118 protein-coding genes, 1 tRNA gene and 1 pseudogene (1 of these 120 cut by a window edge) are annotated in these 114338 nt (G+C 48.3%); 46 read left to right on the forward strand and 74 right to left on the reverse strand.

The genetic code is table 11. From position 1 onward, the window contains the following. Positions 1-153 precede the first annotated feature (153 nt). From AOG36_RS03385 to prfB, 3 genes are read right to left on the reverse strand one after another with little or no spacing between them, the layout of a single operon-like run. Positions 154-1419, reverse strand: a complete 1266-nt coding sequence (locus AOG36_RS03385; RefSeq protein WP_053825481.1) for a peptidase U32 family protein — start codon at positions 1417-1419, stop codon at positions 154-156. Then, on the reverse strand, positions 1416-2147 hold the full coding sequence (gene cheZ / locus AOG36_RS03390; RefSeq protein WP_015106453.1) for a protein phosphatase CheZ: 732 nt from the start codon (positions 2145-2147) through the stop codon (positions 1416-1418). Before cheZ ends, AOG36_RS03385 begins: the two co-directional genes overlap by 4 nt. A gap of 54 nt (positions 2148-2201) precedes the next feature. Continuing rightward, positions 2202-3296, reverse strand: a complete 1095-nt coding sequence (gene prfB, locus AOG36_RS03395) for a peptide chain release factor 2 (RefSeq protein ID WP_015106454.1) — start codon at positions 3294-3296, stop codon at positions 2202-2204. Positions 3297-3391: 95 nt separating this feature from the next. On the opposite strand from prfB, the gene gdhA reads away from it, so the two are divergent. Then, positions 3392-4738, forward strand: coding sequence for an NADP-specific glutamate dehydrogenase (gdhA, locus tag AOG36_RS03400; protein WP_053825482.1), 1347 nt, complete (start codon positions 3392-3394; stop codon positions 4736-4738). A gap of 25 nt (positions 4739-4763) precedes the next feature. On the opposite strand, the gene AOG36_RS03405 is transcribed toward gdhA, so the two are convergent. Continuing rightward, positions 4764-4840, reverse strand: a tRNA-Arg gene (locus AOG36_RS03405). Positions 4841-4940: 100 nt separating this feature from the next. On the opposite strand from AOG36_RS03405, the gene rpsU reads away from it, so the two are divergent. The 8 genes from rpsU (at position 4941) to tlyA (ending at position 11327) form a co-directional block, all read left to right on the forward strand. Next, positions 4941-5153, forward strand: a complete 213-nt coding sequence (rpsU, locus tag AOG36_RS03410; protein WP_053825483.1) for a 30S ribosomal protein S21 — start codon at positions 4941-4943, stop codon at positions 5151-5153. Between the two features lie 9 nt (positions 5154-5162). After that, positions 5163-5921, forward strand: a complete 759-nt coding sequence (fabG, locus tag AOG36_RS03415; RefSeq protein ID WP_053825484.1) for a 3-oxoacyl-ACP reductase FabG — start codon at positions 5163-5165, stop codon at positions 5919-5921. A 191-nt stretch (positions 5922-6112) separates the two neighbouring features. After that, entirely contained in the window at positions 6113-6349 is a 237-nt protein-coding gene (gene acpP / locus AOG36_RS03420) for an acyl carrier protein (protein WP_015106458.1), read from the forward strand. Positions 6350-6378: 29 nt separating this feature from the next. Next, entirely contained in the window at positions 6379-7623 is a 1245-nt protein-coding gene (locus AOG36_RS03425; protein ID WP_053825485.1) for a beta-ketoacyl-ACP synthase II, read from the forward strand. A 13-nt stretch (positions 7624-7636) separates the two neighbouring features. Further along, on the forward strand, positions 7637-8560 hold the full coding sequence (accA, locus tag AOG36_RS03430) for an acetyl-CoA carboxylase carboxyl transferase subunit alpha (RefSeq protein ID WP_015106461.1): 924 nt from the start codon (positions 7637-7639) through the stop codon (positions 8558-8560). A gap of 19 nt (positions 8561-8579) precedes the next feature. Beyond that, the gene (locus tag AOG36_RS08210; protein ID WP_129593188.1) at positions 8580-10277 is read left to right on the forward strand and encodes a phosphoethanolamine transferase; all 1698 of its coding nucleotides are present in this window, start codon (positions 8580-8582) and stop codon (positions 10275-10277) included. Between the two features lie 33 nt (positions 10278-10310). Next, on the forward strand, positions 10311-10535 hold the full coding sequence (locus tag AOG36_RS03440; protein ID WP_015106463.1) for a hypothetical protein: 225 nt from the start codon (positions 10311-10313) through the stop codon (positions 10533-10535). A gap of 84 nt (positions 10536-10619) precedes the next feature. After that, the gene (gene tlyA, locus AOG36_RS03445) at positions 10620-11327 is read left to right on the forward strand and encodes a 23S rRNA (cytidine-2'-O)-methyltransferase TlyA (protein WP_015106465.1); all 708 of its coding nucleotides are present in this window, start codon (positions 10620-10622) and stop codon (positions 11325-11327) included. Here the strand turns inward: tlyA and AOG36_RS03450 are convergent. The 13 genes from AOG36_RS03450 to rplU are packed head-to-tail and all read right to left on the reverse strand — an operon-like array spanning position 11313 to position 26420. Further along, positions 11313-12704, reverse strand: a complete 1392-nt coding sequence (locus AOG36_RS03450) for a bifunctional ADP-dependent NAD(P)H-hydrate dehydratase/NAD(P)H-hydrate epimerase (protein WP_015106466.1) — start codon at positions 12702-12704, stop codon at positions 11313-11315. The genes tlyA and AOG36_RS03450 overlap by 15 nt on opposite strands. Then, the gene (locus AOG36_RS03455; RefSeq protein ID WP_238374876.1) at positions 12688-14676 is read right to left on the reverse strand and encodes an FtsK/SpoIIIE family DNA translocase; all 1989 of its coding nucleotides are present in this window, start codon (positions 14674-14676) and stop codon (positions 12688-12690) included. Before AOG36_RS03455 ends, AOG36_RS03450 begins: the two co-directional genes overlap by 17 nt. A gap of 19 nt (positions 14677-14695) precedes the next feature. Beyond that, entirely contained in the window at positions 14696-16984 is a 2289-nt protein-coding gene (locus tag AOG36_RS03460; protein WP_015106468.1) for a PD-(D/E)XK nuclease family protein, read from the reverse strand. After that, positions 16981-18894, reverse strand: a complete 1914-nt coding sequence (gene tkt, locus AOG36_RS03465; RefSeq protein ID WP_015106469.1) for a transketolase — start codon at positions 18892-18894, stop codon at positions 16981-16983. Before tkt ends, AOG36_RS03460 begins: the two co-directional genes overlap by 4 nt. Positions 18895-18938: 44 nt before the next feature. Continuing rightward, positions 18939-19811 carry a bifunctional riboflavin kinase/FAD synthetase gene (locus AOG36_RS03470; RefSeq protein WP_015106470.1) on the reverse strand — a complete coding sequence of 291 codons (873 nt, stop codon included), beginning with the start codon at positions 19809-19811 and terminating at the stop codon, positions 18939-18941. Further along, positions 19811-20776, reverse strand: coding sequence for a GTPase ObgE (gene obgE / locus AOG36_RS03475; RefSeq protein ID WP_015106471.1), 966 nt, complete (start codon positions 20774-20776; stop codon positions 19811-19813). Before obgE ends, AOG36_RS03470 begins: the two co-directional genes overlap by 1 nt. Positions 20777-20790: 14 nt before the next feature. Next, a complete protein-coding gene (locus AOG36_RS03480) occupies positions 20791-21561 on the reverse strand; it encodes an ATP-binding cassette domain-containing protein (protein WP_053825486.1) in 771 nt (256 codons plus the stop codon). After that, positions 21555-22412, reverse strand: coding sequence for an ABC transporter ATP-binding protein (locus AOG36_RS03485; RefSeq protein ID WP_053825487.1), 858 nt, complete (start codon positions 22410-22412; stop codon positions 21555-21557). Before AOG36_RS03485 ends, AOG36_RS03480 begins: the two co-directional genes overlap by 7 nt. Position 22413: 1 nt before the next feature. Continuing rightward, positions 22414-23268 (reverse strand): ABC transporter permease, encoded by an 855-nt coding sequence (locus AOG36_RS03490; protein WP_015106473.1) that lies wholly within the window; start codon positions 23266-23268, stop codon positions 22414-22416. Beyond that, positions 23268-24272, reverse strand: coding sequence for an ABC transporter permease (locus AOG36_RS03495; protein ID WP_015106474.1), 1005 nt, complete (start codon positions 24270-24272; stop codon positions 23268-23270). Before AOG36_RS03495 ends, AOG36_RS03490 begins: the two co-directional genes overlap by 1 nt. After that, positions 24272-25834, reverse strand: coding sequence for an ABC transporter substrate-binding protein (locus AOG36_RS03500; protein WP_015106475.1), 1563 nt, complete (start codon positions 25832-25834; stop codon positions 24272-24274). Before AOG36_RS03500 ends, AOG36_RS03495 begins: the two co-directional genes overlap by 1 nt. Before the next feature lies 1 nt (position 25835). Next, complete coding sequence (gene rpmA / locus AOG36_RS03505; protein ID WP_015106476.1) at positions 25836-26096, reverse strand: 50S ribosomal protein L27; 261 nt, start codon at positions 26094-26096, stop codon at positions 25836-25838. 9 nt (positions 26097-26105) lie between these two features. Then, positions 26106-26420, reverse strand: a complete 315-nt coding sequence (rplU, locus tag AOG36_RS03510; protein ID WP_015106477.1) for a 50S ribosomal protein L21 — start codon at positions 26418-26420, stop codon at positions 26106-26108. A gap of 125 nt (positions 26421-26545) precedes the next feature. On the opposite strand from rplU, the gene flgL reads away from it, so the two are divergent. Then, positions 26546-29080, forward strand: a complete 2535-nt coding sequence (gene flgL, locus AOG36_RS03515; RefSeq protein WP_015106478.1) for a flagellar hook-associated protein FlgL — start codon at positions 26546-26548, stop codon at positions 29078-29080. A gap of 16 nt (positions 29081-29096) precedes the next feature. Here flgL and AOG36_RS03520 read toward each other — a convergent pair whose 3' ends face one another. The 9 genes from AOG36_RS03520 to AOG36_RS03560 form a co-directional block, all read right to left on the reverse strand. After that, positions 29097-31202, reverse strand: a complete 2106-nt coding sequence (locus AOG36_RS03520) for an LTA synthase family protein (RefSeq protein ID WP_053825488.1) — start codon at positions 31200-31202, stop codon at positions 29097-29099. Next, positions 31202-31957, reverse strand: a complete 756-nt coding sequence (locus tag AOG36_RS03525) for an HpaA family protein (protein ID WP_015106480.1) — start codon at positions 31955-31957, stop codon at positions 31202-31204. The genes AOG36_RS03520 and AOG36_RS03525 overlap by 1 nt, the downstream gene beginning before the upstream one ends. Before the next feature lie 66 nt (positions 31958-32023). Then, positions 32024-32494, reverse strand: coding sequence for a cyclic pyranopterin monophosphate synthase MoaC (moaC, locus tag AOG36_RS03530; RefSeq protein WP_015106481.1), 471 nt, complete (start codon positions 32492-32494; stop codon positions 32024-32026). Next, a complete protein-coding gene (gene mog / locus AOG36_RS03535) occupies positions 32487-33014 on the reverse strand; it encodes a molybdopterin adenylyltransferase (protein ID WP_015106482.1) in 528 nt (175 codons plus the stop codon). Before mog ends, moaC begins: the two co-directional genes overlap by 8 nt. After that, entirely contained in the window at positions 33011-33448 is a 438-nt protein-coding gene (locus tag AOG36_RS03540) for a molybdenum cofactor biosynthesis protein MoaE (protein WP_015106483.1), read from the reverse strand. Before AOG36_RS03540 ends, mog begins: the two co-directional genes overlap by 4 nt. Before the next feature lie 2 nt (positions 33449-33450). Further along, positions 33451-33672 (reverse strand): MoaD/ThiS family protein, encoded by a 222-nt coding sequence (locus AOG36_RS03545; protein WP_015106484.1) that lies wholly within the window; start codon positions 33670-33672, stop codon positions 33451-33453. A gap of 10 nt (positions 33673-33682) precedes the next feature. After that, positions 33683-34873, reverse strand: a complete 1191-nt coding sequence (locus AOG36_RS03550) for a molybdopterin molybdotransferase MoeA (RefSeq protein WP_015106485.1) — start codon at positions 34871-34873, stop codon at positions 33683-33685. Next, on the reverse strand, positions 34873-35448 hold the full coding sequence (gene ribA / locus AOG36_RS03555) for a GTP cyclohydrolase II (RefSeq protein WP_015106486.1): 576 nt from the start codon (positions 35446-35448) through the stop codon (positions 34873-34875). The genes AOG36_RS03550 and ribA overlap by 1 nt, the downstream gene beginning before the upstream one ends. Positions 35449-35477: 29 nt before the next feature. Further along, positions 35478-36086, reverse strand: a complete 609-nt coding sequence (locus AOG36_RS03560) for a DUF3943 domain-containing protein (protein WP_053825489.1) — start codon at positions 36084-36086, stop codon at positions 35478-35480. A gap of 142 nt (positions 36087-36228) precedes the next feature. On the opposite strand from AOG36_RS03560, the gene AOG36_RS03565 reads away from it, so the two are divergent. Further along, positions 36229-37215 (forward strand): tetratricopeptide repeat protein, encoded by a 987-nt coding sequence (locus tag AOG36_RS03565; RefSeq protein WP_015106488.1) that lies wholly within the window; start codon positions 36229-36231, stop codon positions 37213-37215. Here AOG36_RS03565 and AOG36_RS03570 read toward each other — a convergent pair whose 3' ends face one another. Continuing rightward, positions 37216-38529, reverse strand: coding sequence for an NCS2 family permease (locus AOG36_RS03570; RefSeq protein ID WP_015106489.1), 1314 nt, complete (start codon positions 38527-38529; stop codon positions 37216-37218). A gap of 105 nt (positions 38530-38634) precedes the next feature. Here AOG36_RS03570 and tilS point away from each other — a divergent pair, with 105 nt between their 5' ends. After that, entirely contained in the window at positions 38635-39489 is an 855-nt protein-coding gene (gene tilS / locus AOG36_RS03575; protein WP_238374877.1) for a tRNA lysidine(34) synthetase TilS, read from the forward strand. Between the two features lie 114 nt (positions 39490-39603). Here tilS and ybeY read toward each other — a convergent pair whose 3' ends face one another. Continuing rightward, entirely contained in the window at positions 39604-39969 is a 366-nt protein-coding gene (gene ybeY, locus AOG36_RS03580) for an rRNA maturation RNase YbeY (protein WP_231622507.1), read from the reverse strand. 124 nt (positions 39970-40093) lie between these two features. On the opposite strand from ybeY, the gene AOG36_RS03585 reads away from it, so the two are divergent. Then, positions 40094-41101, forward strand: a complete 1008-nt coding sequence (locus AOG36_RS03585; protein ID WP_015106493.1) for an A/G-specific adenine glycosylase — start codon at positions 40094-40096, stop codon at positions 41099-41101. A 95-nt stretch (positions 41102-41196) separates the two neighbouring features. On the opposite strand, the gene AOG36_RS08545 is transcribed toward AOG36_RS03585, so the two are convergent. Next, the gene (locus AOG36_RS08545; protein ID WP_156294631.1) at positions 41197-41370 is read right to left on the reverse strand and encodes a hypothetical protein; all 174 of its coding nucleotides are present in this window, start codon (positions 41368-41370) and stop codon (positions 41197-41199) included. 358 nt (positions 41371-41728) lie between these two features. Here AOG36_RS08545 and AOG36_RS09345 point away from each other — a divergent pair, with 358 nt between their 5' ends. Further along, positions 41729-41818, forward strand: coding sequence for a type II toxin-antitoxin system RelE/ParE family toxin (locus tag AOG36_RS09345; RefSeq protein ID WP_082333447.1), 90 nt, complete (start codon positions 41729-41731; stop codon positions 41816-41818). Between the two features lie 463 nt (positions 41819-42281). Here the strand turns inward: AOG36_RS09345 and AOG36_RS09350 are convergent, their stop codons facing one another. After that, positions 42282-42509: a HaeIII family restriction endonuclease gene (locus tag AOG36_RS09350; RefSeq protein ID WP_084815787.1), complete on the reverse strand. Its 228-nt coding sequence runs from the start codon at positions 42507-42509 to the stop codon at positions 42282-42284. Between the two features lie 240 nt (positions 42510-42749). Here AOG36_RS09350 and AOG36_RS03595 point away from each other — a divergent pair, with 240 nt between their 5' ends. Further along, positions 42750-43685: an HNH endonuclease gene (locus AOG36_RS03595; protein WP_015106495.1), complete on the forward strand. Its 936-nt coding sequence runs from the start codon at positions 42750-42752 to the stop codon at positions 43683-43685. Here AOG36_RS03595 and AOG36_RS03600 read toward each other — a convergent pair. Then, positions 43655-44785 carry a DNA cytosine methyltransferase gene (locus AOG36_RS03600; RefSeq protein WP_082334148.1) on the reverse strand — a complete coding sequence of 377 codons (1131 nt, stop codon included), beginning with the start codon at positions 44783-44785 and terminating at the stop codon, positions 43655-43657. The genes AOG36_RS03595 and AOG36_RS03600 overlap by 31 nt on opposite strands. 91 nt (positions 44786-44876) lie before the next feature. Here AOG36_RS03600 and carB point away from each other — a divergent pair, with 91 nt between their 5' ends. Next, entirely contained in the window at positions 44877-48119 is a 3243-nt protein-coding gene (carB, locus tag AOG36_RS03605) for a carbamoyl-phosphate synthase large subunit (RefSeq protein WP_370696096.1), read from the forward strand. 503 nt (positions 48120-48622) lie between these two features. Here carB and AOG36_RS03610 read toward each other — a convergent pair. Together AOG36_RS03610 and AOG36_RS03615 are read right to left on the reverse strand one after the other, a co-directional pair. After that, positions 48623-49423, reverse strand: a complete 801-nt coding sequence (locus AOG36_RS03610; protein ID WP_015106499.1) for an NAD(+)/NADH kinase — start codon at positions 49421-49423, stop codon at positions 48623-48625. Between the two features lie 215 nt (positions 49424-49638). After that, positions 49639-58221 carry a vacuolating cytotoxin domain-containing protein gene (locus AOG36_RS03615; RefSeq protein ID WP_053825491.1) on the reverse strand — a complete coding sequence of 2861 codons (8583 nt, stop codon included), beginning with the start codon at positions 58219-58221 and terminating at the stop codon, positions 49639-49641. A gap of 503 nt (positions 58222-58724) precedes the next feature. Between AOG36_RS03615 and flgE the strand changes: the two genes are divergently transcribed. The 6 genes from flgE to thrC are packed head-to-tail and all read left to right on the forward strand — an operon-like array spanning position 58725 to position 66066. After that, positions 58725-60881, forward strand: coding sequence for a flagellar hook protein FlgE (flgE, locus tag AOG36_RS03620; RefSeq protein WP_015106503.1), 2157 nt, complete (start codon positions 58725-58727; stop codon positions 60879-60881). A 9-nt stretch (positions 60882-60890) separates the two neighbouring features. Beyond that, positions 60891-61238 (forward strand): hydrogenase/urease nickel incorporation protein HypA, encoded by a 348-nt coding sequence (hypA, locus tag AOG36_RS03625; protein WP_053825492.1) that lies wholly within the window; start codon positions 60891-60893, stop codon positions 61236-61238. Next, positions 61235-61813 carry a nickel-binding protein Mua gene (gene mua, locus AOG36_RS03630; protein ID WP_015106505.1) on the forward strand — a complete coding sequence of 193 codons (579 nt, stop codon included), beginning with the start codon at positions 61235-61237 and terminating at the stop codon, positions 61811-61813. Before hypA ends, mua begins: the two co-directional genes overlap by 4 nt. Then, the gene (gene lpxB / locus AOG36_RS03635; RefSeq protein WP_015106506.1) at positions 61810-62880 is read left to right on the forward strand and encodes a lipid-A-disaccharide synthase; all 1071 of its coding nucleotides are present in this window, start codon (positions 61810-61812) and stop codon (positions 62878-62880) included. The genes mua and lpxB overlap by 4 nt, the downstream gene beginning before the upstream one ends. Before the next feature lie 42 nt (positions 62881-62922). After that, positions 62923-64635, forward strand: a complete 1713-nt coding sequence (locus AOG36_RS03640) for an MBL fold metallo-hydrolase (RefSeq protein WP_015106507.1) — start codon at positions 62923-62925, stop codon at positions 64633-64635. A gap of 3 nt (positions 64636-64638) precedes the next feature. Further along, a complete protein-coding gene (gene thrC, locus AOG36_RS03645) occupies positions 64639-66066 on the forward strand; it encodes a threonine synthase (protein WP_053825493.1) in 1428 nt (475 codons plus the stop codon). 54 nt (positions 66067-66120) lie between these two features. Here the strand turns inward: thrC and AOG36_RS03650 are convergent, their stop codons facing one another. From AOG36_RS03650 to aspA, 7 genes are all read right to left on the reverse strand, one after another. Continuing rightward, positions 66121-66978 carry a c-type cytochrome gene (locus tag AOG36_RS03650; RefSeq protein WP_015106508.1) on the reverse strand — a complete coding sequence of 286 codons (858 nt, stop codon included), beginning with the start codon at positions 66976-66978 and terminating at the stop codon, positions 66121-66123. Between the two features lies 1 nt (position 66979). After that, positions 66980-68206, reverse strand: a complete 1227-nt coding sequence (locus AOG36_RS03655; protein ID WP_015106509.1) for a cytochrome b — start codon at positions 68204-68206, stop codon at positions 66980-66982. Between the two features lie 10 nt (positions 68207-68216). Beyond that, entirely contained in the window at positions 68217-68717 is a 501-nt protein-coding gene (locus AOG36_RS03660; protein WP_053825583.1) for a Rieske 2Fe-2S domain-containing protein, read from the reverse strand. A 77-nt stretch (positions 68718-68794) separates the two neighbouring features. Next, positions 68795-71320 (reverse strand): DNA polymerase, encoded by a 2526-nt coding sequence (locus AOG36_RS03665; protein ID WP_015106511.1) that lies wholly within the window; start codon positions 71318-71320, stop codon positions 68795-68797. After that, on the reverse strand, positions 71298-71939 hold the full coding sequence (gene thyX / locus AOG36_RS03670; RefSeq protein ID WP_015106512.1) for an FAD-dependent thymidylate synthase: 642 nt from the start codon (positions 71937-71939) through the stop codon (positions 71298-71300). Before thyX ends, AOG36_RS03665 begins: the two co-directional genes overlap by 23 nt. Before the next feature lie 15 nt (positions 71940-71954). Next, on the reverse strand, positions 71955-73133 hold the full coding sequence (locus tag AOG36_RS03675) for a type 1 periplasmic-binding domain-containing protein (protein ID WP_238374878.1): 1179 nt from the start codon (positions 73131-73133) through the stop codon (positions 71955-71957). Between the two features lie 64 nt (positions 73134-73197). After that, positions 73198-74610: an aspartate ammonia-lyase gene (aspA, locus tag AOG36_RS03680; protein WP_015106515.1), complete on the reverse strand. Its 1413-nt coding sequence runs from the start codon at positions 74608-74610 to the stop codon at positions 73198-73200. 113 nt (positions 74611-74723) lie between these two features. On the opposite strand from aspA, the gene accB reads away from it, so the two are divergent. From accB to AOG36_RS03710, 5 genes are all read left to right on the forward strand, one after another. Further along, a complete protein-coding gene (gene accB, locus AOG36_RS03685) occupies positions 74724-75194 on the forward strand; it encodes an acetyl-CoA carboxylase biotin carboxyl carrier protein (RefSeq protein ID WP_015106516.1) in 471 nt (156 codons plus the stop codon). Positions 75195-75202: 8 nt separating this feature from the next. Continuing rightward, the gene (locus tag AOG36_RS03690) at positions 75203-76567 is read left to right on the forward strand and encodes an acetyl-CoA carboxylase biotin carboxylase subunit (protein WP_015106517.1); all 1365 of its coding nucleotides are present in this window, start codon (positions 75203-75205) and stop codon (positions 76565-76567) included. Continuing rightward, positions 76554-77702, forward strand: coding sequence for a pyridoxal phosphate-dependent aminotransferase (locus tag AOG36_RS03695; RefSeq protein WP_053825494.1), 1149 nt, complete (start codon positions 76554-76556; stop codon positions 77700-77702). Before AOG36_RS03690 ends, AOG36_RS03695 begins: the two co-directional genes overlap by 14 nt. 1155 nt (positions 77703-78857) lie before the next feature. Next, complete coding sequence (locus AOG36_RS03705) at positions 78858-79124, forward strand: hypothetical protein (RefSeq protein ID WP_015106522.1); 267 nt, start codon at positions 78858-78860, stop codon at positions 79122-79124. A 171-nt stretch (positions 79125-79295) separates the two neighbouring features. Next, positions 79296-79496, forward strand: a complete 201-nt coding sequence (locus AOG36_RS03710; protein ID WP_015106523.1) for a hypothetical protein — start codon at positions 79296-79298, stop codon at positions 79494-79496. Positions 79497-80326: 830 nt separating this feature from the next. Here AOG36_RS03710 and AOG36_RS08775 read toward each other — a convergent pair. Genes AOG36_RS08775 through rpsJ form a run of 30 tightly spaced genes read right to left on the reverse strand, consistent with a single transcriptional unit; the run spans position 80327 to position 94063 of the window. After that, positions 80327-80491 (reverse strand): hypothetical protein, encoded by a 165-nt coding sequence (locus tag AOG36_RS08775; RefSeq protein ID WP_015106525.1) that lies wholly within the window; start codon positions 80489-80491, stop codon positions 80327-80329. A gap of 2 nt (positions 80492-80493) precedes the next feature. Then, positions 80494-80844, reverse strand: coding sequence for a 50S ribosomal protein L17 (gene rplQ / locus AOG36_RS03715; RefSeq protein ID WP_015106526.1), 351 nt, complete (start codon positions 80842-80844; stop codon positions 80494-80496). Continuing rightward, complete coding sequence (locus tag AOG36_RS03720; protein ID WP_015106527.1) at positions 80844-81848, reverse strand: DNA-directed RNA polymerase subunit alpha; 1005 nt, start codon at positions 81846-81848, stop codon at positions 80844-80846. The genes rplQ and AOG36_RS03720 overlap by 1 nt, the downstream gene beginning before the upstream one ends. Positions 81849-81856: 8 nt before the next feature. After that, on the reverse strand, positions 81857-82483 hold the full coding sequence (rpsD, locus tag AOG36_RS03725) for a 30S ribosomal protein S4 (RefSeq protein ID WP_015106528.1): 627 nt from the start codon (positions 82481-82483) through the stop codon (positions 81857-81859). A 9-nt stretch (positions 82484-82492) separates the two neighbouring features. Beyond that, positions 82493-82885 carry a 30S ribosomal protein S11 gene (gene rpsK / locus AOG36_RS03730; protein WP_015106529.1) on the reverse strand — a complete coding sequence of 131 codons (393 nt, stop codon included), beginning with the start codon at positions 82883-82885 and terminating at the stop codon, positions 82493-82495. A 10-nt stretch (positions 82886-82895) separates the two neighbouring features. Next, entirely contained in the window at positions 82896-83258 is a 363-nt protein-coding gene (rpsM, locus tag AOG36_RS03735; RefSeq protein WP_015106530.1) for a 30S ribosomal protein S13, read from the reverse strand. A gap of 3 nt (positions 83259-83261) precedes the next feature. Then, positions 83262-83375, reverse strand: a complete 114-nt coding sequence (gene rpmJ / locus AOG36_RS03740; protein ID WP_053825496.1) for a 50S ribosomal protein L36 — start codon at positions 83373-83375, stop codon at positions 83262-83264. A gap of 57 nt (positions 83376-83432) precedes the next feature. After that, positions 83433-83651 carry a translation initiation factor IF-1 gene (infA, locus tag AOG36_RS03745; RefSeq protein WP_006016750.1) on the reverse strand — a complete coding sequence of 73 codons (219 nt, stop codon included), beginning with the start codon at positions 83649-83651 and terminating at the stop codon, positions 83433-83435. Between the two features lies 1 nt (position 83652). Continuing rightward, positions 83653-84414, reverse strand: coding sequence for a type I methionyl aminopeptidase (gene map / locus AOG36_RS03750; RefSeq protein WP_015106532.1), 762 nt, complete (start codon positions 84412-84414; stop codon positions 83653-83655). Next, the gene (gene secY, locus AOG36_RS03755; protein WP_015106533.1) at positions 84414-85673 is read right to left on the reverse strand and encodes a preprotein translocase subunit SecY; all 1260 of its coding nucleotides are present in this window, start codon (positions 85671-85673) and stop codon (positions 84414-84416) included. Before secY ends, map begins: the two co-directional genes overlap by 1 nt. Further along, on the reverse strand, positions 85673-86077 hold the full coding sequence (gene rplO, locus AOG36_RS03760) for a 50S ribosomal protein L15 (protein WP_015106534.1): 405 nt from the start codon (positions 86075-86077) through the stop codon (positions 85673-85675). Before rplO ends, secY begins: the two co-directional genes overlap by 1 nt. Before the next feature lie 9 nt (positions 86078-86086). After that, positions 86087-86527 carry a 30S ribosomal protein S5 gene (gene rpsE / locus AOG36_RS03765; protein WP_015106535.1) on the reverse strand — a complete coding sequence of 147 codons (441 nt, stop codon included), beginning with the start codon at positions 86525-86527 and terminating at the stop codon, positions 86087-86089. 8 nt (positions 86528-86535) lie between these two features. Further along, complete coding sequence (gene rplR / locus AOG36_RS03770) at positions 86536-86892, reverse strand: 50S ribosomal protein L18 (RefSeq protein ID WP_015106536.1); 357 nt, start codon at positions 86890-86892, stop codon at positions 86536-86538. A gap of 8 nt (positions 86893-86900) precedes the next feature. Further along, complete coding sequence (rplF, locus tag AOG36_RS03775) at positions 86901-87437, reverse strand: 50S ribosomal protein L6 (protein WP_053825497.1); 537 nt, start codon at positions 87435-87437, stop codon at positions 86901-86903. 9 nt (positions 87438-87446) lie between these two features. Next, the gene (gene rpsH, locus AOG36_RS03780; protein ID WP_015106539.1) at positions 87447-87842 is read right to left on the reverse strand and encodes a 30S ribosomal protein S8; all 396 of its coding nucleotides are present in this window, start codon (positions 87840-87842) and stop codon (positions 87447-87449) included. Positions 87843-87851: 9 nt separating this feature from the next. Then, a complete protein-coding gene (locus AOG36_RS03785; RefSeq protein WP_015106540.1) occupies positions 87852-88037 on the reverse strand; it encodes a type Z 30S ribosomal protein S14 in 186 nt (61 codons plus the stop codon). Next, entirely contained in the window at positions 88037-88582 is a 546-nt protein-coding gene (gene rplE / locus AOG36_RS03790; RefSeq protein WP_015106541.1) for a 50S ribosomal protein L5, read from the reverse strand. The genes AOG36_RS03785 and rplE overlap by 1 nt, the downstream gene beginning before the upstream one ends. 4 nt (positions 88583-88586) lie before the next feature. Beyond that, the gene (gene rplX, locus AOG36_RS03795; RefSeq protein ID WP_015106542.1) at positions 88587-88808 is read right to left on the reverse strand and encodes a 50S ribosomal protein L24; all 222 of its coding nucleotides are present in this window, start codon (positions 88806-88808) and stop codon (positions 88587-88589) included. Continuing rightward, entirely contained in the window at positions 88808-89176 is a 369-nt protein-coding gene (rplN, locus tag AOG36_RS03800) for a 50S ribosomal protein L14 (protein WP_015106543.1), read from the reverse strand. Before rplN ends, rplX begins: the two co-directional genes overlap by 1 nt. Beyond that, positions 89177-89437: a 30S ribosomal protein S17 gene (gene rpsQ, locus AOG36_RS03805; RefSeq protein WP_015106544.1), complete on the reverse strand. Its 261-nt coding sequence runs from the start codon at positions 89435-89437 to the stop codon at positions 89177-89179. 3 nt (positions 89438-89440) lie between these two features. After that, on the reverse strand, positions 89441-89629 hold the full coding sequence (gene rpmC, locus AOG36_RS03810) for a 50S ribosomal protein L29 (protein ID WP_053825498.1): 189 nt from the start codon (positions 89627-89629) through the stop codon (positions 89441-89443). Then, a complete protein-coding gene (gene rplP, locus AOG36_RS03815; RefSeq protein ID WP_015106546.1) occupies positions 89616-90041 on the reverse strand; it encodes a 50S ribosomal protein L16 in 426 nt (141 codons plus the stop codon). Before rplP ends, rpmC begins: the two co-directional genes overlap by 14 nt. 2 nt (positions 90042-90043) lie before the next feature. After that, positions 90044-90748 carry a 30S ribosomal protein S3 gene (gene rpsC, locus AOG36_RS03820; protein WP_015106547.1) on the reverse strand — a complete coding sequence of 235 codons (705 nt, stop codon included), beginning with the start codon at positions 90746-90748 and terminating at the stop codon, positions 90044-90046. Then, complete coding sequence (rplV, locus tag AOG36_RS03825; RefSeq protein ID WP_015106548.1) at positions 90749-91075, reverse strand: 50S ribosomal protein L22; 327 nt, start codon at positions 91073-91075, stop codon at positions 90749-90751. Positions 91076-91107: 32 nt separating this feature from the next. After that, a complete protein-coding gene (rpsS, locus tag AOG36_RS03830) occupies positions 91108-91389 on the reverse strand; it encodes a 30S ribosomal protein S19 (RefSeq protein WP_015106549.1) in 282 nt (93 codons plus the stop codon). After that, positions 91389-92219 (reverse strand): 50S ribosomal protein L2, encoded by an 831-nt coding sequence (rplB, locus tag AOG36_RS03835; protein ID WP_053825499.1) that lies wholly within the window; start codon positions 92217-92219, stop codon positions 91389-91391. The genes rpsS and rplB overlap by 1 nt, the downstream gene beginning before the upstream one ends. 9 nt (positions 92220-92228) lie before the next feature. After that, positions 92229-92510, reverse strand: a complete 282-nt coding sequence (locus tag AOG36_RS03840) for a 50S ribosomal protein L23 (protein WP_015106551.1) — start codon at positions 92508-92510, stop codon at positions 92229-92231. Between the two features lie 2 nt (positions 92511-92512). Beyond that, on the reverse strand, positions 92513-93133 hold the full coding sequence (rplD, locus tag AOG36_RS03845; protein WP_053825500.1) for a 50S ribosomal protein L4: 621 nt from the start codon (positions 93131-93133) through the stop codon (positions 92513-92515). Further along, complete coding sequence (gene rplC / locus AOG36_RS03850; protein ID WP_053825501.1) at positions 93133-93717, reverse strand: 50S ribosomal protein L3; 585 nt, start codon at positions 93715-93717, stop codon at positions 93133-93135. The genes rplD and rplC overlap by 1 nt, the downstream gene beginning before the upstream one ends. Before the next feature lie 31 nt (positions 93718-93748). Continuing rightward, a complete protein-coding gene (gene rpsJ, locus AOG36_RS03855; RefSeq protein WP_015106554.1) occupies positions 93749-94063 on the reverse strand; it encodes a 30S ribosomal protein S10 in 315 nt (104 codons plus the stop codon). A gap of 136 nt (positions 94064-94199) precedes the next feature. Here rpsJ and AOG36_RS03860 point away from each other — a divergent pair, with 136 nt between their 5' ends. From AOG36_RS03860 to AOG36_RS08785, 12 genes are all read left to right on the forward strand, one after another. After that, complete coding sequence (locus AOG36_RS03860; RefSeq protein ID WP_015106556.1) at positions 94200-95252, forward strand: ATP-binding protein; 1053 nt, start codon at positions 94200-94202, stop codon at positions 95250-95252. 50 nt (positions 95253-95302) lie between these two features. Beyond that, positions 95303-96391 carry a flavodoxin-dependent (E)-4-hydroxy-3-methylbut-2-enyl-diphosphate synthase gene (ispG, locus tag AOG36_RS03865; protein ID WP_370696092.1) on the forward strand — a complete coding sequence of 363 codons (1089 nt, stop codon included), beginning with the start codon at positions 95303-95305 and terminating at the stop codon, positions 96389-96391. After that, entirely contained in the window at positions 96378-97577 is a 1200-nt protein-coding gene (locus tag AOG36_RS03870) for a 2,3,4,5-tetrahydropyridine-2,6-carboxylate N-succinyltransferase (RefSeq protein ID WP_015106558.1), read from the forward strand. Before ispG ends, AOG36_RS03870 begins: the two co-directional genes overlap by 14 nt. 107 nt (positions 97578-97684) lie before the next feature. After that, positions 97685-98692 (forward strand): tetratricopeptide repeat protein, encoded by a 1008-nt coding sequence (locus AOG36_RS03875; protein WP_231850715.1) that lies wholly within the window; start codon positions 97685-97687, stop codon positions 98690-98692. Positions 98693-98754: 62 nt separating this feature from the next. Then, on the forward strand, positions 98755-99201 hold the full coding sequence (gene rplI, locus AOG36_RS03880) for a 50S ribosomal protein L9 (RefSeq protein ID WP_015106560.1): 447 nt from the start codon (positions 98755-98757) through the stop codon (positions 99199-99201). 2 nt (positions 99202-99203) lie between these two features. Continuing rightward, entirely contained in the window at positions 99204-99746 is a 543-nt protein-coding gene (gene hslV, locus AOG36_RS03885; RefSeq protein ID WP_015106561.1) for an ATP-dependent protease subunit HslV, read from the forward strand. Next, positions 99746-101086: an ATP-dependent protease ATPase subunit HslU gene (hslU, locus tag AOG36_RS03890; RefSeq protein ID WP_015106562.1), complete on the forward strand. Its 1341-nt coding sequence runs from the start codon at positions 99746-99748 to the stop codon at positions 101084-101086. The genes hslV and hslU overlap by 1 nt, the downstream gene beginning before the upstream one ends. After that, entirely contained in the window at positions 101083-101976 is an 894-nt protein-coding gene (era, locus tag AOG36_RS03895) for a GTPase Era (RefSeq protein WP_053825502.1), read from the forward strand. Before hslU ends, era begins: the two co-directional genes overlap by 4 nt. 37 nt (positions 101977-102013) lie before the next feature. After that, a complete protein-coding gene (locus tag AOG36_RS03900; protein ID WP_015106564.1) occupies positions 102014-103018 on the forward strand; it encodes a L,D-transpeptidase family protein in 1005 nt (334 codons plus the stop codon). 4 nt (positions 103019-103022) lie between these two features. Then, positions 103023-104411, forward strand: coding sequence for a 4Fe-4S dicluster domain-containing protein (locus tag AOG36_RS03905; RefSeq protein WP_015106565.1), 1389 nt, complete (start codon positions 103023-103025; stop codon positions 104409-104411). Positions 104412-104420: 9 nt separating this feature from the next. Then, a complete protein-coding gene (locus AOG36_RS08780; RefSeq protein WP_084815789.1) occupies positions 104421-105083 on the forward strand; it encodes a hypothetical protein in 663 nt (220 codons plus the stop codon). Positions 105084-105142: 59 nt separating this feature from the next. Further along, complete coding sequence (locus AOG36_RS08785; RefSeq protein ID WP_015106566.1) at positions 105143-105604, forward strand: glycosyltransferase family 10 domain-containing protein; 462 nt, start codon at positions 105143-105145, stop codon at positions 105602-105604. Positions 105605-106046: 442 nt separating this feature from the next. Here the strand turns inward: AOG36_RS08785 and AOG36_RS03920 are convergent, their stop codons facing one another. From AOG36_RS03920 to AOG36_RS09355, 3 genes and pseudogenes are all read right to left on the reverse strand, one after another. Further along, a complete protein-coding gene (locus AOG36_RS03920) occupies positions 106047-106478 on the reverse strand; it encodes a tetratricopeptide repeat protein (protein ID WP_015106569.1) in 432 nt (143 codons plus the stop codon). A 109-nt stretch (positions 106479-106587) separates the two neighbouring features. After that, positions 106588-106860 (reverse strand): pirin-like C-terminal cupin domain-containing protein, encoded by a 273-nt coding sequence (locus AOG36_RS08990; protein ID WP_104691191.1) that lies wholly within the window; start codon positions 106858-106860, stop codon positions 106588-106590. Positions 106861-106947: 87 nt separating this feature from the next. Continuing rightward, positions 106948-107073 (reverse strand): annotated as a pseudogene (locus AOG36_RS09355) (pirin family protein); the annotation flags it as partial. 116 nt (positions 107074-107189) lie between these two features. Here AOG36_RS09355 and murJ point away from each other — a divergent pair. Both murJ and cysS read left to right on the forward strand, forming a co-directional pair. After that, positions 107190-108638, forward strand: coding sequence for a murein biosynthesis integral membrane protein MurJ (gene murJ / locus AOG36_RS03930; protein WP_015106572.1), 1449 nt, complete (start codon positions 107190-107192; stop codon positions 108636-108638). Positions 108639-108657: 19 nt separating this feature from the next. After that, complete coding sequence (cysS, locus tag AOG36_RS03935; protein ID WP_053825587.1) at positions 108658-110076, forward strand: cysteine--tRNA ligase; 1419 nt, start codon at positions 108658-108660, stop codon at positions 110074-110076. Here the strand turns inward: cysS and AOG36_RS03940 are convergent. Next, on the reverse strand, positions 110069-110998 hold the full coding sequence (locus tag AOG36_RS03940; protein WP_015106574.1) for a hypothetical protein: 930 nt from the start codon (positions 110996-110998) through the stop codon (positions 110069-110071). The two genes, cysS and AOG36_RS03940, sit on opposite strands and share 8 nt — an antisense overlap. Before the next feature lie 89 nt (positions 110999-111087). On the opposite strand from AOG36_RS03940, the gene AOG36_RS03945 reads away from it, so the two are divergent. The 5 genes in view from AOG36_RS03945 to dnaN are tightly spaced (at most 42 nt apart) and all read left to right on the forward strand, a layout consistent with a single transcriptional unit that may run on beyond the window. Further along, positions 111088-112305, forward strand: a complete 1218-nt coding sequence (locus AOG36_RS03945) for an outer membrane family protein (protein WP_231850684.1) — start codon at positions 111088-111090, stop codon at positions 112303-112305. Continuing rightward, entirely contained in the window at positions 112305-112991 is a 687-nt protein-coding gene (locus AOG36_RS03950) for an ABC transporter ATP-binding protein (RefSeq protein WP_015106576.1), read from the forward strand. The genes AOG36_RS03945 and AOG36_RS03950 overlap by 1 nt, the downstream gene beginning before the upstream one ends. Further along, entirely contained in the window at positions 112984-113739 is a 756-nt protein-coding gene (locus tag AOG36_RS03955; protein WP_015106577.1) for a hypothetical protein, read from the forward strand. The genes AOG36_RS03950 and AOG36_RS03955 overlap by 8 nt, the downstream gene beginning before the upstream one ends. A gap of 14 nt (positions 113740-113753) precedes the next feature. Further along, complete coding sequence (locus AOG36_RS03960) at positions 113754-114056, forward strand: hypothetical protein (protein ID WP_015106578.1); 303 nt, start codon at positions 113754-113756, stop codon at positions 114054-114056. 42 nt (positions 114057-114098) lie between these two features. After that, positions 114099-114338, forward strand: partial view of a DNA polymerase III subunit beta gene (gene dnaN / locus AOG36_RS03965; RefSeq protein WP_015106579.1) — the start only. The gene runs 843 nt beyond the window's last position; the window shows 240 of its 1083 coding nt (coding positions 1-240); it begins with the start codon at positions 114099-114101; the stop codon falls past the right edge of the window.

Here is a 114338-nt window from a genome sequence, read left to right on the forward strand (position 1 = left end):
CCACCCCCCCCCCCCCCCCAATCTTAAGGCACTAAACCATACAAGTATGTAGTATACAAAAACATGCTTCAATTTAAAATTATAAATACAGCTGCCAATAACTAACTTAGAAAAATTTGGGGATAATCCAAAGACAACCATTGAATCACCGGACTAGGCGACCCTTGTACGTAAAAATGTGTGGGGGGGCAATTTGGCGGGTAATTTAACGGGGTTGGTGTTGCCACTGTGGATGCTCTCCAACTCTTGCCCATTTTCTAACGCGATTTTATACAGACAAAGATAGTCCTTGCCCTCAAAGCTATAGAGTTTGCCTAATTCATTTGCCACCGGCTCTAAATGCGCCCCATAGGGCAACACCACTTCATAGGGCTCATTGAGGCGGGTGGTGAATTTGCACAAGAAATGCAGGCCATCCTCTAACACCTCGCCACTCACCTGAAACTCCCCTTCACTGATTGCCGTTTGGAAGTTTTGCGTGTCCAAGCACTGGTGGGGGCGTTTGATCAAATACCCCTCAGTGAAACCGCGGTTTTTTAAGGTCGCCAGCTCGGCTTGGTAAAGGGCGGGGCGGTGTTGGTTGTTGTGGTAGTCGTCTATGGCGGTACGATAAGTCTTTGTGGTGATGGCGGCGTAGTAGCTAGATTTTGTGCGCCCCTCGATTTTGAAGGCATCGATGGCCTTGGTGTCTAAAATGGCGGCGATATGATTGGCCAAGTTTAAATCCTTGGCATTTAAAATGTGCGTGCCGATCCCCTCTTCTTCTTCAAGACGCATTAAAACACCCGTATCGGGATTTTTAATGTAATACTCGTAATCAAAGCGGCAATCGTTGGCGCAAGAGCCCCGATTGGGCACACGCCCGTGCTGCAGAGCAGAGATCAAACAACGCCCAGAAAAGGCAAAACACATGCTGCCGTGCACGAAAATCTCAATCTCCAAATCTGGTAGGTGCTTTTTGATCTCAATAGCATCGCTTAGGCTCATTTCTCTAGCCGCCACAATGCGCTTCACGCCCATTTCATAGTAGACCTCAGCATCCAACACATTCATCACATTGGCTTGAGTGGAGAGGTGGATGGGGATGTGGGGAGTGAGTTTTTGCGCCAGTCTTAGTACCCCGGGGGTGGCGATGATGAGCGCGTCCACCCCGCAATCGGCAAGTTTGAGCAGTTGTTCCTCCAAAAGCTTGATTTGGGAATTGAAAGGAAAGCCGTTTAAAGTGGCGTAAAACTTTTTGCCCTTGGCATGCGTGCAAGCCACCCCCTCTTTAAAACTCTCTAGATCAAAGTTTTTGCCCGCGCGATTTCTCAGTGAAAACTGCCCTAAGCCGGCATAAACGGCATCCGCGCCATAATCTAGGGCGATTTTAAGCTTAGTGAGATTGCCCGCAGGGGCCAATAATTCTGCCAAAACTATTTCTTACCAAAGGCGGCGATCAACGCCTCGATGTCGCTTTCACTCGCTGCGTTTTCGTTGTCATCCCCGATGATGTAAGAGGCGGAGCTGACCCGTTTGGAGTCTTCGATGTTGCCCTCAAAGAGGGAGTTCATGTACTGCGTTAAGGCGCGCATGACATTGATGACCCGCTCGATTTTTTGGCGGTGGATGTCTTGAAACTGCATGATGTCCATCGCCTGCATCGCGCTGTCCGAGCACCCCTCTGCCTTCTCTTGGATGGAGCTGATGCCTTGTAGGATTTCGTTGGTTTCGTCTAAAGAGGTTTGGAAGGTTTGGATAAGGGGGAAATTCTCGGCTAAGACCTCAAAGATCTCTAGATGCTTTTGCAAGGGTGCTTTGATTTTTTTTAAAACCTTTAAAATCCCATCCGCGCTCATGTTGATGTAGTCGAGCTGGTCAAAAATCTGCGTGGCCTTGACCTCAGAGTCACGGGTAACATCATCTAATTGGTGCACGACTTTGTGTTCCTCGGTAGGGGGCGGGGGAGGCCATTCTTCAGAATCAATCTTGCCGTATTTTTCGGCAAATTTCTTATCCACCTTCATGTAATGGCCATCTTCCACATTCTCCTTTGTGTTTTCTATATGTTCTTTTTCATCTGCCTTCTCTGATCTCTCTAATTCTTCAAGGGCGGCGACTTCCAAACCGCCCCCGCTCATCAAAGCATCTAGTTCTTCTTGGGTCATCTATCCTCCTTAGATAATCCGGTCATTATAGTTTATTTTACTTTGTAGATTGCTTTAAGGTGTTTGCGCCTTGGACACCAAGACATCTTGCATGATTTGGTCTAAATCCCCGTCTAAAATCGCCTCCACTTGGCTGTAGGCTACATCGCTTCTCGCGTCCTTGATTTGTTGGTAGGGAGCTAGAACATAGCTTCTAATCTGGTGTCCCCAGCCAATTTCGCTCTTCTCCTCTTGGCTGCTCTGCTCTTGTTGTTTGCGCAACTCCAGCTCGTAGAGTTTGGATTTGAGCATTTTTAACGCCATCGCCTTGTTCTTATGCTGACTACGGTCGTTTTGGCACTGCACCACAATCCCCGTGGCGTAGTGGGTGAGCCGCACCGCCGACTCGGTTTTATTCACATGCTGTCCGCCAGCCCCGCTCGCGCGGTAGGTGTCCATTTTATAATCCTTCTCCTCCAGCACAATGTTGATTTCATCATCCACTTCAGGGCTCACCTGCACACTGGCAAAGCTCGTGTGCCGCTTGCCATTGGCATTAAAGGGCGACATGCGCACCAAGCGGTGGATGCCATTTTCATTTTTCATATAGCCATAGACATTCACCCCCCTAATGCTAAAGGCAGCCCCCTTAATGCCCGCCTCTTCACCCTCTTGATAGTCTAAAAGCTCCACCTTAAAGCCCCGCCGCTCCGCCCAGCGCAAATACATGCGATAAAGCATGCTCGCCCAATCTTGGCTCTCTGTGCCCCCAGCTCCCGGCTGGATACTCACCAACGCGTCTAGGCTGTCATTAGGATCGCTTAGCATTACCTCCACTTCCATGCGCTGGATACAGCTAGCCAAATGGGGTGCTTCGGCAAAGAGTTGCTCTAAAGCGACCGTGTCCTCTTGGGTGAGTTCAAAAAGTTCATAGGCCTCATCTAGCGCGTCCTTGGTTTTGTAGTAGGCAGATAGCAACCGCTCGATGCGCATTTTCTCTTTGTTTTTCTGTGTGGCGATGACCTTATCCTGCCAAAAATCGGGATGGGCTTGCTCTTGGGCTAAGTACTCCAGCTCTGCTTGCAAGTCTTGGGGTTTGATGATTTGGGCAATGTTGTGGCATTTGCCCTGTAGACCTTTGAGTAATTCGCTGTATTGGTAAGCGTCCATTCTGTTTCCATAGATTAGTTGTGCGGGGGTATTATACAATGGGCTGTTGGCTTTGTAAAGTTTGCTTTATGCAAGAGACACAAGAAAGGAACCTCATGTATGCGGATCGGATTTTAAAACATGTGGAGAGCGCGTATCCCCAACAAGTGGAGTTTAGGCAGGCGGTCGCTGAGATAGTGCACGCTTTAATCCCCCTGCTTAAAAAAGAGCCCAAATACGAAAAGCACGCCATTTTGGAGCGGCTCGTGGAGCCCAATCGGCAGATCTTTTTTAAGGTTGTGTGGACAGATGACAAGGGCAGGGTGCAGGTCAATCGGGGGTGGCGCATCCAATTCAACAACGCCCTAGGCCCCTACAAGGGAGGATTAAGATTTCACCCTAGCGTGAACGCGAGCATCGTTAAATTCTTAGGTTTTGAGCAAATCTTTAAAAACGCGCTCACCACCTTGAACATAGGCGGCGCAAAGGGGGGGAGCGACTTTGATCCAAAAGGCAAGAGCGAGGCGGAGATTATGCGCTTTTGCCATGCCTACATGGATGAACTTTACCGCCATATAGGGGCTCTTAAGGATGTACCCGCCGGCGACATTGGCGTGGGGGCTAGGGAGATTGGCTATCTCTTTGGGCGTTATAAAAAGCTTGTAGATAACTTCGAGGGGGTGCTTACGGGCAAGAATTTGGATTGGGGGGGGAGTTTGGTGCGCAAAGAGGCGACCGGCTATGGGGCGGTGTATTTCGCCCAAGAAATGCTCGAAGCGCGCAAAGAGGGCATAGAGGGCAAGATTTGCTTGGTGTCTGGGAGCGGCAATGTGGCGATTTACACCATTGAAAAATTATGGCAAGTTGGCGCAATCCCTGTAACGGCTAGCGACTCGGAGGGCTGCATCTATGACAAAGAGGGGATCAATTTAGAACTCTTAAAAGAAATTAAAGAGGTGCGCAAAGGGCGCATTGAGGACTATGCTAAGAACAAAAAGAGTGCCGTCTACACCTTAGCTAAGGACTACAAAGCGGGCACCAATGGAGTGTGGAGCGTGCCCTGCTTTGCGGCCTTTCCCTGCGCCACGCAAAACGAACTAGGCATGCAAGATGCAAAAATTTTATTGCAAAATGGCTGTAAATGTGTGGCGGAGGGGGCGAACATGCCCTCTACGGCTGAGGCGATGCAGGTGTTTTTGAAGGCGAAAATCTGCTATGGACCCAGCAAGGCAGCCAATGCCGGCGGGGTGGCGGTGAGTGGACTAGAGATGGCGCAAAATGCCAGCTTACACACTTGGAGCTTTGAGGTGGTGGATCAGAAATTGCGCACAATCATGCGAGACATCTTTAACAACAGCGCGCAGACCGCCGCCGAGTTTAAAGACCCCACGAACTTGGTTTTGGGTGCAAACATTGCCAGTTTTAGAAAAGTCGCCCAAGCGATGATCGATCAAGGGTATTAAATTTAAAAAGGAGGGGATTTTAAAGTGGTGTGCTCAGAGGGATTCAAACCCCCGGCCTACAGGACCGCAACCTGTTGCTCTATTCAGCTGAGCTATGAGCACCCAAAAAGTCTTATTATAGCAAATTTTTTGTAATTTTAGGTTAAATTTACTAAAACTTGTTAACATGTGCGTATATTTATACAAGAAAGTAGGTGATGGCATGCCCGGGATCAAGGTGCGCGAAACAGATAGTTTTGATGAAGCTTATCGGCGTTTTAAAAAGCAGACAGACCGCAATTTGGTGGTTACAGAATGCCGTGCAAGACGCTTTTTTGAGTCTAAAACCGAGAAACGCAAGAAACAAAAAATCAACGCTAAGAAGAAAATCCTAAAGCGTTTGTATATGCTCAGACGCTACGAGTCTAAACTCTAAGGATCGGCTGTGGAGTTTAGCGGACAAAATGTCTTAATCACAGGGGCAACCAGGGGGATCGGGCGCGCCATTGCCTTGTTAATGGCTGGTTGCAGCCACAAGGAGGGGGGGCACTTGAAGGTGTGGATTAACTACCGCTCTAACCCAGAAAGTGCTGACAGCTTGAAATATGAGATCGATCAAATGGGCGCAAAAGCCGCCTTGGTGAAGTTCGATGTGACAGATGAAAAGGCGTTTGTCGAGGGGATCCAAACAATCGTGGATGCCGATGGGGGTTTAAGCTATCTGGTCAACAACGCCGGTATCGTGCTGGATAAGTTGGCTTTGCGTATGAAGACAGAGGAGTTCACGCAGGTTTTAGACACCAATTTAAAATCCGTCTTCATTGGGTGCAGAGAGGCTCTCAAAGTGATGGGCAAACAGCGCTTTGGGAGCGTGGTGAACATCTCGTCGGTGATCGCCGAGCGGGGCAATATGGGGCAGGTCAATTACGCCGCCAGCAAGGGCGGGATTTTGTCCTTGACAAAGTCCTTTGCCTACGAGGGGGCACTAAGGGGCATCCGCTTCAATGCCATCACTCCCGGTTTCATCGACACAGACATGACACATTTAGAGGAGAGTGTGAAAGAGGCGTATTTAAAGAACATCCCCCTAGCCCGTCTAGGCCAGCCTAAAGAGGTTGCCGGGGCCGTGGCATTCTTACTCAGCGATTTGGCCAGCTACATTACAGGCGAGGTTTTGAAGATCAATGGCGGCTTATATATGTAGGCCACAACTTCAACAGAGGAGAGACGATGCACTTTTTAGTTATAGTTTTGTTGTTGGCAATTGTCTACTTTTTATACCGTATTGCCGACATTTTGGAGCGCAAATAGGCTTTTGTTTTAGGGTTCTTAAAGCGTTTTGCGGCTAGAATCTTAGGATTGTTTTTAAAATTTTAAACTAAATTAGGAGATTTTATGGCTTTGTTTGAAGATGTACAAGCGGTGATTGTGGAGCAGTTGAATGTGAGCGCATCGCAGGTTACCGAAGAGGCGGATTTTATCAAGGATTTGAATGCCGATTCGTTGGATGTGGTGGAGCTCATCATGGCTCTTGAGGAAAAATTTGGGATCGAAATCCCTGATGAGCAAGCCGAAAAGATCAAAACCGTGGGTGATGCGCTCCGCTTCATTCAAGACAATAAACTCGCTTAATTCTCGTTCCCTTTAGGTGAGGAGTTCCTTTGCGTAGGGTTGTGGTAACGGGCATGGGGATGGTCAATGCCCTAGGACTGAATAAAAAGGACGCTTTTAGTGCCATTGTCAAGGGCGAGTGTGGGGTGAAAGAGATCACCAGCTTCGATGCCACTGGCTTTCCCGTGCGGATCGCCGCTGAGATCACCGACTTTGACCCCGCTTTGGTGATGAACTTAAAAGATGTCAAAAAGGCAGGGCGTTTCATACAGCTCGCCTTGTTGGCGGCTAAGGAGGCGGTTTTTGAGAGCCAGATTTTGCAAGAGGGCAAATGCCCGCCTGAGTGGGCGGAGCGCATGGGCATTAGCTCCGCGTCTGGCATCGGGGGGCTTGGCAACATTGAAGCCAACTCCATTTATTGCTTTGACAAGGGTCCACGCAAGGTGAACCCCTTCTTCATCACTTCAGCTTTGGTGAACATGATCGGAGGCTTTGTGTCGATTGAATACGGCATTAAAGGTCCTAATCTCTCCAGCGTTACGGCCTGTGCCGCCGGCACGCACGCGATCATCGAGGCCTACAAGACGATCGTTTTGGAGGGGGCAGATCGCATGCTGGTCGTGGGTGCAGAATCCACGATTTGCCCCGTGGGTATCGGGGGCTTTGCGTCCATCCGCGCACTTTCTAACCGCAATGATGAACCTTTAAAAGCGTCTAGACCCTTTGATAAAGAACGCAATGGCTTTGTGATGGGCGAGGGGGCGGGGGCTTTAGTCTTAGAGGAATATGAGAGTGCAAAAAGCCGAGGTGCGCCCATTTATGCCGAACTTGTTGGCTATGGAGAAAGCGGGGATGCAAGCCACATCACCGCTCCCGCCCCCGAGGGTGAGGGGGCTTACCGCGCCATGAAACAAGCCCTGAATATGGCGAGCAAGGTGGGAGCAAAGGTGGGCTATATCAATGCGCATGGCACCAGCACCGGCTACAACGACTTGTATGAAACCATTGCCTTAAAACATGTCTTTGGTGGCAAGGGAAATGTCCCGCCCACTAGCTCCACCAAGGGGCAGATCGGGCATTGCTTGGGTGCGGCCGGGGCGATCGAAGCGGTGGTGTCCGTCATGGCGATGCAAGAGGGCGTGATGCCCCCTACGATCAACCAAGAGAGCCCCGATCCTAATTGCGATTTGGACTACATCCCCAACGAGGCAAGGCAGGCCAAGTTAGAGGCGGTGATGAGCAACTCCTTTGGGTTTGGCGGAACCAATGGCGTGGTGATCTTCAAAACCCTGTAATTTTGAGTGTCTAGTGGCTGTCTATTTAGATTTTGAGAACCGCATTAAGGGACTGCAAGAGGACATCGAGATGGCGGCAATTCGGGGGGACTTAGACGCGCAAGAGATTTTACAAAAGCGCCTCGCCAAAGAAACCAACGCCATTTACTCCAACCTCTCCGACTACCAACGCCTGCAACTCGCCCGCCATCCTGATCGTCCCTATGCGATGGACTACATCGACCTGATTTTAACCAATAGATACGAACTCTTTGGTGACCGGCATTTTAAGGACGACAAGGCCATTGTATGCTTTGTGGGCAAGATCGAGGGTGTGCCTGTGGTGGTGATCGCCGAGGAAAAGGGGCGGGGAACTAAGAATAAAATCATGCGCAACTTTGGCATGCCAAACCCAGAAGGGTACCGCAAGGCGTTAAAAAGTGCGAAGTTTGCCGAGAAGTTCAATCTACCCATTTTAATGTTGGTGGACACGGCGGGGGCATACCCCGGGCTTGGGGCAGAAGAGAGGGGGCAGAGCGAGGCGATCGCTAGAAATTTGCAAGAATTTGCCGCCCTAAAAGTCCCCACCATCTCTATCATCATCGGAGAGGGGGGCAGTGGCGGGGCTTTAGCCATCGCGGTGGCGGACAGGCTTGCCATGATGGAATACGCCGTCTTTAGCGTGATTTCGCCAGAGGGCTGTGCGGCGATTTTGTGGAACGACCCGAGCAAGATTGAAGTGGCGATCAAAGCCATGAAAATCACCCCCTTTGATCTGAAAAAAGCCAACTTGATCGACGACATCATCCTAGAGCCTGAGCGGGGCGCGCACCGCGATAAGTTGCAGGCCAGCCAATCCATTAAAGACTACTTCTTGCAACAACTCCCCTTAATCCAGCAGAGCGACTTTTTAACCCTGCGCTATGAAAAACTCATGTCCTTTGGGGCGTTTGCTTAAAAAACCTAGAGAGGGCATGATGGGTAAAGTTGTTTTGGATAACCGCTTTTGGCTGATGTTTTTAGCACCGGTGGTGGCAGGATTTTTCTCAATAGATACAAACATGGGTGGTGTTTTCTACAACACGGGGTATTTGCCAAAAATGGCTTTTTATGGCTTTGTGCTCTTTTATTTATTCTATGGGTGTTTGCGGTTATTAAAAGCACCCACTCTTGTCCATGTGCTGAAAAACACAATGCTGTGTCTTAGTCTTTTATGTGCTTTTGTGCATTTCTTTGTGGGGCATTACTTCAATCTGCCATTTAACCAAACCCTCATAGACACCCTTTTAGCCACAAATTTGCAAGAAAGCCTAGCCTTTGTGAAAGGGGTCATCAAGCCACACATAGGGCTTATTTTGGGTCTTTTAGTCTTTTGTGGGGTGTTTTTAGCTCTGCCCCTCAATGTTACCTTAAACTCTAGGCAATATAAAATCTGCCTCTCTTTGTGTGCGCTTGTTTTTACGGTCCATAGCATAAGAGCCCTTTATTTATACCCCAAAGATTTGTTCATCTCTAGCCGCCTCGCCCTAACGCCCATTCTTAGAGAAGCCCAAACCCTTGTGGCCAGTCTAAGAGAGCATCGTCACATCCAAGCCTTGATCCAAGGCTTTAACAAACCCTTGGCAAAAGACTACCTCAGCGTGGATAAAGACAGCGTACCTAATGTGGTTTTAGTGGTGGGGGAAAGTGCCTCTAGAAATTTTATGGGGGTTTATGGTTACTCTGTGCCCAACACGCCGTTTTTAAGTGGGTTGTTAAGAGAGAGAGAGAGAGAGAAGGCAATTTCGCTTGCCCCACAGCGTAGCTTAACACAGCCCAATCTCTTCGTCTTTGATGATGTGATTTCTCCTTTTTCAGGTACGATGCCTGTTTTCCAAGTCCTTTTAAACTACAGCGACAGAGAAAACGCCAAGACCCCTTGGTACAAACAAAAAAATATAGGCGACATTTTTAAAGTAGCGGGTTATGTGACCTTTTGGCTCGACAATCAAGAAAAACCCAATCAAAGCAATGTTTATAGTTTGATGTCTCGACATTTTAGCCAACATTACTACACGGACAGCCCCTACAAAACCGATGACTCTAATTTATTGCCCCTCTTTGACCGCTACATCAAACCTAATCTTGGAGCAAAAAATCTCATCCTTTTCCACCTTATAGGTAGCCATGTGATCTACAAAGACCGCTCCCCCAAATCTTATGCCACATTCACCCCCAAAGACATCAACTACCAAGGTTTGCATGCCCACAACGACCAAGACAAGCAAATTGTCGCCGATTATGTGAACTCACTTTATTACACCGACCATGTGTTGAGTGAAATTTTTAAGTTGTTTCAAGGCAAAGATGCGATTATTTTTTATTTGTCTGATCATGCCCAAGACATTTTCCAGAGTGCTAGCACTTATGGGCATAAATGCTCAAGCTATGGCGTGGAAATCCCCTTTATGGTTTATGTGACCAGCACTTTTAAACAAAAGCACCCAGAGAAAGTCAAACTCATAGAACAAGCGGTGCATAAGCCCTTTATGAGCGATGATCTCATCCACACTTTGTTACCCATTGTCGGCATACACACCAAGGATAATTTGGAGAGCAAGGATTTATTCAGCCCGAAGTTTGACACAAAGAGAAAACGGGTTTTTTGTGGGGATAAGCCGTATTCCAAGCCCTAGTGTGTTTAACATCTTGCACTACAATAGCCCCCTATGACACAAGAGAGTAAAGAGAAGATTGCAAGGGGGCTTGAGAGGCTGGCGGAGGTGTTGATGGGCGTGGCGTGTGTGAGTGCGCTCATTTGGGCACTCGCGGCACTTTTTGAGCCCATTAAGATCAACACCATTTTGCATGTGAGCTACACCCTGCCTCCCTTCATTTTGGCGCAATGTTGTTTGCACTTTGCAAGGGTGTTAAAACCTCCCAAAAACCCCTAGTTTATGCTATTCTCATGGATTGTGGTAAAAATTTAAGGTGTATCGTGGGCGGGGTGTTCGCCCTTGGGTTGTTAAGGGGCTAGTGTGCGCTTGGATCAATTCTTGGTACAACAAGGAGTCGCTGCTAGCAGAGAGCATGCCAAGAGCTTGATTTTAAAGGGGCAGTTTGGGCTGGGACTAAAGCCGAGTTTGCAGGTTACAAACAATCTCGCCCAAGAGTTGCAACGCCTAGAATCCCAGCCTAAACGCTTTGTGGGGCGGGCGGGCGCAAAGTTGTGGGGCTTTTTAGAGCAACACCCTCTAGGGTGCCAAAATAAAGTTGTTTTGGATGTGGGCTCAAGCACAGGGGGGTTTGCCCAAGTCTTGTTAGAAAAGGGGGCTAAGCGTGTGGTGTGCGTGGATGTGGGGCAGGGGCAATTAGCCAAGGAGCTTAGAGAAAACCCCAAAATAGAACTACACGAGTCTTGCGACATTCGGGTGTTTCAAGCAAGCCACATTTACGATTTGTTGGTGTGTGATGTGAGTTTTATTTCTTTACGTCTGCTCTTAGCCACCCTTATCCCTTTAAGCCCCAAGCTCCTTTTGCTTTTTAAACCGCAGTTTGAAGTGGGCTTAGGAGTTAGGCGCAATAAAAAGGGCGTGGTGCTAGACAAACAAGCCATTGACAAAAGCCTAGCAGAGTTCTTAAGCTTAGCAGAGAATTTGGGCTTAAAAACGCGCTGTGTGTGTGAGTCCACCCTTAAGGGCAAGGAGGGTAATGTAGAAATGTTTATCCTCTTAGAGCGCGGCTAGGTTGTCTAAAAGTTTTTGGGGGGTTAGGGCGTAGGTGGCAGGATTGAGACTACCGGCTAGGGCGTGGGCCAGGCTTGCGTGGATTGTGGCATCTAAAAGGCTGTAGCCTTGGGCCAGCAGGGCGGCTACCATGCCGCTTAAAATGTCCCCACTGCCCGCCTTGGCCAAAGCACTAGAGCCCAGCGGGTTGATGTACATTTGTCCGCTGTAGGCGATGATGGGGTTTGCGCCCTTTAAGAGCAGCACGACATGCGGGTAGGCTTGGCTAAAGGCATGCGCCCATTTGAGCTTAAAGCGCAACAACTCGGGCATCTGTACTTCATAGCCGAGCATGTGCAGTAAGCTTAAAAACTCTTTAGGGTGCGGGGTCAGCACCATTTGATAAGGCTTGTCTAACGCCCTAAGAAGCCTCTTATCATAAAACACCCCAGCATCGAGCACACAGGGGGCAAGCTCTAGCATGGACTCTAAATTTTCAGGCAAGCCCTCCAGTCCCATGCCCAGTGCAAGGGCACTGATATTTGAGGGGATTGTAGGGGCATACATGATCTCTAGGGGTTTGGTGTGTTGTAATTCAGATGCGCCTAGCACGCTCACAAGCCCCGCGCCAAAGGCTAGTGCGCTTTTTGCACTCAAAAACCCCGCCCCGCAATGAGCGCCCACCACCACGCCCACATGCCCAAAGTAGCCCTTATGCGTGTTTTGTTTGGTGCGCAGGGGCAATACCAAATCATTTTTTTCTAATAAGAAAAGCGGGCTTTCTGTTTCATACAGGTCCCGCCCCACGCCTAAATTGGCCACCACCACCTCCCCTACGAAGTCCTTGGCCATATCGCTAAACAGCCCGCTTTTTAGTGCCCCCATCACCACGCACACATCCGCCCTAAAGGCGATGCTTTCGATAAAGCCCTGCGCGTCTAATCCGCTAGGCACATCGCAAGCGATTTTTAAGGCACTAAGGGCGTTTAGGGCATTCAAGAGCTCTTGCAACTCTTGACTTAACCTCCCCTTAAACCCTGAGCCAAATAAACAATCTACAACAATTTCAGGGGCTTGGCACAGTTCTAAGCGGGGTAAAACCTCTATGTGGCACGCTAAGGCTCGTTGGTACTGGATTTGGCACAGCGCGCTTTTAGGCTCTTTGACGCTTAAAATTTGCACTTCAAGGTCGCTTAAATGCCGCGCTAGAGCGTAACCATCCCCCCCATTGTCCCCACCCCCGCACACAATGAGAACCTTTTTTAAGCCCCCAGCCCTTTGCACAACTGCATGGCGCATCCTTGCCGCAGCATTCTCCATCAGCACGCTAGGCTCTAACCCATAGAGCGCACAAGCCCGGTTGTCTAATTCTTGTGTGTTTTCATACAGGTTTTGCATGTCCTTGCCTTTCGATAAAATCCACCACCCGCTCGATTTCCTCCTCGCTCACAAACGCCCCGTGTAGCCTTATTGGCGCGTTGTTGCCCGGCGCAATTAAGAGCATATCCCCCCTGCCTAAGAGATTTTGCGCGCCCTCTGTGTCTAACACCACTCTCGCATCCACCTTAGAGGTAACTTTAAAGCTCATCTTGCATGGCAGGTTTGCCTTGATCAGCCCCGTAAGAATATCCACACTGGGGCGTTGGGTGGCAATGACAAGGTGCAGTCCGCTTGCCCGCCCCATTTGGGCTAAACGGATAATGGGGGTTTCTATGTCCTTGCCCCCAGCCAGCATCAAATCCGCCAGCTCGTCTATCAACACCACGATGAAGGGCAGTTTTTGGGGGGATTTTTGATTGTAGCTATCTATATTTTTGGCGCGTTTGTTGCTGAGAAGGTCGTAGCGTTGCTCCATTTCTTGCACCAAATCCTCTAGGGCACTTTGCGCCTGGCTAGGGTCAGTGATGATCGGGGTTTTTAAATGGGGCAGGTTGGAGTATAGGCTAAATTCCACCCGCTTAGGATCGATCAGCACAAATTGCAAATCTTGGGGGCTGTGCTTGTAAAGTAAAGAGAGTATCAGGGCGTGCATCGCCACACTCTTGCCACTGCCCGTGCTGCCCGCTATGAGTAAATGGGGCATGGCTTTTAAATCCAGGATATAGGGTGCGCCCGTGGTGCTTTTGCCAAGAGCAAGGCTTAAACCCGAACTTTGCAAAAAGGCTTGGCTCTCCAGGATTTCTCTTAGGCCAATGGAGGCTAGATTGTCATTGGCGATTTCAATCCCCATCACATCCTTTCCCTTGATGGGGGCTTGTATGCGGATTGACTGCGCGCACAGCACCATCGCCAAGTCATCTACGAGGCTTAAAACCTTACTCACCTTGACATGCCCGGCTGGGCGAAACTCAAAGGTTGTCACCATGGGGCCCACATAGGCATGCACCACCTTACCCTCAATCTTAAACATTTTGAGCTTGTTTAAGAGGTTGTGGATTTTCTCTTGCAAATTGTCGGTTTGGGCGGCCTTAGGCGCGGGCGGGGTCAGCAGATCTAGGCTAGGCAACGCGGCATGTTTTGGTTTTTGCAGAGCGTGGCGTTGTTCTAATAAATCCTTATGGGCAGACAAATCTAAATAAAAATTTGGAGCAGGCGGGGGGGTTTTTGGGGGGGTCGTAGGCTCTTTTTGGGGGGCTATGGGCTCTTGGTTTTCTTGTGGCTCTTTTGGCACAAGGCGCACGCCGTGATCGAACTCTTCTTGGGCTTCTTGGCTGGCTTCTTGACTCTCTTGGGATTTTGGCACAAGGCGCACGCCATAGTCTAGTGCCTCTTGGGCTTCTTGGTAGTGGCTCACCTTGATTTTAAAACTTTTAGGACGGGCACTCTCAAAGTCTTTAGGCTCAAAGGGAGTATTTTTCGCTCTTGGGCTAAAGGGGGTTTGATCCCTAAAATGCGCTTTTTTGGGGGGGGATTTAAGCCCTTGCAGGAGTTTTAACAAAGCCTCGCCCCCCTCTTTGCTCTTTTCAAGGCTTAGGAGTAGTAGGCCTGGCAACTTGTCTTTGCACTTGGCAAAACTCTTAGGAAAAAGCACGCCAAAGGCATAGAGCAGGGCAGCCAATACCACCAGCCACGCCCCGAGCGCGCCAATGGGCTTAGCGATTAAACTAAGTAGGATTGCGCCCACAAGCCCTTGTTTAAAGAGCAGAGCCTGCCCCACCAATAAGCCCAAAACCCCAATGAGGCTTGCCAAAATCGCCTCCAGCCCCTTTAAACTCTTCAAACTTGCCCAGTGCCACACAAAGAACAAATACAGTGGGTCTAGATAGGCAATTGGTCCAAAGTAATCTAAATGCCAAGAGGCGATGCCCACGCCCAAAGCCCCCAAAACCCCGCTCTCTCCCAAGCAGGTGGCAAGAAAAAGCCCGATCAAAAAGGCGAAAAACCCGAGTTTAATAGCCCTTCCTTTCTCGATACTCCACCCCGCAAATGTCTTGGTAGCTACAATACTGGCAATTTTTCTTGCTAGGGTTTTTCACAAAGTCAAAGGGCTGTTTCAAGGCGTTTAAAATCTCTTTTAAGCACTCTTGTTTGGCGTGCAACACTTCTTGACTCTCTATTTTTAGCTCCCCGTCTTTTAGGCTATAAAAGCCTGCTTGTAAGGGTGCGCTTAGCTCCTTAGTGCTGGCTAGGGTATATAAGCTCAATTGGAAATCTTGGCTCTCTGCCACGCTCTCTAGACTGTCGGTTTTTAAATCCTTAGAAGATTTATATTTGTAATCAATGAGCACATAAGAGCCATCATCTAGCGCATCTATGCGGTCAATCTGCCCTCTCAAGCTAAAGCCCTCAAAAGAAAAAACAAAGGGTTTTTCACACGCCACCACCCGCCCCCTCTCAAGCCTTTCGCTCTCTTTCATAAAAAATTTCTCCATTTTATCCACCGCCACTTCAAAACTCAGTTTATCTAAAGCATTCATCTCTTGCCATTTGGGGGTGGCTTTGGCACCCTCTAAAAGAATTTGAGCACTGATGGGGGTTTGTGGGTGCTTCTCATAGTGGGTCTTTAAGAGGGCGTGTAAGAATGAGCCCATGTCGGCGTTGTTGTTCTCTGGGGCGTTGAGCCCTTGTAGGTATTTTAAATAAAAACGCCGCGGGCAACTGACAAAGTGGTTCATGCTCGTGGCACTGAACTTAAAGCCCGGCGGGATTTTGGCAATGCAAGTGTCTTCGATATAGGCGTGCTTGTTTTCTGGGGGAAAGAGCGTGAAGGCGTTTTTCACAATGCGCCCCTCTAGTCCAAGTTCTAAGAGCATTTTAGAGTGGGTGGCATCATTGGCACTGTGATAGGCAATATCCACCTCTTGGCTGTTTTGCAGGATTTGGTAGTAGTAGTGCTTTTGCAGGTTCTGCTTATCTTTTAAGGTGGGCATGTTTAAATGCGTACGGATTTTGCTGTTTAGGAAAAGGTCGTAATCGTTGAGGCTGGGCACAAGTTGGTCGGTGAAATCTAAAATCACCACCTTGTCAAACTCCAGTCCACGGCACTCCAAAACATCCAACGCCTTGACTTTACCCCCAGTGGTGTCATCCACCCGCTCTTCTTTGAGCGCGCGGGTGTAAAGCTCTAGCCAATCCGCAAAGCCATAATCTAACACCTCTTGCACCCTAGCGTGTGCGCTGTAAAACTCTTGGTGGAAGTCTTGCAAAGATTTTAGGATATTTAATTGCTCCATAAGGGCTAAACACTGTGTGTTTAAGTCTTCCAAAGGGGGTGTGTTTGCGCTAGGTTTTAACTCTTTAAGGGCTTTGAAGTAGTCTTGATACACCCATTTGACATTTTGTCCGTGAGCGAAGTTTAAATTGCGCTTGGTGTCTAGCAGGTGCAAATGGGTGGCAAGGCTTGAATCGGGCGTGATGATCGCCAGCCTTGAAGATTCAAACCCCGCTTCTAGCCACTCTTGCACCTTAGTCAAAGCAAGCCCCACTTGCTCTAAGCGGGTGTTGCAGTGGTGGATTTTAATATTCTTAGTGGGGGGTTTGGGGGTGCTTTTTAAAATGGGGTCCTCGCCTTTTAGCAGGGCTTGCAGATCAATTTTATAATAAAAGTCCTCTTTTAGCTCCAAATGCAGAAAGTCTAAAAACCTTTCATTGTAGCGATCCACGCTTAGGTGCAAGAAAATAGGCACAAGCGCGCCCATTGCAAAAAGAAGCTCCTGCTCATAAAGGCTTAAAGAGCCACCTAAGTGAAACTCAATGTGTGAGAACTTTTGCAAAACCTTGGGCAAGATTTTGGGCTTTAAGCGCAAAATGGGGTCGTAAAAGCCCAGCTCTCTTAGCTGTGTGGTGTAGTGGGTGTAAATGCGCTCGAGCACGCTTAAGTGGTTGCTGTAGTCTTCATAAATGTCGCGCTCTTGGATTGAAAAAATGTCTAAATTAAATTTGGCAAGCTCGTTAAAAAAACGCCCCACAAAGCTGCTGCTCTCCAAATAGCCTAAAAAACTACGATCAAACACCAACAGGTTTTTATTCTCAGGCAACTCGTCCAACACCTTTTTAATGGCACTGGCTAGAAGCAGTTGCCGGACACTTTTAGGGATTTTAATAAGGTTTGGGACATAACTTGCTTGGGCGTAAAAGTCCTTCACGCTCAAGGTGGCGGGCAAAAAGCCCTCGGGTTGTTTGGCTAAAAACGCCTTGCACGCCCTTTGGTGGCTAAAGACATGCAAGGGTTCTTTCATAGCAATGTCCTAGCCTTGCTGGCGATATTCTCAGGACTAAAGCCAAAGTATTTAAACAAATCCGCCCCCCTGCCCGACTTGCCAAAACTCTCTATGCCCAGCACCTCATCAGCCAGCCCAAACCACTCTAACCCCCTGCTCGCCTCTATAGCCAACACCCGCCCCACCAAGAGCGTGTTTAGATAGGCCGGCTCTTGTTGCAACAAGAGATCAAAGCAGGGTACGCTCACCACCTGCACCCCGATTTGCTTGGCTTCTAATAGCTTTGCGGCTTTTAAACAGGGCACAACCTCGCTTCCACTGCTAAGCAGGCTCACCTGCACCTCTTTAGTGCTTTTATAAAGCACATACCCCCCCCTTTGTACCTGCTCTAGGCGTGCACTGCTTGCCACCTCTAAATCCTGCCTAGAGAGCACAAAGGCCGCGCTCTTGCCCCGCTTTAAAGCCACCTGCCAGCAGAGCACATTTTCATGCGCGTCCATGGGGCGATACACTTCAAAATGGGGCACAGCCCTAAGGTGGCTTAAATGCTCGATAGGCTGGTGGGTCGCCCCGTCCTCACCCACGCCGATGCTATCGTGTGTGAAGACATAATAGACTTGATTTTGCATGAGCGCGCTTAGGCGCAAAGCGGGGGCTAAATAGTCGCTAAAGACGAAGAAGGTCGCGCAAAAGGGCACAAACAAGCCGTAGTTAGAAATCCCATTACAAAGTGCCCCCATGGCGTGTTCTCGAATGCCAAAGTGCAGATTGCGCCCACACTGCCCTTTTAAAAAATCCCCCTCAGTTTTTAAGCGGGTGTTGTTGGAGGGGGCTAGGTCGGCACTGCCCCCCAAAAAGCCCAAATACGCTTGGCTGATGGCGTTTAAAATCGCTCCATTGCTCGCCCTTGTGGCGCATTTTTGCCCCAGCTCAAAAACGGGGTAAGCCACCTTGCTAAAGTCCTTTGCCTGCAAATGGGCGATTTTTTCTTTCACCTCTGCGCTTAAGCTTTGTGCCCAAATCTTTTCTTCTGCCTTCCCTCTTTGCAGGCTAAAATGCTCTTTCACCTCTTGGGGGATATAAAAGGGCGCATGCTCCCAGCCTAGCACCTCTTTAGCCCGTTTTAATACTTCAGCCCCTAAGGGCGCGCCGTGTGTCTTGGCACTGCCCTCTAGCTCTAGCGCGCCCTTGCCTATGGTGGTGTGGGCGATGATTAAGGTCGGTTTATCGCTTTGTTTGGCGGCACTTAAGGCGTTGTCAATGTCTAAATAATCATGCCCTTGGCATTCAAGCACAACCCACCCCTGTGCCTCAAAGCGCAGGCGCACATTTTCACTAAAGGCTAAATCGGTGCTGCCCTCAATGGTGATCTCGTTGCTATCATAAATTACAATGAGATTATTAAGCCCCAAATGCCCGGCTAAGGACGCGCTCTCATAGCTTACCCCCTCTTGCAAGTCCCCGTCCCCACATAAACAATAGACTTTATGCTTAAACGCCACGCCTAGCATACCTTGGGCTAGCTTGCTTGCCATGGCTAGTCCAACGGCGTTGGCAAAGCCCTGCCCTAGTGGACCTGTGGTGACCTCTATGCCCTCCGTGTGTTGATACTCGGGGTGTCCTGGGGTTTTTGAGTGCAATTGCCTAAATGCCTTCAAATCCTCTAAACTCACATTAAAACCCCATAAATGCAAGAGCGCATAGACCAAGGTACTAGCATGCCCTCCACTAAAAACGAGGCGATCGCGCCCGAGCCATTTAGGGTTTTTGGGGTTTAAATGCAAATGGTGGGTTAAAACAACGGCAATGTCGGCTAGACCCATCGCCACGCCAGGGTGTCCACTATTGGCCTCTTGCACCATATCGGCGCATAAAAAGCGCAAGGTTGTCGCCATTTGTGCTAAGGTGGAGGTGGATTTCAAGTCCATAAAGAGCCTTTGGTGAAAATGGGGCTATTCTAACAAACTTGCTCTTACTCGGGCTTTAAGAGGGCTTTAGCTTGCTGTATGTCCTTACCAATTTGCGCCTTCAAATCGGGCAGATTGTCAAAAAAAGCATTGTTCCTGATTTTTTGGATAAAGGACACTTTTAAAGATTTTGGGGGGGTGGGTAGGTGGACACTTATTAGGTGGGTTTCTAGGGCTAAGTGCCTATCTGTGCTAAGGCGTTCGCCTAAAAAGCTTACACCCGCATAGTTTTGAGAGTCGCCCTTAAGCTGCACCTGCACAGCATACACCCCAAAGGCGGGCAGCAGGGCATGGGGCAGGATGGCCATGTTGAGCGTGGGGTAGAGCTTGTCGCTGCCTAGGTGCTGCCCTGAGATCACCGCCCCCTCTAGGCTAAAGGGGCGGGTGAGAAACTGCGCGGCCATGGCAACTTCGCCCCTCTTAAGGCAGGTGCGGATGTGACGGGCGTGCAAGGCCATGCCCTTGATTTTAAAGGCGGGCAAGACCTCTAGGCGGATGGTGGGGGGCAGCAGTTGCTTTAAGGTGTTTGTATCCCCGCTTCGTTGCGCTCCAAATTTAAAATCATAGCCCACCACGATTTTTTGCAAATATGGGCATTTAGCCAACAAGAGTGCAGCAAACTCCTCGGGCAAAAGCGTACAAACCTGTTCTAAAGGCAAGAAATACACCCTCTTAGCATGGGCTTTAAGCAGGGCGATGCGCTCTTTTAAAGAAGTCAGCACCTCCTTAGCCCTCTGCCAATCCACAATCAACACTGCCCCCCTAGTGTCTAGCAGGCTTAAAAGTTTTTGGTGCGCCAAATGCACGCCGTCAAACTTGCCGATGGCTAGGCTACTGCTATCTTTGTCTAAAAAATCGGGCGCGAGAAAGTCGGGCATTAAGCCAGTTGCAAGGCTTGGGCTAGAAGCTGCAGTAATTGCCCCGTGTTCTCAGTGGTGGCGGCAGAAATAGGCAGCACAAATTGCGCCTTAGGGGCGTGAAATCCGTACACTTGCCCTATATCCATTTTATTGAGTACCACACCAAAATCCCTAGCAGAAAGCTCTTGTGAAAAATGCGCCAATTCGTGGCGCAACTCTTCATATTGCTGGTGTATGTCATAAGTGGTGTCGAGCACAAACAATAAAAACTTCGTGCGCTCCAAGTGGCGCAAAAAGTCCAGTCCCAAGCCCTTGCCCTCGCTTGCCCCGGAAATGATCCCGGGAATGTCTGCCATCACAAACTCTTTAAACTGCCCGGCTTGCACCACGCCCAAATTGGGGATTAAAGTCGTGAAGGCGTAGGGGGCAATTTTGGGCCGGGCGTTGGAGAGCACACTGATTAAAGTGCTTTTGCCGGCATTTGGAAAGCCCACGAGCCCCACATGGGCGATGAGTTTAAGCTCTAGGCGCAAATTGAGACTAACGCCAGCCATGCCCTTTTGGGCGTAGGTGGGGCGTTGTTTAGACGCGCTTTTAAAGCGGACATTGCCAAGCCCTCCCTTGCCCCCCTTAAGCAAAGTGGTTTGCGCCCCACTCTCTATTAAATCGCAGAGCAACTCCCCCGTGTCGGCATTGAAAACCTGCGTGCCCGGGGGGACTATAATTTCTAAATTTTGCCCCTTTTTACCGTTACAATTTTTGGGGCCCCCGGGCGCGCCATTTTGCGCCTTGTAGTGCTTCTTGCCCCTAAAGGCACTTAAGGTGTCGCTGTTGCTATCCACCTTAAAAACAATGCCACCCCCATCGCCCCCATCGCCCCCATCTGGCCCACCCTCCATGACAAACTTCTCCCGCCTAAAGCTCACACAGCCCGGTCCGCCCTTGCCCGAAGTAGCGGTGATCTCCACACAATCCACAAACATGAAAAACCCTCGAATTAGCCTTGAAAGTGTTGCAGCATTTTGTCTAGGTGGGGCACGGCGTTTAAAAGCTTTTTCGTGTAGGGGTGCTTGGGCGCGTTTAGCACACTTTCCACGCCTCCCTCCTCCACGATCACGCCCCCCTCCATCACCAAAATGCGATCGCTGATGTGTTCCACCACGCCCAAATCGTGGCTGATAAAGAGATAACTTAAGCCTAGCTGGGCTTGCAAGTCTAAAAGCAAATTTAAAATCTGCGCTTGGATAGACACATCTAGGGCGGACACGGGCTCATCGCAAATGAGCATTTTAGGCTTTAAAATCAACGCTCGTGCAATACCCACCCTTTGGCGCTGCCCGCCTGAGAATTGATGCGGATATCTTAATGCCCACTCTTCTTTAAGCCCCGTTTGCGCCATGATTTCAAGCACTCTTTTGCGCCGCTCAAGTTTACTTAAATTTGTGTTTAAAAGCAGGGGTTCGGCGATAATATCTTGGATACGCCAGCGCGGATTAAGGCTAGAGTAAGGGTCTTGAAAGACCATTTGCACGCTTTGGCGGTAAGCGCGCCACTCTTTTGCGCCAAACTTGCTTAAGGGCTTGTCCTCAAAGAACACCTCGCCACCACTGGCCGGCTGCATGCCGACACAAATCTTGGCTGCCGTGCTCTTGCCACACCCGCTTTCGCCCACTAAACTTAAAATCTCTTGGGGCTGCAGCGTAAAATTAATCCCCTTTAGCACCTCCAGCGCGCCATAGGATTTTTTTAGCTCATGCGCTCTTAGCATCGAATCTCTTTAGGAAAGTCTAGATAATTGACATTTTCATCCACGCTAGCAAGGCGCACCTTTCGTTGCCCGGGCTTGGGGATTGCCTCTAAAAGCGCTCTTGTGTAGGGGTGGCGCGGATCGTTAAAAAGCTCTTTAGCACTGGCTTTCTCCACCACTTCACCCTTGTAAAGCACAACCACGACATCGGCAAGTTGGGCCACCACACCCAAATCATGCGTGATGAAGAGCATCGCCATTTGCCTGCTTTGCTGCAGACCCTGCATTAAATCCAAAATCTGCGCTTGGATCGTCACATCTAGGGCGGTGGTGGGCTCATCGGCGATGAGTAAATCCGGTGCACACGCCATTGCCATCGCGATCACCACCCTTTGGCGTTGCCCCCCGCTCATGTTAAAGGGGTAGGCGTTAAACTTCTCAGGAGCTAGCCCCACCTGTCTTAGTGCCTCTAGGCTCTTTTCTTTCACCTGGGCCGCGCTTAGGGTGGGCTGGTGGATTTTAAACACCTCGGCGACTTGAAAACCAATGGTGTAGCTGGGGTTTAAACTCGTCATGGGCTCTTGAAACACCATGCCAATTTGGCTACCCCTTAAAGCCTGCATTTGTTTGGGGCTGTACTCTAAAAGGTTTTGCCCCTTAAAGAGAATCTGTCCACCCACCACCTTGCCTGGGGGTTTAATAAGCCCCATGATCGACCACGCACTCATGCTCTTGCCACTTCCGCTCTCCCCCACCAAACACACGGTCTGCCCCGGCGCAACTGAAAAGCTCACCCCATCCACCGCCTTAACAAGCCCATGCTTGGTGGAAAAGTAGGTTTGTAAGTCGGTAACTTCTAAGAGATTTTGCATACTAAGCCCTTTTAGGATCGAGCGCGTCCATGATCGCATCGCCCACCAGGTTAAAGGCCATCACGGTTAGAAAAATCATGCATCCGGGGAAAACCAAGGTCCAAGGCGAGGTGGTGATGAACTGCAGCGCGTCCATGAGCATCGCGCCCCACTCGGGGCTGGGTGGCTGGGCCCCTAGGCCTAAAAAGCTAAGGCCTGCGGCCTCTAAGACGGCCCCGGCAAAGCCCATGGTGGCTTGCACGACTATGGGGGCGGTGCAATTAGGCAAGATCACCACGAACATTAAGCGCAAATGCGAAGAGCCGTTGAGTTTAGACGCTTGGGTGTATTCTTTTTGCTTTTCGGCTAAGACGCTGGCGCGCACAATGCGGGCAAACCCGGGCACGCCCACAATCCCAATGGCGAGCATAGCATTGGTAAGAGAGGGGCCTAAGATCGCCACTACGATGATGATGAGTAAAATGGAAGGCAAGGACAGCATTAAATCCATGAAACGCATGATTAGCATGTCTACCAAACCGCCAAAGTAGCCTGCCAAAAGTCCAAAAATCACCCCAAAGAGCACAGCAATACCCACTGCCACTACACCAATGGTAAGAGAAATGCGCGCCCCATAGAGCAGTCTTGAGAGGATGTCGCGTCCCAAGTCGTCCGTGCCCAGCCAATGCGCCCCGCTGCCCCCCTTTGCAAAGAAGGGTACAAGTAGCCGTGTTTTGGCATCTTGCAAGGTGGGGTCATAGGGGGCGAGCAGGGGGGCAAAGAGCGCACAAAAGATCAAAATGGCGAGCAAGAACAGCCCGACTAAACCGGCTTTATTCTGTTTAAAATTCTCCCAAAAGGCCTTGAAACGCTCCATTAACTCAGTCTAATCTGTGGATTGATGAAGGCGTAGAGGATATCCACGAGCAAATTCGCCCCCACAAAGATCACCGCCACAATGAGGCTTGAGGATTGGATGATGGGAAAATCCCGCTGGTTCAAGGCATTGACCATCCAGCGCCCCACGCCCGGCCACGAAAAGGTGGTTTCGGTGAGGATACTGCCGGCCAAAAGCCCGGCAAGCATGAGTCCCACCACGGTGGTGACCGGGATGAGGGCATTTCGTAGGGTATGGATCAAGATCACGCGCCAAGGCGCGCAGCCCTTGGCCTGTGCGGTGCGGACATAATCCTCTTGCAAAACTTCAAGCATGCTAGCGCGGGTCATGCGCGCGATGATAGCGGTGGGGATCGTGGCTAGGGCAATGCTGGGTAACACTAAGTGGCGCAGCGCATCAAAGAAGGCGGGCAGATTGCCGTCAACCAAGCTATCGATCAAGTAAAACCCCGTGGGCCCGTCTAAATAATAAGCGTCATTCAAACGCCCAAAGACGGGAAACCAGCCCAGTTTCACGCTAAAAAAATAGATCAGCATGAGTCCTAGCCAAAAGACAGGCATGGAAACCCCAGCGAGCGCAAAACCCATGCTAAGATTGTCAAACAAGCTGTAGCGTTTAACGGCGGCCAAAATGCCCGTGGCTAGCCCTAGTATAATGGAGATGAACAGCGCGCTTAAAGAGAGCTCTAAAGTTGCTGGAAAGCGCTGTAAAAACGCCTCGAGCACGCTTTCACCCGAGACTAAAGAAGTGCCCAAATCCCCGTGCAAAATATGGTTCATGTAGCTCAAATACTGATCTAATAGGGGCTTGTTTAAGCCCATTTGCTCTCTTAGGGCTTCTAGGGCTTCTTTATTAGCGTGCTCGCCTAGGATCACCAAAGCCGGATCCCCTGGGACCAAGTGCACCATGGAAAAGACCAAGATGCTAACCCCCAGCAAGGTGGGGATCGTCCATAAAATTCGCTTAAGCAGAAAGAGCAACATTATTGGGAGAAGTAGACATGTACAAAGCGGTTGTTTTGTACTCCGCTCACTTGATAACCCTGCACACTCTTGAGCCGCGCCACAATGCTGTAGGGGTAGGCTAGAGGTACCCAGGGGGCATCGTTGTGGAAGACCTCTTGGGCTTTTTGATAAAGGGCGGTGCGCTTGGCTTGGTTTGAAAGATACTTGGCCTTTGTAACCAGCTTAGAATAGATGTCGCTTTTGTAAAAAGAGCCATTGCGCGTGGGGATTTCTGCCGCCACCTCTTTGCTCCATAGAATATACAAAAAGTTGTCCGGATCGGGCGTGTCTGCCTTCCAACCACTAAAAGCCATTTTATGCTCGCCCATCGCTACCTTTTTAAGGTAAGTCCCCCACTCAAAAAATTCGATCTTCACTTGAATGCCGATTTTGGCGAGTTGCGCTTGGATAAACTCCGCCGCTTGCTTATTGTATTTGGATGCTGTAAAAAGCGTGGTTTCAAAGCCATGGGGGAAGCCGGCCTTGGCTAAAAGCTCTTTAGCCACTTTTAAATCGTAGCCGTAGGGCTGGATGTCCTTATTATAGCCCCACATGGAGGGAGGCATGGGGTTGATCGCCGGCGTAGCGTAGTTTTCATACACGATTTTGACATAGTCCTTGGTGTTGATCGCGTGGTTGATGGCTAGACGCACTAAGCGGTTGTCAAAGGGTTTTTTTTCTAAATTCAAGCTCATCCAAGTCACAAACAAGCCGGGTTTTTCATCCACAGCCACCCCGGGCAAACTTGCTAAGCGGGGAATTTCATTGCGATTAGGCGCACTGATGATAGACACCTCGCCCCTTTGCAAAGCCAACGCACGCACAGAGGGGTTGGGAATCACTATGAGCACCACGCGGTCTAAATGTGCTTTAGTGCCCCAATAGTCGTTGTTTTTTAAAAGTACAATCTTGTCGTCTCGAAACCAAGTTGCCAACTTAAAGGGTCCTGTACCTATGGGCTTTCTAGTGAGCTCATCCTCTTTATTTAGACTCTTTAAGTGGGCGGCGTAGTCGGCACTCAGCACACTTAAAAAATCCATCCCCAAATCCGCCAAAAAGGGGGCTTCGGGGTGTTTTAATGTGAAGCGCACTGTGTATCTATCCACGGCCTCGATTTTTTTAATGATGGAGGACATGCCCATGCTTGCCCAGTAGCCATAGGATTTTGCTCCTTTGTAGTAGGGCACTTGCCCCATTTGTCGCTTGAAAGAAAATAGAACATCTTTGGCGGTCAATTCGGCCTTTTTATCCCAGTAATGAGTTGTTTGGAAGTAAACACCATGCCTTAAATGGAAAGTGTAAGTCAGTCCGTCCTTAGAAATCTCCCAACTGCTCGCTAGCGCAGGCTCAATTTCAGTAGAGCCGTATTTAAAACGCACTAAAGTTTCATAGATGTTAGAGGTGGCGGCGTAACTCTCCCCATCCACAACCAGTGCCGGGTCCATCCCAGAGCCATCCGCCCCCCTCGCGTAAATTAAAGTCCCGCCCTCTTTAGCCCATAAGCACAAACAGCTGAGGCAAAAAAGGGTTAGGATTTTCATGTCATGCCAATTTGGGGAAAACAGAAACTTGTTTGCGGTGTTTGTCTTTGTGGCTGAAGTGCACCACGCCATCTACAAGAGCAAAAATGGTGTGGTCCTTGCCCAGCCCTACATTTTTACCGGGATGTACTTTGGTGCCCCGTTGGCGTACGATGATGTTACCCGCCCTGACAAACTCTGCTCCAAATTTTTTAACACCTAATCTGCGCCCAGCGGAGTCGCGGTTATTCTGCGTACTGCCCTGTCCTTTTTTGTGTGCCATTTACATCCTTTATGCTACGATTTTTGTGATTTTGATGCGTGTGAAGTCGCGACGAAAACCTCTTTTGGTTTTGCTATCCTTGCGGCGGCGTTTTTTAAAGATCACGACCTTTTTACCCCGCCCCTCGTTGATGACCTCAGCCTCGATCTGTACTCCATTGATAAAAGGGCTACCATAGGAGATTTGTCCCTCTTTAGCAATGGCTAAAACCTCGTGAATCTGAAAATGCGCTTTAGGCTCTAAGCCCAGCCTATCTAGCAAGACAACATCGCCCTCTTGTACCTTGTACTGCTTGCCCCCATTTTTAAAGACCGCGTAAAACATATCTCCGCCTAAAATTAGAAATTAAAAATTAGTGTCCATTCTAGCATAAGAAACCTAAAATTTTACCTTAACAAAGTGGTATATATATTGCATGTCTAGTTCTAGATAATCGAAAAGGAAGTCTTATGCGCATCACAGATGGCAACCGCTACAATCAAATCAACTACTACCAAAATGCGCTCCAAAACAAACTTAACACTGCCAACAACCAAATCGCTTCAGGGCTCAAAGCCGAATACGGCTATCAAGACAGCCAAGTCAATAACCAAAACTTGAAATACGGCTTTGAATCCAACACCCTCGATCAGGCCCACGATGTCGCCCAAAGTGCCTACACTTCCACACTCAACACCGACAAAGCCCTAACCGATCTCTCCAGCACGATGGAGCAGTTTAAAACCAAGCTCATCCAAGCCGCCAGCGATGCACACTCCACGACCTCCCGCCAAGCCATCGCTCTAGACTTGCAAAAACTCAAGGAACACATGATCAATGTCGCCAACACCTCGGTGGGCGGGGAGTATATTTTTGGCGGGAGCAAGGTGGACCGCCCCCCCTTTGACCACGCGGGCAATTACCACGGCAACAACGAGAATTTAAACGCCCTGGTGGGCTCCAATAATTTAATCCCCTACAATGTCAGCGGGCAAAATCTCTTTTTAGGTAAAGATGTGGACCGCCAAAAAATCATCACCGCTAACATCAAAAAGCTCAACCAAAGTAAGTTGCACCCGGATATTATGGATGCCTACAATCGCACCCAAAACCCACAAGAAGTCTACATCAACGCCCAAGACACGCTGCGCGATCTTATTGGCGACACCGACAACGACCCTAGAAATGACAAACCCGAATATTTTTACTTGCAGGGCGTGCGCCCCGATGGCAGCGCGTTTAAGGCGAAGTTCGCACTGGATAAGGGCTATAAAAACAAAGCCGATGCTACAAGGGTACAAGATTTATTGGATCAAATCGGCAAGGCATATGGCAACACCTCCACGAATCAAGTGGTACAGGTGTCTTTAAATGCGTGGGGGGAGATCGAGATTAGAGATTTGACCCCGGGGCGGGCGGCTTTGGACTTTCATATGATCTCTAGCGAGAAAAATGTAGATGATTTAAATGATCTCTTTAGCAGTGGGGCAAGAGTGAGCACCTATGTCAAAAGCGCATTTGTGGCTAACCGCTCGCTAGAGAGCTTGCAAAGCACGCTTTATCCCTACGATCACCGCATGCACGATATCAAAAGTGCCTTTATCACCACAGACGACAACACCCCAGCCACTAGAAACACTCCCTTAAAGGACATACTAGGCCCTAGTGTGGCAAGCCTTAAAATTGAAGGCACGCGCCCCAATAAACCTGATGGCACGATTGACACCGCTCCCCTAGAGCCCTTGATTTTAGCCATCACCCCCACCACCACCATGCAGGACTTGATGGATGGGATTAAAAGCCACTTTGGGGGGAAATTAGATGTGGAGCTTTCTAACGATGGGCATTTAAGGGTTGTTGATAACAATGTCCGCAATAAGGCACACGACAGCAACAAACCCCCCTTTGATGGCCCAAGTGGCTTTAGCCTTAAAATCACCAGCTTAGATGCCAAGGGCGTACCCACTAAAGCCCTGCCCCTAGATTACGCCGACACCTACAAACAAACCTACTTTAGCCGACAAGGGGCGTATTTACACAGCAATGTGTCCCAAATCGTGCCTGAGAGCATGGATTACGCCACAGGGGCCAGCACACTTGCCTCTGTGATGGGCGCGAAAATCACTCAACAAGACTACACCATGGTGCTTAAAGACCACAATGGCGTGGATGTAACCGCCCAATTGCACCTAAGCCCCGGGGGGGCGTTTTTAGACCTGCCCAGAAAAAATGGAGGGGTGTATCATATCCCCCTTTATAATAGAGATGACAAAGCCCCCACGCTCACCAAGCCCAATGACTTCACCTACCGCCAGCTGATGGATGCGATGAGCCTAGCCTTAAACTTTAGCAATAGCGGTGCTAAGGACTACGAGCAAGCGCAGGCGGGCGCGCCCTCGAAGGCAAGCAAGGACGCGTTTTTATCCCTTTTAAACCAGGCCGATTCTAGAGTGGATATTAGTCTGAATGATCGGGGGCAGGTGCAAATCCACGATAAAATACACTCCCAGACCCCCATGCAATTCATGTTTTACGACAACAAGGCGAGCGACTTTAGCCCCGAGAGCTTAAGACGCGACACGCCCGCTATCCGCCTCAATGCCAACAATGCCCCCACGATCGACACCCCCCACATCCACTTTTTTAAGCAATTAGACCAGGTGATCCAAGCGGTTCAAGAGGGGATTAGCCGCCCGGATAGCTTGCAAGGCTATGGGCCAGAAATGCGTAACATTGGCATACAAAATGGGATCGCCCTAATCGATCACTTGAGCGATCACATTGAAAAGATCATCGCCTCTAATGGGGCGCACAGCCGCAATTTCTCCCATGTCATGCGCCGCAATGAAGTGCTGAAAAACCAAGTCGAGTCGATCCGTGCCGACACCACAGGAACCGATGTCGCCCAAACCTACAACAAGTTTGCCCAATTGCGCAACAACTACGATGCGTCTTTAGCATCTGCGAGCAAAATCAACCAAATGAGTTTGACAAATTACATGTAAACTCTAGGGCTTAGCCCTATTTTAAAATAGGGCCGTGGAAAAGATAATACCAGCTAAGGCCATTGGCAATTTGTTTTTTATCCTTAAGTTCCTTAGCTAGGGTGGTGTCTGCCTCTAAAAGTGGGGCTTTCACCCATGCGTGCTCTTTGACATACAAGAGCGCGCCGTCATCCGTGTAGATAAAATCCAGTCCGCTTTTTTGGCTCTGTCCTGACACTGCCTCAAAACCTAGGGCAAAATCCTTAGATTGCCCCCACATAAAGGGTTTTCTAGTGGCGCAATCTTTGCCAACTTCGCCAGCGTTGCTAAAAAGGGGTTTGCCAAAGCTGGCGTATTGATGGCCCTTGGGGGCGACCAGCTCCATGATCGTGGGGGCGATGTCGATATGCGCACCGATGCAGGCGGTAAGCTTAGGGCTTAGGCTGGGGGCATAGACAATCAAGGGCACGCTCTTGGTCCAATAGTAATTGTCCCTGGCGTAAATAAAACTGCGGTCAAAATGATCGCCCGTGATGATAAAAAGAGAGTTAGGAAATTTTACGCTGGCTTTTTTAATGAAATCCACCAAAATTTTATCATACCAATACACATGCCCTAAGAAGGTGGCATCTGGCATGTTGGGCTCTTTGGAGCGCGCCACAAAATCCTTTATTTTCTCTATCGGCACGCCAAAGGCTTTTAAGTTGACATTGCGGGTGGGATGGTTACTTAGGGTCATCACCATGCTAAAGGTTTTTTGTCTTGAGGGGGTGTTGTTTAAGATGTAGTCAAAAAGCACATTGTCATGCACACCCCAGCCATTCTTAATGGGGCGGGGGTAGGCGTTGGGGTTAGCTTTAAAGTGCTCGTTGGCAAAGTCCATTAAGTAGGTGTTAAAAATAAAATGATCGAATCCCTCTTTTTTGCTGAAACGATCGAGCCTGTTCCAAATCCCGCTACCCCCATAGTAAAAGGTGGTGTCAAAGCCTAGCCCCTTCATTTGGTTGCCAATGGCGGTGGGCAGACTAGGGATACTCACGCCCATGTTGACAAAGTTTGTGTCGTTGATGTCAAACAGTCCTGTGAGCTGCACATCTAGGCTCTTAACCGTGCGTCTGGCATTTTCTATGAATAGGGGGAAGATAAAGCCGTGTTGCTGGTCATTGAGGCTCTTTAGGGCACTGACTAAGTGGATCGCGTCAAAGCGTGGATCAAAATGCCAAGAAGAGAGCGATTCGGACACGATATAAAAGACATGTTGGATGGTGGGGGGGACGGGGTTTTGACTGGTGTGGTTTAGAAGTTGTCTTAAGTCTAGGGGGAGTTTGGTGGTAGCAGGCAGGTTAAAATAGTCGATGCTGGCCTGCAGTAAACTTTTATTTGTGAAGTTGGCAAAACGGACATTGTGGCTTTTCTTATAGCCCTTAAAGACCAGGTATAAATCGCGAAACGCTCCTGGGGTAATTTGACGCAAAAAGGGGTCTTTGGCGGGTTTTGCAGCCATGTCTGGCGAAATGCCTGTGAAGGCAAGTTGGGAGTTGATGCCATAAAGCGTCCAAATAGAAAAACCTACTAACAAAATCCCTAGTGTGGGTTTAAGGGGCAGATTTTGCAACACGACAGAAAGGCGCGCCGTTTTTTCTGCAAGCCTATAGTAAAGCCAGCCAAATAGCCCGCTAAACGCCAGCCACACCAACACCTTAGTGGGGATGTGGTGTTCGCTGTGCAGTGCCATACCCATTAAAATTTTGGGGCTTTGGTTGAGTGCGTCTAATAAATTCGAGTCAAACACCACGCCGTAAATCTCGTAATAGGTAGTGTTGGCGATTTGCAAGAACAAGCAAAAGGTAAGCACAAACAGTGCAAAAATGTGGGCGGCCTTGGCGCGCATAAGGGCAAGTAATAAAAACAAAATAGAGAAAGCCGCCACAACTCTATTGTCGTATGTAAAGCCATCTTTTAGCACTTGGGAAATTTGATCAAAGGGCAAGGGGTGGGCGAGCACGCCCTCATACAACCCGCTATAAACAATGAAGCCTAGGCGCAATAGGCTTAAAAATAAACTCAAACAAAGGCTAAAAACAAAGGTACTAAAAAGGGCATCAATCGCCCGTTTAGTCCAATCTAAACGGGGGGGTAACATCAGTATTTGCGCTGAGCTTTTAGATCGGCGATGTCTTTCGCGTAGGCTTGGATTTTTTCTTGGGTCATCTTGGCATCGATTTTGGCGAGCACGACACTAAAGATGGTGTTGAGTGCCTTTTTCACGGCATCATTGGAGTTGTCCTTGCCTTTATAAAGCGCGCTTAAGAGCCCACCGGTGTGCTCAGAGCGGCTAGAGCGTACAAAGGGCTCGCGCACATCAATCTCACTTAAATCGATCATGAACGAATCGACCGCTTCCCCGCTCTCTGGCTCAATAAAGACAACTTTAATGTAACCCATCGCCAAGAGCGCGCCCCTAGTTACATCCATCCCTGTGGAGAAAAGAATCCCCGGACTGGATTTCTTTTGCTCTGTGGTCTTAGGGTCTGGTCTTAGCACCACTTCCCCACTGATCTCTAGCCCTAGATAGTTGTCGCGTTTCTGCGAAAAGGTGAGATCATTTTTATCACTCACATCTAAGATCGTGGTTTTGTAGCCCTGATTTTCTAAGAGGGCTTGAATTTTTAAGGCGAGCTGCTTTTTAAAGCTGTTCTCATACTCTTTAGCGATGTTGTCGCTGTATTGCAACAAGGGTTTTAAGATCATGATCTGTTTGTGCATGGTGGGGGCTTTGGCGGTGTGGCTTTTATAGACCAAGTGCAGCGGGACATTGTTCGTTACGATAATATCGGGGCCACAACCCGCAAAAGCGATCGCCAGCCCCAATCCGCATAACCATGTTCTCATTTGCATTCTTTCTCCTTAAGTGTATTAATTTTTTAGGTAAAGCCCTTATTGTAGCGTATTTATGCTAACAGCCTAAACGCGCCTGTAATCCCCACTCTTGCCCCCGCTTTTAGACTCTAAACGCACACCGCTAATCACCATGCCCTTATCCAGTGCCTTAGCCATGTCATAAATCGTTAAAAGCCCCACACTCACACCCATGAGTGCCTCCATCTCCACGCCCGTTTGCCCCGTGTGTGTTACAGACACGAATAGTTTAAAAGCACAAAGCTCCTCTAACTCCTGCACCTCTACTTGCACGCCAGAAAGGTTTAGGGGGTGGCATAGGGGGATCAACGCACTGGTTTGTTTGGCCCCCATGATGGCGGCAATGATAGCGGTTTGCAGCACCGGACCCTTTTTGATGGTCTGCTCCACAATAGCATTGTATGCCTCTTGACTCATAGAGATTTGCCCACTGGCAACCGCCCTACGTTCTGTGTGTGCCTTCGCGCCCACTTGTACCATAGTGGGGTGCTGGTTGCTGTCTAGGTGGCTAAGCATTTTTGGGGCGAAAGACTTGAATGTTTTGGGCATTTGCCTCAATGTAGGGGCCGCCGATCAAATCAATGCAGTAAGGGATGGCAGGGAACACCGCCTCTAAACACTCTCGAATGCTTTTAGGCTTACCGGGCAAATTGACAATCAAACTTTTGCCACAAATGCCCGCGCTTTGGCGCGATAAAATCGCCGTAGGAACATACTTTAAGCTCGTGGCGCGCATCAGCTCGCCAAAGCCGGGCAACATTTTAGAGCACACTTTTTCAGTCGCTTCAGGCGTAACATCTCTAGGGGCGGGGCCCGTGCCCCCCGTGGTGGCAATGAGCGCGCAAGTTTGGCTAAGCTCTTTTAGGGTCTGCTCTAATAAAGCCTGCTCGTCTGGCAAGAGGCGATACACAAACTCTAGGGGGTTTAAAATATATTCGCCCAACACCTCCTTAATGGCGCGCCCGCTCAAATCCTCGTAAATGCCCGTGCTGGCCCTGTCGCTCGCCACCACCACACCGATGTTGATTATTGTCATTGCAGTAATCCGCTCCCTTTCAATGGATGGCTTCGATCTTTAGCATAAATCCTTTGCCCGTTTCTTAAATCGTATTTATAAATAGGGGCGTTGTGTTTGAAGTCCTCAATGAAGGGGGCGTACAGTTCTAGCACCTTTTGGCGATGTGCGCCCATTAGTCCCGCCATATAAGAGCTTTGCCCCACCAAGACATCCCCCTTGGAATGCGCCAAACACAAATACACCTCCTGCACATTTGCCCTCTCTTGCCAAGTGCTAAACCACGCCTCAAACAAGGGCATATACACCTCAAAGCTTAAGCCCTCTAGCCCCTCTTCAGGGCGCACAAAGCCGCTAAAGACGCACAACGCCCCTAGGTTTTTTGCAGCACACAGCTTAGACCACGCCCCATAAAGCGCGTTTGTGTCTAGCGCCCCATCGAAAACCTCAAGCACTTTTAGCCCCCGCACACGGGCGGTAAAATGACGACCTCATCGCCCGCCTTCAAGGGGGTGTTGGCATCCTCCACAAGCACACCATTGATCGCCACCGCGCTCATCGCAAGCCATGGCTTGATTTGCGCCTTTTCGTGCAAGATTGCCTGCAAGTCCTTTAAATTTGCAATGTCTAGTTTGAGGCTCTCCTCTTTGATCGGCCCTAAAAAACGCACAGACACCATATCAAACTCCTTAAAAAATGTAGTGTAACAAGAGCGGCACCGCACTGCCCTTCTTGTAAGTGTGCTTGCCCTCTTCAAGCACCAAGAGCCCGCTTTGCATGTCGTGCAGATGCGCCTTAGACAAGCGGGCAAAGTAACGCCCCTCTTTGAGCTGCAGCGCACACGCTCTAAACTCCATACGCTCCTCTTGTTTGACAAAGTCCTCTTCTAAAATGGCTTCTAAAAAGGGCGGGGTGTAGGGGGTGTTGAAGAGTTTAGCAAAGATCGCCGCGCCGAATAGATAGAAAGTAAGCGCAGCAGCGGGCGGGTTGCCGGGCAGCGCAAGCAGGGGTTTATGTGTGCCGTCCTTAGCGCAAATGCTGTACGCCACGGGCTTGCCCGGTTTGATCTTTGCCCCCTTAAAAGCGATCTCGCTCACATTGGCGATCGCGTGCTGGGTGAAGTCAAAATCCCCCTTGCTCATCCCCCCCGTGGTCACCACCATGTCGCAATCTCTAAAGGCGTGGCATATGACTTGCTCGATGCTCTCTTGCTTGTCGGGCAAGAGCGGGTAGAGCACACCCTCGCCGCCTAGACTCTCGGCCATGGCTTTAAGCATGTGGTTATTCACGCTGCGCACGCCCTCAATGGGCGCGCCCACCTCCACAATCTCCGCCCCCCCGCTTAAAATCCCCACTCTAGGTTTTTTATACACCTGCACGAAGACTTGGTTATGCTCGGCAAGTGCGCCTATGGCGTAAGGCGTGATTTTATCGCCCTTAGCCAGCACCACCGCCCCTTTTTTATACTGCGAGCCTATGGGGCGTATCCAATCATACTTCCCGCTCTTATGCGTTAAAAAGATCCGCTCGGCCTGTTCTTGCACTTCTTCCACAATCACAAGCGCGTCCGCCCCGATGGGCATTTTTGCCCCAACAAAGCTTTTAAGGGCGCATCCAGGCTTTAACATGGGAGGCTCTTGCAAGCTGGCTGGGTTGATCCCCTGCACCAAGAGCCCTTGGGTTTGTAACAAGTCCAAATCCTCTAACCTAAAGGCGTAGCCGTCCATACTGGCGGTGGTATGGGTGGGGCTGTCCTTAGGGGCTAAAATGTCCTCAGAGAGCACGCGCCCTAAAGCGTTTGCAAACAAAACTTTTTCACTGCCCAGCGGGGTTAAAAAACTCGCCCCGATGACCTCTAGGGCTTCATTAAAACTAAGCATTAGAGTAAATGTCCCATTTTGGTCTTCTTAGTCTCAAGGTAGCCGCGGTTGTGGCAGTTGCTGGGCACTAAAATGCTACAACGCTCCACCTCCACGAATGCCTTAAGGGCTTCTATTTTCTTGGGGTTGTTGGTGAGCAAGCGGATTTTCTTAATGCCATAATGTGTGAAAATGTGTCTAACGATCGTGTAGTCGCGCTCATCGTCTTTAAAGCCGATCGCCTCGTTCGCCTCTATGGTGTCGTAGCCCTGATCTTGCAAAGCATAGGCATTGATCTTGTTAAATAACCCAATGCCACGTCCCTCTTGGCGCAAATAAATGAGCATGCCCCCCTCTTTTCCGATGCGCTCTAACGCCATTTGCAGTTCCCCTCCGCAGTCGCATTTTTGCGAGCTGAACACATCACCTGTTAGGCACTCTGAATGCACCCTAACTAAGGGCAGATCGCCCAATTCCTTAGTGAAAAGTACCAAATGGTCTAGTACCAACGCCCCTTGTTGTTCTTGAAACGATTGCAGGCAAAAGTTGCCAAAGGGGGTGGGTAACTTGGCTTGGTTAGAAACTTGAAATTGCATTAAAACCTCTCTTCATAAAGGGGGAGAATTTAGCATTTTGGGGTGTCTTGTTGGTAAACGGCGTTTTTATTGCAAATCCCGCAAGCCTTAGCAAAGCCGAGTTTTTGGATGCTAAAGCCGATAAAATCCAAAAAAAAGAGCGCACAGCCCACGAAAAACTTGGGTAATTTGTTGGGTCTTTGTAGTCTCTGGCTCGTGCGGTAGAACACTTCACCCACAAGCGGGCCTAGGGTGGGGGTGCAAATCAAGTCTTGGATGCTGGGTATCTCCACAAACGCCTCTAGTCCATACTCCCAAAAGAAGGTAGAAACTAAAGCCGTGAACAACACTCCGGTGAGAAATTTATACCCCGCCACGCGGGCTTGCATGAAATAAATCGCCCCAAAATAGGGGTGCAAAACCCAATTAAAAATAAACAGATCGTTGTCAAACACAGGGCCTAGGTGGACATTCTCAAGCCAACTCATCAGCCCAAATTTTTGCTTTGTCCAGTGCGTCACGCTCTCAGGCATTAAATACAGCCCAATGATGCCAAGTACAAAGGCGATCCCCAAACACGCCACGCTTAAACTTAAGTAGCGCAAGCGGTGGTTAGGTACGAAGGCTAAATCTTCTTGAAAGAAATAACGAGACAACAAAAAACACCTCTCAACTTAAATCTAGCCTCATAAGTTTCGATTCTTGCACAAAGAAACTTAAAACAAACCCAAATTTCCCACCATTTAAACACTTGTGCTACGATCGCTTTTATTTTTTATATTTGAACCAAAGGAGTGGTCCATGTTAGGGAGCAAGGTTTTTAAGACGGTGTTGTTGTTTGGGGCGTGGGGCTTTTGTTGTGCCGATAGCTTAGCACACAACTACATCACCAATCAAGCTTTGGAACTTAGAGAAACTGACAAGGCGCAAAAATACCTAGAAAGACAAAGCCAAAGTGCTGCTCTTTTGCCCATTGTGGACTCTGCGATCTATTTACAACTGGGTAATTTAGATCTGCAAGACGACCCCCCTAGCACCAAGCAAGCCCAAATTCACTATAAGAAGGCGTGCAATATGGGGAGCTCTAAGGGCTGTATCGCTTATGCTTTGCTCTTTGATGGGGAGTATAGAGGAGTACCTAGCGACTTTAACAAGAGCAAAGAATACCTAGAGAGGGCGGGCAAAATGGGCGATCCTTTGGCTTACATGGCAATGGGGTTGCTTTACGACAATGGACTCGGGATAAAAATAGATCATTTTCAAGCCCGCCACTACTACAGCAAGGTGGCCATGATGGAGCATAAGCCCATCAAAGACTTGCTCAAAGGCATTGCCAACGCCTATAACCAAGTGGGGCAGGACGCTTATTTTAAGAAAAAAGACTACCACACAGCCAAAAAGTATTTTGAAAGGGCGAGCCAAATGGGCAGTGCGCCCGCGTGTGCCAACCTAGCCTTGATGTATTTTCAGGGCGATGGAGTGAAAAAAGACCCCTTTCAGGGTAAGCTATACGCTAAAAAAGCCATCGGGCTTGGCGACCCTAAAGCCCTTTGGATGCTAGGCACCATGTATTTAAACGGCAATGGGGTGAAGCAAGATTTGAAGAGTGCCCAAAATTACTTTGAAAAAGCGGGAGCTAAGGGCTTTGCTAAAGGGTATTATGCTTTGGGGGTCATGTATTTGAATGGCAATGGAGTGAAAAAAGACACTACAAAGGCGAAAGAATACTTTGAGAAGTCCGCCCAAATGGGCGACAAGGAGGCCAAAGAGGTCTTAGAGGGGCTATAATTAGCCGTGCATGTCAATCACAAACTGCATCACGAACAACGCCCCGAAGAGGTAGAGCAGGGGATGGACTTGCTTGAACTTACCCTGAGCGATTTTAATGAGCGGATAAACAATGAGCCCAATGCCCACGCCATTGGTGATGCTAAAAGAAATGGGGATCCAAAAAAACACAAAAAAGGCGGGCAGAGCTTCTTCCAAATCGCTCCAATCGATCTCGCCCAAATGGCTCATCATCATAAAGCCCACAATGATGAGAGCCGGGGAGGTGATGGCGGGCACGCTAGCTAGAGCTTTAGCTAGGGGGGCTAAAAAGATCAAAGCAGCAAAGAGCAGGGCGATGATCACGCAAGTAAAGCCTGTGCGCCCACCCACGCTCACCCCCGCCCCCGATTCGATGTAGGTAGAAGTGGGCGAAGTACCCGCCAAAGCCCCCACTGCGCTAGCGATCGCATCTGCAGAGAGTGCGCTTTTGGCGTTTAAAAAGCGATCACCCTGCATTAAATTAGCCTGTTGTGCCACACCGATCATGGTCGCCGTGGTGTCAAAGAGCATGACTAAAAAGAAGGTGAAGATCACTGCCCCAAGGTCTGGTTTGAGCGCGCTCAAGAGATCCAGTTTAAAAAAGGTGCTATCGATGTGTTTAGGCAATTCAAACAAATGCTCGGGCAGTTTCAAATGCCCTAAAAGCAGGGCTAAAAGGGCGGTGATCAAAATGCCTAAGAAGATCGCCGCTTTGATGCGGTGTACCAATAAGATAATGGTAACAAACAGTCCGATTAAGGACATGTAAGCGATGGGCTTAGAGAAGTTGCCCAGCGTGATGATGGTTGCGCTGGAGGGCTCTACTAGATGGGCGTTTTGCATGCCAATGAAGGCGATGAAAAGCCCGATACCTGAAGTGATGCCCGCTTTTAGGGAGGTTGGGATCGCCTTGATCAAAGCCTCTCTAAAGCCCGTCAAGGACAGGGCTAAGAAAATCAAAGAAGCCCAAAAGACGCTGCCTAGGGCGGTGTGCCACGAAATGCCCATGCCAAGCACGATCACAAAGGCAAAATAGGCGTGCATGCCCACACTCGGAGCGATGGCAATGGGATAATTTGCCACAACCCCCATGATCAAAGTGCCAACAATGGTGGCTAGCAGGGTCGCCACAAACACGCCGTCAAAATCCATGCCCGCTTTTTGCAACACGGCGGGATTGACAATGGCAATGTAAGAAATTGTTACGAAAGTGGTTAGGCCAGCTAGGGTCTCGATGCCTAGCGAAGTGTTGCGCTCTTTGAAGTGGAAAAACTTGGACAAAAACGCTAACATACTCGGGTTGCTCCTTATTTGTAGAATGGGTTAAAGTTAATCTAGGGTAAATGGAGCAACAATAAGGGGCATTGTATTGAAGCAAACTAAAATAGGGCTTAAATAGTGGTGTTAGAGGGCTTAGAGGGCTTAGAGCAAGGGCTTTTAGGCTTTTCTGGGGGGGGAGATAGCGTGGCGTTGTTTTATTTGCTCTTAGAGCGAGGAGTGCCCTTTGATTTAGCGATTGTAGATCATGGCCTAAGGGCGCAGGCAAGTTTAGAGGTCGCCTATGCCAAAGAGTTAGGGGCAAGGCATGGCAAAAAGGTACATATTAAAAGAGTGAGGCTACAAGGGGGCAATTTAGAGGCCAAGGGGCGCCAAGCACGCTACCTTTTCTTTGAGGGTTTGATTCAAGAATTTGGCTACACGCATTTGATTTTAGCCCACCATTTGAACGATAAATTAGAGTGGTTTTTGATGCAACTAGCTAAAGGGGCGAGTTTGCAAACTCTGCTGGGCTTTAGTGCTCTAGAGCCACGCGCGAATTATACTCTCGTGCGCCCCCTAATTTACACCCCCAAGGCCACCCTGCTAGAGTACCTACACGCCCATAAGCACCGCTACTTTGAAGACAGCACCAACAACGATTTACGCTTTAAACGCAACCTAATCCGCCACCATTTAGCCACCCCCTTCTTAGACTTGATGGGGGCTAGGGGGGTGGTGCGCAGTTTTCAAGCCCTAGAGTTAGAGAAACATAGCCTCTATCCATCTCTAAATTACCTGAAGCTTAAGGGTGTGTTTGTCTTTAAGACTGGGGGACAAAACCTCTACTATATAGGTGGCCTACTGAAGAAACTAGGCTATGTGCTTAGCAGAAAACAACGCCTAGAGTTGATGCAACAAGGCTTGAATGGCGGTTTGGGGGGGGGTTTGTGGTGGGGTGCGGGGGGGGGTTTGTGTATGTGGGGCGAGCTTTAGCCACTAAGATCCCTCTCTCTAAAGCCTATAAAAACGCTTGCCGCTCGCTTCTAATCCCCCCCCTTGTGCGTCCCCTTTTCTTTAGCCAAGAGTGGGCAAACACCCTAGCAAGCCTTAAAGACTTTCAGTACGCACAATTAAACTAGGGGGCAGGTTAAAGGCCTTTATCACCTCCTGCTCTAAGGCTCTTTGCTCGCCGCTATCATTTTCGTGGTTGTAGCCCAGCAAATGCAAATAGCCGTGCAAAAATAACAGGGTGATTTCATCCAAAAGACTATGCCCTCTTTTTTGGGCTTCTTCTGTGGCAAGCTCTATATTCACCACCACACTGCCTAAAAAATCATTAAAGGGCATGGAAATGGGAAAGCTTAGAACATCTGTTGGTTTATTGAGTCCCCGATATAAATGATTTAACTCTTGGATGCGCTCAGGGGATACGAGTACCAACTCCACCCCCCCCGTCCTGCCTAAATGCGCCATGAGCGGTGTTAAATGTGTCCTTAAATCCCCTAGCCCGCTTTGCACCTCATCGATCAAATCGATTTGAAACTCCATAGCACCCCTTTAAGAGAAAAGCACTATAATACCCACTTTTGGAGAAGCCATGTTTAAACCCCTACACACCGCCCTTTTAGAGTGGTACGCCACCAGCGGGCGCATAGACCTACCAATCCGCCACCTAAAGGGGCCAAACGCCCCCTATGAAGTCTATGTCAGCGAAATCATGTCCCAACAAACCCAAATCGGCGTGGTGCTCGAGAAATTCTACCCCCCTTTTTTACAAGCTCTGCCTACGCTAAGAGCCTTAGCAGAGGCTAAATTAGAACAAGTTTTATTGCTATGGCAGGGGTTAGGCTACTACGCAAGGGCAAAGAATTTACACAAGAGCGCGCAGATTTGCTGTGAATTGCACGGGGGGGAGCTGCCTAATGACCACCAAGCCCTATTAGCCCTGCCGGGTGTGGGCGCATACAGCGCGAGCGCGATTTTATGCTTTGGTTTTAAACAGGCGGTTGGGGTGGTGGATGCTAATGTTGCCCGGGTGCTTTTGCGCCTCTTTGCGCTTGAGCCTAAAAGCCCCAATCTTGCTAAACTCTTACAAGAAAAAGCCCTAGAGTTTTTAAACCAAGACAACCCCTTTGATCACAACCAAGCCTTGATCGACTTAGGCGCGCTGGTTTGCACCCCCGCTAATCCCGCCTGCCTACTATGCCCCCTGCAACAAGCCTGCAAGGGCAAGCAGGATTTAGCGCGCTTTAGCGTGGCAAAAAAGCCCCCAAGTACCCCTATCACTAAACATTACGGCGTGTGCATTCAAGAGGGGTTTTTATACTTGACCTACGCTAAAAAGGGGCTGTATGCAAACTTGCACCAATTCCCCCTACTCAAGGAACAAGGAGCCACCTACCTACCCCTACTAGCCCAAGTGCGCCACAGCTACACCAAGTACCGCCTAAGTGCCAAAATCCACCAAGCCCTTTTGGAGGATTTAGACCCCACCGACCTTGTTAAAATCCCCCTACAAGACCTCAAACACACCCCAAAAAGCGCGCTGAGCCTTAAAATCATGCGGGCATTGGGTTTAACTCTTGATCACCAAAATACCCTGTAAAATGTGTTGGATATTTTGGAGTACACAAAGGTATAGAGGCGGTTAGTGCCACAAAGAGTTGCACCCTGCGAGTTGCGCCCTGCAAGCGAAGATAATTACAAAAAAACACCGACAACCCCCGCAACATTGACAAACTCTGTGTCTGCATAAAAGAAACTGTGCTGAGCAGCCACATTAAACCCAGCGATCGAGCGGTAAGTGGTGAAGCTAGAACTTGTGTGGGCGATGGCACTGTAAATATTTTTGCGGTTCAAAAGCAGCTGATCCACATTTATCTTAATATCCCTTTTAAAATGGATTTGTTAGCCTCGCGGTCCCTGGGTTGTGTGCTCGGGTATTTTGGTTAAAGGAGTGTTTTTGAGTTGTGGTTTTAGACAAATTTTATACACAAGAGAGGAGCGTTGTATGGCTTATCATTTAATCTTACGACAACTGAATGATATGAGCAATATGAATAATATGAAATGCTGTTTCTCTAGCTCGTTTAAGCGCGCACTCAAAAAACTAGATGATCACGATTTATTGAAACTACTACAAACAATCCATACCCTCATAGCAGAAGAAACCCTCCCTGTGAGGTATGCTAACCATAAAGTTAAAGGTAACTTAAAATATTAGGATTGCCATATCAAACCCGATCTCATTTTGATTTACCGCTATCAAGATACTTTTTTGGAGCTGGTACGCATTGGCAAACATAATAAAGTATTTGGATAATTCCCCTATAAACAACTAGACATTTGCGGTGCACCCACCTTGGTTTTAGAACTAAGGTTGTATCTCTTTAAGAAATGCCCGTATGGCAAATCCTAGGTCCTTTATCTCAAAACCCCACACATCCAGGCGCAACAGACGGCTACACCAGCTAAGTCAAACTTCTTAAAACGATCACCATTCTACTAAAGTGGTAAGCCTATGGCTTAGATGTTAATTTTTAAGCTGTTTTCACAGATGTTTTAGCGCGATGCAGGCGCATTGGGAATGACTAACACTCATCTAAAGACAATTCTATGGTTGTTCGGCTCTTTGGTTGAAAATCCAAGTCGATGATTTTGTGGGGAATTCTAAAGTGAGCGCAATGATTTTTGGCTTGCTCTGTTGGCTGGACTGATTTAAGGTTTATGCATCATTTTGCATCGTCTAAGCTATAAGTCAATAGACTTGTAAAAATCAAATTTGTCTATAAAATACTCTGTGATGTTTTTAAAGAGGCTTTGTTATTTTTGTGCCTTAATATTCTAACCATCATTACATTAAGCAAAGGCATATAAATTTCGATAGATTTGCGAAGAATATTTCTCCACTTTACCCTTGCGATCTCATAAGATTCAAGTTTCTCAAAAATGGATAAAGTGGTATCCCAATAGGCTTGTGAACAAGAAAATATTGAACCATTTTTGCCAAAAATCTATAAAGTGTTGACGGAGTTTATATGGTGAATTCAAATAGAAAATGACTACACTTGGTGCCATGGTTTTGACCCCTTGAAAATCCCTAAAATCCCAAACCAACTTCTGCTATAATCCCGCTTATGCAAAACTTCAAATGTAAGAGGGTAGCAAGAAGCCTTCAAGTTAAAGCAAAAGATCAGGGTAAAAGGGCGGGGTGATTGGCTAAGGGGTGTTAGAGGAGGACTTAATAAAAGCCCATGCGTGTTGGTAACATAAACTACAAAATTTTAGATGTCCTAGAAAACATCACCCTTGCAGATAGTTTTATTAAAGGAGGCAATAAAATAGGTAGCGGACATGGTGAAGCAAAACTATATGTCGGGCAAACCGCAGACAAGCGCACCCTCGCGTTTTTTGATTTACAAGACAACCCAAACAAAATAATACCTTGCTTCATCCTCAAAAAAGATTTGCTCCAGTATCTGCAGGACACTACCCAAGAGTATCAAAACCCTACACAAGCCTACAAAAACAAGGCCTCCATGCCGACTCTGTGGCAAAGTAGAGTGGCACAAATAAATTCTTTACAAGATGTCTTGCACTTTAATTTGAGATACTTGCACGCATTGCGACCCCCTAGAGTTTATTTAAACACCACCGCAACCAAAGATGAAAACTACTCTTTGTTAAGAGAAGTCGCCCTACCCAATTTAAGCTATTTATCATGCCTAAAACTCAAAAATACAGCCAACGGCGCGGTTGTGTTTTATTTTAAAATTTTTGCCAATTTAGACTTCTTGCAACAAGAGCTAACAACCTTACAAGAAACACGGAGCGGACAAGCCGCTTACAGAAGGGCTTTATTGCAAGAATGCCCCTTTTGTCCCATCACAATGCTCAATTACGATCGCCTGTTAATCGCCAGCCACATTAAGCCCTTTGCCCATTGCCAGCCCCATGAACAATACGATCCTAAAAACGGGCTCATGCTCACGCCCACCATCGATAAACTTTTTGACAAGGGTTTTATCAGCTTTAAAGATAATAAAGAGATTTTATTAAGCCCTTGGCTTTCTACCCACACTTTTAGTTGCCTACATCTAAAGGCGGGTAAGAAATACCCTAGCCTTCCCTTTGATGCGCAAAGATTAGTCTATTTGCGCTACCACAGAGAGCGCATTTTCAAGGCTTGAAGGATTTCTTTTAAAAGGGCAGATAGCACATTGACCACAATCGAATTGCCCGCTTGTTTGTACATTTGTGTATCGCTCACCACGATTTTAAAACCATCATCAAAGCCCATCAATCTTAAACACTCTCTAGGCGTGAGTTTTCTAAGCCGCCCCGTATGCGTTACATAGTTGTCTACCCCTGCTCTGTGCATTTTATGCATGGTGGTTAAAAGCGGTCTTGCAATGTTAAGGTCGGTTTTTGTACTGGTCTTAAAGTTTTTTGTCCCCCCAGCTAAAACATAATCTCGCACTTTGTCGCTTAGATAGTATTTTTCCTCCACATCCCGCACATCAAATAAAAACTCACTAGGCTCTAGGCTATCCTCAAAAACAAAATCTCCATGCCAGTTGTATTGCTGGTTGGCCTTTTGGCAAAGGGCGATTGCGCCATTGATTTGGGTGTATTTCTTTAGTCTGTTCTTGGAGCTGGTAACAAATTTAACCCCCTTTTCTTTAAGGTAGTATTTACTCTGCGTATAATCCTCTAAAAAATCTTGCATCGTGGTTTGCAACTCTAGGGTTTTAGGGAAGCTAAAGGGCACTTGCTCTTTAAAGCCCACCACAAAAATCCTTTCTCTGTTTTGTGGGATTCCGTAATCTTTAGCGTTTAAAATCTGTGTGTAAATGGTGTAGCCCAACTCTTTAAAACTCTCTTGAATGATCTGCCAAGTGCGCCCCTTGTCGTGGTTGGTTAGCCCCTTGACATTTTCATAAATAAACGCTTTAGGTTGGCACTCGCTAATGACCCGTGCAAACTCGTAAAACAAAGTCCCCCTAGTGTCTCCAAACCCCCTTCTTTTGCCCACCATTGAAAAGCTTTGACAAGGGCTACCCCCCACTAAAATGTCAATCTTGTTCTTAAACTCTAGGGCACAAAAGCGCATAATGTCGTCATGCCATCTTGTTTCATCCATGGCGTAATTGGCAAAGTAACTTTGTTTGACAAAGCGATCTATGTCCCCCGCAAAGGCGATTTCATGCGGCACTCTCAACTTTTTAAGGGCGTACTCAAAGGCCCCGATTCCACTAAAAGTACTCCCCACTATAATTTTTCGACCCATTCTCTACCTTGAAGCCCTAAGTTTACCCAACATAGCCCTTATTCTAGCCAAAACACATTAAGACCAACAGAGCCCCCCAACTTCTGCTATAATCCCGCTTATGCAAAACTTCAAGAAAATTTTACTCATCGGCTCAGGTCCTATTGTCATTGGGCAGGCGTGCGAGTTTGACTACTCCTCTAGCATCGCCCTTAAAACGCTCAAAAATTTGGGCTATGAGGTGGTGTTGCTCAATTCTAACCCCATCACGATCAACACCGATAAAGCCCTAGCCTATAAAACCTACATTGAGCCCATCACGACAGAAAATGTTTTAAAGATCGTAGAAATGGAAGGCATTGAGGCGATCTTGCCCACCATGGGCGGGCAGACTGCGCTTAATATCTGCGTGGAGTTGCACCAGCAAGGGCATTTTACAGGCGTGCTTAAAGATGTCAAACTTTTGGGTGCTAGCATTGAGAGTATTTTGAAAGCCGAGGATCGGCGCGCCTTTAAAGAGTGCATGCTAAGCATTGGGCTAGATTTGCCAAAAGGGGGGTATGCTTACAATCAAGAAGAGGCCTTGAGTGTGGTTAAAGAGGTGGGCTTTCCTTGCATCATCCGCTCTAGTTTTACTTTGGGCGGGGAGGGCAGCAGTGTCGCTTTTAATATTGAGGAATTTAGGGATTTAGCCAAATTTGCCCTAGAGGCTTCACCCATCTCTGAGATTTTGGTTGAAGAGAGTTTGCTGGGGTGCAAAGAGTTTGAAATGGAGGTGGTGCGCGATAAAAACGATAATTGTATCATTGTGTGCTGTATTGAAAATGTCGATCCCATGGGCATCCACACCGGGGATAGCATCACCATTGCCCCGGCTCTAACGCTCACAGATAAGGAATACCAGCGCATGCGCGATGCGAGCTTTGCGATCTTGCGCGCAGTGGGTGTAGATACGGGCGGGGCTAATGTGCAGTTTGCGCTTAAAGATCGGCGTTTGTTAGTCATTGAGATGAACCCACGGGTTAGTCGTAGCTCTGCACTAGCTAGCAAGGCCACGCTTTTTCCCATCGCCAAAGTCGCCACGCTTCTAGCCCTAGGTTACACACTTGAGGAGATCCAAAACGACATCACCCACACCACGACCTGTTTTGAGCCCACCCTAGATTACATCATCACTAAAATTCCGCATTTTGATTTTGAGAAATTCCCCCAAGTGGATACAACTCTAGGCACTTCTATGAAGAGCATCGGGGAGGTGATGGGCATTGGAGGGAGCTTTAAAGAAAGTTTGATGAAAGCCCTAGAGAGCGATTATCTCTTAAAAAATTTACGCGCCTTTTTAGAAAACCCCTTAGATTTAGACTTCTTGAAAAAAGAATTGCGCCGCCCTAATCCTAAGCGCCTTCTATACGCCATGCATGCCTTTGGCGCTGGCCTTAGTGTAGAGGAGGTGCATAGCCTGTGCTTGATTGATCCTTACTTTCTAAATGAGATTAAAGAAATTATACAAGCCCTGCTAGAGTTAAAAGAGACGGACAAACAAGCCCTACTTAGCGACAAACAAGCCTTATTTAAACTTAAAAGTATGGGTTTAAGCGATGCGCTGATCGCCAGTTTTTTGGGCGTGCATGGATTAGAAGTGCGCCATGCTAGGGAGTCCCTAGACTTGCACCCTAAAATGAGCCAAGTGGATTTGAGCGCCAACGAGTTTAAAAGCCCCACACCCTATCTTTATAGCACCTATGCACCTTTTTTTCCGCTCCCAGTGCAAAAGCCTAAATCCACGCGGCCTAAAATCATTTTGTTAGGCTCGAGTGCCAATAAAATCGGTGTAGGCATGGAATTTGACTACGCGCTAACCCATGCTAGCCTTGCGCTTAAAAAGATGGGACTAAGTCCTATCATTGTCAATAACAATCCTGAGACCATTAGCACCGATCACGACACCAGCGATACCCTTTACTTTGAGCCCATCACTTTAGAACATGTGCTTGAGATCATTGCGTGCCAAAAGGAGCATTTGCGCGGTGTTGTGGTGGGCTTTGGGGGGCAGACTCCGCTTAAAATTGCTAAAGATTTAGAGAAACTAGGTGTGCCCCTGCTAGGCACGGCCTTTAAAAATATTGAGATCGCCGAAGAGCGCGACTTGTGCCACCAACTCTTAGATCGCCTAAACATCGCCTACCCTAAAGGGTTGTGTGCCACTACTAAAGAACAAGCTTTAGCCTATTTAGATCAGCTAGAATTGCCGTTGATTTTGCGCCCTAGTTTTGTGTTAGGCGGGGCAAAAATGCGCATTTTACAGACTAAACAAGAATGTTTGGACTACATAGAAAGCTATGGTTTTGAAACCAGTCTTTTAATGGATCACTTCCTAGAAGACGCGCTAGAGTTAGATGTGGATGCCATTAGTGATCAAAGCAATGTGTTTGTGTGTAGCGTGCTAGAGCACATTGAGCCCGCGGGCATCCACTCGGGCGATAGCACTTGTTTTATCCCCTCAAGCCTTAGCCCACAGGTATTAGAAGAGGTTTATAGCCAAACTAAAAAGATTGCGCTAGGTTTACAGGTGTTGGGCTTGGTGAATATCCAATTTGCCTATAAAGATCAAAAACTCTATGTGTTAGAGATCAACCCCCGAGCTTCGCGCACTGTGCCCTTTGTCTCTAAGGCTTTGGGCTTAGATATTAGTGAGATGGCTATCCGCGTGATGGTGGGGCAGAATTTAAGGAATTTGGCCAAGGACTTTGGCTTGATAGATAAAGCCAACAATCTTTTTGTTCCAAAAGATCTGCATTATGTCTTTGTCAAAGAGAGCGTATTTCCTTTCAATAAACTCTATGGGGCGGATTTGGTTTTGGGTCCTGAGATGAAGAGCACCGGTGAGGTGGCGGGGGTGGGCTATACCCTAGCTGAAGCTTTTTACAAATCTCAGTTAGCTTGCAGCAACCCTATCAAACACCAGGGGAATGTCTTTGTTTCTCTCAAAGATCGCGACAAACAAAAAGCCATGCCTTTAATGCGCGCTCTTGTGAGTTTGGGCTTTAAACTCTATGCCACCACCGGTACACACAAGGCTTTGCAAGCTGCAGGTTTAGAGAGTGTGCAGGTGCTTAAAATCTCAGAGGGGCGGCCCAATATCTCTGATTTGATGCTCAATCAAGAGATTGACATGGCGATTAACACCAGCGACCGGGTGAGCGAGGACTCTAAGATCATCCGCATGCAAGTGCTCAAAAACAAAATCTCCTACTTCACCACGCTAAAGGCCGTTGAAAAGGTGCTTTTGAGCTTGTTAGAGTACTCCAAATTCAAGCACAATTCCCCCATAAGCTTGCAAGAATTGCAAAATTGACACACTCTCCATACCTGAAGTTAGGGGATTCTAACTTTAGTTGGGATCGTAGCTTCAAGTCAGCTTCTATTGGAGTCTTATGTCCCCACAACCACCTATTTGCCATTTCTCAAAAGTCTTTGGTAGTTTTTGCAGATGAAGGTGTGTTTCTCGATCTTTTCCACCACTTAAAAAAGTCTTGGCCGTCAAAGGCCTTTTAAGGTGATCAAATAGGGTTTTTGGAAACAAGCGGTTTAAAACATACATCTCTGCTACTTCTCTCTTAGAAGAGTTTAATCAGGCGATCTAAATGTTGATCCCTCTTCTGGTTGCCCCTTCATGGCTTTAATGAGCCCATTAGCGATCTGCTCTTGGGGGTGCCCCGATGCTTCTTAAGCCAAATTGCTCTGCTATTTTTGATTGCCTATTTCATGTGGACGTAGTCTTTCAAGCTGGTGTTGTACTACCATGTATGCTGCTTGCCACTGTTTGATAAATAGGGCTGATCCCCTTAAAGCATAAAGTTAAGGCTTGATGCTGGAGCCCCATGCAAATTTTTCTTTAAGGACATTAAAGTAATTGCGCTCCAGCGGTTGGAGCAAGGTAGCGTGGCGCTTGGCGCGTTGGATGATCAAGGGCTGCTTGGGTTCTAAGGCGCGGCGTACTTGCCCATCCGCCACCACAATACAAGCTTGGGTTGAGAGTACTTTTAAGCGCGCCCTCGCCCCCAAAATAAGCGGTCTCTCGCTGAGCGAGTGCGCCGCGATGGGGGTGATGAGGATATTTTGGCATAAGGGGTCAAGTACACTCCCGCCCACACTGATGTTGTAAGCCGTGGAGCCTAGCGGCGTGGCAAAGATGAGCCCGTCTACCTTGTAGGTGTTGGCCAACACCCCATCAATGAAGAGCTGTAACTCCAACATGCCATAGTAATCCTGCTTGCTCACCACCAAATCGTTGGCCGCTAAAATACGCTCTTTGCCCATTTTGCCCTCCAGCATTAAATGCCTTTGTGCGCTGTAATCTCCCCTTTTTAGGGCTTTTAAAAATCCGAGTGCACCCTCCAAATTCGTAGCGGTCAAAAAACCCAAATACCCCACATGCACGCCAAAGCAGGGTAAATTCAAAGGGTGGCGTAGGGCAGCTAAGAGTGTACCATCCCCTCCTAGACATAGTAGGGCTGTATTAGGGTTGTAAACACTGGGCGATTCTAGGCTGTAGGGCATTTGTGCCTCTTGTAGACAGGCCTTTAAAACGCGTAAGGCTTGAGGCTCTAAATCGGGCTTTGGTAAAACATAAACATATTCGATGGGTATAGGGTGCATTTGGTAACCCTTTAGAGTTTAGGAAACTTAAGAAGACCCCTAGGGAAAACCCTAGGAGCTAAAAAGGAGGGGGAGCCACATGCTAACACAAAAAAACTTAAAAGAAAATTAACAAAGGCTTGTTGTAAAAACGAGAAAGCCCCAAGAAGCCTAGACTTCCTGGGGCCAAAAAGGAGGGGGAACTAGATACTAGCCCATATACCCTTAAAATAAGCTTAGAAGGCATAGCGTATCCCTACATTGCCCGTGATGTTGATGTCTTTATAATCCAATCCAAAGCGCGCCCCAATGCCAGCGTTGATATAAAAGGACCTAAAGATACGGACCTCACCGCCTGTGGTTAAGCCTGCAAAGGTGTTGTACATCCCGCCTTTACGGTAACTCAACATGTCATCCCCGATGAAGCGCACGACCCTATCGCCCATGGAGTATACAAACAAATCCCGCCCAATATCAGCAATCACAAAATAATAAGAATTTTTATTAAAGTAATGGCGGCTCTCTAAAGCTAAATTAAGAGTGAGCACGGATTTCTTGGCCGGATCGGCGTTGGCTCTAAATTGGTTGTAAAAGGGGTTGTTCATCATGCCCTGCAAACCAGACAGACCAATGTAGTAGTAGGCCAAGCCGATTTGGGGTTTTAAAATCACCCGTTTATCTTTGAAAAAGAAGTCGTAGCCGTAATTGGCGCGCAGGTTGGTTGTCCAAGTGCTGTATTTATAGCGTTGGTTGACCACGGATAAAATGGGGTCTGTGGCACTGATATAGGCGTTGTTGTAGCCCCAAGTTTCGTTCGCGCTGCCCGTGATCTCGTGCCTTCCTTTTAAGAACGCCCGGCTGTAAATCCCCACATTGACATTGTTGGATGCGGAGTTGGTGATATTGCCATGAAAGCCACTATATCCATAAGCTGCATAACCCCCCACGATCACGCCTTTAATGAAGCGATCATAACCTACATTGATGCCATAAAGCGTGCCTGTCCCCCCAGCCACAAAGCTCGCCCCCCCCACGCCGGTGATCCATAGATTGTTTCTTAATTTATTGCGTTGCGAATAGGCGGTGATGATGTCCATGTCATTGGGCACGGCACTGGCAAATTTTTTGCCCTTTAGACTGGCTAAAAAGTCGTGGAAGTCAGGGAGTTCATCATTGCTCGCAAAGCTGGAGAGCTTGGCCAAGCGGCTCATTTGCTGGGTATAGGTGTTGATTTGTAAAATATCTGTAGCGTTGTTTTTAAGAGTGGGACTAGCGACTAAGTCAATGCTATTGGAGATGTCCTTGGCAATTTTAACCAGATTAGCCTGAGAGGTGTGTTCCAAATAATAGGGGGCAAAGAGCGGAGTGTTCTTAGTTTGCACCAGCAACTGGTTGAGCCAAGACATGACGCTAGAGCCCCCGGCGGCGTAAACCGCATCCACACTGCTCTGTCCTTGGATGTTAGCGATGTATTGCTCGATGTTGGGCGCGCCCACATTTAAAGGTTTACCCACCCCAACGCTAATGCTGTTGTAGGCGATGGACGCGTTTATAGTCTGCCCTTGGGCGTTTTGATAGCTCACCAACAAGCCACGATCGGCGATGCTCACCGCTTTGCCATTGTAGAGCAGCCCATTACCCTGTTTATTGAGTTGCATGCTCTTACCATTGATGTTTAGGTAGGTGTAAAGAGTTAAATAATCCTTCCAGCTATTGGGGTCAAGGGTTTGGTTGTAAAGGCTGTAGTTGATCCACTTATCAGAATCGATCAAGGTGTAATCGGTGCTGGCACTAGCGTTTAGCACCATCAAAGGGGTTTTGTTGCTGGTGGGCTGGAGGTTGGCGATGCCCTGCACCTCGATTAAAGGTGTGTTGCTCGGGGCAGTGCTGCTTGTGCTGTTGTTGAGGTTAAACACAAAGTCGCCTTGGCTGTTGAGTGCCCCGCCGACATTGATGCCCTGCGCTTGGGTGGTTAGGGTCGCGCCTGAGTAGAGGTTTAAATCGTTGCCCACGCTGATTGCATTGGTGCTTTGGTTATTAAAGGCTTTGTAGATGCTAAGGTTATTGGTACTTAGGGTGCTGTTTTTTTGCAGGTTCAATGTACCGATGACATTCGCCCCTGTAACCCCTGAAAAGTCGATAACCCCGCCCGTGTCAGTGATGGTGCCCAAGAATTTAAAGTTATTGGCACTGACATTCAAGCTCTCGTATTGGTTGAGGTTGATTTGCCCACCAGCAATGTTTAAGTTTTCAAACTGGGCGTTTAGGTTGAGTCCATCGGTGGCATTTAGGCTGGAGAGATTGATGTTGGAGAGGTTGTTGGAGTAGAAATTGAGCGTGCCTTGGTAGTTGGTAAAGTTGATGTTGTTGGTGCCGCTAAAGACAATGGACTTACCGGCAATGAAGCTTAGTGCCCCTCCCGTGGCGTTGCTATAGGTGCTGTTATTGCTCACCACATTGTCATTAGCTGAGAAGGTGAAATACCCCTTTTCCCAAAGCGCACTAAGCCCTTTGGGTGCAAGGTAAGAGCCCACACCCGCTTTTTCCATCGCTTGTTTGATGTTGGGAGGCAAAAGCGCACCCAGCCCTTGCGACCACAACCCTCCAAGCCCCTTGTTTTTCATGATGTTGCCGATGATGCCATCTAGGGCTTTTTGTTGCGTGAGGGTGTTTAAAATGTTGCTGCCCAAAATCTGGTCTAAGAGTTTTGCGCCCACATCATCTACCATTTTGCTCAGGGCTTTAGGGGGATTGAGCACATCACTGATCGCCATATTCATGATCACGCCCCACACCTGTGGCCCTAACCACTCTGCGCTTTTATTGATGATCGCGCTGTTTTGGAAAATGATGTTGAAGATTTGCCCGAAAGTGGTTTTATCCATGAAGCTTTGCATCATCTTCGTAGCAGCAGGGGTGTCTCCCATTGCAAGGGCCTTATTAAGGGTGATGTTGGTCCAAGGGGCGAGTTCATCCATCACATTCCACAAGGTTTGGTTGCCAAAGTTATTGTCGAGGTAATTGTAAATCCCCCTCACGCCCTGCCCGCCCTCAATGCTGCCTAGCAACTTGTGCACCAGCCCCTGCTCCAACCCGCTTAATTTACCGCTCTCAAGCCCTTGCGTGATGCCAGCCTCAATTTTGCCATCAATTTCATTTTGCACACTCGTAGGCAAGCTTTCAACGAGTCCATTAGGTCCAAAGAGCGAGCTCACGCTTTGGTGTGTCAAAATGTCTTTAACCACGGTAGCAAAGCCGGGCAATTGGGTAAGAGCTGCCATGTCTTGCGCGTTAAAGATTTCGCCCAAAGTCGCGTTAGCCACCCCACTGGGGATCAAGCCTTGTAAGCCTTGGGGGATCAAATCCCCACCCTTGGCCTTGTCGTAAATCCACTGCCCCAAGAGCTCGCCTAGTTGGGGCTGGCCTAGCATCTTTTGTACCGTGCCAAAACCGAATAAATTAAAGATTTGGTCCGTGCCCTGGGCCTCAATATTGGCTTTATTTAGGACTAGATTTGTATCGCTGTTAAAGCTCACGGCTGCAGAGCCCCCCGTGCCCTCTTCATTGCCACTACCCACGGTCCCAGTGATATAAACATTTTTGGCATTAAACTGCGCCTCGATGTAGCCTAGGGCATTGGAGCTCGAGTTTAAAAGCTGCCCTAAGTAGGTGTGCCGTCCCAACTGGCAACTGATGCTTTGCTCCTCTGTGCTAGGCACACAAGGGCCATTAAAGCCAGCCCCGCCAAACCACACCGTGCTGCTGCCTGGAGTTTGCCCCACTTGCTCGCCCCCCACGACCAAGGCCCCGTTGTTGAAGGTTTGGTTGATGTGACTGTCAAAGCCGTTGATGAAGTTGAGCAAGGCTTGCTTTTGTGTAGGGGTTAGGTTGATTTGGATTTTTTGCAACTCCTGCCAAAGTTTATTAGGATCGCTCAAATCATTTAAAATCCCCGAGGCCAAGAGCTGTTCTATGGTGGGCAACAAGTCGCTGGCAATGCCAGCTAAAGCCATTAAATTGCCCTTACTCACTCCCGTGTTGAAAATGTTTAACGGCCCATTGGGGTTGTTATAGGCATCGTAAGTGCCCGGGATTTCTTGCACCCCATTACTGTCATACACTCCCTTGATCTGCCCATCTAAGAAGAAAGTCCCCACCCGGTTGTCGGTGTAGCTGTAGACATTGTCTTTAAGGGTGTTGGATTGTTTATAAAAATAAAGTTCGGGCGCGATGTTGTAAAGATTGGTGGCGATGGGGTTTAAATTCTGTGAAATTGTAACCTCTAAATGCCCGTTTTGTACGCTCTCAGTGATGATTTGCGCCCAATTTAAGGGGTTCACGAAACTCCAGCTGTCTTTAGCGGCGTTGTAGGTTACAGGGGCTTCTTTGGTGTTGGTGATTTGTAGCCCCCCAAGTTCGATTTTTTGATACCCATCTGCCCCGCTGATGCCACTGATGTTTTTAGCATTGAGGACATCGTAGGTGAGCGTTTGCCCCTTGCCTAGCACGCCAGAGAGGTTGATGTTGCCCAAATTGAGCAATCCGGTTACATTGAAGTTGCCCCCAACGCTGATGAGGGGGCTGGTGCGGGTATCTTGGCTGTTGATGTTGAGCACGCCGCTAGCCACATTTAAAGACCCAAAGGTTAAATCCCCACTGCCATATAGCCCGAAGTTGGTGTCCCCGGTGCTGCTCACTTGGTTTGCACTAAAGGTGCTGTTACCCTGGATGTTGAGCTGTGCGCCGTTGAAGCTCATGTTATCTAAAGCCACAGAGCCATTAGACACATTCACATGCCCCCCATTGAAAGCGACACTGCCCGTGCTGGCGTGTATGCTCGCCCCGGCATTGACTTGTAGGCTCGTGCCTTTGGCAAAACTGCTGCTACCTGCAAAGGTGGCACTAGCCCCACTGCCTTGCAACATCACGCTGGCGTTGTCGGTGAAGTTTGCACCCTGATTAAAGGTGATGGTGTTGTTGGAGTCGAGATTGACTAAAGAATTGCCTGCAAAACTTGCCAAACCGTTGAAAGTGGCGCTGGAGTTTTCAAATAAGCTTAAAAGTGCAGTCCCGCTAAAATTTGCGGCTTGGCTAAAGGTAACTTGGCTTTGTTGGGCATCGATTTGGGTGTTGCCCTGAATATTAGCAATGCCCTTAAAGGTGGCACTCGTGGCGGAGGTGTGTGTGGTGGGCTTAAAGATCGACCCATTATTTAACATCACCAAGCTATTGCCGCTTAGAGTGGTGTTGGTGGCAAAATTTACACTGCTGCCCGTGTTGAGGTTAAAGGTTGTGTCTGTAGCAGTGAGTGTGCCTTGTACGGGAATATCTTGGGGCGTTTTTTTGGGGTTGGAACCATTCATATATTGAGTTAAATTATCAGTATCCCCTGTCAGTACAATGTGAGACTCATCCCCTAAAAAGAAGCCCGAGTTAGCAAGATTGATCTGACTGCCCTGCACATACACTTTCGTGCGGTTGCCTTGCACATTGCTGCCCGTGAAATCCACCTGCTGTTTTCCCATAAATTGGAAAGAGCCAAACAAACCGCCATAATCAGCCACATGGTCGGAAAAATTAGAATTTTGCACATCTAAGGTATTGCCCGCTACAAAATAGGCATTAGAAGCCTGGGGTTTAATGGCATGACAAACGCTACCAAAAATCGAGGGGAGGATAGCGCAGGCCTGGTTAAAGTAGGTGAGGTTATTGGTGTAGGTCAGCCCATCGGTGGTCAAGTTATTTGTGGCGTTAAAGGTCATGTCTGCCCCGCCGCCATAGGGCAACTTCGCCCCATTCGCGCCCCCAAAATTGCCCACGCTGATGCCATTGGTCAAGTAAATGTTGTAGGCGTTAAAGACATCCACGATATAGCCCGGGTTGGCCCCTTCTCCGCCAAACTGGATCAGCCCTCCACTGGCCGCCTGAGTGGTGATGTTGCCTAAAACTAAAGTCCCCTGCCCTTGGATGTCATAAGTCCCCCCATTGCCCGCAAAGCTGTATGCGGTTAATTGTTTGCCCGCCGGGTTGTAATAGGGAGCGGTGGCGTTTTTTAAATTGGGGTCGATGTAGGCGATGCCTCCTGCCCCCACACTAACATTGTAGGTTTTATAGCCATACCCAGTCAGCAAGTCATGACGCCCCTTAGCCCAACCCAAGCACCCCTGTATCCCCAAGATCGAGCCTGAAACACAACCGGGGGTCATGTTATAGACATCCGGCCAAAGGTCGTAAGTCTGGGTCAATAAAGTTAAAGTGATTTGGTCGTGGCTAAAAGTTTCTTTGGCCTTGACGGTATCCCCAAAGGCTACGGTGTAGGTGTTGTTGCCATCATTTTGTAGGAGTGTGCCCTTCATTCCTTGGTAATCCACCAAGTTCCACAGATTTTTAGCATAGCTATCATCGCTCCAATTGATGTTAGAGCCATGCAACAAGGTGTAGGGTGTGTTGCTCAAAGAGCTTGTGATGTTAAAGAGAGCGTTAGAGCCCAAAGTAACATTGCCCCCTAGGGTTTTAAACGGACTGTTGGGGTTGGTGCTTAAATCCGTGGTGGAGATGGTTGTTGTGCCTAAAAAGGTGGTGTTTTCTGTGCTGCTAAAATTATAATTACTAAGCCCATTAAAGGTATCGTTGTTGAAGGTTAAGTTGTTGACTTTAAAGCTGCCCGTGCCATTTGTGGTGGGGTCTAGCTCAAAGGTGGTGTTGGTAAAGCTTGCCGTTTGGGCAGTAACATTGATGTCTTTAGCATGGAGAGTACTAGTGCCTGCATCGCTCAAGGTGTTGGTTGCGTTTAAAGAGACACTAGCCATACCATCGTTAAAACTGGTGTTGGTGAGGTTCAAACTTTGGCTAGCAGAAAGGCTGATGTTAGAGTTGCCTGTATTGTTGAAATTAACCCCTGTAAGAGCAATGCTCTTTGCTTGCATAGCAACTGAGCTTAGATTCCCTGTAAAGTTGGAGTTTTGCATGGTGATGGTGGGGTTTTGGCTTTGGTGATCGGAAGCATCAAAAACAAAATGGCTACCAGCCCCGTTAAAAATGCTGTTATTAAAAGTGCTGCTCACATCTCCATTAAAAGTAAGTGTGCCTCCGCTATTGGCATCAAATTTGGAATTTGTAACACTTAAGGCTTTATTAGCGGTAAAGTAATCCGTATCGTGATTGTATATAGCTGTGATGTGGTTAAAAAAGTGCAGATCGTTTAAGGTCAAATTATTATAGGCATGGAAAGTCATGTTCACCGTACCGCCCGCATGCCCTCCCCACTTATTGCCGGTTTGAAAGGTGTTTGTCATGTAAATATCATGGGCATTAAAAGTGCCGGTTATGCTGTTGGTATTCCAATCGTTTTCACCCAGCCAAATGCTTCCACTATTTTTTGTATAGTCTACAGGAGTGGGAGTTTGGTTGCCTAAAACTAAAGTCCCATTTGCAAAGTTTTCATTAGGATTAATATTGATGGTAAAATTGTGGTTGTATGCCCCCCCAAAACTCTCAAGCTCATGGTTGTTTGAATCCACATAGCCTATCCCACCTCCTACCTCATAGTTATGTGTGCCCTCAAGGGAATACACCCCATCCCAAATGCTTTGGGGCGGACCAATAAAAGAGATCAAATGCATACTGATACTATTATTGTTAAAGGTTTCGCCAAAGATGTATTCTTTATCACCGACGGTGTAAGCGACATGGTAGAGCCCATTACCAGAAGTTGGGTTAGCTCCATCACCAGTATAGAGACTTCCTGTTGCATTTTGGTAGTGGATGAGATTCCATAAATGGCTGGTGTAGCCATTGTAATTAATCGTCTTTGAGGTACCTAGTAGGTTATATATGCTACTACCTAGACTTTTAGTAATATTAAAGATCGCATCATTGCTCAAAGTAATGGTACTGGCTAGATTGTTTAGGGGTGAATTTTGTTGCAGGGTAATGCTGCCCTGCAAACTAAGCGTGCCATTATCTGTAATGGTGCTGTTTGCGCTATTATTAAAGGTTACATTGTTAAAGGTAATGTTGCTGCTATTAAGATTAATCGCTCCGCTACCACTAAAGGTGGTGTTGGTAAAACTCTCATGGCTACTATCGTTGATATTGATGATCCCACCATTGGAAGTTTCTAGGGTGGCGTTATTGGCAGTTGTGCCGTGGTTGCCATGGGTGGTTAGGGTGGTGAAAGCTACGCTTAATTTGCTGGTAAAACTTACACTTTGGGCATTCCAATTATCTGTAAAGTGCGTGCCATAATAACTTGTGATATTGACATTTGGAGGACTTCCCCCACCCCCTCCAATAGAGAGCTCTCCACTGCCTCCACTCCCATTAATTTGTAAATTAAGGTCACCTCCATTGTATTGGAGCTGGTGTAGAGTGTAGGTTCCTGCTTGGTTGCCTACTAAAGTAACCGAGCCATTACAATACCAATTGGTGCAGTAGTAGCCATCAATACCACCACCACTATGGTAGTAGAATTTATTGTACACATTATGTGAGCCCCAACCCCACTGCCAAGTTTTTTCTTGGCTAAAGCTATTGCTTGACATATAGCCTAAAATGTTGTGTTGGCTATTGAGATTATGCGAACCAGAAATCCAATAAACAGTCCCTGCCCAGGCTTGCAACACCACAGGAGACATAGCTAACCCCCCTACTACAAACGCCCCCTTAGAGAGGGCTTTAGAAATGGACGAACTTTTGCGCTGGGTCTTAGGGACTTCTTCTTTAAACGCCAAAACGCCGGCACGCTCGGCTTGGTTTGCCTTGATGCGCCTAGCGATGGCATGGACGATTTTAGATTTAAGAGAACTGGGTTTTTTCATGCACAGCATTCTAGTCAAAAATAACTTTGTAAGACTTAATGCAATAGAGTTAACGCAATATTGCTAGATTAATTTTGACTTTAGCTAAATCGGGTACAATAGCCCCCGTGGTGGGCAAGCACCCCTTAAACGGGGTGCCCCCTCTTCTCACACGGATTAGTGCAACGGTGTAGCTAGCACCATAAGCACCACAAGGGCTATAAATAGCTTCATGGCTAGGTCTCCTTTCCGGAGTGCCTCCCTCTGCGACTCCCGACCCTTATAAGATTTTTAAAGCTAAAAATCCATACGCCAATTTGTAGCCAAAAAGGCGACCCGCCATGGTATCCGAAGCGGTGATTTTAGCAACTTGCACTTTAAACGGGGCTTGTTGCAGTGCTGATTCTTTTTTAAATCTGTTTAAATTTTTGTTTTGACTTTGGTGCATCCACATAAATTCTGTCAAAACCCCAAATTTGGAATAAACTTTGCTTAGGATTTGGTAATTCAGTTAAAGGATCACCATGCTCCGCTCTTTATGGTCTGGCGTTAACGGGATGCAAGCACACCAAATCGCCCTAGATATTGAAAGCAACAACATTGCCAATGTCAACACCACCGGCTTTAAATACTCTAGAGCCTCCTTTGTGGACATGCTCTCTCAGGTGAAGCTCATCGCCACCTCTCCTTATAAAAACGGGCTTGGGGGGCAAAACGACTTTTCTGTAGGCCTAGGCGTGGGCGTGGATGCCACCACTAAGATTTTCTCACAGGGCAATTTGCAAAATACCGATGTAAAAACTGATCTTGCTATTGAGGGCGATGGCTTCTTTGTCATCAGTCCCGATCGGGGGGTGACGCGCAACTTCACCAGAAGCGGGGAGTTTCTTTTTGATGCCCAGGGTAGCCTTGTTACTACGGGTGGGTATGTGGTGCAGGGCTGGGTGCGCGATCCAAAAGACATGGGCTCTAAGGGGAGTGAAACCGACCTTTTAAAAATTGACAACACCAAGCCTTTACAAAACATCCGCATCGATCCCGGGATGGTGATGCCCGCCCGTTCCAGCTCTAAAATCTCTATGCGTGCCAACTTAAACGCCGGCCGTCACGCCGAACAAACGGCCAATATTTTCATGCTTGACTCCTCGACGCGCACCCCCTCCGATGGTGTGAAACCTCAATACGACTCTGCCACAAACTTAACCCAAGTTGCCGAGGACATGGGCTCTTTGTTTAATGAGGATGGAGATGCCTTCTTGCTCAATGAAGATCAAGGTATTTGGGTGAGCTATAAAAATGCCAAGCTTAAAAGGGACATTCTTGCCACCAACCAAAACAGCACCGTCGAAATCAACGGGACAAAAATCTCTTTCACCAACGACTCAGCTGTGTCTAAAATCAGCACCCTCTCTGCCGCTCAAAACGCCATCAACTCTATGAAAAACAAAACGGGGGTGGAAGCCTACATCGACAATGGACAATTGCGCCTAGAGAATAAAAACAACCTAGAAGGCGACAAGCATGTGAAAAACATTGTCGTTACCGGGGCGGGCACGGGGGCATTTTCTAAATTTGTCAAAGGTGATCAAGACATCACTGCCTTTAGATACCGCTACACCAAGGGCATCGATGCTGACTCAACCACAGGGCAGTTTAAAACCACGGAAGATTTGCGGGCGTTGATGCAACACGATGCCAATATCGTTAAAGACCCCAGTCTCAAAAGTAGTTACAAAGACTCCACCGCCTCCGTGTCTGTGAAGATCAATAAAAACGGCATGTTTGAGATCACCAACAAGGACGATGGCAAACCCCAAAAAGACAACCTCAGCATCTTTGTTACAAACTACACCTCCAATAAAGTTACAAAAAATGTCCTCTTTGGCAAAACCATGGGGGCACTCAACACCGCTTCGCTCATTGAAGGCGGGGTGTCCACCTCCACTTCCAAGCTCACCCACGCCACGCATGCCAGCAGTGTGGATGTCGTGGACAGCCTAGGTACAAAACATACCATGCGCCTCGAGTTTTACAAAACCGGCGGGGCGGAATGGCGCTTTAGAGTGGTGGTGCCCGAACCTGGCGAGATTATTGGCAGCTCGCCCGAGCGCCCCAATGTGTTTGAAAATGGGGTCTTGCACTTTAATAAAGACGGTTCACTAGCAGGCATGAATCCCCCCCTCTTGCAATTCAACCCCCACAATGGCTCGGATTCGCCCCAACGGATCACGCTCAATTTTGGCTCTGCTGGGGCCTTTGATGGGATCACCAGCGTGGACAAAATCTCTGAAACTTACGCCATCGAACAAAACGGCTATGTGGCAGGAGATTTGATGGATGTGCGCTTTGATGACAACGGGACCTTGCTAGGCGCCTTTAGCAATGGCAAAAGCCTAGCCCTTGCCCAAGTGGCACTAGCAAACTTCGCCAACGATGCGGGCTTGCAAGCTGAGGGGGGTAGCGTGTTCTCAGAGACCAGCAACTCAGGCAAGGCCTTGATTGGGGCAGCCAATACAGGGCGCAGGGGGGGCGTGTCTGGTTCTAAATTGGAGTCGAGCAATGTGGATTTGAGCCGCAGTTTAACCAATTTGATCGTGGTGCAACGGGGCTTTCAAGCCAACTCTAAAGCCGTAACCACCTCAGATCAAATCCTAAACACCTTGCTCAATCTCAAACAATAGGCCTAAGGCATGCACGAGTACTCGGTCGTTTCTTCTTTAATGGATTTGTGCGAAGCGCATGCCAAAAAGCACAACGCCACCAAGATTGAAAAAGTCGTGGTAGGCATTGGCGAGCACTGTGGGATGGATAAACAGCTCTTTATGAGCGCGTTTGAAACCTTTAAAGAAGAGCTGGATATCTGTAAGGAAGCGGTTTTAGAGATCGTGGATGAAAAAGTAGAATTGGAGTGTTTGGAGTGCAAACAAACCTACACCCCGCCCAATTTGGAGTATGGAGTGTGCGGGCATTGCGGGTCGCAAAAGGTACGCCTGAGCAAGGGCATCCAAATGCAACTGCTGTCTTTGGAGATGGTGTGATTGATGCGATTTTTCAGGAATTTATCAAAAAAGCCCCTGAGATGAAAGAGAGCTGGGAGGTGGTACAACTCTTTGAAGAGGAGAGGCAGAAGTTTCAAGAAGAGTTGCAAGCCTATGAGGAGGAGATCGAAAACGCCCGGGCGGTGCTGAGGGACTTGCGGGCCCAGATGGTGCAGACCAAAGAACGGGTCAAGGAGTTGCAGACCCTACAAAAGAGTAAGGAAGAGGAAATCCAAGAAATCCGTCAAGAGTTATTGTCGCATAAAATCAAGCGGGATTTATGGCAGCTGGAAAAAGACAAACCCGAGCTACAAGAGAGCAATGAACCCCTGCCCCAGGCACTAGAGGTGGTGGAGATTTATTTAAAAGACCACTCCATCGCAAGGGCACGCCCGGCCAAGCGCTATTTCGCCGACAATCTCTACCGCCAATACCGTGTACTTTTAAGAGAAAACCATGTACTCAAAGACCGCGTCTTTGGGCTAGACTTAGAAAACAGCACACTTAAAATTGAGCTGAGAGACCGCCAAACCCAAGAGAAACTCCAAGCCAAAGACCCTAAAGAGCCACGATGAAAATCTTAGTCAGTGCCCTAGAAGTGAGTTCCAACATCCATTTAAAAGCCCTGCGCTTGCACTTGCCTAAAGTCAAGTGGCTAGGTGTGTACGACCCCATTGAGCCCAACGACAATCCCGTTTTATCGCCCAAAGACTTTTCCATCATGGGTTTTAAAGAGGTCTTTGGGCGGCTGTTCTTTTTCTATAAAGCCCTTAAGGCGATGGCGCGTTTAGCTGAACAAGCCGATCTAGTGCTTTTAATGGACTCCTCCTCCTTTAATATCCCCCTAGCCAAGCGCATTAAAAAGATACACCCCAACAAGCCCATTTTATACTACATTCTGCCCCAAGTGTGGGCGTGGAAGGCTTACCGTGCGCCCATCATCGAGTGCTATTGCGATAAACTCGCTGCCATCTTGCCCTTTGAGCTTAGCTATTACCAACACAAGGCGCAGTTTGTGGGCCATCCTCTCTTAGATGAAATCCAATACCAAAAAACCGAGCTGGGGGGCGAGAGTGTGGTGTTCATGCCAGGCAGCCGCAAGCAAGAGATCGAGCGTATTTTGCCCATTTTCGTGCAGGTGGCACAGAAAATTCAGGGCAAAAAGGTCTTGGTGGTACCGGCCAGCTTTCAAGGGCTGGACTTAAGTGCCCTGTATGGGGCACATTTAAACCTTTTTGAAGTGTCCTTTGACGCGCACAAGAGTTTATACGAAGCGTCCTTTGCCTTCATTTGCAGCGGCACCGCCACGCTAGAGGCCGCGCTCATCGGTACACCCTTTATTTTGGCGTATAAAGCCCGCCCCCTAGACTTTTTCATCGCTAAAAACTTGGTGCATTTAACCTGCATTGGGCTTGCCAACATCTTTTACAACGCGCTACACGATGAGAGCCCGGGGCGTGGACAGACCATGTTGCACCCTGAGATCATCCAGGACGACTTAAACGCCTCCAAACTCTTGGAGCTTTACAACAGCCTAGATCGCGAGAAATTTTTACAAGAATCGCAGAAGATTCGGGCATATTTACAACACGGGAGCGCACAAGTGGTTGCCGAGTGGATCAGGCATGGTCTTAAGGATTAAATTTTTGTATAATCTCTTCTTCAGCAATCGTTAGGAGTCCGTATGGCCATCGCCCCTAAAAAACCTGTCAAAGCAGTCCCCAAAGATGCCCCCAAGAAATTGCGTCGTGTGGGCCTGTTTGAGAGCACCCAAAACACGCAGATCGTGCCGGCACGGGGGTTATTGCAGGGGATCAACGACATTGGACAGTTCATCGTCAAGATGAAAAAGCATGTCCAAATGGGTGAAAAGCCTGAAGTGGAGTGGATCATTGACCAAATTTGCGACCACTGTGGAGGCAAACTCCAACACAATAAGGACCTAGCCACTTGCCCTTATTGCCATTGGGCATTGCACATCGAGAGCCTGACTTACCAAAACGGCACACCTAAAAAGCCCCTAAAATGCCGCGTGGAGGGGCGCTCTTTAGTGGTGGACACTTCTATAGATCTAAACAACCCCTACCAATCCAGCTTTAAGGGGGATTTTAAAATCCGCTACTTAAACCACGCCTGCTTGTACATCGAAGCGGGGGGAGTGAGCTTGATCACAGACCCGTGGCTTTTAGGGCCTAGCTTTTTAGGCAGTGGGTATTTAGAGAAGGCAAGCTGCAAAGAAGCCGTGCACGCGCTCGTGAAGGCGGATTTTATTTTTATTTCTTCTAACCGATCCAGCTGTTTGCATCCGCAGACCCTAGCCTTTGTGTCTAAAACAAAACCCTTCATCGTGCCCAATTTTGCGTCTAAAAGCGTGGAAAAAACCCTAAAGGGACTAGGCTTTAACAATATCTACCCGCTCGAGTTTACCGAGATTTACGAATTTGGCTCCTTCTTCCAGTTTAGTGTCTTTGCCCCTCCAGATGGCACGGAGGAGAGTGGGCTGTATCTGTGCTTGTCTGGGCACGATGTCATCATCAACGCCTATGGGGGCTATCTCAATTCCCTTAATTTACCAAGCGATCTAACCCTACTTTGCACCGCCTTTAGCGGGGGGACTTCCGGCTTTCCTTTTTGCATCAATAACTACGATGAAGCCACGCAAAAGAGCCTGCACGCCAGTCATTTAGAAGGCTTGAAAAACCAACTAGAAAATTTGATCGCAACCACCAAACCCGCCTATGTGATGCCCATTGCCACGCCCTACAACCAAGATGCCACTAGAGACAGTGCCATTAAAACCCTGAATTTAAAAAACCCCCTTAAAGAGGGGCAACAAATTTGTGAAACCCACAGCCGCAGCCACAAAGAGCAGCCCGTAAGATGGCTGCCCCCCGATGATGGCCTAACCCTAGAGTTTAAAGAGAGCGACTTGGTGCAGTGGAAGGAGGACATCCATACATTGAAAAAGGAAACCCCACAGTCGTATGTCAATTTTTACACCAAAAAATTCACCTACAACCCCACAGAGCTGATCGAGTATCTCAAGGCATCAGGCTATAAGGCAAAACAAATTGTTACCTTTGTGCCGATGAACGAAACCTTTGAGCGGGTGGTCGCCCCCATTGTGCAGGCTAACTTCGGTACGCAAAATTTCCGCATCGTGCCTGTGCGTGCGATCATCAAACAACAAGAGGGTTACCGCACCTTGGTACTTCGGGTACGCCCCGAGATTCTAGCCTGTGTGGTGGCAAATGGCTTGTCCTTTGCTGAAATGGTTAGGGGTTTTCACTGCCGTTTAGAGCGTAACCCCAATAGTTACGAAGCCCATTTTTGGCATCACTTCAGCCATAAATACATTGCCCCCAAACCCTACACCATTGAACTTGCCAAGGGATAATGCATGTTTTTAGCCGACACAAGGGGCGGGCACAAGTTGCCCCTACTTAACGCCCTAACCCACCCCGCTAGCCCCACTAAGGGACTTTACACTCTACAAAGCATCCCCAAACTTGATTTTAAAAAGTGGGTAGATTGCAGTTACCAAGGACTCGCCGCCCACATTTGCGCCACCTTGGGTTTAAGCGGACAGATGTTGCAAAACGCTTTAAAGCACTACGATGTCTTTAACCCCATTGCCCCCTTAAAAATCTTAAAAACTCATCTAGCCGTGCAAGAATTATATCACGGCCCCACCCTTGCCTTTAAAGACATGGCGCTACAGCCCTTAGGGGCATTGCTGGGCTCTTTAGCAAAAGAGAGCCAAGAGAAGTTTTTAATTTTGGTGGCGACCAGCGGGGATACGGGGCCGGCCACCTTATCAAGTCTAGCCGGATTAGAGAACATCAAAGTCGTGTGCCTCTACCCGTCTAAAGGTACAAGTCTCGTGCAGGCCTTGCAAATGCAGACCGCGGATGCACCGAATTTGAAGGTCTATGGCATTGAAGGTGATTTTGACGATGCCCAAAGCACGCTTAAACACCTGCTAAACGATCCCAACTTCAACGCCAAGCTACAGGAAAAAGGCTTTTCCATCGGGGTAGCAAACTCGGTGAATTTTGGACGGGTGCTCTTCCAAATCATTTACCATGTGTGGGCTTATTTGGAGTGGGTACGCACGCAACAAATCAGCTATGGGGAACAAATTCGAATCGTGGTACCTAGCGGCAATTTTGGCAACGCTTTGGGGGCATTTTATGCTAAAGAAATGGGGCTGCCTGTGGCTAAAATTGCGGTTGTGTCTAACGCTAACGATGTACTCGAGGAGTTTTTCAACACGGGGGTGTATGACATCAGCCATCGGGTGCTGCAAAAGACTTACGCCCCCGCAATGGACATTTTAAAAAGCTCTAATGTAGAACGACTGCTTTATACACTTTTTGGTGATGGGCGCACCAATGAGTGTATGCAAAGCCTAGATAGCCATAAACGCTACACACTTAGTGCAAGCGAGTTAGAGCAATTAAAAGAGCATTTTGAAGCGATCAGCTGCACGGATGCCCAGTGTCTAAGCTATATCAAGCAGGTTTACACGGATTTTTGCTACCTCATTGATCCGCACACCGCTACCGCCTTTAAAGCCCTAGACTTTCTAAAAAGCCCCCTGCCTAGCGTGGTCGTCTCCACCGCTTCGTGGGCTAAATTCGCTCAAACCACTTGTTTAGCCTTAGAGAACAAACATACCAAAGATGATAAAGAAGCGTTGGAAGTGTTGAGCAAAAAAGGGATCGTTCCCCCAAGTGCCGTGTCAGATTTGTTAAGAAAACCTCCCATCCACACAGAAGCGTTGAGAATTTCTGAGATTGCCCGCCACATTCAAGACTGGCTGTAAAAAAGCTTTGTTTCACCTAGCTTGCTGCAACTAAGCACGCCCCCTTAAGGTGCGTTAATGCACCTCTCTCCACACTTTTTGTTTCCAAAGGTAGGCAAGTAGGGTCATCACAGCAAAGAAGAGCATGATTTGGATGCCTAGCCCGTGGCGCTGGTGCCGCTTGCTGTCTCCAGTTTGTTCCAAATAACTGACCACCTGCTCTTGCGCCTCTTTTGTTAGGCCCACCCTAGGCATGGCCGTACCGTGTAGAATTTTTTGCGGATCGTTGATAAACACTTCTAGTTTTTCACGCCCCATGGAGCGGATCATCATGGACAAGTCTGGAGCGTTGGAGCCTAAATAGCGGTGCAGGTCTTTATGATCGGTTAGAGCATATATTTTGTCGTACTTGATGTCGTGGCATCTTTGGCAGGCTTGCGCGAAAACTTGTTTATCGGTGAGTTTTTTAGGCGCAATGGAGACCAAGTAAGCCACGATGTCGGCTAGGTCTTGATCGCTAAATTGCATAAAAGCGGGCATGGGATAGGGGTGGTCATCGTGGAATTTATGTGTGAGTAGGGCCGCCTTCGTGGGGTCTTTGATGAAATGCGCCAAGAATTGCGGGTTAATCACGCTAGCGATGTGGGAGAGATCGGGGGGCACCACACCAAAGCTCGCCCCCGCGCTGGCTGCATCCATAGGAGCGGGGATTTTTTGGCTTTTAAGGCTGTGGCACGCGGTACAATTTTGCGCCACTAAATCCTTGCCCTTGCTTGCCACGCCCTTGCTTAGATCAATGGGCTTTAAGTCTTTAAAGGCAAAGTCCGCAGGAGCCGTTTTTGGCTCCATGATGGAGTGGGCGTAAGGCTCCACTCCATAGTAGAGCGCGCCGATCACCACGATGAGGATGATTAAAATTTTCAACTCTTTCACCTTAAGCTCCTTTCTTTTCAGACCGACTGATGAGGGGCAGGATGACAAAGAAAAGGGCTAAGAAAATAAGCGAGGCCACCAAGCCCACATATTTATTGTTGCCTACAGGGGGGAGCTTGCCATAGATGGTCAGCACCACCATGTCCACCACCAAGAGCCAGAACCACACCTGAAAGGCTTTGCGTTGGTGGGCGGGTTTGACCACAGGGCTGTTGTCCAAAAAGGGCAACAAGAAAAAGATGATTTGCGCGATGCCAAAGACCACAAGCCCCAAGTTGCCATTGAAGAAGAAGCCACGCAAAACCTCATAGCTCCACAAGAAATACCACTCGGGGTAAATGTGTGTGGGGGTTTTTAGGCTGTTGGCGCGCTCGAAGTTGATGGGGTCCATCGCAAATTCGTAGTGGTAGCACACCAAGTAAAAGAAAAACACCATGAAAGCGCAGACCACGAAAATGTCCTTTGATAAGAACACAGGCCAAAAGGGGATGACTTTAGACTCTTTTTTATTACCCTCTTTGTATTTTTTCTCCTCGGCTTCAAAGTCCAGCACCTCGCCCTCTTGATTATTGACATGGGGGATGCGCAACGAATAAAAGTGCATGCCTATGATCATAATAATGACAACAGGTAATAGAAACACATGCAGCATGAAGAAGCGGGTTAGAGTCGCATCCGCCACCACATAGTTGCCCCGAATCCACATTAAAAGGTCTGGCCCAATCACGGGGATTTTGCCAAAGAGCCCGGTGATCACCGAAGCCGCCCAGTAGCTCATTTGTCCCCAAGGCAGCATATACCCGCTAAATGCCTCTGCGCTGAAGATCACGAACAACAACATGCCACTGATCCAAATCATTTCCCGCCCTCTTTTGTAAGAGCCGTAATAGATCGCCACAAACATGTGGATGTAGATGATGACAAAGATCATGCTCGCAGCGGTGGCGTGGATGTGCCGCCACAGCCACCCAAAGGCAACCTCTTGCATGATCGTGAAGTTCACGCTGTCGTAAGCCAATTTGGCATCGGGCTTGTAGTACATGAGCAAAAAAATGCCCGAAACCACAAGGGCGGTAAACAAGGTAAGTAAAATCACCCCCATCGCCCATAAAAAGTTAATGTTCTTAGGAATCCAATACTCGGTCATCAAAACCTTGGTGAGCTTTTTAATCCCGAGCCTCTGATCCAACCAATCCACAATGCCCTCTGCTTTTTTTATCTCCGCCATATTGTGATCCTTACACCTTCATCATTGCTTGATATTCTCTGCCCACGGCCCCAAAGGTGATCTTATTGCCCTCCAGTTTAAAGGGGGGAATTTCAAAGGGGCGTGGGGGCGGTGTACCGGGGATATTGACTCCGTCCACGGTAAAGCGCCCACCATGGCAGGGGCATAAAAAGCCCTTATCAACGGATTCAAAATTGGGGATACAACCCAAATGCGTACAAATCTGCACCCCCACGGTGAAAACCCCATTGTTAGCCTTAAAATCCCGCTTTGTGTCAAAGGGCATGCTGGGGATTTTGCGGATGATGTAAACAGGTTTGCCCCGCCACTCCACACTGCTAAACTCCCCATCCTTCATGCCCGAAACATCCACGGTTGTAAAGCCCGCCGACACCACACTGGGCAAGGGGTCCCATGTCCTTTTCATGGCGACTAGACCCGCAAGCGCACCAGCGCCCGCCACGCCCGCAAGTGCCATGCTCAAAAAATCCCGCCGATTGATCTCAGCCATCATCTCGCTCCTCTAGCATTTTTACAAAACATATATTCTACACTGAAAAACTTAATATAGTGTCTAAAATGGGGCACCTAGGCCTTTAAGTCTGCCCAATTTAGCCCCAGTCGTGCATGGCACTCTAGGGGGACTTTTAAGGGGTAAATTCCTTGCATGAGAGTTTTTAGCTCAAAAGCCAGCGTGTCCGCCCTCTCTTGAGGTACTTCTAAAATGAGCTCGTCATGTACTTGCACGAGCATTTTAAGCTGTGGATAGTGCTCTTTTACTGATAGCATGGCCAGTTTCATTAAATCACTTGCGCTGCCTTGAAATAGGGTGTTTGCCCCCTCTCTTAAATAGTCGGCCACAAGTTTAGGGCTTGCCCCGTTAAAGTTAAAGGCGCGCACATGCCCTAGCAAAGTCTGCACCTGCCCTTCCTCTAAAATCCGCTTTTTCAAGCACTCTAAAAAGTCCTTGATGGTGGGGAAGGCTTGAAAATAGCGTTCCATATGTTCTCTAGCCTCTTTTAAACTGATGTCTAGCGTGGCAGCTAGGCGCTTAGCCCCCATGCCATAAATAAGTCCAAAGTTGATCGCCTTGGCTAAGGGTCTTTGCTTGGGGTCGTTAAAGAGGGCTAAGGCGGTGTTGGTGTGGATGTCTTGGTGCTCTTTAAAGGCAGTGATGAGGTTAGTGTCCTCACTAAAATGTGCGAGTAGTCTTAGCTCCATTTGCGAGTAATCCAGCCCCAACAACACAAAGCCCTTGGGGGCGATGAAGGTGCGCGCAATTTGCTGCCCCAGTAGGGTGCGCATGGGAATGTTTTGCAAATTGGGCTTACTGGAGCTTAACCTGGAGGAGGCGGTGGTGGTTTGGTGGAAGAGCGTGTGGATTTTGCCCTTAACTTGGTGCTCTAGCAAGGGTTTAACATAGGTGCTTTGCAGCTTAAAAATCTCGCGGTACTCTAAAAGTGTGCCTAATAAATGAGACACCTCAACACCCTTGATACTCTGTCCTGTGTAGGCTTGTTGCAAGGCTTTGAGACTCGCTTCATTGGTAGAGAACCCCGTTTTGATTTTAGCGGCGTGCTTAGCCTCAAGTTCTAAATACGTGTAGAGAAACTGCGCCCATTGCTTGGCAGAGTTGGGGTTGATATTGGTGTGGGCTTGGGTGTGTATGCGCTTTTCTAGCTGTGCTAATGTCTCTTGAAACTCTGTATCTAAGCCCTGCAAATACTCTAAATCTAGCAAAAACCCATGCCCTTGCATTTCGTATAAAAGTTTAAGCAGGGGGTATTCTAAATTGTGGGCGAGCTGCTGCAAGGGAGTGGCTAAAGACTCTTTGTAATGTCCGTAGGCTTTTAAAAGGATGGGGGCGTTGTGGTGCATAGCAGCGGCCATTTGCGCTGTGCTGCCCTCTAAGGGGGCTGGGGCATCTAGATGCAGGCTTAGGGCTAGGGCGTTGAAGGAATTGTCTAGGTAGCAATTTTCAAGCCAAGCCAATAGGCCAATGTCCTCAAAGGCCGCGCCACCCCCCCCAAAAGGTGCTAATAATCTAAAGACCTCCTTGATATCATAAGCGATGGACTTGCAGGTGGTAAGCTGCCTCACCAAGGCCGGTGCGCGCAAGTCATTTAAAAGCACTGCCATAAACTTCCCCTCTAAGGGCAACACCCCGAGCAACACCCCCTCGTTGGTTTTTGCTGTTTGCAGCACACAGGGGGGACATTGGCTAAGGGCATCCAACACCTCTTGGCTCGTGCTTAAGGGCGTGCTTAGGGACTTTAGTGTGGGCTTAGGCTGGATTTGTTTAAGTAGGCTAAACATTTCAAAGTCCGCTAATGCGTCTGTAATTTTTAACAGCGGGTGTTCTTTGGGGAAGTTTGGCGGGGTTTGAAAGTCTAGGGGTAAGTCGGTTTTAAGCGTGGCTAATTTCTTGCTTAAAAAAGCTTGTGCCTTGTCGGCTTTGAGTGCCACCTGCAATTTTTCGGGGAGTTTATCTAGGTTGGCGTAGATGTTTTCTAAACTCTGCCACTCTTGCAAGAGTTTGGCCGCGCTCTTTGCCCCGATGCCCTTCACCCCTTTGTAGCCATCGATGCTATCGCCCACCAAGCCTTGATAATCTGTGAATTGTTGCGGATGGATGTGGTATTTCTCCAAACAAAAATCCACGCCCCGACTACTCTTGCTGCTTAAATCAAACAGCACCACTCTTTCGCTTACAAGCTGGAAAAAGTCCTTATCGGTGCTAAAAATCTTGATTTGTGGCTTTTGAAAGTGGCGACACAAGCTGGCGATGACATCATCACTCTCATAGCCAGCTATGCTTAAAGCGCACAGCCCCATGCGCTCTATCCATTCAAAAATGATGGGTAGTTGTTCGTCTAAATGCGGGGGGACCTGGCGTTTGGCTTTGTAGTCTTGGTGTAGGTCTTTTCGGTGGTTACTGCCCCCCTCTAGAGCGAAGATCAAACCCTCGGCTTTTTGGTTATAGAGCGTATACACGATTTTAGCAAAGGCGTTTAGCCACGCGGTGTTAAAGCCCTTAGAAGTGTGTAACTCCCTTAATGGATAGTAAAACTTGAAGAGCAGACTGAAGGTGTCAATGAGGTGTAGGGTCTTCATTTTTGAGGCAATGGGTGAATAAATAGCGGTGCTCCTCAGGCAGGGCTTCATAGATTTTAAGGGCTAAAGCGCGTATCTCCCAAAGGGCTTTGCTATCGGTGCGTAGGCTCAAGAAGTTTTGCAAACTGCGGGCATTCAAGCTAAAGGCGAGGCTGGTCTTGTAGCTCTCTGGCATGGCAAATTTGGCGTGATCATTTTTGACATTTTGCACGATCAAAAGACGTAAATTCTCCAACGCCTGCACGCTTGCAAGGTCCACCGCCTCTACACCTGTAAAGACCAAAAACTTTTGTGCTCGCTCTAGGTTTTGCGCCCCTAGGGGCAAAAAACTCTCTTCGTTTTTGAGCTCTCTTAGCGTGTAGCGGCTGGATTTGACTGAAAAGCTAGCCATGCGATGGCGGGCTAATTCTTGCAAGCACGCGCGGCTGATACCCTGTATGTCGAAGTTGTAGAATAAATGCTCCAAGGTGGAGTTGTGGCGGTATTTATTTGCCACTCGATCGATAAGTTCTAAATCCTTGCGCCCCCCATGGTCGCTATAGCCAAAGCTCTGGTAACAGGTGCGGATGGCCTCATAGCAACAAGATAGGGGCGTGGCGTGTTTTAAGAGCACTTGCATACATTCCCTTAAGTTTTAATTGAGTGGCCTAAAGCCTAGGTATTTGGGTGTGTATAGGGTGTTGGTGTAAAGGATTTGTTGGTCTTGCAAGGGTTCTTTGAAGTAGCGTTGCAAATGAGGGTAAAAACGCGTCAGCATGTGTTCCAAACAATCTACACTCGCATAACCCACCCAATCGTATTTTAAATTGCTGTTTAACAAAGTAGCGGTTTGGCTCAAATAGGGGTTCAATTCAGCAAGGGCATTGGTGATGTAAAGGTTTTGACGATCCTGCGGCTGGGTCAGCATAAATATAGACAAATTAAAATTGATTTGCGAAGAGAGCAGCATTTGAGGGCGCTCGCGCCTAGAGAGCATGCCAATTTGGCTTAAGAGCATGCCCGTTTTGACAATGGAGGTGTTGAAAAACACCACGCCATTTTTTAAAAAGTGGCGCTGGCTGCTAAGTTCCTTACCAAAGGCACTCGCTTTTTTAAAGGTGATGGTGTCCTCATAAAGAATTTTCGCCCCTAAATTCTTCAGGCTCTTGCTCAGCATTGCCCCCCTAAAGCTGTCGTCATTATAAACCACGAGGGGTTTGTGCTGGCTCAAGTCCAAGAGCATGGCCACCTGTTTAGGGAAGTCGATCCCGCCAAAAATGAGTGTGGAGGGTAAGTCCATGCGTTTTTCTAGCTGGTGCTTATTCACGGTGGGGACAATGGTCGGCAGGTTTAGGGGGGTTTTAGCCACTAAATTTTGCACCCCCTCTTGGGTCAACAGCGCGATGACGAAGGGGTAGCCCTCGTTTTCAATGCTTTGGTAGGTCTTTTTTAAGCTCTCTGGGTCTTCCTTTTGGCTATCAAAGACTTTCAGCGTGAAATCGTGGTTTTTTAGGGCTAGGTAGGCTAAAAGGGCATTTGTGGAGGTGTCGGCGTAGCGTCCCACAACCTTTTTGGGAACTAAAAGCGCAACTTTATAGATCTCTCTAGCATTTTGTGCATCCTCCACCTGCGGATTTTTTGCGCTTAGGGTGGGGTTTAATAGATCGTCTATGATGGTGTAATTGTCCTGCAGTTGCGCATCCTGAGTGTTGGCAGCGTAGCGTGCCATAAAGGAAAATATCTGCCCGCTGGCATAGAGCTTGTGCAAACACTCAGGGCTACAGGGCTCTAAATTGATCACCACTTGGTGGGCGGGCAATATGGGTGAAGGCAAGCGGGGGCGTGCCTTTGCCCCCAATATACCTAGAAAAACTAGGCTTAAAAGCAGGCTCAAAGGCTTAATCTTTGTGCTTTTTGAAGACATGGGGGCTTAGCATGTTGGCGGGTTGGAAAATCTCATCTAGCTGCTCTTGAGTGAGATATTTGTGCTCAAGTACAATTTCATGAACAGATTTGCCGGTTTCTAAGGCTTCTTTAGCAATCGAGGCAGACTTTTCATACCCGATGTGGGGGTTTAGTGCTGTAACGATGCCGATGCTGTTGAACACATAATCTTGACAGATTTTTTCATTGGCAGTGATGCCCAAAATGCACTTATCCACTAGGGTACGGATGGCGCGATCGAGCATGACAAAGGAGTGGAAGAGTTTATACGCGATCACGGGCTCAAACACATTGAGTTGCAACTGCCCACCTTCAGCCGCCATAGCCACAGAAAGGTCGTTGCCAATCACTGAGAAGCACACTTGGTTGACCACTTCAGGAATCACGGGGTTGACTTTACCGGGCATAATGGAACTTCCCGGTTGCATTTTGGGTAGATTAATTTCATTTAAGCCCGCCCTAGGGCCAGAGCTGAGTAAGCGCAAATCGTTACAGATTTTAGACAACTTGATAGACACCCTTTTTAGTGCCCCGCTCACTTGCACATAGGCCCCCGTGCTTTGGCTGGCTTCAATGAGGTTTTGGGCGATGGTGAAGGGGCGACCCGTAACTTCTTGGATTTTTTTCTCCACGATGGCTTTATAGTCCGGGTGAGAGTTGATGCCCGTGCCAATGGCGGTTCCGCCTAAATTAAGCACCCGTGTCCAGTTGCGTGCGTCTAGGACATGTTGAATGTCTTTTTCCACCATGCACATGAAGGTTTCAAACTCTTGACCTAAAGTCATGGGCACGGCATCTTGTAGTTGTGTACGCCCCATTTTAAGTACATGGGAAAACTCTTTGGCTTTCACAGCAAAGGCATCTTTTAAGACTTTCAAGGTTTGGGTGAGTTTGTCTAACCTTTCATAAATGGCAATTTTTAACGCTGAGGGGTAGGCATCATTGGTGGATTGGGAGCGGTTGACATGGTCATTGGGGTGGCAGTATTGGTATTCGCCCTTTTTATGCCCCAAGAACTCTAATGCAAGGTTAGAGATCACTTCGTTCACATTCATGTTAGTGCTGGTGCCCGCCCCACCTTGGATCATGTCCACCACGAATTGGTCTAAATACTCGCCGGCGATGATCTGATCGCAGGCGTGGCAAATTGCGTCCTTGATTTTTACATCAATGAGGCCTAGCTCGGCGTTGGCTAAAGCCGCCGCCTTTTTCACAAGTGCAAAAGAGCGGATGAACACGGGGTAGTTATAGAGACGGTCATGCGTAATGTTGAAGTTCTCCACAGCTCGCATGGTTTGGATGCCATAATACAGATTGTCTTCGATCTCCATCTCGCCAATGAAGTCATGCTCTCGTCTGGTTGCCATAAACTCTCCTTTGGATAAAATAAACAACCATTCTACACATTTAAAATTAATATTAGCACTAAATCATGTTATCATAGCCTAAAAGCAAACCAATTCATTTTTAAGGATCATTGATGCATGTAAGCGACATCCAAGAGCTGATGGCGGCTTTTGACAAGAGCCAGATCAGTTATTTCAAGCTTAAAATGGAGAGCGTGGAGTTGGTTTTAGACAAGTCGGGCAAAAAGAACACTGCAGTGGCAACCGCTGAAAGCACCCCCATTATTCCTCTACAAACCCCCAATGCCAGTGCCTGTGCCATCACCCCCACACCCAGTGCCACCAGTGTGGATAAGAGCATCAAAGCCGATTACATTCTATCCCCCATGGTCGGCACCTTCTACCACCGCCCCAGTCCCACCGCTAGCCCCTATGTGCAAGTGGGCGACACGATCAAAAAGGGGCAGGTGATCGGCATTGTAGAAGCCATGAAAATCATGAACGAGATCGAGGCCGAGTGTGATTGCAAGATTTTAGCCATCGAGGTGGACGATGCAACTGCTGTCGAATACGGTACCCAGCTCGTCAGGATCGAAAAACTCTAAGGCGTGGCATGGAAAAAGAAATCCAGCGCATTTTGATCGCTAACAGAGGAGAGATTGTACTCCGAGCAATTCGCACCATCGCTCAAATGGGCAAGCAATCTATCGCCATTTACTCCAGTGCCGACAAGGACGCGCATTATCTTGATACCGCTGATGCGAAGGTATGCGTGGGCGGGCCTAAGTCAGCAGAAAGTTATTTGAATATCCCAGCGATCATCAGTGCCGCCGAGTTGTTTGAGGCGGATGCGATCTTCCCTGGATATGGGTTCTTAAGCGAGAACCAAAACTTTGTAGAAATCTGTACCCACCACGGGCTAGAGTTCATCGGCCCTAGTGCCGAGGTAATGGCTTTAATGGGGGACAAGTCCAAAGCCAAGGCGTGCATGCAGCAGGCGGGTGTACCCGTGATCGAGGGCTCTAATGGAACTTTAAAGAGCTATGAAGAAGCCCTAGAGGTGGCTGAGCGCATCGGTTTTCCCATCATCATCAAGGCGGCCAATGGCGGAGGTGGGCGGGGCATGCGTGTGGTGGAAAAACCCAGCGCGCTTAAAAACCTCTACCTAGCCGCTGAAACCGAGGCTTTAAGTGCCTTTGGAGATGGCAGCGTTTATATTGAAAAGTTCATCGAAAACCCCAAGCACATAGAAGTGCAGATTTTAGCCGACAAACATGGCAATGTAGTCCATGTGGGCGAGCGGGATTGCTCCACACAGCGACGCCAGCAAAAACTCATTGAAGAGACCCCCGCTTCGGTGCTCAAAGAGGAGGTACGCCAAAGGCTCTTAAAGACCGCCATCAATGCCGCCAAGCATATAGGCTATGTGGGGGCGGGGACTTTTGAGTTCTTGTTGGATGTGAATGGGCAGGATTTTTATTTCATGGAGATGAACACCCGCTTGCAAGTGGAACACACAGTGAGCGAAATGGTGAGTGGCTTGGATCTCGTGGAGTGGATGGTGCGGATCGCCCAAGGTGAAACTTTACCTTCCCAAGAGTCCATCCGCTGCCAAGGGCATGCCATCGAGTGCCGCATCACTGCCGAAGATCCCAAGACCTTCACGCCAAGTGCCGGTAAAATCACCTCGTGGGTTGCTCCCGGGGGAATGGGGGTGCGCTTTGACACCCACGCTTATGCGGATTATAAAGTCCCGCCCTATTACGATTCGATGATTGGCAAGCTCATCGTGCACGCCCCCACTAGAGAGCAGGCCATCACCAAAATGAAGCGGGCGTTAACAGAGCTTCATGTCGAGGGGATCAAGACAACAAGAGATTTTCACCTAGCCATGCTAGATAACCCCGACTTTAGGCACAATAAAATCCATACCAAGTATTTAGAAACCCAACAAAGGAATCTTAATGTACGCAGATAGAATCACAAGAATTGCCCCTTCACAAACCATCGCCATCACCACACTGGCGCAGGAGTTAAAGGCGCAGGGCAAGGATGTGTTGAGTTTTAGCGCAGGCGAACCCGACTTTGACACCCCCCCTTGCGTGAAAGAGGCGGCCAAGGCAGCCATCGATGCTGGCTTTAGCAAGTACACCGCCGTGAAAGGCATCCCCGAATTGCTACAAGCCATCGCTAAAAAGCTACAAAGGGACAATGGCCTAGACTACAGTGCAGAGGATGTCATGGTGGGCAATGGAGCCAAACAAAGCCTATTCAACGCCTTTCAGGCTCTCATCAACCCCGGCGATGAGGTCATCATCCCCGCCCCCTATTGGGTGAGTTACCCAGAGTTGGTTACCTACAGCGGGGGCAAAAATGTCTTCTTGCCCACTAGTGTCGCCACAGAGTTTAAAATCACCGCAGAGCAGCTACAAAAAGCTTTAACTCCCAAAACCAAAATGCTGGTTTTAACCACACCCTCCAACCCCACAGGGATGATTTACACCAAGGCTGAGTTGCAAGCCCTAGCCGATGTGCTCAAAGGTACGAAGGTTTGGGTCTTGAGCGATGAGATTTATGAGAAGTTGGTCTATGAGGGGTCTATGTACTCCTTTGGTGCGCTCGAGGGGCAATTAGAGCGCACGATCACCGTCAATGGTCTTAGCAAATCCTTGAGCATGACCGGCTGGCGTGTGGGTTATTTAGCTACGAAAGACAAAACTTTGTTAAAACATATGCTTGCTTTGCAAAGCCACAGCACTTCTAATATTAATTCTGTCGCCCAAAAGGCCTCTTTAGCCGCCTTGCAAGGTTGCGCTGTTAAGGACATTGAAAACATGCGCCTTGCCTTTAAAGAGCGCCGGGATGCGGCTTATGTAGGCCTCAATGAAATCAAGGGTCTTAGCACCCTGAAGCCACAAGGGGCGTTTTATCTGTGGATTAAAATCCCCGAGCAAAATTCTTTAGAGTTTTGCCAGAAACTCTTGGCAGAGCAGAGTGTAGCCTTGGTGCCCGGCATCGCCTTTGGAGTTGAGGGCTTTGTGCGCATGTCTTATGCCTGCTCTTTGGAACAAATCAAAGCCGGCCTAGAGCGGCTTAAAAAGTTCATGGCTTAAGAATTTTGCTTAAATAGAGACTTAAGCTTTTAGTGTCTCTGCACTTTGTGATTTGCCTCTATAGGGATTTTTGCGATGTGTGTAATTTTCCCATTTTGAGGCCTTTGTAGGCATTAGTAAGGTTTTCTAATACGATCGTGGCGTTATTGGTTTATATCGTTTTTTGGCATTCTTGACTTTGCATCAGCAAAAGACCTTTTGTTCCAGTACCTCGTACATTACATATGCATTTTCTTTGTTTTTCTAGGATTGCCTTTTCTTAGAACATCTTAGAACATCCATTTGTAAAGATGATGCCTCAACCAAAAGATAAAAATAGCCACCATGAGGCGATTTTTTCAAAAATTGCCTACAATTCTTTCTTTACCATTGGTGTTTATTTTATCTTACGGACAAGCCTATTTCAACCCCAAATTCATACATTAAGAACTATAGTGCCTCAACTTGCTTTTGTCCTCCATTTTTACCACCTTTTGGAAATAATATAAGGTCTAAGCATTGTTTTAGAGAACACCCAACCATCGTTGGTATGGAACTCTAATTTGGCATAACCAGCACCAAATCCTAGGTCCGCGGCTTTTTGGAAATGATCTCGGATTTTATCATAGAGCGCGTGCGTTGTATATTTAGGTGTATTTTGTTTGTTTTTGGGCGTTGTGTTTGGGGTGTGTTGCAGTATGACATTGTCAAGTAAAAATAAGGGATTATGGAGTGGAGTCATAAATGGCTTAATTTTACCCCCATTCCACAGCTTAAAGCATGAAACGCCCATAAACAGGGGTTTTTGGTTTGGCTCAAAGGGCTTTCATAGGGTTTTTTTGGGGACATTTTCGTCCCAAAAAGCCCCATCGTCCCAAGTGGACAAATCCATTAAGTCAAAGAGCGCTTAGAACATCCAAGTGCACCCATTCTAGCACACCCAAACCTTAAGCCGTTTTGGGGCACATCAGGGCACAAACCCCCTATGTCCACGCAACTTAAGGGGGGGCTTGGTGCGCTGCTAAGAATATTAAAAAAGGTGGTCATCCACACGCGCAAGCCAAGCCGCCCAGTATGCCTCGAGCCTTAAGGTTGACGGATGGCCTTTAACCCTTGAATGCGCCGCCTTTCTTTATTAAGATTTTACCACATAAAAAACAACATGGAGGCATTTAGATGTTTCAAGTCATCATCACAAGAAAGCAGACCACCAAAGCCGTAACCAAAAACGGCAAAACGGAGCAAGGCACTTTAGGAGAATTGGTCGTGCTCGATGAAGGAGGCCAAGAAGTTTATAAATGCTACACAATGGAAAACGCAGGAGAGCCCACCCACGAGAGCGGGCAAGATAAACCCATCATGCCCGGAGATTACACCCTGCACTGGGATTGCACCAGCGTATGTGTCCCCCCAGAGTGGCGCAGGAAAAACCCCTATGGATGACATCGTCAAACCCAACCCATCAAACCCCTAGCTCCGCCTCAAAACGACAACAACTGCGCCAAAGACTACGCCATCTACCAAGAGTCGATGTAGAAATACAAACAGGCTTTGCTGCAATACCAAAAAGACGAAGCCGCCTTCCAACAAAAATAGGCTGCCTACCAAGCGGGCGTGAAAAATGTGGAGGAAAACGGGACAAACTTTGACGCGGCGGTGTTGTGGCAAGTTTGGACAAAGCAACAAGTGAACCAAGAAGAGCCCGATGATTATTACGACATTGCTCTGCAAAAAGCCAAACAAGCCGTGATTGAGCATACAACAGCTATGTGTAAATACCCCCGGGGGCAAAAAGATCACCAGTCTACCCTCTAACGACTCCGGCGCAAGCTAAAAACCCCTATTGCCACCGTTGCCTACACGCCCTCCAAGTGGCTTTAGGGGTAGGTTCTTAATGCACTCTTAGATTTCTACACCAAATACACCACCCTTAAAAAGTTAGGACGGGTGTATTGCCGTTTTGCCAGTTCCTTTGGATATTTTGGAGCTTAGGGCTTTATAGCAGGGTTATGGGTTGACGCACTTTGTCAATGCCGGTAATCTCAATGTGGCCACGGGCTTTAACTACAGAGTGGGGCACTCTAGATCAGCATTGGGATTTCTGTGCCTTAATCCAACAAGTTAAAAGTGGTGGTGCTGGATGCAAATGAGCTGATGCTTGAAGAGGGCGCAAGCCATTTTGTAGGTTCTTAATGCACTCTTAGATTTCTACACCAAATACACCACCCTTAAAAAGTTAGGACGGGTGTATTGCCGTTTTGCCAGTTCCTTTGGATATTTTGGAGCTTAGGGCTTTATAGCAGGGTTATGGGTTGACGCACTTTGTCAATGCCGGTAATCTCAATGTGGCCACGGGCTTTAACTACAGAGTGGGGCACTCTAGATCAGCATTGGGATTTCTGTGCCTTAATCCAACAAGTTAAAAGTGGTGGTGCTGGATGCAAATGAGCTGATGCTTGAAGAGGGCGCAAGCCATTTTAATGTATTTTTTTAACCATAGGGGGGGTGTTTTATGGGGTAGCATCATAGTAACAACCACATCGATGCCATTATCTTCAAAAGCGAGGACAGTATTAGGGTTAGAGAGTTTAGAAGATCGCAGATGTATTTTTAGGGGTTGGGAGCTAGAGTAAAATTTAAGGGGGTTACAAATTCATATTGGGTAAGAGTGTGGAGATGTGGGCAACAAACATAACCAACTCCACGAGCCATGCCCCCACAAAGATAGAAAAGGCGAGTTTTTCTAGGGCGGGTTTGAAAAACAAAATCCCCGCCACGCTTAAAGTGGCTAAAAACCCTAGAAATTCCATTTTTAAACGAAGGCGATTTGGGCGAGCACAGACCCGTCCCCGCGGCGGATGGTGCTTCTGTGGATGCTGGTGTAGCCCCCTTTGCGCTCGGCGTATTTGGGCGCAAGCTCGGTAACAAGTTTGTGCGTGGCTTCTTTATGTTGCAAATAGGCAAAGACATAGCGGTGGGCATTAAAATCCCCCTTACGGGCGGTTGTTACCAGCTTTTCAATGTAGCTTTGCAATTCCTTGGCCTTGCAAACCCCCGTTTCAATTTTGCCATGCTCAATGAGGGCGATGGCTAGGTTTTTTAAAAGTGCCTTCCTGTGGGCACTCGTCCTGCCCAGTTTTCTAAAACGATTTTGGTGGCGCATTAATTTTCCTCACTTTTTAATTTGTCGATCCGTGCTTTGAGCGAAGCCTTGAACTCAGGGGAGAGCTCTTGGCCCACGGGGTATTTGAGTTGCTCTAATTTTTCGGCAATCTCATCATAGGACTTCTTGCCTAGATTTTTAATGCCCTTAAGCTCATATGCGTCCATCAGCACCAATTCCCCAATGTATTTGATCCCGATTTTATCTAGGCAGTTAAAGCACCGCGCGCTTAGGTCTAAATCTTCCACCTTGCGTACAAGCTCTTTCACCTCTAGGCTGTCTTCTAGGGCATAGACTTTAGAGTGCGCCATGCTGGTGCTGAAAATATGCATTTGTGCGTGCATGGTTTTCACTGCTTCTTGAAAAGCGGTTTGAGGGTCGATTTGCCCATCGCTCTCGATGTCGAACACCACCCGCTCAAAATTGGGGTTGCCATCCACAAGCATGTGTTCAATGTTATAGAAAACTTTTTTAATGGGGGTGAAGTAGGCATCTAGGGGGATGTAATCGCTAGGGATCAAGCCTCGGATGCTCTCACTGGGTACATAGCCCATGCCCCTTTGGATGATTAACGCAAAATCCAATTGTACATCCTCGTTGATGGTGGCTAAATAGGCTTCTTGATCCACAACCTGCACACCCTCAGTTTCTAGGTGTTTGCCACTAAGTTTAGCCGGGCCCTTAAAGGAATAATGCACCACAAGCTGTTCATCTGGGTTATTGGTCTGCCCGATAAGGCGGATATTTTTGAGGTTGGCGATGAAAAGGGCAACATCTTCAGACATTCCACGCACAGAATCGAACTCGTGGGCGACATTTTCAATTTTAATGCCAATGGGTGCGTACCCCACAGAGCTTTGCAAGAGCAGGCGACGGATGGGGTGGGCTAAAGTGATGGCATAGCCACTTTCAAAGGCGGACACACAAATACGGATTTGGCGGTTGCTGATTTTCTCAACGCTGATGTCCGTGGGGACATGGGGCGCTGTTTTAATCACTTTCATGTTAGCCCCTATTTTGAGTAAAGTTCAACAATCAGGCGTTCTTCAATGGGGATTGCCACTTCTTCTCTCTCAGGGTAGCGGGTGAAAATCCCAAATTTTTTATCCTGATCTACATCTATCCAAGCCACCATCCCTGTTTGTTTGCTGAGCTCAATGGAGCGTAGAATTTGGGGGTTTTCCTTGCTTTTTTCAATCAGTTCGATTTTTTGCCCGTGCTTGATGAAGGCTGAGGGGATGTCCATGCGCTTGCCATCTACCAAGATATGCCCGTGCGTAACTAATTGGCGCGCAAAAGAGCGGGTGGTGGCAAAGCCCATGCGATAGACAACATTGTCCAAGCGGCGTTCCAACAAGCGGACTAAATTCTCCCCCGTGTTGCCCTCCATGCGGTTTGCCTCTCTAAAAATGGAGCGGAATTGTTTTTCCGAAATCCCGTACATGGCCTTGGCTTTTTGTTTTTCTCTCAGTTGCAAGCCGTAATCCGAGATTTTGCCCCGTCTTTGCCCGTGCTGCCCCGGGCCATAGGCGCGTTTGTCTAACGCGCTCTTGCCGCTCAAACGGCGCTCGCCCTTTAGGGCTAAAGAAATCCCAAAACGGCGCTCTAATTTCTCCACTGCACCTCTGTATCTTGCCATTCTTGCTCCTTACACTCTTCTTCGTTTAGGGGGGCGGCAACCATTGTGCGCGAGAGGGGTGATGTCCTTAATCCAAAGGACTTTAATGCCCTCCACACTCCCCACGCTCTTAATGGCAGTTTCACGGCCAGAGCCCGGACCTTGTACCTTGATCCCCACTTCTTTAAGCCCATGTTCTTTGGCTTTCATCATCGCATTCTCTACAGCTTGCTGTGCGGCGTAAGGGGTGGATTTTTTAGACCCCCTAAAGCCTAGCCCCCCAGCAGTCGACCAACAAATCACATTGCCCATTTCATCGGTGACGGTGATGTTCGTGTTGTTGAAGGAAGCGCAGATATAAACCACACCTTTAGCGATGTTCTTTTTAACAACCCGTTTTTTTGTCCCAACTCGTTTCGCCATTCAAACTCCCTTATTTACTGCCAACGGTTTTTTTCTTGCCTTTGCGGGTGCGGGCGTTGTTTTTCGTGGTTTGTCCGCGCACAGGCAAGCCCTTGCGGTGTCGAATCCCCCGATAGCTGCCTAAATCCATCAACGCCTTGATGTCCATTTGCACCTTTTTACGCAAATCCCCTTCCACGACATAACTGGCTTGGATTTCTTTGGTGATGCTAGAGATTTCGTCCTCACTCAATTCATGCACCCTTTTATCCAAAGAGACTTGCACTTTGGTAAGGATGTCTCTAGAGCTTTTCAAGCCCACGCCGTAAATGTAGGTCAAAGCGTATTCAACCCGTTTCTTTTTAGGTAAATCTACCCCAGCAATGCGCGCCATTGTCTATCCTTGTCTTTGTTTATGTTTGGGCGTAATGCAAATCACCCGGATCACGCCCCTCCTCTTAATGACCTTGCATTTGTCGCACATTTTCTTCACGGAAGGTCTAACTTTCATTGAAATCTCCTTAAGCAAAACTTCTATTCTAACGATCTTTGGTTAGAACTAACTTAATCACTTGTAGCGGAAAGTGATCCGCCCTTTATCCAAACTATAGGGGGTGAGCTCCAAGCGCACCCGATCGCCAAGCGCAATGCGGATATAGTGCATCCGCATTTTACCCGAAATCCGGCACAACACGACATGTTTGTTCTCTAACTCCACTTTAAAGGTGGCGTTAGGCAAACACTCGATCACCCGTCCATCCACCTCAATCACATCGTCTTTTGCCACTTTAAGCCTCCGTTAAAATTTGCGCTTTTTTACCCACCATCGCGATCGTGTGCTCGTAGTGGCTCGTGTTTAAGCCATCGGTGGAGACCACCGCCCATTTGTCTTTTAAGATTTTAGGACTACCCTCTTTTTGGCACACCATCGGCTCTAAACAAAACACCATGCCCTCTTTGATCTTAGGACCGCTCTTGGGGCTTGCCTGTGGGGCTAGATAGTTGGGGATTTGGGGTTCTTCATGGGGTCTTTTGCCAATCCCATGCCCGCAAAAATCCAGCAAGGGCACAAAGCCTCGCCCTCTGATCTCTTGCTCCAAAAGCGCGCTCACTTCTTTAAAATGCATGCCCACCTTTAAACAATCGATCGCTGCATACAAACTCTTTTTAGCGCAATCAATGAGCTTTTGATCTTTTTGAGCCACTTGTCCGATGGCAAGAGTTATGGCCGCGTCCCCAAAGTACCCTTCCACAGACGCGCCCAAGTCCAGCCCCACAATGTCGCCCTCCTGCAGTTTGTAATCGGTGGGGATGCCGTGGATCACCACTTCATTGACTGAAGTGCAAAGCGTGTTGGGGAAACCATAGAGCCCCTTAAAGGCGGGCTTGCCCCCCATTTTATAGATGTTTTCTTCTGCCAGCGCGTCCAGCTCTAACAGGCTCACCCCCACTTGCGCCTTTTGCTCCAAGAGTTTTAGGGTTTGTGCCACCACCGCCCCCGCCTTGGCTAGAAGGGCGATTTCTTTAGGGTTTTTAAGGCTGATTGCCATTAAAAGCCCACGGCACTTAGGGTTTTATACTTGCTCATATACACCTGCGCTTCGATTTTTTTCATAGTGTCGATCGCCACTTGCACCACGATGAGCACCGCTGTGCCCCCAAAGTAGAAAGGCACGCCCATGGCTTTGACTAAAATCCAAGGCAAGGTGGAGATGAGGGCTAGATACAAAGACCCCCAAAAGGTGAGCCGGCTTGCCACGGTGTTTAAGAAATTTGCTGTGCCCTCCCCTGGGCGAAGTCCGGCGATGAAACCGCCACTGCGTTTTAAATTGTCCGCAATGTCTTTAGCGTTAAATATAATAGAAGAGTAAAAGTAAGCAAAAAAGATGATGAGTAAAAACATTAAGATGTTGTAAGCGTAGCCATGCGGGTTTAAGAAGTCGGCAATGGCTTGCAAAATCTTATTGGAAGAGGCTTGCAAAATCGTGGAGGGGAAGACCAAGAGAGCGGAGGCAAAAATGGGGGGGATCACCCCGCTTAAGTTTAACTTAATGGGGATGTAGTTCATGATCCGTTTGTTTTGATTTTGCATGACCACCTTACGGGCGTAAGAGATGGGGATACGGCGTTCAGCCAGCTCCACATAGATGATCGCAAAAATGGTCGCCAACACGATCACCACAATGCCGATCAACACCAAGACATTGATCACCCCGGTATTGACGAGGTTGAAAGTCCCGGCAATGGCATGTGGGATGCCAGAGACAATCCCAGCAAAAATGATTAGGCTAATGCCATTGCCTACACCTCGCTGCGTGATCTGCTCCCCGATCCACATTAAAAGCATGGTGCCCGTAAGCATAGAAAAAGTGGCGATGAGTAAGAAAGTTTGCATGGGCACCATGATCGCCCCATTGTGCCCATGCCCGATGCTTCTTAGCCCAAAGGACACGCTCACGGCTTGGATCACGGTGATCCCGATCGTGGCGTAACGCACGATTTGCATGTATTTTTGCATGCCATCGCGTTCTTTTTTCATTTTGGCTAAATTGGGGAAAGTGGCGCTTAAAAGCTCCATGATGATCGAAGAGGTGATGTAGGGCATGATGCCTAGCGAGATGATGCTAAGGCGGCTCACAGCGTTGCCACTAAACATGTTGAAAAGCCCTAGAGCATTGCTGGAATTGCTGTCAAAAAAAGACTTGATCGCCGCCAAATCCACCCCAGGAATGGGTACATAGGCTAGGACTCTGTAGAGGAACAGATAGCCTAGTGTGATGAGAATCTTAGTGGCAATGGCTTTATTCATTATTTCTGTCCGCTAGTAGCGATTCTCTCGTCTTGGATTTTAGAGGCTAGCTCTTTTGCCCCTTGGCCTATCAACTTCACCTTTTCAATGTAACTTGGGAAGGGATGGACTTTTTTAATCAGCTCCAAACTCAAGGTTTCTAGCTTTAAAATCTCGGGGTGTTTAGAAACATTAATGCTATAAGTGAGCCCCTTTGTGCGACTTTTAAAGCCCACTTTAGGCAAGCGGCGTTGCAAGGGTTGTTGCCCGCCCTCAAAGCCGCGTTTTTGCTTGTAACCAGTGCGGGCACTTTGTCCCTTGCCCCCCCGCGTAGAGGTTTTACCCATACCAGAGCCCTGACCTCTGCCGACTCGCTTAATGTTTTTCACACTCCCCTTAGCGGGGCATAAATTTTCTAGTGCCATAAAACCTCCTTAACCCTTGATTCTAGCCAAAGCGTCAAAAGTCGCCCGAACCACATTGTAAGGGTTGTTTGATCCTAAAGACTTTGTCAAAATATCTTTAATGCCGGCCAGCTCGATCATGGGGCGGGTAGAACCACCCGCGATGATGCCCGTACCTTCGCTCGCGGGTTTTAATAAAATCTTGCTCGCATTGTATTTTTGTTCGATGTCATGCGCGATGGTTGTGCCTTTAATTTTCACTTCGATGATGTTTTTAAACGCGTCATCGACCGCTTTTTTGATGGCATCTGGCACTTCGCGCGCCTTGCCAAGCCCAAAGCCCACAAGTCCATTTTTATTGCCCACCACCACTAAAGCGTTGAAGCGAAAGCGGCGCCCACCTTTGACAACCTTAGTGACCCGCCCGATATTCACCACGACTTCTTGAAATTCTTCTCTATTGATCTCCATGTCTATCCTTAAAGGGCAATGTTATTTTCACGCAAAGTTTCGGCAAACACTGCTACCACACCGTGGTATAAATACCCATTGCGATCAAACACCACCTGCGTGATGCCTTTAGCTTGCAAACTCTTGGCAAACTCTGTGGCGATCTTTTTGCTGTCTTCGATGTTTTTGCCAAAGCCTAACTTCTTGCCATCCACATGGGCTAGGGTGTTGTGGTTGTTGTCATCAATGGCCTGGGCGTAGAGGTGTTTATTAGATTTAAAGATACTCACGCGGGGGCGTTGCTCTGTACCAAACACCTTAGAGCGCACCCGCATTTTGCGTTTAGCCCGTTGGGCTTTTTTCTTTTCTAACACATTTTTAGTCATGCTATCCCCTATTTCTTAGCGGTCTTACCGGCTTTGCGGATGATCACTTCGTCTTTGTACTTGATGCCCTTGCCTTTGTAAGGTTCGGGGGGGCGAAACGCCCTAATGTCGGCGGCGATCTGCCCGATTTGTTGTTTATTGCTCCCCTTGATGGTGATGGTGTTTTTATCCACCACCATATCCACGCCCTCAGGGATGGGGTATTTCACCGGGTGGCTAAAACCAAGGCTTAATTCTAAAACCTTGTGCCCTAGTGCCACTTTATAGCCCACGCCATTGACCTCTAGCACCTTGCTAAAGCCCTTGTCTAGCCCGGTTACGATGTTGCTTGCCAAAGCCCCATAAGTCCCCCAAAAGGCCTTGTCCTGTGCGCCCTCGCCCATTGGCTCAAAGCGCAGGGTATTGCCCTCTAGGATGATTTTCACCCTGCCATGTGTTTCTAGCTCTTGGCTTGTTTTTTGGTTTTTAAACACAAGGCGGGTGTGCTCCACGCTCACCTGCACCCCGCTGGGGATATTGATGATTTTTTTACCAATTCTTGACATGCACTCTCCCTACCAAATGCTACAAAGCACTTCGCCGCCCACATTTTGTTTGTAGGCTTGCTCATTGGTGATGACCCCTTTGCTCGTGCTCACCACCACCACGCCATAGCCGTTCTTAAAGCGTTTCAACTCTTTAGATTGGCGATACACCCGACGGCCGGGCTTGCTTAAGCGTTTAATTTCGTTGATGACCGCCTTGCCATTTTCGTCATAGGTGAGCTCTACAGAAATGAAAGGTTTGCCCGCTTTTTCAATCACATTGTAATTAGTGATGAAGCCTTTGTTTTTAAAGATGTCTAGGATGGACACCACGATTTTGGCGTAATAGAGCTCGGTAACCTCCAAACGACGCATGCTCGCATTGCGGATGCGTGTTAGAGAATCTGCCACAATGTCATTAACCATGTTATCCCCTTACCAACTAGCTTTTCTAAGGCCGGGGATCAAGCCCTCATTGCCCATTTTACGCAAACACACACGGCACAAGCCAAAATCGCGATACACTGAGTGGGAGCGCCCACAGATGTTGCAACGGGTGTAGCCTCGTACCTTAAATTTAGGCTTGCGGCGGGTTTTTGCTATGATTGATTTTTTAGCCATTAGCGTCCTTTCGCAAATGGCATTCCAAGTAATTCTAACAACTTAAATGCCTCCTTGTCGCTGTTTGTAGAAGTGATGATGGCGATGTTGAGCCCGTGTGTCACCATGATGTCGTCATAGACCACTTCGGGGAAAATGAGCTGTTCGTTTAAGCCAAAGCCGTAATTGCCCCGCCCATCAAAGCCGCTTCTAGACACACCCCTAAAGTCTTTCACCCTAGGCAGAGCAATCACAATCAACTTTTCTAAGAAGTTATACATGACTTTGTTGCGTAGGGTAACCTTCACCCCCACAGCCATGCGCTCACGGATTTTAAAACCCGCCACGGATTTTTTCGCCATGGTAATGATAGCTTTTTGCCCGGCGATCAAAGAGAGGGTTTGGGCGATGTTTTGCATGATTTTCATGTCTTTGGCATAAGCCCCCGCCCCCACACTCAAAACGATTTTTTCGATTTTGGGGAGCAACATGGGGTTTTTAATGTTTAGCTCTTCGGCTAATTTACCCTTCACTTCTTTTTCATAGAAGCTTTTCAAGCCATACATACGCCTACTCCTCTTCTTTTTTCACATTCGAGATATGCATGGGCATTTCCTTAGAGAGATGCCCACCCTTGGGGTTGTCATCCGTAGGCTTTCTGCTTTTTTTCACAATTTTGCACCCCTCTACAACCACCATGGATTTTTTAGGAAACACCGCCAAAACCTTGCCCACTTTGCCCTTGTCATCCCCGGCAATGACTTTCACCAAGTCGCCTTTTTTGATCCGCATTAAAGCACCTCCGGAGCCAAAGAAATGATTTTCATAAAGTTTGCGTAGCGCACCTCACGGCTCACGGGGCCAAAAATGCGTGTCCCGATGGGGTCTTTCTTCGCGTCTAAAATCACCGCTGCATTGTCGTCAAAGCGGATTAAAGAGCCATTGGGGCGTTGCACCTCTTTTTTGGTGCGCACAATCACGGCCTTCACCACTTGTCCTTTTTTCACCTTACCATTGGGGATGGCTTTTTTCACAGAAGCCACGATCACATCGCCCACGCTGGCATAGCGCCTATGGCTGCCCCCCAAAACTTTAATACACATGATCTCCTTGCCCCCGCTGTTGTCTGCCACCACTAACCTAGTGAAACTTTGGATCATTTACACTCCCTTAAGCACAATTTCTTTGAGCGCAAAGGTTTTGGTTTTAGACACCGGCTTACACTCAATGGCACTCACGAAATCCCCGACTTCCGCTTTGTTTTGGCTGTCGTCAATGGTGTATTTCTTAAAACGCTTCACAATCTTATGGTATTTTTGATGCACAACTTTGCGCTCCACCAAAATCACCACACTCCGCGCATCGATCCGGCGCACCACCTTACCTTGAATGGTGCGCTTATGGGCTTGTTTAACTTCCATGACCTACGCCCTTAAAGCACTCAAAGCCGTAGAAATGCGGGCAATGTCTTTACGCACTGCACGGATTTCACTAGGCTTATTCAGTTGCATGGTTTTTAGCTTCACCCGCAATTCAAACAGATCTAGCTTCTTGGATTTCAGCAATTCTTGCAATTGCTTTGCATCCTTGTCTTTCAACTCAATAAACTTCATTTTCACTCTCTCTAGTAACAATTTTGGTTTTGAAAGGCAACTTTCTTTGTGCCAAAGTCAAAGCCTCCCTGGCTAAGCCCTCTTCAATGCCTAGCATTTCATAGACAATGCGTCCGGGTTTGATGTTCATCACCCATTTTTCTACAGACCCCTTACCTTTGCCCATCCTTGTTTCTAGGGGTTTAGCGCTTAAGGGTTTGTCGGGGAAGACGCGAATCCACACCTTGCCCGCTCTTTTGGTGTGGCGCGTCATCGCCACCCTCGCGGCCTCAATTTGGCGCGAGTCGATCCGCCCGTGCTCAACGGCTTTAATGCCAATGTCGCCAAAGGCAAGGCTCGCGCCCCTGTAGGACTTGCCCCGGTTACGCCCTTTCATTTGTTTGCGGTATTTGGTTTTTTTAGGCATCAACATAGCTATTCTCTCCCTCTTCTAGTGCGTGCTCTAGGGGCGCGCTCCTCGTTCTCTTCGCGTTTGTCGGCTTGGATGCCCTTATGCAACACTTCGCCTTTAAAGATCCACACCTTCACGCCAATGTTGCCATACACGGTGAAGGCCTCAGCAAAGCCGTAATCGATTTTCGCCCTTAGAGTGTGTAGGGGCACGCGCCCCTCCATATACCACTCGGTGCGCGCGATCTCAGCCCCGGCTAAACGCCCAGACACCCTCACTTTAATCCCCCGTGCCCCAGATTTCATGGCGGTTTGCATGACTTTTTTCATGGCGCGTCTAAAGGCGACCCGTTTTTCTAGTTGGGTTGCCACATTTTCAGCGCAAAGTTGCGCATCCGCTTGGGGGCGTTTAACTTCTTTGATATTGACCGCAATTTCTTTCTTAATCAAATTTTTCAAAGAAGTTTTGATTTTCTCAATATCCACGCCCTTTTTGCCAATGATGAGCCCCGGGCGCGCCGCGACCACGGTGATACGCAACTTCTTAGCCGCCCTTTCGATCAAAATCTCGCTCACGCCAGCGTAGTAAAGCTCTTTTTTAAGGAATTTGCGGATGCGATAATCTTCTTCAATGTTGGCGACCGCCACATTGCTGCTAGGAAACCAGCGAGAAGTCCAGTTGCGGTTAATGCCTAGTCTCAAGCCGATAGGATTGACCTTTTGTCCCATTTAGTGTTGCCCTCCCTTACCCACTTCGACTAAAATATGTGCGGTGGGCTTTCTAATGGAAGTGGCACGCCCTCTAGCTCTTGGCATGTGTCTTCTTAACACGGGACCTGCATCCACACGGCAGCTTAAAACCGCCACTTCTTTAGAGTCATGCCCGCCGTTATAAACCGCTGCGCTAATCACCCTTGAGAGCATGCGGGCGGCTTTGTTGGGGGTGAATTCTAAACGGGCGATCGCCACTTCGGCATTCATCCCTTGCACTTGCCTAGCAAGCAATCTTGCCTTGGTGGGGGATAGTCTAGTGTATCTTAGGGTTGCCCTACTCATTTGCCATCCTTTGTGTGTTGTCTTGCCATGTGTTATTTACCTATCTTTTTTTGCACGGTGCCTTTATGCCCCTTAAAAGTCCTTGTGGGGGCAAATTCGCCCAGTTTATAGCCCACATGGTTTTCTGTGATATAAACAGGGATAAAGATACGCCCATTATGCACGCTGTAGGTGAGCCCAATCATGTCGGGTAAAATGGTGCTTCTTCTTGACCATGTTTTAATGGGGCGATTGTCTTTTTTGGCTTTGTGTTTGAGAGTCTTGTCCATCAGGTGCTTATCCACAAAAGGACCTTTTTTAATTGACCTTCCCATTATTTGCCTTTCTTGCGTGAAATGATCAAGCGATCGCTTGCTTTTTTGCGTCTGGTTTTATAGCCTTTAGCTGGAGTGCCCCAAGGCGATACGGGGTGTCCGCTAGAGCCCGTTTTACCCTCACCACCGCCGTGGGGGTGATCGACTGGGTTCATGGCAGAGCCTCTTGTTTGTGGCCGGATGCCTCTGTGGCGGTTGCGTCCGGCTTTACCGATGTTCGTGTTGATGAAGTCCTCATTGCCCACCACGCCGATGCTCGCCATGCATTCGCTCAAAATGTAACGCATTTCGCCACTGGGCATGCGTAAGATGGTGTATTTGTCCTCCCGCCCCATGATTTGTGCGCTCATGCCCGCACTTCTGGCGAGTTGTCCGCCAGCCCCGGGGTGCATTTCAATGTTATGCACGATGGTACCAATGGGGATGCTTCTGAGTTTCATGGCAAAGCCGGGTTTGATGTCTAGCCCGCCCTCAGCCGCGATCACGATGTCGCCCACTTTCAAGCCACTGGGCTGTAAAATGTAGCGTTTATCGCCATCGGGGTAGGTGATTAGGGCAATCCTTGAATTGCGGTAAGGATCGTACTCGATCGTACTAACTTTGCCCTCAATGCCAAATTTATTGCGCTTGAAGTCAATGATGCGATAAAGCTTTTTCGCCCCCGCCTCTTTGTGGCGGCTGGTGATGCGTCCTTGGTTGTTGCGTCCGGCATGCACGGGGAGTTTCACCAAAAGTTTTTTGACGCTCGCTTTAGCGGTGATGTCGCTTGAGCTAAGGCCGCTCATAAAACGGCGGCTGGGGGTGTAGGGTTTGTAGGTTTTAATCGCCATATTCTGTCCTTATGCGCTCAAAGCGGTGATGTTTGCGTCTTTGGGGACTTTGACATAGAACTTTTTATAGCCATTGCGTTGCCCCATTCTGCCCTTAAAGCGTTTCACCTTGCCCTCTTGCCTGAGTGAGTTGATTTTCAAGGGCACAAAGCCAAAGTAATCTTTGAAGATCGCCTTGAGCTGGTTTTTGCTGACACCCATTGTGGTTTGTACCACAATCACCCCACTCTCTTGCATGGAGAGGGATTTTTCGGTGTAAAGAATGGATTTGATGTCTGTGATGTCTGCCATTCTCATTCTCCTTCATGTGCTTTAATGAGTGCCTCAAAGGCGGCTTTCTCCACCACCACTGCCCCAAAGGCGGCGATCCAATAGGCATTGACTTCGCTCGTTTCTAGCAAATAGCAATTTTTGAGATTTCTAAAGGCTAAGTAATTGCCCTCATCTAATGCCCTTGTGATGAGTAGGACATCTCTAAAGCCTAGGTTTTTCACAAAGGCTGACGCGTCCTTGGTTTTCTTGCTAGGGATGTCGATTTGATCCACCACCACTAAGTGATTGTTTAAAGCTTTTTGGGCTAGGGCGTATTCTAAAGCGAGCCTTTTTTGCTTTTTGTTGATTTTAAGATCGTAGTTGCGGTTGTTGGTCGCCCCGTGGCTCACACCCCCGCCCACAAACACGGGAGAGGTGATGCTACCAGCCCGGGCGCGCCCGCCGCCTTTTTGATTCCACGGCTTGCGTCCGCCCCCGCTCACTTCGCCCCGATTCTTGCTTTTAGCGGTGTTGGCACGGGCTAGGGCGCGGTAGTGTTTGATGTATAAATAAAGATTGTGTTCTTTAATGTCCTTGAAGCGCGCGGGCAAATCGAGTTGCCCAACTTCTTGGCATTGCTGGTCTAAGACTCTTGCTTTCATTACTTCCCTTTCTGGATGCTGATCCTGCCATAAGCCCCGCTGTAGCCGGCCACAGAACCTTTCAGCACCAAAATTTTGCTCTCTTTGTCGAAAGACAGGACTTCGTTATGGCATGTAACCTTCTCATTGCCATAATGCCCCGCCATTTTCTTGCCCTTTTGCACGCGCCCGGGCCACTCTCTGTTACCAATAGAGCCCAAACGGCGGTGGAAGCGGCTGCCATGTGCGGCTGGGCCCCCTTGAAAGTTCCAGCGTTTCATCGCGCCGCTAAAGCCACGCCCCTTGGTATAAAAAGTGGCTTTGATGCGCGCGGCGTTTTCTAAGGGCTCTAAACTCAAATCGCCCAGCTCTTGTGCCTGCCCTTGTAAAGTCGCAAAGTGGTTGAACTCTGCGCTCAAGTTATACTTTTTTTGTTGCCCTGCGATGGCTCTGTTCTTGGTTTTGTGCAGGGGGTAGGCGACTAATAGTTGCCCACCCTCTTTAACTGCGCAAACCTTGCTCTCAAGGATTTTTAGCAAGGTTACGGGCGTGCTGTTTGCACCCACAACACGACTCATTCCAACTTTTTGTACTAAGTATTCCATTTACTCTCCAATCAAAATTGCGTTTGAAGCGTTATTTCGCCTCCATAGAAGTTACTTCTACATCCACTTCAGGGGCTAAATCGAGTTTCATGAGGCTATCCACGGTTTCGGGTGTGGCGGCCATGATGTCAATGAGGCGGCTATGTACGCGGATTTCAAATTGCTCTCGTGAGTCTTTGTTGATGTGTGGAGAGCGCAACACAGTGTAACGCCTGTTCCTTGTGGGTAGGGGGATGGGACCCCTGATCTCTGAGCCAGAGCGTTTCACCGCCTCCACAATCGCCACTACAGAACGATCCAAAACCCTATGATCGTAGGCTTTGAGCTTGAGTCGTATCTTTTCCATTAAAATCCTTAGCAAATTTAAAAGCCCTAATTATAGGCTAAAAACCGTCCTAAGTCAAGGCAAAAGTGCCTATTTAGCGCAGCCCTCACTTTTAGTTTTATCCTTATTATAAGGATAAAATGCTTAAAATGTGCGTATGGATTTGGGGCTCTTAAACAACATTTTAGAAAACTCTTTAACCCAGGGCAAGAGTTTAAAACCACGAAACATACCCGCCACTCCCTCCACACTTTTTTATGGGGGGCCCAAGGCGGGCAAAAGCTCCATTGCCCTTTTAAATGTCGCCGCTCACAAACGCCCAGTGTTTGTCGATTGCACCGATGTGCGCTTGAGTTTAGCCGAGCTTGCCAAAGCCCTGCCCCTCTTTTGTCAAGATAAGGGCGTGGATTTACTCATTTTAAAACATCCCCCAAAGGACTTCCCTCTTTTAAATTTACCCACTTTCCTCACCCAAAGCACGCCCAAGAACGCCCCCAAGGGCTTTAAAATCCAAGCCATTTTGCCCCTAAGTTTTGCCGAGTTTGTGCGTTTTCTTAAGAAAGAGCCCAGCACACTTTTAGCGCGCTTTTTAAAAGAGGGCAATTTACCCGAACTGCTCTTTTGCCCTACCAGCGAAATCGCGCTTAAAAAACAAGCCCTTTGCGCCCTTGCCTTCAAAGACAAAACCCCGCTTTTTAAAGCCCTATTGCCCTACCAAGCTAGAAGCCTTAGCACCCACCATCTCTACACACAGCTTAAAAAAACCCTCAAAATCTCTAAAGACCATCTCTATGCCTTCATTGCCTTTTTGCAAGAGAGCCAAACTTTAATCAGTTTGCCAAGCCAAGCGCGCCCCAAACTCTACTTTTACGATTTCTCCCTGCCCTACGCCTTTAGCTACACCCACCCCTTGCCCCCCGTCTTTGAAAACATGCTCGCCTTAGAATTAATCCGCCATTTTGGCATGTCTCAAATCTCTTGCCATTCTAACGCCTTTTTAGTCGATGGCACGCATTTATGTCTCCCTAGCCCTTTTCCCACCTTAGAGCAATTAGAGCACACTCTGCCCCTGCTTTTGAAGGGTGTAGCAGGGGGGCTCAAGGTGTGGGTCGTAACAATCAACACGGCCTTAAAGGGAGCTTGCGGGGGGCATCAGTGGGAGGCACTTGGGTTTGTCCAATTTTGCCTACAAGTCTTGCCCACCCTTTAGCTCTATCTCATGCATTTTAGGTTAAACTCGCCCTTTATGCAAAGGACTTATTGATGCGCCCTCGTTTTGCCACCAAGCAAATTTTTATCAGCTCCACCCCCATAGGGGGCAATGCGCCCATCAGCACACAGAGCATGGCCTACAGCCAAACCTGCGACATAGAAGCCACAAAGGCGCAAATCGACCGCTTAAAGCTAGCGGGAGCGGATTTTGTGCGCGTGGCGGTGCGCCATAAAAAGGATGCAAACGCGCTGAAAGAACTTAAAAAAGTGGCCAGCCTGCCCTTAATTGCTGACATACACTTCCACCACCATTTAGCCCTAATCGCCGCTGAAAGCGTGGATGCGATCCGCATTAATCCGGGCAATATTGGCTCAGTAGAAAATGTCCGCGCCGTGGCTAAAGCCTGTAATGCGCGCAACTTACCAATCCGCGTTGGAGTCAATGGGGGGAGCCTAGAAAAGCCATTTGAGCTCAAATACGGCGCAACGCCAAAGGGGATGGTGCAATCCGCCCTTTATAATGTTAAACTTTTAGAGGATGTGGGCTTTAGCAATATCAAAATCTCTTTAAAGGCTAGCGATGTTGAGCGTACAATACAAGCTTACGAGCAACTGCGTCCTCTAACACCCTATCCTTTTCATTTAGGCGTTACCGAGGCGGGGAGCTTGTTTCACTCCAGCATTAAAAGCGCGATGGCTTTGGGGCATTTACTAAGAGAGGGCATAGGCGACACCATGCGCGTGTCTATCACGGGCGAACTTGAAGAAGAAATCCGTGTAGCTAAGGCGATTTTGCGCTACAGCGGGCGGCAAAAAGAGGGGATCACCTTCATTTCTTGCCCGACTTGTGGGCGGATTGAGTCTAATTTAGTCGCTTTAATGGCACAAGTGGAACAACGCCTCGCGCACATTAAAATCCCTTTGGATGTGAGCGTGATGGGCTGTGTGGTGAATGCTTTAGGCGAAGCCAAACACGCCGACATTGCGATCGCCTTTGGCAAGAAAAGCGGGCTCATTATCAAAAAAGGGCAGGTGATCCACAAACTCCCCGAAGACCAACTACTAGAAACCTTTGTTAAAGAAGTACAAGACTTAGCTAAACAACACCAACACGAGGACGGCCATGCAAGACTTTAAACACTTTGCAGATCAATTCCACAATTCTCCAAACTATAAAAAACCTCTCGCCTTTGGGATCGCCAAAATCCAGCATGGACAAGCAAGTTGCAAGCCCCTTTGCGCGACCTATCCCGTGTTAAATTGGGGTGAGGCACTCGGGGCGTATGCGGTGTTTAAGGAGGCGAGCAAATCCGCCCAGCCCTTAAGCGAGAAAGACAGCGAAGTCATTTATGGGGTGAGTGCCGCTTTTATCCAACACGCCCTAGAACTGTTTAAACCCTTTTTGGCCGAGAGTTTGAGTGGGGATCAGCACCCCAATATCCAAGTACTCTTAGAGTTGCAAAAAGCCCCGCTTTACACCCAAAGCCCCACACAAGAGAGTTTACATAACTACCACTTCGTGGTGCTCTATGAAGACGCGCCCTGCCAAAGCCTGCAAACCGCCTACATGAAACTTCTAGCCCTATCCCTAGGTAAAGCTCCACTAAGAAGCCTCAATTTAGAGGGCATTTTTGGGTTGCTGCCTAATGTGGCATGGAGCGGCAATAAAGCCTATGAGCTGGAGTATTTGCGCACTAAAGAAATTACGCTTAAAGTGCAGGGCACTTACCCGTGCATTGACTTTATAGACAAATTCCCCCGCTATCTCATGCAAGTGTTGCCTGCCGTGGATAATATCCGCTTGCTAGACACGGCGAAAGCCCGTTTTGGGGCATATCTTGGCAAGGGCGGTTACACGCAAATGCCCGGGGCCAGTTACATTAACTTCAATGCGGGCGTTCAGGGGGCGTGCATGAACGAGGGGCGGATCAGCTCATCGGTGCTTGTGGGCGAGGGCACGGATATAGGCGGGGGGGCGAGTGTGCTAGGCGTGCTTAGTGGGGGCAATAGCGAGCCTATCAGCATTGGTAAAAACTGCCTGCTTGGGGCTAATTCAGTTTTAGGCATTAGCCTTGGCGATGGATGTATTTTGGACGCGGGCATTGGGGTTTTAGCGGGGACAATTTTTGAAATCGCCCCCAAAGACTTAGAGAAATTGCAAGAGATGAACCCCGGCTTTAAGCCTAAAGAGAGCGGACTTTACAAGGGAAGGGAGCTATCGGGGCTAAATGGCTTGCACTTTAGGCAAAATAGCCAAAATGGCAAGATGTGCGCGATGGTAAGCAAGCGGCACATTCCGCTAAATGTGAATTTACACCACTAGGGGGCGTTATGCGCGCTAAATTGTTTTTAGCATTGTTAGTATTTGTGGGCTTTTTGGTGGCAGCAGAGAACATCCCACAGGGTGCAACAACCCAGGGGGCGCAAAATATGCAGGGAGCACAAAATGCACCCTCTCAAAACGCCCCTTCCCCAAACGCCCAAGCCCAGCCCCCTACGCGCTTTGCCCCCACCACTCCTGGCACGCCACCCCCACGCACACAACCACCCATGAACGACCGCTTAACCCCCCCCACTTTAGCCCAGGATGCGCTGAGTGCCGGCATTAGCGCAATCAAGGCGGCGGATTATAAAAGCGCGTTTCGGCTCTTTGTCAAGTCCTGTAATGAGGGCAACCCGGCCGGCTGCTTTGCAGTGGGCACGATGTACGCCAATGGGGTGGGGATACAAACCGACCCAGAAAAAGCCACCCGCTACTATGAGTTAGGCTGTAGCGGAGGCGATGCGAGTGCGTGTGCGGACTTGGCCCAAACTTATGATTACAAACAAAACCCCACCCCAGATGACAAAGAAAAAGCCGCGCAACTTTACGCCGTGGGCTGTTCTGGGGGCAGTGTGCTCGCGTGCAATAATTTGGCGTGGATGTATGCCAATGGCGTGGGCGTGCCTAAGAATTACTACAAAGCCCTAGATTATTACAAATACGCTTGCGAAAATGGGAGCGATTTGGGCTGCTACAATTTAGGCTTGATGAGTAATGTTAAAAATATCTATGGCATTGACAAGGCAAAACTTAGCGATGTGGATTTGAACTACTTGGCCTGCAATGCGGGGGACATTCAAGGCTGCGCGAATTTGGGCTGGATTTACACCAAGGGCACGGAGGGCGTGCCTAAGAATAATTTTTACGCTGCCAAGTATTTCCAAAAGGCTTGTGAGGGGGGCAATTTGTCTAGTTGCAATAATCTGGGCGTGCTGTATCAAAAGGGCTTGGGCGTGCCACAAAACGACCAAAGGGCTTTAGATTTATTCTCGTATGTATGTAACTATGGCCTGCAATCGGGGTGCGACAATTACGGGATTTTTAAAGAGAAACTCCTGCAGACAAACCCCAATTACGGGCGCTTGTTCCTGCCCCTAGACCCCAGTTTGCGTTAAAGGCATTTTAAACCTAGTGGCTCTATAATGGGGGTTTTTTAAACCAAACTCAAAGGATTTTCATGCAGGTTTTGTTGTTAAAAGATGTGAAAAATTTAGGCAAGGCGGGTGCGGTTGTGAGCGTGAAAGACGGCTATGGCAATAACTTTTTGCTCGCCAAGGGCTTAGCGAAACTGGCGACTAACGATGTGATCCGCCAATTTAAAGCCACCGCTAAAAAACGCGCCGAACAAGAGGCGCAGGAATTGGCCGACAAAGAAGCCCTAGCCAAAACCCTAGAAAATATCACGCTTAAAATCACTAAAAAAGTCGGGGCCAATGGCGCGCTCTTTGGCGCAATCACTAAAGAAGAGGTGATCGAAGTCCTGCAGGCTAGCCACCCAATTGAGCTAGACAAAAAGACCCTGGAGCTCAAAACCCCCATTAAAAGCACAGGGCTTTATGAAATTGAGGTGAAACTGGGCCACGGCGTGCATGGCGTGTTAAAACTGGATGTGGTGGCTGAGTAGCAATGTTTCACGCCACCACGATTTTAGGCTATAAAACGCATTTTGAGGGCAGGGATTACGCCATTATCGGCGGAGATGGGCAAGTGAGTTTCAATAACTGCGTGCTTAAAGGCAATGCTACGAAAATCCGCACCCTGCACCACGGGCAAATTTTAAGCGGATTTGCAGGCAGCACCGCCGATGCCTTCAGCTTGTTTGACATGTTTGAGCGCATTTTGGAAGGCAAAAAGGGGGATTTGTTTAAAAGTGTCGTGGATTTTAGCAAGGAGTGGCGCAAGGACAAGTTTTTACGCCGCTTGGAGGCGATGATGATTGTGCTGAATAGACAATCGATTTTTATTCTAAGCGGCACGGGCGATGTGGTGGAGCCAGAAGATGGCAAGATCGCGGCCATTGGTAGCGGGGGCAATTATGCTTTAAGTGCTGCGCGGGCTTTGGATAAATTCGCCACCCTAGAGCCTAAAACCCTCGTCGAAGAGTCGCTGAAAATCGCGGGCAATCTTTGCATTTACACGAACCAAAACATCAAAATCTTGGAGCTTTGATGGAAGACCCACAGAAGTTAAATTTAACCCCACAAGAGATTGTGGAGTATTTAGATGGCTACATTATTGAGCAGCAAGACGCTAAAAAGATGATCGCCATTGCTTTGCGTAACCGCTGGCGGCGTTTGCAGCTGCCTAAAGAGTTGCAAGAGGAGGTTACACCTAAAAATATTTTGATGATCGGCTCTACGGGCGTGGGTAAAACCGAGATCGCGCGGCGCATGGCCAAGATGATGGGGTTGCCCTTTGTGAAAGTGGAGGCGAGCAAATACACCGAAGTGGGCTTTGTGGGGCGGGATGTGGAGTCGATGGTGCGCGATCTAGTCGCTGCAAGCGTGCATTTGGTGGAGATGGAGGAGAAACAAAAGAACCAAAACAAGATCGAAGACTTGGTGATCGAGCGGATCGCTAAAAAGCTCTTGCCCCCCCTGCCTAGCAGTGTGAGCGACACCAAAAAAGAGGAATACGCCTTAAACTTTGAAAAAACTAAAGAAAAAATTAGAGGCGATGCCCTTGACAACCAAAAGATCGAAATCGAGCTAGACAAGCGCACTTTAGAGGGGGATTTTAATGTCCCCCCTGAGATCATCAAGGTGCAGGAGAGCTTGACCAAGATTTTAAGCAAGGGTACAGAGAAAGTCACCAAAGAGATGACGATCAAGGAGGCCAAGGAGGCCCTGCGCCACGATGTGTCCCAAGCCATTTTAGACATGGAGAAAGTGCAAAGAGAGGGGCTAGAGAGGGCACGCCAATGCGGGGTGATCTTCATTGATGAGATCGATAAAATCGCGGTGAGCAGCAAGGAGGGCGGGCGGCAAGACCCTAGTAAAGAAGGTGTGCAACGAGATTTACTCCCCATTGTGGAGGGCTCTACGATCCAAACTAAATACGGGGCACTGAGCACGGATCATATTTTATTCATTGCGGCCGGGGCGTTTCATTTGAGTAAGCCTAGCGACCTGATCCCCGAGTTGCAAGGGCGCTTCCCCCTAAGGGTGGAGCTGGAGAACTTGAGCGAGGAGATCATGCACGAGATTTTAACCCGCACCAAAAGCTCGATCATCAAGCAATACCAAGCCTTGTTGCAAGTGGAGGGTGTGGATTTGGTTTTTGAGCCCGAGGCTTTAAGAGAGTTAGCCCGCCTTTCGTATTTGGCAAATCAAAAGACAGAGGACATCGGGGCACGCCGGCTACACACCACGCTAGAAAAGGTCCTAGAGGACATTAGTTTCAACGCCACAAGCTACAGCGGACAACAGGTCGTGGTGTCCAAAGAACAAGTGAGCAAAAAGCTCAAAGACCTTGTAGAAGATGTGGATTTAGCCCGCTTTATCCTATGACTAAAGCCGGGTTTATCGCACTCATTGGCCGGCCTAATGCGGGCAAAAGCACCTTGATCAACGCCTTATTAGGGGCCCATTTAGCCTTAACTTCGCACAAGGCCAATGCCACGCGTAAAATCTTCAAAGCCATCATCCCCTATACAGACAAAAGTGCCACGGAGTGCCAAATGGTGTTTTTAGACACCCCGGGGCTATGCACCCAAGAAAAGCTTTTGAATAAAATGATGGTGGCCCAAAGCCATAGTGCCTTTGAGGGCTGCGATTTGGCGGTGTTTGTGGCAGGTATTCATGACTCGTTAAAAGCCTATGAAGAGTTTTTAAAGTGGAGCGGCAGCAAGCCACATCTGCTCGCCTTAAACAAGATAGACACCGCCACCAATGTCCAAGTTTTAGAAAAGCTAGCCTCCTATGCGCCCTATGGCGGGCATTTTAAGGCACTAGTGCCCATCAGCGCGCAAAAGGGGTGGCATTTAAACGCTCTTTTAGATGAGGCGGCTAAGCTTTTACCCAACACGCCCTTTTACTACGATCCGGACATGCTCGGCGACATCCAGATGCGCGAGATTTACGCCGAGATCATTAGAGAGCAGATTTTTAAATTCCTAAGCGATGAAATCCCCTATGAGAGCGCAGTTGTGGTGCAAAGCGTGCAAGAGCAAGAGTCTATCGAGAAAATCCAAGCCCAGATCATCGTTGCCAAAGAGAGCCAGCAAAAGATGGTGATCGGCAAGGGCGGGGCGGTGGCAAAAAAGATCGGACAAGAGGCACGCCGTAAAATAGAGGGCTTGATCCAAAAAAAGGCGTTTTTGCGCTTGGAGGTGGTGGTGCAGAAAAATTGGACTTCCGTGCAAAATCAGCTTAAAAAAATGGGCTATGTGGTAGAATAGGAAACTCTTTTTGTCATCTTCTATTTTAAGGGTTAGCATGTTTCAACGAAAAGCGTTTTTACGCTCTATTTTTGTAGCGATGGCTTTAGCTGTGGGGGCGCAGGCGGACACTTTGATGGGCTTTGTCAAGGCCTACCACGAAAAGGGCATCGAATCCATTGAAAAGCTCTTGCAGTCCTATTTGGGCGAAAGGGCGTTTTGGGAGGACTTGTTAGAAACCAAGGACACCACCTATGGCTACTACGAGGATTTGAGCTATCTGTTCTTGATCAATAAAGCCAACCCCAAACTGGAGCTCTACCAGATGGGCGGGGAGAAGATCACTAAAGTGGACACCACCAAAGCCCTAGTGGGCTCTAAAATTGGGGTGAAGATGAGCGAGGGGGACAAGGCGACTCCCATAGGGGTGTATCAAATTGTAAAAAAAATCGCCCCTCCCAGTGCCTATTACGGCCCACTCGCCCTTGTTACAAACTATCCTAACCCCCTAGATGTGGTGTTAAAACGCACGGGACATGGGATATGGATCCATGGCATGCCCTTAGATGGCAAGCGGGGCAATAACACCAAGGGTTGCATTGCCATCAACAACAACGCCCTTAAAACCTATGACAAAATCATCCATGGTAAAAAGTCTATTTTAATCGTTTATGAAAACAATCTGCCTCACGCCAGCAAAGAGGAATTGGCCACGATTTTAGGCGATCTGTACGCGTGGCGCTCGGCGTGGGCGCGGAATAATTTGGTGTCCTATTTGGAGTTTTACGCCCCTGACTTTAAACATGTGAGCGGCATGGACATTAAGAGGTTTGAAAAATTCAAAACGAAAATCTTTGCCAAAAACGAGGATAAAATCATCCGCATTTCAGGGATTAACATCACACCCTATCCCACCAGCAGAGAGGACAAGCTCTTCCGTGTTGCCTTCAACCAAGACTATGAAGCCTATAAACATAAAAAGCTCACCTACAGCTCACACGGACTTAAAGAGCTGTATGTGCGTTTAAAAGGGCGTAAAATGCAAATCGTGGTGGAAAAATAGCCCCTTGATTGAATTTGTCTATGTCAAAGACCCCAAGTACCCGCTAGTCGCTCCCCACGAGCATATCGCGGTGTTATCCACCCCCACGCCCACCGATTGCGTGGTAAGCAATGTGCCTTTAAAGGGGGCCAAAAGAGTTGCGCCTGAGATCAATTTTCTCGTTGAAAACAGCACCCAAAGTCCCCTAGAATTGGCCGCGAGCTTGTCTTTGATTTACGAAGCGCATGGCCTGCAATTTGACTTCGCACCCACTGAAAACAATCTCCCCTTAGAAGTCTTTGCCTACAACTCCAACATTTGCCAATACCACCAGCGGCGCGTGGAGTGCTGTGGCAAGTGCAGCGAGGTGTGCCCCACACAAGCAATCACCAAGCTAGACCTAGAGATTGCCAAAGAAAAGGGGATCGAGTGCTTGGACAACCGCCATTTAGAGATCAAACCCCAAGATTGCATTGATTGCGGCAAGTGCATCGCCGTGTGCCCGAGTGGTAGCTTGCGTTACAACGCCTTGAGCCTAGAGTGCATGCAAGCTATTGCCAAACTTTACAAGGGCTATATCCCCCTAGTTTTAGACATCAACACAGACCACCCCACCACCCCCCTTAAAAAAGAGGTGTTGCCCCTAAGCCTAAATGCTAATATCTTGGAGCAAACCTATTTACTCACACTCTTGCAAGAGAGTGGGGCGCAAGTGGTGCTATACGCCAAAGAGTTAGGCGTAGGCACGCTAGAGAGCATCACCTTACTCAATGGCATTTATGAAAAAATCTACCAACAACCCGCAATCTTGTGTGCTTTTAACCCCGAGGAGCTTAAAACCTGCCTAGAACAGGCGCAAATTTTAGAGCATACCCGCTTTAGCCCCCCCACCACCCCCACACACACCAAGCGCGATCTATTCGCCAAACGCTTGGCGCACATGGTGGGCGATGGGGACTTCGGGCAAGTGGGCTGTGGGAACTTTATCCGCTATGGGCATATTAAGATTTTTGAGAGTTGCACGCTTTGTTTGGCGTGTGTGGGGGCGTGCAACACCAACGCCCTAAGCATCGATGGTAACAATTACCGCCTGCTTTTCAACCCCTCCTTATGCACCACCTGCGGGTATTGCGTGCCCACCTGCCCTGAAAAGTGCCTTGAGCTAGAAAGGGATGGCATCGCCTTGAAGCCTAGCTATTTTAGCCCACAGCTGATGGCTGAGGACACTTTATTTTCTTGCCGTATGTGTGGCAAGGCGATGGGGACAAATAAAAGCGTTCTTAAAATCGCTAAGTTTATGGAGAGTCGTTTTCAAGGCGACAAACGCCGGATCGCGAGCTTGTATGTGTGTGCCGATTGCAAGGTGAAGGTCATGCTTGAGGACATTATAGATATATCCGCCATTTTGCGCTAGAGGATTTGTATGTTTGCCCCGCTTTTAGATGCCTTCATTGAGTCGACCCACCTGCCCCACCCCATCCAGAAAAAGCCCCTAGCATTGGGGATCAAGTGGTATGCAGATCACGAGTCCTTTAAATGGTGTTTGTTCTACGACATCCTAAGCCACCAATACGACTTAACCCTAGAGTCTGAAAACTACACTTGCTTTTTAAGCGTGCACCACCGCTCTTTAGAAGATTTGGCCTTTATCCTTAAAATCCCCACCAAACGCCTGGTCTACATGGGCGAGAATGAGCGCATTGACTTCAATGTCTATGACTTTGGCATGGGCTTTGACGACTTGGAATTTGGCGAGCGTTATTTACGCCTACCCCTTTACTACCAAGCCTTATGCTCTCTTGCCAAACAGATCAATGCTTATAGCAACTCCCCCTTTCAAAGCGTGCTCACTGCCGATATCTCTAGCCACATCTATTTACCCCATCATCCACAAGACCCCTTTTGCACCACCTACCCGCAAATAGATGGCCTCGCACGGGAACAAAGCGACCCACTTAAAAGAGGGTTTGCTAGCTTCGTGGCCTCCAACCCCAATGCACCCGTAAGAAATGCTTTTTACCAAGAGCTCAAGCACTATCATCCGGTTGCGGGGGGGGGGGGGTATTTAACACGATCGGGCATTTAGTCCAAAACAAGCACGAATTTATCAGTGGGTATAAGTTCAACCTGTGTTTTGAAAACTCAATGGGCTTAGGCTACACCACAGAAAAGATTGTAGACGCTTATTTCGCCCACACCATCCCCATTTACTGGGGCAACCCTGAAGTGGCTAAAGATTTCAACCCTCAAAGCTTTGTCAATATCCACGACTTTAAAGATTTCAAAGAAGCCCTAGATTTTATCCGCTATTTAGACACCCACAACAACGCCTATTTGGATATGCTCTACGCACACCCGCTAAACACTTATAAGGGCAAACCCCAATTTTACAAAGATTTGAACTTTTCTAAGATTTTAAATTTTTTGCAAAACGCTTTAGAGTGTCCGCAGGTTTACCACGAACAAAACAACTTGGTAAGTCCCATTTACCAGCTTCAAGAGGGGGATTTATATTCCGGCCGCCAACACCTAGCTCTAGCCCTTAAAAAACTCTTGGGCAGAACCAGGCAAGTGTTTAAACGCCTTCCTCCCCACAGCCTTTCCTAGCGTGTGCCAGCAAAGCCCCACGAGAAACACCGCTTGAATTAGAAGCAAGCCCGTAGATCTTTAAAATGCAAAGAGGGGAATGCGCCAAGCCCAACGCCCACAGCAAAGCATTTCTTTCTTACGGGTCTTTAAAATTCTATAAAATGTGATCAAACTCCACAACACTAGAGTTTCTAGATTCCTGGCAACCAGTCTAGCGCACTCTTGTTTTTTGCGTGCTTGCCCAATGTTGGTTTTGTTTAACAAAACTTGGGGCTTATGGGGCAAGCAACCCGATAAAATTTGCAAGGCCTTATGGCGTTGCTAGAATTTAGCTGCTGTTTTCAGCCCCTTATTGTTTGAAAACGGGACACTAAAGCAAGAAAGACCGCGGGCATCAAGTCAATCCAAGCAGAGGAGCTTAGCTCCAACCCCTTATTGGCTTTAGAAAAAGGAGGATGGGTCAATGTTCTTTGTGGGCGATTCTATCTAAAGCGGTTTGGGCGATGAAGTCCCCCATTTGGGCAGCTTGCTGGTAGTGTTCTTTGGCTTTTGCCATGTCTTGTGCTCTGTCGTGTCCGTATTCATAAAAGACCCCTAAGGCGTGGTGCGCCCGCGCATCTCCCATTTTGGCAGCTTTTTGGAAATACTCAAAGGCCTTCGCAAAATCCCTATCTATCTCTTTGCCACAACAATAAATACCCGCCAATTCATAATACCCTATCGCCTCTCCGGCCTCTCCAGCTTTGAGGTAAAACTCCAGTGCTTTAGCTATATCCTTGTTGTTGTGGGCGATTTTTGCTGTGTTGAGGTAAATGATCCCCTCCGTACCCTCAGATGCATCAACTTTTTCAATCGAATGAACTTCCGAATAAACTTCTTTTATTTTGACCAAAAAATCTCCTTTGTGTTTTATCAAAGACAAGTCTAATTCTAGCAACTTTTTGGGTTTGAATCATTAAAGCTCTTTTAAAGATTCTCAAAACATCCCAAGCGCGTGTCTCTTATGGCTTGCCCGATCTCCCTTGTGTATTCATTACAAAGGGCCAGTAGCCGACCACGGGCTCATTTAAGGGCGCACCTGTGAGCATCAGTGCCTTCGCCTTTTTAAGACACGGACGATCGATACGCGTCCTTCCCTTTTGGAAGGCGATGAGCTGTTCTTTGTGCGCACGGTGCTCTTCTATCTTCGCCACCCCATCCAACACCAACACCAAAATATTATAGTTTTTAGCCACATCTAAATGCAAAACACCCCCTCTCTCACACCTGCACATCCCATAAATTGATCGCAGAAAAGGTCGTGGCCCGGACCATTTACACCTTTTAACTCCCCTGCCCTCTTTAGCAAACTTCTTTGAGTGGAACTCTTGGTGCACAATGCCAGAACCGGCTCTTCTACTGCACATCCACAGGAGCGATATCCCCCCACCCGAATCGGCGTGCTCCACTTCACCTTGGTAGGCGATCGTAACGGTTTCAAAGCCCTTGTGGGGTTTATTTGTTCTGTTGTGTGCGCCCCTCTAGCCAACGATCAAAACACCCATTGCCCCATCTTCAACCCCTTTTGTGTAGAATACAGGCAACTTCAGCAATAAGGGTTTTAGTGCTTAAAAAGTTCTTTTTAACAAACAGCTCGGGGATTTTGTGCTCTAGAGTGGCGGGGTTTGTGCGGGATTTGCTGAGCGCGTCCGTACTTGGCAGCGGGCTTTATAGCGATATTTTTTTTGTGGCGTTTAAGTTCCCTAATCTCTTTCGGCGCATTTTTGCCGAAGGGGCGTTTAGCCAAAGTTTCTTGCCCGCCTTCATTTCTAGCCGCTACAAGGGGGCGTTTTTGCTTGGCATTTTTGGGTTGTTTAGCCTGTTCCTATGCGCCCTTGTGCTGATTGTGTCGCATTTTCGCTTGTTTTTTACGAAGTTGCTCGCCTTTGGCTTTAGCCCGCATGCTATCGAGCTGGCTAAGGACATTGTGGCGATCAATTTTTATTATTTGCTCTTGGTGTTTTGGGCGACCTTTTTTGGCGCGCTCTTGCAGTATAAAAACCACTTTTGGGTGAGTGCCTACCACACGATTTTATTAAACTTGGCGATGATTTGCGCCCTCGTGTGGCATAAAAACGACCATTTCTTAGAAGTGGTGCGGGCGTTGAGCTATGGGGTGCTTTGGGGGGGGTGCGCCCAGGTGTGTTTGCACTTTTACCCACTCTATAGACTTGGCTTTTTTAAACTCTTTGGCATAGGCGCGTATAGTCTGCTGCACGCTAGCCCCGCCCAACAAGCCGCCATAAAACAAGAGCGCAGACACTTTTTTAAGCAGTTCTTCCCTAGCGTGCTAGGTAACTCGGCGAGCCAAATTTCTGCCTTCATAGACACCTTATTGGCCTCTTTTTTAGCCACGGGCAGCATTTCTTATTTGTATTACGCAAACCGCATTTTCCAACTGCCCCTAGCCCTCTTTGCTATTGCCACTTCTACAGCACTCTTTCCCACCATTGCACGGGCGATTAAAAATAACGACAGCGACAAAGCCATAACCCACCTCAAACAGGCGTTTGAGTTTCTAGCCGCCATGCTGCTCATCTGCACGCTTGGGGGGGTGTTCTTGGCTAAGGACATCATCGCTTTGTTGTTTGAAAGGGGGCAGTTTGGGGCGCAGGATGCCGCCCAATGCTCTAAGGTCTTTTGCGCCTATTTAGTGGGGCTTTTGCCCTTTGGGGTGGCTAAGATTTTTGCGCTGTGGCTATATGCCCACAAAGAGCAGGGCAGGGCGGCCAAAATCGCGCTCATTTCTCTAATTTTTGGCACGCTCTGCTCTCTAGCCTTAATGCCCTATTTGCACGCCAGTGGGTTAGCCCTCTCTAGCTCGCTCTCTGGCTTTTTGCTCTGTGGGCTTTATCTTAGGGCTTTTGGTTTTAAGCGTTTTTTAGGCATGATTTCGCTTTCTAAATGCGCCTTTTTAGGTTTGCTCTTAGGCTTAGAAGCCGTAATCTTAGCCCTATTTGTTGGGGTGTTACAAACCTTCAAAGCGTGGATTTTTTTACACCACTTATTTTAATCCCAAAGGTTTTACAATGATTTATTTATTTGACAGCCACCGCAAGCAAAAATGCCCCTTCAAGCCTTTAAAAGCCCCAAATGTATTGATGTATGTATGCGGGCCCACGGTCTATGACTATTCCCACCTAGGGCATGCAAGGAGCGCGATCACTTTTGACCTTCTTAGTCGCATGCTGACTTTAAGCGGGTATCGGGTGCATTTGGTGAAAAATTTTACGGATATTGATGACAAAATCATTGCCAAGGCCATCCAAAAGAACACAGACATACAGACGCTCACCGCGTTTTTTATCCAAGCGTATTTGCAGGACATGCAGGCTTTGGGGGTGGCTAGGGCACATTTAGAGCCCAAGGCGAGCACGCATTTAGAGGACATTGTGCAGATGGTGCAGGGCTTATTGACCAAGGGCTTTGCCTACCAAACCCCCAATGGGGATGTGTATTTAGACACCAGTTTAGACAAAGCCTATGGGTCTTTGAGCGGGCATTCTTTAGAGCTTGAGAGCGTGAGCCGCATTGAGGACAACCATGAGAAAAAACATCCACAGGATTTTGCCCTATGGAAGGCGTATAAGGGCGAGGGGGATGTGGGTTATGCTAGCGCACTAGGTAAGGGCAGGCCCGGCTGGCACATAGAGTGCTCGGCAATGATTAGGGTAAGCGGGGCCTACACCGACACGCCCTATCAAATAGACATACACGGCGGGGGCAACGATTTATTCTTCCCCCACCACGAAAACGAAGCCAGCCAAAGCCGGTGCGCCTTTAACCAAGAGTTGGCGCAGTTTTGGGTGCATAATGGCTTTGTGAATATCTCGGGCGAAAAGATGAGCAAGAGTTTAGGCAACAGCTTTTACATTAAGGATGCACTGAGAACCTACGATGGCGAGATTTTGCGTAATTACCTGCTGGGCGTGCATTACAGCGCGATTTTAAACTTCAGTCCCGAGGATTTGGTGAGTCAGAAGAAACGCCTAGACAAGCTTTATCGCCTTAAAAAACGGGCATTAGAGCTCGCGCATGCGCCCAGCACAGCTGATGCCACCTTCACCCACGCCCTATTAGAGAGCATGCAAGATGATTTAAACATTTCTAGGGCCTTGAGTGTGCTCGAAGAGCATTTGCACCTTAGCAATGAAAAACTAGACAACACCACGAATAAAGTGGATAAAAAGCACGGGGCTAGCCAGATTCTCGCTGATTTACTCTTTGTAGAGAGTTTGCTAGGGCTTGGGGGCAAAGAGCCCAGCGTGTATTTTCAGCTAGGCGTGGATGCTGAGCTTAAAGAATACATCAACACCCAAATCGCTTTGCGTCAAGAGGCCAAAAAGGCCAAGGACTTCGCAAGAGCAGATGCGATAAGACAAGCTTTAAGCCAGCGGGGCATTGCCTTGATGGACACGCCAAGCGGGACTATTTGGGAGAAAATCATTTAAGCCTTAAATTCTCTAGGAATTTGGGCGTGAGCGTGCTTAAGCGGATGGGGTAGGTGTTGTGCGGGTCGTTCGTGCTTTGGTTGTAAAAGACCTGCCCGCCCTGCGCGTAGCGTTTGAGCTCTAAATCTCCCCCGAAACTCTCAAAGTTTAAAGCAATGGCCGGGGCATTAGCAGGCTTAAAGTGCAACTCCACATAAGGGTCGTGTGCGCTAAAATCCACAAATCCCGTCCCCTGTATGCAAAAACGCCCCCTTGGGCGTTGGAACTTTTGTATCTGCACGCATTGCTCCTTGGGGCTGTGGGTGGTGCTGATGGTGTAATCACCCAGTTTGGTGCTGCGGGGGGCTTGCGCGCTTGGGCTTTGGGGGGCTCTTGGGAGCGTGGGGGCGAACTCTTTAGGGGACGCATAGGTGGGGGTGGCAGGGGTACTTAAGGTGGCTAGAAGTTTGTCGTTAATTGCACCCATGGCGTAGATGGGAGCGGTGGTTTCATAGGTGGTGGACTGGTTTAGAGGGGCTAGGCTCGTTAAATAAAAAGTGCCATGCTTTAGAGCAAAGCTCAGCGTGTAGCCCGTGTCTTTGGGGGCCATGGTGGGGGTGGCAGGGGTACTATTCACTAATTCTAAACGCAACTTACCCTGCTCTTTTGAGAGCTTTAGGGAATTAAACCCACGCACACAAAAGCCCTTGAAGAGTTGTCCTTGATAGAGCACACCCACACAAGCCCCCTTCTTGCTGGGCACTTGAGCTAGAGCCCCTATGAGCGTGTAGGGCGCAAACTCTAAATGACTGGTGCTAAAATGCGCAAGCTGTTCGGGTTTTTGTGCGTTTAAAAACTCTTGCAACCAAGTTTTGATAGTTGGGGTTGGGCTAGCATGCAAGCTTAGGGCGCAACAAATAAGCGCAAATAAAAAACGGGGCATGGTTATCCTTTTTAAAAATCTCTATTATACAAAAAACCCATTTACACCCACTTTTAGGTATAATGAGCCATTTTATGTTGGGATGGTGTATGCGCCGCTGTCTTTTGGGTTTGTCTTTTTTAATGTCCCCCTTGCTTGCCACCGATATTCGGCTCGACCCCTTTGGCTACTTAGGGATGATTTACAGCCAAGGCTTAGAGCACAATGGGCACGGGTATGTGGGCTTTGATGCTCGTGTGGGGACAAACTTTGCCTTCAACAATGGGTGGGCATTTGGCATTGGGGCAATCGGAGCGTGGAATGTGTGGAGCCGCAATAGGAAGTTCCAACCCATTCTCAGCATTGGCAATGTCCTAGGCCGTGTGGAGGGCAATATGCTCCCCTATTTAAGCATGGGCGACATTTCAGACGCGTATGTCAAATACGACACCAAAAGGCTTAAGTTCGCTTTGGGGCGTTTTGACACCAACTTCGTGGATTTTGATTGGATCCAGGGCAATATCCAAGGAGCAAGCTTATATATGCACCGCTATGATTGGACTTATTGGGGCATTTTCATGGACTCCATGCTCTATAATGGCTACCAAGGCAACGACTTGCAAGGCCCGCGTATTGCCACCGGGATCAATGCCTTAGCGTCCTTTGACCCCGTGTCTAAGAAAAAATATGTAGGTGGGGAGGTCTTTGCCTTTGGCACAAGCTATGAACACAAGGGCTTTAAAATCTCGCCCTTTTTCCTTGCCGACTCACACTTGCCAATGGTGCGCACGCCCTTGATCCAAGTGGGCTTTAAATTCCAATACTTCGCGCAGCTGCCCAAAGGTTTTAAGTCTTATACAATCGTGCATGGTATTTACCAGCATGGCAACACGGACGCGGTTAGGGGCAATGACGAGGCGGGACTGGTGATGGTGGATCAAACTTTCATGTATAAAATCCTAAACTTTGGACTAGGCGTTTATGGCGTGCCTGCGCCGAATAAAAAGGGCTTCTTTTGGTCTTTCAACGATAAAACGAAGTTTTATGGCCGTGGGATCAACGCGATGGGCGTGCCCGCCATTTACTTTGCTAATGCCACGATCACAGGCTATATTTTTGGCGGGCTAAAGACTAACCGGGTGCGCATGGACGCGATGGTCGCCTTTGGGGATTACCAAGAGTATTCGTTGATGACCAATTACAAGGTGTGGCAGTCCAAACAAATGATCTTAGACGCGGGGCTAGGCTATGTCTATTCTTACTCCAATAAAGTGAAAAACACCATAGGCAACTCCTCCTTTGTGCTTTTCACGAAGTTTTCTTATTGATGCTTGTTGTCGAAAATTTAAGCAAAAGCTATGGCTCTAAGGTGGTGTTGCACGGCATAAGTTTTACCCTTGAGAGCACTCAGATTGTGGGGCTTTTGGGCGCAAATGGGGCGGGCAAGAGCTCGCTGTTAAAAATTTTAGCAGGACTTTTAAGAGAACATGGTGGGTCTGTGAGCCTACATGGGCAACCTATAGGGCTAGAGAGCAAGAAAATCACCGCCTATTGCCCCGATCGCCCTATTTACCCGCAAAGCCACACCGCCCACGATCTCTTAAGCTTCTGCGCCGACTTCTTTAGCGACTTTGACAAGGATAAGGCTTTGGGCTTGGTAGAACGATTTAAACTGCCCCTAGATTTGCCCTTTAAATCTCTCTCTAAAGGGCAAAAGGAACGCCTACAACTCATTTTCACTTTAAGTAGAAAAGCACAACTCTTTTTATTTGATGAGCCCTTGGGTGGGATCGACCCCCTGGGTAGACAAGAGATTTTGGATTTAATCACACAAGAAAAGGGGCAAGAAAGCACAATACTCATAGCCACGCATTTGGTGCACGACATACAGGATTGTTTAGACAAGGTATTATTTTTACAAAATGGAGGGCTCGTTGCCTTTGAAGACAGTGCCACGCTTAAAGTAAAGCATGGCAGTGTGGAGCAGGCATATAAGGATTTAATGCATGTTTAAGATCTTTAAGCACGATTTTTTGGAGAACTACGCCCCCATTGTGGGGATACAGGTGTTTTTGATTTTTTGTTGGGTGTTTTTGAGCCAAAAGGAAGGCAATGTCTTGGTGTTTTTGATGGCAAATTTCTTTTTATTTTTAGGCAGTGGGGTTTTGCTCGTGCTGATTTTTGCCGCTGCAGTGCGCTCCACACAACAAAAACTCTTTGGGGCAGAAGGGTACTTCACCTTTAGTCTGCCCTTAAGCATAGATGTGATTTTGGGGGCAAAAATTGCCGTCAATCTCACTTGGGTACTCCTAAGTATGGTGGGCTTTTTTTTGGCGTTGTTTTTGGCATATCTGTGCCACACCAAAGCCCCCTCGCTTAGCGATTTAAGCCCGCAGGGTCTGCCCTATGTCTTAAACGCCCTTGGGCTATTCTTGCTCTTTTGGTTGCTCTTGTATTTAAAACTGCTCTTGGTGCTGACCTTGTTAAACATAGGGCGTTTTAAACGCTTTGCCAAGCTCACCGGGCTGGTATTCTTTGTGGGGCTTAGTTTTGTGCTCTCTATACCCTCGCAAATTTTGCAAAAGTTCCTTTTAAGCCCCAAAAATGCCCTTTTGCAAGACAGTTATTTGGCCTTTTACGCCAATTACTTTTTCTTAGACAAAACCACCACCTTATTATTTTTAGGGCTAGAGTTTTTCAAGGTGGGGGTGTTGTACGCCACCACTCGTTGGCTCTTGGTGCATAAACTTGCATTAGAATAGAAGAAAGGCAACACATGCAAAAATTTTACATTTGGCTCTTTTTAGGCTTGCTAGGCACGCTTAATGCCCAAAGCGGGTATTGCAGTTCTAATTGTGAGGGCACAGCCAGCGAGCGGCTAGCACCCATGGAGTTTCATTTTGACTTTGTACGCTCGGTGGACCACTTCTTAAAGCACCCTAAAGCCCGCAAGCGCACGCTAAGGCACTGCCACGAAGCCTTCACCTCCACTGCTAGGATCAACACCATCACCAACTCATTTCGGGTAAATTGCGACCACGCCCTAGAGGCACAAAAGCTTGCCCAAGTGCAACCCTAAGCTATCTATGCTAAAATAGCCTCTTTACACAAAGGATATTTTATGCAATTAACCATTGACAAGACCCGCCTAGAGCGAGCATTGCAACATTTAGTGGCGTTCACTGACCGCAAAGACCTTGCCAACATCGCCTCCCATGTTTGCTTAGAAGCCAGACATGGGGGACTGCGCCTTGAGGCTAATGATTTAGAAATGGGGCTTTGCTTGCACCTAAAGGCCGATATTGTTGAAGAGGGCAGTGCCACCTTCAACGCCAAGCACTTTTTAGACATCGCCTCCAAA

It is taken from the genome of Helicobacter heilmannii, assembly GCF_001283065.1.
In the GTDB taxonomy this organism is placed as follows: Bacteria; Campylobacterota; Campylobacteria; order Campylobacterales; family Helicobacteraceae; genus Helicobacter; species Helicobacter heilmannii.

Bases quoted from the DNA above. Each gene is read 5' to 3' on its own strand.
- AOG36_RS03480 (WP_053825486.1), bottom strand. From the start codon at position 21,561: ATGCTAAGAGCGCATGAGCTAAAAAAATCCTATGGCGCGCTGGAGGTG.
- rplP (WP_015106546.1), bottom strand. From the start codon at position 90,041: ATGTTGATGCCTAAAAAAACCAAATACCGCAAACAAATGAAAGGGCGT.
- mog (WP_015106482.1), bottom strand. From the start codon at position 33,014: ATGACAATAATCAACATCGGTGTGGTGGTGGCGAGCGACAGGGCCAGC.
- prfB (WP_015106454.1), bottom strand. From the start codon at position 3,296: ATGGACGCTTACCAATACAGCGAATTACTCAAAGGTCTACAGGGCAAA.
- AOG36_RS03900 (WP_015106564.1), top strand. From the start codon at position 102,014: ATGTTTCAACGAAAAGCGTTTTTACGCTCTATTTTTGTAGCGATGGCT.
- AOG36_RS03705 (WP_015106522.1), top strand. From the start codon at position 78,858: ATGTTTCAAGTCATCATCACAAGAAAGCAGACCACCAAAGCCGTAACC.
- AOG36_RS03875 (WP_231850715.1), top strand. From the start codon at position 97,685: ATGCAGGGAGCACAAAATGCACCCTCTCAAAACGCCCCTTCCCCAAAC.
- AOG36_RS03665 (WP_015106511.1), bottom strand. From the start codon at position 71,320: ATGAAGACCCTACACCTCATTGACACCTTCAGTCTGCTCTTCAAGTTT.
- AOG36_RS08785 (WP_015106566.1), top strand. From the start codon at position 105,143: ATGGGCTTAGGCTACACCACAGAAAAGATTGTAGACGCTTATTTCGCC.
- AOG36_RS03500 (WP_015106475.1), bottom strand. From the start codon at position 25,834: ATGAAAATCCTAACCCTTTTTTGCCTCAGCTGTTTGTGCTTATGGGCT.
- AOG36_RS03615 (WP_053825491.1), bottom strand. From the start codon at position 58,221: ATGAAAAAACCCAGTTCTCTTAAATCTAAAATCGTCCATGCCATCGCT.
- AOG36_RS08990 (WP_104691191.1), bottom strand. From the start codon at position 106,860: ATGTGCAGGTGTGAGAGAGGGGGTGTTTTGCATTTAGATGTGGCTAAA.
- AOG36_RS03490 (WP_015106473.1), bottom strand. From the start codon at position 23,268: ATGGAGCGTTTCAAGGCCTTTTGGGAGAATTTTAAACAGAATAAAGCC.
- rpsQ (WP_015106544.1), bottom strand. From the start codon at position 89,437: ATGGAAGTTAAACAAGCCCATAAGCGCACCATTCAAGGTAAGGTGGTG.
- AOG36_RS03570 (WP_015106489.1), bottom strand. From the start codon at position 38,529: ATGTTAGCGTTTTTGTCCAAGTTTTTCCACTTCAAAGAGCGCAACACT.
- AOG36_RS03945 (WP_231850684.1), top strand. From the start codon at position 111,088: ATGCGCCGCTGTCTTTTGGGTTTGTCTTTTTTAATGTCCCCCTTGCTT.
- obgE (WP_015106471.1), bottom strand. From the start codon at position 20,776: ATGTTTGTGGATTGTGTGGAGATCACCGCTACTTCGGGCAAGGGCGGA.
- rplX (WP_015106542.1), bottom strand. From the start codon at position 88,808: ATGCGGATCAAAAAAGGCGACTTGGTGAAAGTCATTGCCGGGGATGAC.
- AOG36_RS03485 (WP_053825487.1), bottom strand. From the start codon at position 22,412: ATGCAAAATCTCTTAGAAGTTACCGACTTACAAACCTACTTTTCCACC.
- hslV (WP_015106561.1), top strand. From the start codon at position 99,204: ATGTTTCACGCCACCACGATTTTAGGCTATAAAACGCATTTTGAGGGC.
- rplR (WP_015106536.1), bottom strand. From the start codon at position 86,892: ATGACTAAAAATGTGTTAGAAAAGAAAAAAGCCCAACGGGCTAAACGC.
- AOG36_RS03960 (WP_015106578.1), top strand. From the start codon at position 113,754: ATGCAAAAATTTTACATTTGGCTCTTTTTAGGCTTGCTAGGCACGCTT.
- lpxB (WP_015106506.1), top strand. From the start codon at position 61,810: ATGAAAATCTTAGTCAGTGCCCTAGAAGTGAGTTCCAACATCCATTTA.
- AOG36_RS03690 (WP_015106517.1), top strand. From the start codon at position 75,203: ATGGAAAAAGAAATCCAGCGCATTTTGATCGCTAACAGAGGAGAGATT.
- AOG36_RS03550 (WP_015106485.1), bottom strand. From the start codon at position 34,873: ATGCTTAGTTTTAATGAAGCCCTAGAGGTCATCGGGGCGAGTTTTTTA.
- rplN (WP_015106543.1), bottom strand. From the start codon at position 89,176: ATGATCCAAAGTTTCACTAGGTTAGTGGTGGCAGACAACAGCGGGGGC.
- hslU (WP_015106562.1), top strand. From the start codon at position 99,746: ATGGAAGACCCACAGAAGTTAAATTTAACCCCACAAGAGATTGTGGAG.
- AOG36_RS03840 (WP_015106551.1), bottom strand. From the start codon at position 92,510: ATGGCAGACATCACAGACATCAAATCCATTCTTTACACCGAAAAATCC.
- rplV (WP_015106548.1), bottom strand. From the start codon at position 91,075: ATGAGTAGGGCAACCCTAAGATACACTAGACTATCCCCCACCAAGGCA.
- moaC (WP_015106481.1), bottom strand. From the start codon at position 32,494: ATGCTTAGCCACCTAGACAGCAACCAGCACCCCACTATGGTACAAGTG.
- hypA (WP_053825492.1), top strand. From the start codon at position 60,891: ATGCACGAGTACTCGGTCGTTTCTTCTTTAATGGATTTGTGCGAAGCG.
- AOG36_RS03470 (WP_015106470.1), bottom strand. From the start codon at position 19,811: ATGCCCGACTTTCTCGCGCCCGATTTTTTAGACAAAGATAGCAGTAGC.
- acpP (WP_015106458.1), top strand. From the start codon at position 6,113: ATGGCTTTGTTTGAAGATGTACAAGCGGTGATTGTGGAGCAGTTGAAT.
- rplQ (WP_015106526.1), bottom strand. From the start codon at position 80,844: ATGCGCCACCAAAATCGTTTTAGAAAACTGGGCAGGACGAGTGCCCAC.
- AOG36_RS08210 (WP_129593188.1), top strand. From the start codon at position 8,580: ATGGGTAAAGTTGTTTTGGATAACCGCTTTTGGCTGATGTTTTTAGCA.
- rpsC (WP_015106547.1), bottom strand. From the start codon at position 90,748: ATGGGACAAAAGGTCAATCCTATCGGCTTGAGACTAGGCATTAACCGC.
- rpmC (WP_053825498.1), bottom strand. From the start codon at position 89,629: ATGAAGTTTATTGAGTTGAAAGACAAGGATGCAAAGCAATTGCAAGAA.
- rpsM (WP_015106530.1), bottom strand. From the start codon at position 83,258: ATGGCGCGCATTGCTGGGGTAGATTTACCTAAAAAGAAACGGGTTGAA.
- AOG36_RS03460 (WP_015106468.1), bottom strand. From the start codon at position 16,984: ATGAAAGAACCCTTGCATGTCTTTAGCCACCAAAGGGCGTGCAAGGCG.
- rplO (WP_015106534.1), bottom strand. From the start codon at position 86,077: ATGGCACTAGAAAATTTATGCCCCGCTAAGGGGAGTGTGAAAAACATT.
- rpsK (WP_015106529.1), bottom strand. From the start codon at position 82,885: ATGGCGAAACGAGTTGGGACAAAAAAACGGGTTGTTAAAAAGAACATC.
- rplF (WP_053825497.1), bottom strand. From the start codon at position 87,437: ATGTCAAGAATTGGTAAAAAAATCATCAATATCCCCAGCGGGGTGCAG.
- rpsH (WP_015106539.1), bottom strand. From the start codon at position 87,842: ATGGTTAATGACATTGTGGCAGATTCTCTAACACGCATCCGCAATGCG.
- AOG36_RS03440 (WP_015106463.1), top strand. From the start codon at position 10,311: ATGACACAAGAGAGTAAAGAGAAGATTGCAAGGGGGCTTGAGAGGCTG.
- tkt (WP_015106469.1), bottom strand. From the start codon at position 18,894: ATGGACTTGAAATCCACCTCCACCTTAGCACAAATGGCGACAACCTTG.
- AOG36_RS03520 (WP_053825488.1), bottom strand. From the start codon at position 31,202: ATGTTACCCCCCCGTTTAGATTGGACTAAACGGGCGATTGATGCCCTT.
- rpsS (WP_015106549.1), bottom strand. From the start codon at position 91,389: ATGGGAAGGTCAATTAAAAAAGGTCCTTTTGTGGATAAGCACCTGATG.
- AOG36_RS03450 (WP_015106466.1), bottom strand. From the start codon at position 12,704: ATGCAAAACCTGTATGAAAACACACAAGAATTAGACAACCGGGCTTGT.
- era (WP_053825502.1), top strand. From the start codon at position 101,083: ATGACTAAAGCCGGGTTTATCGCACTCATTGGCCGGCCTAATGCGGGC.
- AOG36_RS08775 (WP_015106525.1), bottom strand. From the start codon at position 80,491: ATGGAATTTCTAGGGTTTTTAGCCACTTTAAGCGTGGCGGGGATTTTG.
- AOG36_RS03545 (WP_015106484.1), bottom strand. From the start codon at position 33,672: ATGGTGTCTGTGCGTTTTTTAGGGCCGATCAAAGAGGAGAGCCTCAAA.
- rpsU (WP_053825483.1), top strand. From the start codon at position 4,941: ATGCCCGGGATCAAGGTGCGCGAAACAGATAGTTTTGATGAAGCTTAT.
- ybeY (WP_231622507.1), bottom strand. From the start codon at position 39,969: ATGGCGCATTTAGGCAGGACGGGGGGGGTGGAGTTGGTACTCGTATCC.
- rplD (WP_053825500.1), bottom strand. From the start codon at position 93,133: ATGAAAGCAAGAGTCTTAGACCAGCAATGCCAAGAAGTTGGGCAACTC.
- AOG36_RS03870 (WP_015106558.1), top strand. From the start codon at position 96,378: ATGCAAGACTTTAAACACTTTGCAGATCAATTCCACAATTCTCCAAAC.
- map (WP_015106532.1), bottom strand. From the start codon at position 84,414: ATGGCAATCAGCCTTAAAAACCCTAAAGAAATCGCCCTTCTAGCCAAG.
- thrC (WP_053825493.1), top strand. From the start codon at position 64,639: ATGTTTTTAGCCGACACAAGGGGCGGGCACAAGTTGCCCCTACTTAAC.
- cheZ (WP_015106453.1), bottom strand. From the start codon at position 2,147: ATGACCCAAGAAGAACTAGATGCTTTGATGAGCGGGGGCGGTTTGGAA.
- AOG36_RS03495 (WP_015106474.1), bottom strand. From the start codon at position 24,272: ATGTTGCTCTTTCTGCTTAAGCGAATTTTATGGACGATCCCCACCTTG.
- AOG36_RS08780 (WP_084815789.1), top strand. From the start codon at position 104,421: ATGTTTGCCCCGCTTTTAGATGCCTTCATTGAGTCGACCCACCTGCCC.
- AOG36_RS03660 (WP_053825583.1), bottom strand. From the start codon at position 68,717: ATGGCTGAGATCAATCGGCGGGATTTTTTGAGCATGGCACTTGCGGGC.
- ribA (WP_015106486.1), bottom strand. From the start codon at position 35,448: ATGCAATTTCAAGTTTCTAACCAAGCCAAGTTACCCACCCCCTTTGGC.
- flgE (WP_015106503.1), top strand. From the start codon at position 58,725: ATGCTCCGCTCTTTATGGTCTGGCGTTAACGGGATGCAAGCACACCAA.
- rpsD (WP_015106528.1), bottom strand. From the start codon at position 82,483: ATGGCAAGATACAGAGGTGCAGTGGAGAAATTAGAGCGCCGTTTTGGG.
- rplI (WP_015106560.1), top strand. From the start codon at position 98,755: ATGCAGGTTTTGTTGTTAAAAGATGTGAAAAATTTAGGCAAGGCGGGT.
- AOG36_RS03525 (WP_015106480.1), bottom strand. From the start codon at position 31,957: ATGCAAATGAGAACATGGTTATGCGGATTGGGGCTGGCGATCGCTTTT.
- AOG36_RS03600 (WP_082334148.1), bottom strand. From the start codon at position 44,785: ATGGGTCGAAAAATTATAGTGGGGAGTACTTTTAGTGGAATCGGGGCC.
- AOG36_RS03940 (WP_015106574.1), bottom strand. From the start codon at position 110,998: ATGCCCCGTTTTTTATTTGCGCTTATTTGTTGCGCCCTAAGCTTGCAT.
- aspA (WP_015106515.1), bottom strand. From the start codon at position 74,610: ATGGCAACCAGACGAGAGCATGACTTCATTGGCGAGATGGAGATCGAA.
- AOG36_RS03955 (WP_015106577.1), top strand. From the start codon at position 112,984: ATGTTTAAGATCTTTAAGCACGATTTTTTGGAGAACTACGCCCCCATT.
- rpmA (WP_015106476.1), bottom strand. From the start codon at position 26,096: ATGGCACACAAAAAAGGACAGGGCAGTACGCAGAATAACCGCGACTCC.
- rplB (WP_053825499.1), bottom strand. From the start codon at position 92,219: ATGGCGATTAAAACCTACAAACCCTACACCCCCAGCCGCCGTTTTATG.
- AOG36_RS03785 (WP_015106540.1), bottom strand. From the start codon at position 88,037: ATGGCTAAAAAATCAATCATAGCAAAAACCCGCCGCAAGCCTAAATTT.
- flgL (WP_015106478.1), top strand. From the start codon at position 26,546: ATGCGCATCACAGATGGCAACCGCTACAATCAAATCAACTACTACCAA.
- AOG36_RS03950 (WP_015106576.1), top strand. From the start codon at position 112,305: ATGCTTGTTGTCGAAAATTTAAGCAAAAGCTATGGCTCTAAGGTGGTG.
- AOG36_RS03640 (WP_015106507.1), top strand. From the start codon at position 62,923: ATGGCCATCGCCCCTAAAAAACCTGTCAAAGCAGTCCCCAAAGATGCC.
- gdhA (WP_053825482.1), top strand. From the start codon at position 3,392: ATGTATGCGGATCGGATTTTAAAACATGTGGAGAGCGCGTATCCCCAA.
- rpmJ (WP_053825496.1), bottom strand. From the start codon at position 83,375: ATGAAAGTTAGACCTTCCGTGAAGAAAATGTGCGACAAATGCAAGGTC.
- accB (WP_015106516.1), top strand. From the start codon at position 74,724: ATGCATGTAAGCGACATCCAAGAGCTGATGGCGGCTTTTGACAAGAGC.
- AOG36_RS03860 (WP_015106556.1), top strand. From the start codon at position 94,200: ATGGATTTGGGGCTCTTAAACAACATTTTAGAAAACTCTTTAACCCAG.
- rplE (WP_015106541.1), bottom strand. From the start codon at position 88,582: ATGTATGGCTTGAAAAGCTTCTATGAAAAAGAAGTGAAGGGTAAATTA.
- AOG36_RS03565 (WP_015106488.1), top strand. From the start codon at position 36,229: ATGTTAGGGAGCAAGGTTTTTAAGACGGTGTTGTTGTTTGGGGCGTGG.
- secY (WP_015106533.1), bottom strand. From the start codon at position 85,673: ATGAATAAAGCCATTGCCACTAAGATTCTCATCACACTAGGCTATCTG.
- rpsJ (WP_015106554.1), bottom strand. From the start codon at position 94,063: ATGGAAAAGATACGACTCAAGCTCAAAGCCTACGATCATAGGGTTTTG.
- AOG36_RS03595 (WP_015106495.1), top strand. From the start codon at position 42,750: ATGCGTGTTGGTAACATAAACTACAAAATTTTAGATGTCCTAGAAAAC.
- AOG36_RS03610 (WP_015106499.1), bottom strand. From the start codon at position 49,423: ATGCACCCTATACCCATCGAATATGTTTATGTTTTACCAAAGCCCGAT.
- AOG36_RS03695 (WP_053825494.1), top strand. From the start codon at position 76,554: ATGTACGCAGATAGAATCACAAGAATTGCCCCTTCACAAACCATCGCC.
- AOG36_RS03720 (WP_015106527.1), bottom strand. From the start codon at position 81,848: ATGAAAGTGATTAAAACAGCGCCCCATGTCCCCACGGACATCAGCGTT.
- thyX (WP_015106512.1), bottom strand. From the start codon at position 71,939: ATGCAAGTGCTCTTAAAACACGCCACGCCCCTATCTTGTTGCTATGAG.
- rpsE (WP_015106535.1), bottom strand. From the start codon at position 86,527: ATGGAGATCAATAGAGAAGAATTTCAAGAAGTCGTGGTGAATATCGGG.
- AOG36_RS03655 (WP_015106509.1), bottom strand. From the start codon at position 68,206: ATGGCGGAGATAAAAAAAGCAGAGGGCATTGTGGATTGGTTGGATCAG.
- AOG36_RS03585 (WP_015106493.1), top strand. From the start codon at position 40,094: ATGTTTAAACCCCTACACACCGCCCTTTTAGAGTGGTACGCCACCAGC.
- rplC (WP_053825501.1), bottom strand. From the start codon at position 93,717: ATGGAATACTTAGTACAAAAAGTTGGAATGAGTCGTGTTGTGGGTGCA.
- rplU (WP_015106477.1), bottom strand. From the start codon at position 26,420: ATGTTTTACGCGGTCTTTAAAAATGGGGGCAAGCAGTACAAGGTACAA.